Annotated in this window: 111 protein-coding genes, 5 tRNA genes and 1 other annotated feature (2 of these 117 cut by a window edge); of the genes, 89 read left to right on the top strand and 27 right to left on the bottom strand. The window is 37.9% G+C overall.

Going from position 1 to position 115,343, the window contains the following annotated elements; translation table 11 throughout:
- Window positions 1-1,832, top strand: partial view of a cation-translocating P-type ATPase gene (locus FYJ79_RS00875; RefSeq protein ID WP_154514102.1) — the 3' portion only. 796 nt of this gene lie to the left of the window's left edge; only the last 1,832 of its 2,628 coding nucleotides appear in the window; its start codon lies off the left edge, out of view; the stop codon is at window positions 1,830-1,832.
- Between the two features lie 51 nt (window positions 1,833-1,883).
- Window positions 1,884-2,543, top strand: a complete 660-nt coding sequence (locus FYJ79_RS00870; protein WP_154514101.1) for an acyltransferase — start codon at window positions 1,884-1,886, stop codon at window positions 2,541-2,543.
- A 16-nt stretch (window positions 2,544-2,559) separates the two neighbouring features.
- Here FYJ79_RS00870 and FYJ79_RS00865 read toward each other — a convergent pair whose 3' ends face one another.
- From FYJ79_RS00865 to metF, 6 genes are read right to left on the bottom strand one after another with little or no spacing between them, the layout of a single operon-like run.
- Window positions 2,560-3,117: a hypothetical protein gene (locus FYJ79_RS00865; RefSeq protein WP_154514100.1), complete on the bottom strand. Its 558-nt coding sequence runs from the start codon at window positions 3,115-3,117 to the stop codon at window positions 2,560-2,562.
- On the bottom strand, window positions 3,089-3,829 hold the full coding sequence (locus tag FYJ79_RS00860) for a DUF4430 domain-containing protein (protein ID WP_154514099.1): 741 nt from the start codon (window positions 3,827-3,829) through the stop codon (window positions 3,089-3,091). Before FYJ79_RS00860 ends, FYJ79_RS00865 begins: the two co-directional genes overlap by 29 nt.
- Window positions 3,813-5,291 (bottom strand): hypothetical protein, encoded by a 1,479-nt coding sequence (locus tag FYJ79_RS00855; protein WP_195836975.1) that lies wholly within the window; start codon window positions 5,289-5,291, stop codon window positions 3,813-3,815. Before FYJ79_RS00855 ends, FYJ79_RS00860 begins: the two co-directional genes overlap by 17 nt.
- Window positions 5,292-5,304: 13 nt before the next feature.
- Window positions 5,305-7,680 (bottom strand): homocysteine S-methyltransferase family protein, encoded by a 2,376-nt coding sequence (locus FYJ79_RS00850; protein ID WP_154514097.1) that lies wholly within the window; start codon window positions 7,678-7,680, stop codon window positions 5,305-5,307.
- 2 nt (window positions 7,681-7,682) lie between these two features.
- The gene (locus tag FYJ79_RS00845; protein WP_154514096.1) at window positions 7,683-8,333 is read right to left on the bottom strand and encodes a vitamin B12 dependent-methionine synthase activation domain-containing protein; all 651 of its coding nucleotides are present in this window, start codon (window positions 8,331-8,333) and stop codon (window positions 7,683-7,685) included.
- Window positions 8,330-9,190: a methylenetetrahydrofolate reductase [NAD(P)H] gene (metF, locus tag FYJ79_RS00840; protein WP_154514095.1), complete on the bottom strand. Its 861-nt coding sequence runs from the start codon at window positions 9,188-9,190 to the stop codon at window positions 8,330-8,332. Before metF ends, FYJ79_RS00845 begins: the two co-directional genes overlap by 4 nt.
- A 150-nt stretch (window positions 9,191-9,340) precedes the next feature.
- Between metF and FYJ79_RS00835 the strand changes: the two genes are divergently transcribed.
- The 28 genes from FYJ79_RS00835 (at window position 9,341) to FYJ79_RS00700 (ending at window position 37,823) form a co-directional block, all read left to right on the top strand.
- Window positions 9,341-10,525: a MerR family transcriptional regulator gene (locus tag FYJ79_RS00835; RefSeq protein WP_154514094.1), complete on the top strand. Its 1,185-nt coding sequence runs from the start codon at window positions 9,341-9,343 to the stop codon at window positions 10,523-10,525.
- Window positions 10,515-11,585: a GH25 family lysozyme gene (locus FYJ79_RS00830; RefSeq protein WP_154514093.1), complete on the top strand. Its 1,071-nt coding sequence runs from the start codon at window positions 10,515-10,517 to the stop codon at window positions 11,583-11,585. The genes FYJ79_RS00835 and FYJ79_RS00830 overlap by 11 nt, the downstream gene beginning before the upstream one ends.
- Window positions 11,586-11,702: 117 nt before the next feature.
- Window positions 11,703-12,011: a PTS sugar transporter subunit IIB gene (locus FYJ79_RS00825; protein WP_154514092.1), complete on the top strand. Its 309-nt coding sequence runs from the start codon at window positions 11,703-11,705 to the stop codon at window positions 12,009-12,011.
- A gap of 53 nt (window positions 12,012-12,064) precedes the next feature.
- Entirely contained in the window at window positions 12,065-12,622 is a 558-nt protein-coding gene (locus FYJ79_RS00820; protein WP_154514091.1) for a flavin reductase family protein, read from the top strand.
- Between the two features lie 75 nt (window positions 12,623-12,697).
- Window positions 12,698-13,612 carry a nucleotidyltransferase family protein gene (locus FYJ79_RS00815; protein ID WP_154514090.1) on the top strand — a complete coding sequence of 305 codons (915 nt, stop codon included), beginning with the start codon at window positions 12,698-12,700 and terminating at the stop codon, window positions 13,610-13,612.
- Between the two features lie 127 nt (window positions 13,613-13,739).
- Window positions 13,740-14,333, top strand: coding sequence for a CDP-diacylglycerol--glycerol-3-phosphate 3-phosphatidyltransferase (pgsA, locus tag FYJ79_RS00810; RefSeq protein ID WP_326802958.1), 594 nt, complete (start codon window positions 13,740-13,742; stop codon window positions 14,331-14,333).
- 92 nt (window positions 14,334-14,425) lie between these two features.
- Window positions 14,426-15,328, top strand: a complete 903-nt coding sequence (locus FYJ79_RS00805) for a diacylglycerol/lipid kinase family protein (protein WP_326802957.1) — start codon at window positions 14,426-14,428, stop codon at window positions 15,326-15,328.
- 46 nt (window positions 15,329-15,374) lie between these two features.
- The gene (locus FYJ79_RS00800; RefSeq protein ID WP_154514088.1) at window positions 15,375-15,785 is read left to right on the top strand and encodes a GNAT family N-acetyltransferase; all 411 of its coding nucleotides are present in this window, start codon (window positions 15,375-15,377) and stop codon (window positions 15,783-15,785) included.
- Entirely contained in the window at window positions 15,782-16,909 is a 1,128-nt protein-coding gene (locus FYJ79_RS00795) for an exonuclease SbcCD subunit D (protein ID WP_195836974.1), read from the top strand. Before FYJ79_RS00800 ends, FYJ79_RS00795 begins: the two co-directional genes overlap by 4 nt.
- Complete coding sequence (locus FYJ79_RS00790) at window positions 16,896-19,943, top strand: AAA family ATPase (RefSeq protein ID WP_154514086.1); 3,048 nt, start codon at window positions 16,896-16,898, stop codon at window positions 19,941-19,943. The genes FYJ79_RS00795 and FYJ79_RS00790 overlap by 14 nt, the downstream gene beginning before the upstream one ends.
- 5 nt (window positions 19,944-19,948) lie before the next feature.
- Window positions 19,949-21,127: a DUF349 domain-containing protein gene (locus FYJ79_RS00785; RefSeq protein WP_195836973.1), complete on the top strand. Its 1,179-nt coding sequence runs from the start codon at window positions 19,949-19,951 to the stop codon at window positions 21,125-21,127.
- A 90-nt stretch (window positions 21,128-21,217) separates the two neighbouring features.
- The gene (gene proS, locus FYJ79_RS00780) at window positions 21,218-22,657 is read left to right on the top strand and encodes a proline--tRNA ligase (protein ID WP_154514084.1); all 1,440 of its coding nucleotides are present in this window, start codon (window positions 21,218-21,220) and stop codon (window positions 22,655-22,657) included.
- Between the two features lie 296 nt (window positions 22,658-22,953).
- Entirely contained in the window at window positions 22,954-26,928 is a 3,975-nt protein-coding gene (locus FYJ79_RS00775; protein WP_195836972.1) for a SpaA isopeptide-forming pilin-related protein, read from the top strand.
- An 18-nt stretch (window positions 26,929-26,946) separates the two neighbouring features.
- Entirely contained in the window at window positions 26,947-27,456 is a 510-nt protein-coding gene (locus FYJ79_RS00770; RefSeq protein ID WP_154514082.1) for a signal peptidase I, read from the top strand.
- Window positions 27,449-28,180, top strand: coding sequence for a hypothetical protein (locus FYJ79_RS00765; protein ID WP_154514081.1), 732 nt, complete (start codon window positions 27,449-27,451; stop codon window positions 28,178-28,180). The genes FYJ79_RS00770 and FYJ79_RS00765 overlap by 8 nt, the downstream gene beginning before the upstream one ends.
- A gap of 124 nt (window positions 28,181-28,304) precedes the next feature.
- A complete protein-coding gene (locus FYJ79_RS00760; RefSeq protein WP_154514080.1) occupies window positions 28,305-28,994 on the top strand; it encodes a hypothetical protein in 690 nt (229 codons plus the stop codon).
- A 41-nt stretch (window positions 28,995-29,035) separates the two neighbouring features.
- On the top strand, window positions 29,036-29,812 hold the full coding sequence (locus FYJ79_RS00755; RefSeq protein WP_154514079.1) for a hypothetical protein: 777 nt from the start codon (window positions 29,036-29,038) through the stop codon (window positions 29,810-29,812).
- Between the two features lie 23 nt (window positions 29,813-29,835).
- Window positions 29,836-30,456 carry a SipW-dependent-type signal peptide-containing protein gene (locus FYJ79_RS00750; protein ID WP_154514078.1) on the top strand — a complete coding sequence of 207 codons (621 nt, stop codon included), beginning with the start codon at window positions 29,836-29,838 and terminating at the stop codon, window positions 30,454-30,456.
- Window positions 30,457-30,473: 17 nt separating this feature from the next.
- Window positions 30,474-31,160 (top strand): hypothetical protein, encoded by a 687-nt coding sequence (locus FYJ79_RS00745; RefSeq protein ID WP_154514077.1) that lies wholly within the window; start codon window positions 30,474-30,476, stop codon window positions 31,158-31,160.
- An 18-nt stretch (window positions 31,161-31,178) separates the two neighbouring features.
- The gene (locus FYJ79_RS00740) at window positions 31,179-31,880 is read left to right on the top strand and encodes an LPXTG cell wall anchor domain-containing protein (RefSeq protein WP_154514076.1); all 702 of its coding nucleotides are present in this window, start codon (window positions 31,179-31,181) and stop codon (window positions 31,878-31,880) included.
- 1 nt (window position 31,881) lies between these two features.
- Window positions 31,882-32,943 (top strand): hypothetical protein, encoded by a 1,062-nt coding sequence (locus tag FYJ79_RS00735; protein ID WP_154514075.1) that lies wholly within the window; start codon window positions 31,882-31,884, stop codon window positions 32,941-32,943.
- A 52-nt stretch (window positions 32,944-32,995) separates the two neighbouring features.
- Window positions 32,996-33,505 carry an LURP-one-related/scramblase family protein gene (locus FYJ79_RS00730; RefSeq protein ID WP_154514074.1) on the top strand — a complete coding sequence of 170 codons (510 nt, stop codon included), beginning with the start codon at window positions 32,996-32,998 and terminating at the stop codon, window positions 33,503-33,505.
- A gap of 72 nt (window positions 33,506-33,577) precedes the next feature.
- The gene (locus FYJ79_RS00725; protein WP_154514073.1) at window positions 33,578-34,240 is read left to right on the top strand and encodes a TatD family nuclease-associated radical SAM protein; all 663 of its coding nucleotides are present in this window, start codon (window positions 33,578-33,580) and stop codon (window positions 34,238-34,240) included.
- 5 nt (window positions 34,241-34,245) lie between these two features.
- On the top strand, window positions 34,246-34,980 hold the full coding sequence (locus tag FYJ79_RS00720; protein ID WP_154514072.1) for a tyrosine-protein phosphatase: 735 nt from the start codon (window positions 34,246-34,248) through the stop codon (window positions 34,978-34,980).
- 50 nt (window positions 34,981-35,030) lie between these two features.
- Window positions 35,031-35,411, top strand: a complete 381-nt coding sequence (locus tag FYJ79_RS00715; RefSeq protein ID WP_154514071.1) for an MG284/MPN403 family protein — start codon at window positions 35,031-35,033, stop codon at window positions 35,409-35,411.
- A gap of 35 nt (window positions 35,412-35,446) precedes the next feature.
- Entirely contained in the window at window positions 35,447-35,671 is a 225-nt protein-coding gene (locus tag FYJ79_RS00710) for an acyl carrier protein (RefSeq protein ID WP_033163854.1), read from the top strand.
- Window positions 35,672-35,759: 88 nt separating this feature from the next.
- Window positions 35,760-36,611, top strand: a complete 852-nt coding sequence (locus tag FYJ79_RS00705) for an HAD family hydrolase (protein ID WP_154514070.1) — start codon at window positions 35,760-35,762, stop codon at window positions 36,609-36,611.
- Between the two features lie 87 nt (window positions 36,612-36,698).
- On the top strand, window positions 36,699-37,823 hold the full coding sequence (locus FYJ79_RS00700; protein WP_154514069.1) for a 5-methyltetrahydropteroyltriglutamate--homocysteine S-methyltransferase: 1,125 nt from the start codon (window positions 36,699-36,701) through the stop codon (window positions 37,821-37,823).
- Between the two features lie 32 nt (window positions 37,824-37,855).
- Here FYJ79_RS00700 and FYJ79_RS00695 read toward each other — a convergent pair whose 3' ends face one another.
- Window positions 37,856-38,131, bottom strand: coding sequence for a hypothetical protein (locus FYJ79_RS00695; protein WP_154514068.1), 276 nt, complete (start codon window positions 38,129-38,131; stop codon window positions 37,856-37,858).
- Window positions 38,132-38,260: 129 nt separating this feature from the next.
- Between FYJ79_RS00695 and glpK the strand changes: the two genes are divergently transcribed.
- A complete protein-coding gene (glpK, locus tag FYJ79_RS00690) occupies window positions 38,261-39,757 on the top strand; it encodes a glycerol kinase GlpK (protein WP_154514067.1) in 1,497 nt (498 codons plus the stop codon).
- A gap of 32 nt (window positions 39,758-39,789) precedes the next feature.
- On the opposite strand, the gene FYJ79_RS00685 is transcribed toward glpK, so the two are convergent.
- Entirely contained in the window at window positions 39,790-40,230 is a 441-nt protein-coding gene (locus FYJ79_RS00685) for a MerR family transcriptional regulator (protein ID WP_154514066.1), read from the bottom strand.
- Window positions 40,231-40,321: 91 nt separating this feature from the next.
- Between FYJ79_RS00685 and FYJ79_RS00680 the strand changes: the two genes are divergently transcribed.
- Window positions 40,322-41,320 carry an alpha/beta hydrolase gene (locus FYJ79_RS00680; RefSeq protein WP_154514065.1) on the top strand — a complete coding sequence of 333 codons (999 nt, stop codon included), beginning with the start codon at window positions 40,322-40,324 and terminating at the stop codon, window positions 41,318-41,320.
- Window positions 41,321-41,640: 320 nt separating this feature from the next.
- Here the strand turns inward: FYJ79_RS00680 and FYJ79_RS00675 are convergent, their stop codons facing one another.
- Both FYJ79_RS00675 and FYJ79_RS00670 read right to left on the bottom strand, forming a co-directional pair.
- On the bottom strand, window positions 41,641-42,135 hold the full coding sequence (locus tag FYJ79_RS00675; protein WP_154514064.1) for a hypothetical protein: 495 nt from the start codon (window positions 42,133-42,135) through the stop codon (window positions 41,641-41,643).
- A gap of 17 nt (window positions 42,136-42,152) precedes the next feature.
- Window positions 42,153-42,944, bottom strand: a complete 792-nt coding sequence (locus tag FYJ79_RS00670) for a DUF1295 domain-containing protein (protein ID WP_154514063.1) — start codon at window positions 42,942-42,944, stop codon at window positions 42,153-42,155.
- 133 nt (window positions 42,945-43,077) lie between these two features.
- Here FYJ79_RS00670 and FYJ79_RS00665 point away from each other — a divergent pair, with 133 nt between their 5' ends.
- Complete coding sequence (locus FYJ79_RS00665) at window positions 43,078-43,596, top strand: TetR/AcrR family transcriptional regulator (protein WP_154514062.1); 519 nt, start codon at window positions 43,078-43,080, stop codon at window positions 43,594-43,596.
- Window positions 43,597-43,647: 51 nt separating this feature from the next.
- Here the strand turns inward: FYJ79_RS00665 and FYJ79_RS00660 are convergent, their stop codons facing one another.
- A complete protein-coding gene (locus FYJ79_RS00660) occupies window positions 43,648-45,249 on the bottom strand; it encodes a putative polysaccharide biosynthesis protein (protein WP_154514061.1) in 1,602 nt (533 codons plus the stop codon).
- Between the two features lie 242 nt (window positions 45,250-45,491).
- On the opposite strand from FYJ79_RS00660, the gene pyrF reads away from it, so the two are divergent.
- The 12 genes from pyrF to FYJ79_RS00600 are packed head-to-tail and all read left to right on the top strand — an operon-like array spanning window position 45,492 to window position 57,130.
- Window positions 45,492-46,202, top strand: a complete 711-nt coding sequence (gene pyrF / locus FYJ79_RS00655; RefSeq protein WP_154514060.1) for an orotidine-5'-phosphate decarboxylase — start codon at window positions 45,492-45,494, stop codon at window positions 46,200-46,202.
- Between the two features lie 2 nt (window positions 46,203-46,204).
- Complete coding sequence (gene pyrE, locus FYJ79_RS00650; RefSeq protein WP_154514059.1) at window positions 46,205-46,846, top strand: orotate phosphoribosyltransferase; 642 nt, start codon at window positions 46,205-46,207, stop codon at window positions 46,844-46,846.
- 43 nt (window positions 46,847-46,889) lie between these two features.
- Window positions 46,890-47,693, top strand: coding sequence for an ABC transporter permease (locus FYJ79_RS00645; RefSeq protein ID WP_277637249.1), 804 nt, complete (start codon window positions 46,890-46,892; stop codon window positions 47,691-47,693).
- Between the two features lie 11 nt (window positions 47,694-47,704).
- Window positions 47,705-48,526: an ABC transporter ATP-binding protein gene (locus FYJ79_RS00640; RefSeq protein WP_154514057.1), complete on the top strand. Its 822-nt coding sequence runs from the start codon at window positions 47,705-47,707 to the stop codon at window positions 48,524-48,526.
- 14 nt (window positions 48,527-48,540) lie between these two features.
- A complete protein-coding gene (locus FYJ79_RS00635) occupies window positions 48,541-50,169 on the top strand; it encodes a CDP-glycerol glycerophosphotransferase family protein (protein ID WP_154514056.1) in 1,629 nt (542 codons plus the stop codon).
- A 12-nt stretch (window positions 50,170-50,181) separates the two neighbouring features.
- Window positions 50,182-51,180, top strand: a complete 999-nt coding sequence (locus FYJ79_RS00630; RefSeq protein ID WP_154514055.1) for a glycerophosphodiester phosphodiesterase family protein — start codon at window positions 50,182-50,184, stop codon at window positions 51,178-51,180.
- Window positions 51,181-51,214: 34 nt separating this feature from the next.
- The gene (locus FYJ79_RS00625; RefSeq protein ID WP_154514054.1) at window positions 51,215-51,925 is read left to right on the top strand and encodes an IspD/TarI family cytidylyltransferase; all 711 of its coding nucleotides are present in this window, start codon (window positions 51,215-51,217) and stop codon (window positions 51,923-51,925) included.
- Complete coding sequence (locus FYJ79_RS00620) at window positions 51,925-52,941, top strand: zinc-binding dehydrogenase (RefSeq protein WP_154514053.1); 1,017 nt, start codon at window positions 51,925-51,927, stop codon at window positions 52,939-52,941. Before FYJ79_RS00625 ends, FYJ79_RS00620 begins: the two co-directional genes overlap by 1 nt.
- Before the next feature lie 39 nt (window positions 52,942-52,980).
- A complete protein-coding gene (locus FYJ79_RS00615; RefSeq protein ID WP_154514052.1) occupies window positions 52,981-54,147 on the top strand; it encodes a CDP-glycerol glycerophosphotransferase family protein in 1,167 nt (388 codons plus the stop codon).
- A 3-nt stretch (window positions 54,148-54,150) separates the two neighbouring features.
- Window positions 54,151-55,251 (top strand): CDP-glycerol glycerophosphotransferase family protein, encoded by a 1,101-nt coding sequence (locus FYJ79_RS00610; RefSeq protein ID WP_154514051.1) that lies wholly within the window; start codon window positions 54,151-54,153, stop codon window positions 55,249-55,251.
- Complete coding sequence (locus FYJ79_RS00605) at window positions 55,248-56,387, top strand: CDP-glycerol glycerophosphotransferase family protein (RefSeq protein WP_229771274.1); 1,140 nt, start codon at window positions 55,248-55,250, stop codon at window positions 56,385-56,387. The genes FYJ79_RS00610 and FYJ79_RS00605 overlap by 4 nt, the downstream gene beginning before the upstream one ends.
- Window positions 56,387-57,130 (top strand): CPBP family intramembrane glutamic endopeptidase, encoded by a 744-nt coding sequence (locus FYJ79_RS00600; protein WP_154514050.1) that lies wholly within the window; start codon window positions 56,387-56,389, stop codon window positions 57,128-57,130. The genes FYJ79_RS00605 and FYJ79_RS00600 overlap by 1 nt, the downstream gene beginning before the upstream one ends.
- 39 nt (window positions 57,131-57,169) lie before the next feature.
- On the opposite strand, the gene FYJ79_RS00595 is transcribed toward FYJ79_RS00600, so the two are convergent.
- Together FYJ79_RS00595 and FYJ79_RS00590 are read right to left on the bottom strand one after the other, a co-directional pair.
- A tRNA-Asp gene (locus FYJ79_RS00595) sits at window positions 57,170-57,247 on the bottom strand.
- Window positions 57,248-57,328: 81 nt separating this feature from the next.
- Window positions 57,329-57,406, bottom strand: a tRNA-Asp gene (locus tag FYJ79_RS00590).
- A gap of 60 nt (window positions 57,407-57,466) precedes the next feature.
- Here FYJ79_RS00590 and FYJ79_RS00585 point away from each other — a divergent pair.
- The 13 genes from FYJ79_RS00585 to FYJ79_RS00525 all read left to right on the top strand — a co-directional run bounded on the left by FYJ79_RS00585 (window position 57,467) and on the right by FYJ79_RS00525 (window position 67,362).
- Entirely contained in the window at window positions 57,467-57,847 is a 381-nt protein-coding gene (locus FYJ79_RS00585; protein WP_154514049.1) for a hypothetical protein, read from the top strand.
- A gap of 62 nt (window positions 57,848-57,909) precedes the next feature.
- Entirely contained in the window at window positions 57,910-58,086 is a 177-nt protein-coding gene (locus tag FYJ79_RS00580; RefSeq protein ID WP_154514048.1) for a hypothetical protein, read from the top strand.
- Window positions 58,014-58,583 carry an AzlC family ABC transporter permease gene (locus tag FYJ79_RS00575; RefSeq protein ID WP_154514047.1) on the top strand — a complete coding sequence of 190 codons (570 nt, stop codon included), beginning with the start codon at window positions 58,014-58,016 and terminating at the stop codon, window positions 58,581-58,583. Before FYJ79_RS00580 ends, FYJ79_RS00575 begins: the two co-directional genes overlap by 73 nt.
- Window positions 58,576-58,893: a branched-chain amino acid transporter permease gene (locus FYJ79_RS00570; RefSeq protein WP_154514046.1), complete on the top strand. Its 318-nt coding sequence runs from the start codon at window positions 58,576-58,578 to the stop codon at window positions 58,891-58,893. Before FYJ79_RS00575 ends, FYJ79_RS00570 begins: the two co-directional genes overlap by 8 nt.
- Window positions 58,894-59,220: 327 nt before the next feature.
- A complete protein-coding gene (locus FYJ79_RS00565) occupies window positions 59,221-60,516 on the top strand; it encodes an O-acetylhomoserine aminocarboxypropyltransferase/cysteine synthase family protein (RefSeq protein ID WP_154514045.1) in 1,296 nt (431 codons plus the stop codon).
- A gap of 143 nt (window positions 60,517-60,659) precedes the next feature.
- Window positions 60,660-61,865, top strand: coding sequence for an MFS transporter (locus FYJ79_RS00560; RefSeq protein WP_154514044.1), 1,206 nt, complete (start codon window positions 60,660-60,662; stop codon window positions 61,863-61,865).
- A gap of 1 nt (window position 61,866) precedes the next feature.
- Window positions 61,867-62,364 (top strand): methylated-DNA--[protein]-cysteine S-methyltransferase, encoded by a 498-nt coding sequence (locus FYJ79_RS00555; protein ID WP_154514043.1) that lies wholly within the window; start codon window positions 61,867-61,869, stop codon window positions 62,362-62,364.
- Window positions 62,365-62,419: 55 nt separating this feature from the next.
- Window positions 62,420-63,517, top strand: a complete 1,098-nt coding sequence (locus FYJ79_RS00550; RefSeq protein WP_154514042.1) for an aldo/keto reductase — start codon at window positions 62,420-62,422, stop codon at window positions 63,515-63,517.
- Window positions 63,517-64,386 carry an alpha/beta hydrolase gene (locus tag FYJ79_RS00545; RefSeq protein ID WP_154514041.1) on the top strand — a complete coding sequence of 290 codons (870 nt, stop codon included), beginning with the start codon at window positions 63,517-63,519 and terminating at the stop codon, window positions 64,384-64,386. The genes FYJ79_RS00550 and FYJ79_RS00545 overlap by 1 nt, the downstream gene beginning before the upstream one ends.
- A gap of 110 nt (window positions 64,387-64,496) precedes the next feature.
- Complete coding sequence (locus FYJ79_RS00540) at window positions 64,497-64,907, top strand: Fur family transcriptional regulator (RefSeq protein WP_229771273.1); 411 nt, start codon at window positions 64,497-64,499, stop codon at window positions 64,905-64,907.
- Complete coding sequence (locus tag FYJ79_RS00535; protein ID WP_154514039.1) at window positions 64,900-65,880, top strand: metal ABC transporter substrate-binding protein; 981 nt, start codon at window positions 64,900-64,902, stop codon at window positions 65,878-65,880. Before FYJ79_RS00540 ends, FYJ79_RS00535 begins: the two co-directional genes overlap by 8 nt.
- Window positions 65,877-66,557 carry a metal ABC transporter ATP-binding protein gene (locus FYJ79_RS00530; protein WP_154514038.1) on the top strand — a complete coding sequence of 227 codons (681 nt, stop codon included), beginning with the start codon at window positions 65,877-65,879 and terminating at the stop codon, window positions 66,555-66,557. Before FYJ79_RS00535 ends, FYJ79_RS00530 begins: the two co-directional genes overlap by 4 nt.
- Complete coding sequence (locus tag FYJ79_RS00525; protein WP_229771272.1) at window positions 66,544-67,362, top strand: metal ABC transporter permease; 819 nt, start codon at window positions 66,544-66,546, stop codon at window positions 67,360-67,362. Before FYJ79_RS00530 ends, FYJ79_RS00525 begins: the two co-directional genes overlap by 14 nt.
- On the opposite strand, the gene FYJ79_RS00520 is transcribed toward FYJ79_RS00525, so the two are convergent.
- On the bottom strand, window positions 67,359-67,883 hold the full coding sequence (locus FYJ79_RS00520; RefSeq protein WP_154514036.1) for a TetR/AcrR family transcriptional regulator: 525 nt from the start codon (window positions 67,881-67,883) through the stop codon (window positions 67,359-67,361). The genes FYJ79_RS00525 and FYJ79_RS00520 overlap by 4 nt on opposite strands.
- Window positions 67,884-68,011: 128 nt before the next feature.
- On the opposite strand from FYJ79_RS00520, the gene glgB reads away from it, so the two are divergent.
- The gene (gene glgB / locus FYJ79_RS00515) at window positions 68,012-69,781 is read left to right on the top strand and encodes a 1,4-alpha-glucan branching protein GlgB (protein WP_154514035.1); all 1,770 of its coding nucleotides are present in this window, start codon (window positions 68,012-68,014) and stop codon (window positions 69,779-69,781) included.
- 77 nt (window positions 69,782-69,858) lie between these two features.
- Here glgB and FYJ79_RS00510 read toward each other — a convergent pair.
- Window positions 69,859-69,950, bottom strand: a tRNA-Ser gene (locus FYJ79_RS00510).
- Window positions 69,951-70,250: 300 nt separating this feature from the next.
- Between FYJ79_RS00510 and eno the strand changes: the two genes are divergently transcribed.
- The 9 genes from eno to gloA2 all read left to right on the top strand — a co-directional run bounded on the left by eno (window position 70,251) and on the right by gloA2 (window position 83,335).
- Entirely contained in the window at window positions 70,251-71,558 is a 1,308-nt protein-coding gene (gene eno, locus FYJ79_RS00505; protein ID WP_407695587.1) for a phosphopyruvate hydratase, read from the top strand.
- Window positions 71,559-71,703: 145 nt separating this feature from the next.
- Window positions 71,704-72,543, top strand: a complete 840-nt coding sequence (gene dapF, locus FYJ79_RS00500) for a diaminopimelate epimerase (protein ID WP_154514033.1) — start codon at window positions 71,704-71,706, stop codon at window positions 72,541-72,543.
- The gene (dapD, locus tag FYJ79_RS00495; RefSeq protein ID WP_154514032.1) at window positions 72,533-73,234 is read left to right on the top strand and encodes a 2,3,4,5-tetrahydropyridine-2,6-dicarboxylate N-acetyltransferase; all 702 of its coding nucleotides are present in this window, start codon (window positions 72,533-72,535) and stop codon (window positions 73,232-73,234) included. Before dapF ends, dapD begins: the two co-directional genes overlap by 11 nt.
- Before the next feature lie 2 nt (window positions 73,235-73,236).
- Entirely contained in the window at window positions 73,237-74,352 is a 1,116-nt protein-coding gene (locus tag FYJ79_RS00490) for a M20 metallopeptidase family protein (RefSeq protein WP_154514031.1), read from the top strand.
- A gap of 307 nt (window positions 74,353-74,659) precedes the next feature.
- Window positions 74,660-76,759 carry a glutamine synthetase III family protein gene (locus FYJ79_RS00485; RefSeq protein ID WP_154514030.1) on the top strand — a complete coding sequence of 700 codons (2,100 nt, stop codon included), beginning with the start codon at window positions 74,660-74,662 and terminating at the stop codon, window positions 76,757-76,759.
- Window positions 76,760-76,785: 26 nt separating this feature from the next.
- Window positions 76,786-81,288 (top strand): glutamate synthase large subunit, encoded by a 4,503-nt coding sequence (gene gltB, locus FYJ79_RS00480; RefSeq protein ID WP_154514029.1) that lies wholly within the window; start codon window positions 76,786-76,788, stop codon window positions 81,286-81,288.
- Between the two features lie 5 nt (window positions 81,289-81,293).
- Entirely contained in the window at window positions 81,294-82,742 is a 1,449-nt protein-coding gene (locus tag FYJ79_RS00475) for a glutamate synthase subunit beta (protein WP_154514028.1), read from the top strand.
- A 78-nt stretch (window positions 82,743-82,820) separates the two neighbouring features.
- Window positions 82,821-82,896, top strand: a tRNA-Lys gene (locus FYJ79_RS00470).
- A 55-nt stretch (window positions 82,897-82,951) separates the two neighbouring features.
- Window positions 82,952-83,335 (top strand): SMU1112c/YaeR family gloxylase I-like metalloprotein, encoded by a 384-nt coding sequence (gloA2, locus tag FYJ79_RS00465; protein ID WP_154514027.1) that lies wholly within the window; start codon window positions 82,952-82,954, stop codon window positions 83,333-83,335.
- Between the two features lie 11 nt (window positions 83,336-83,346).
- Here gloA2 and FYJ79_RS00460 read toward each other — a convergent pair whose 3' ends face one another.
- On the bottom strand, window positions 83,347-84,813 hold the full coding sequence (locus tag FYJ79_RS00460) for a tetratricopeptide repeat protein (protein ID WP_154514026.1): 1,467 nt from the start codon (window positions 84,811-84,813) through the stop codon (window positions 83,347-83,349).
- A 126-nt stretch (window positions 84,814-84,939) separates the two neighbouring features.
- On the opposite strand from FYJ79_RS00460, the gene FYJ79_RS00455 reads away from it, so the two are divergent.
- Both FYJ79_RS00455 and FYJ79_RS00450 read left to right on the top strand, forming a co-directional pair.
- A tRNA-Lys gene (locus tag FYJ79_RS00455) sits at window positions 84,940-85,015 on the top strand.
- An 84-nt stretch (window positions 85,016-85,099) separates the two neighbouring features.
- On the top strand, window positions 85,100-86,698 hold the full coding sequence (locus FYJ79_RS00450; RefSeq protein WP_195836971.1) for an HAD family hydrolase: 1,599 nt from the start codon (window positions 85,100-85,102) through the stop codon (window positions 86,696-86,698).
- Window positions 86,699-86,722: 24 nt separating this feature from the next.
- Here the strand turns inward: FYJ79_RS00450 and FYJ79_RS00445 are convergent, their stop codons facing one another.
- A complete protein-coding gene (locus FYJ79_RS00445) occupies window positions 86,723-87,256 on the bottom strand; it encodes an NUDIX domain-containing protein (RefSeq protein ID WP_154514024.1) in 534 nt (177 codons plus the stop codon).
- A 221-nt stretch (window positions 87,257-87,477) separates the two neighbouring features.
- Between FYJ79_RS00445 and FYJ79_RS00440 the strand changes: the two genes are divergently transcribed.
- The 16 genes from FYJ79_RS00440 (at window position 87,478) to greA (ending at window position 104,105) form a co-directional block, all read left to right on the top strand.
- Window positions 87,478-88,443, top strand: a complete 966-nt coding sequence (locus FYJ79_RS00440; RefSeq protein WP_154514023.1) for an RluA family pseudouridine synthase — start codon at window positions 87,478-87,480, stop codon at window positions 88,441-88,443.
- 61 nt (window positions 88,444-88,504) lie between these two features.
- On the top strand, window positions 88,505-89,428 hold the full coding sequence (locus FYJ79_RS00435; RefSeq protein WP_154514022.1) for an ROK family protein: 924 nt from the start codon (window positions 88,505-88,507) through the stop codon (window positions 89,426-89,428).
- A gap of 107 nt (window positions 89,429-89,535) precedes the next feature.
- On the top strand, window positions 89,536-90,666 hold the full coding sequence (gene mnmA / locus FYJ79_RS00430) for a tRNA 2-thiouridine(34) synthase MnmA (protein ID WP_154514021.1): 1,131 nt from the start codon (window positions 89,536-89,538) through the stop codon (window positions 90,664-90,666).
- Window positions 90,666-92,861, top strand: a complete 2,196-nt coding sequence (gene recD2 / locus FYJ79_RS00425; RefSeq protein WP_154514020.1) for an SF1B family DNA helicase RecD2 — start codon at window positions 90,666-90,668, stop codon at window positions 92,859-92,861. The genes mnmA and recD2 overlap by 1 nt, the downstream gene beginning before the upstream one ends.
- 140 nt (window positions 92,862-93,001) lie before the next feature.
- A complete protein-coding gene (locus FYJ79_RS00420; protein WP_154514019.1) occupies window positions 93,002-94,003 on the top strand; it encodes a Na/Pi cotransporter family protein in 1,002 nt (333 codons plus the stop codon).
- Between the two features lie 83 nt (window positions 94,004-94,086).
- Window positions 94,087-94,277, top strand: a binding site (T-box leader).
- Window positions 94,278-94,308: 31 nt separating this feature from the next.
- Entirely contained in the window at window positions 94,309-96,915 is a 2,607-nt protein-coding gene (gene alaS, locus FYJ79_RS00415; protein WP_154514018.1) for an alanine--tRNA ligase, read from the top strand.
- A 66-nt stretch (window positions 96,916-96,981) separates the two neighbouring features.
- On the top strand, window positions 96,982-97,239 hold the full coding sequence (locus FYJ79_RS00410) for an IreB family regulatory phosphoprotein (RefSeq protein ID WP_033163508.1): 258 nt from the start codon (window positions 96,982-96,984) through the stop codon (window positions 97,237-97,239).
- Complete coding sequence (gene ruvX, locus FYJ79_RS00405) at window positions 97,239-97,664, top strand: Holliday junction resolvase RuvX (RefSeq protein WP_154514017.1); 426 nt, start codon at window positions 97,239-97,241, stop codon at window positions 97,662-97,664. Before FYJ79_RS00410 ends, ruvX begins: the two co-directional genes overlap by 1 nt.
- A gap of 5 nt (window positions 97,665-97,669) precedes the next feature.
- Window positions 97,670-97,975, top strand: coding sequence for a hypothetical protein (locus tag FYJ79_RS00400; protein WP_154514016.1), 306 nt, complete (start codon window positions 97,670-97,672; stop codon window positions 97,973-97,975).
- 15 nt (window positions 97,976-97,990) lie between these two features.
- On the top strand, window positions 97,991-99,076 hold the full coding sequence (locus FYJ79_RS00395; protein ID WP_154514015.1) for a lactonase family protein: 1,086 nt from the start codon (window positions 97,991-97,993) through the stop codon (window positions 99,074-99,076).
- A 98-nt stretch (window positions 99,077-99,174) separates the two neighbouring features.
- Window positions 99,175-100,218: an endolytic transglycosylase MltG gene (gene mltG / locus FYJ79_RS00390; RefSeq protein ID WP_154514014.1), complete on the top strand. Its 1,044-nt coding sequence runs from the start codon at window positions 99,175-99,177 to the stop codon at window positions 100,216-100,218.
- Window position 100,219: 1 nt separating this feature from the next.
- Window positions 100,220-100,819 (top strand): O-methyltransferase, encoded by a 600-nt coding sequence (locus tag FYJ79_RS00385; protein WP_154514013.1) that lies wholly within the window; start codon window positions 100,220-100,222, stop codon window positions 100,817-100,819.
- A complete protein-coding gene (locus tag FYJ79_RS00380; RefSeq protein ID WP_154514012.1) occupies window positions 100,816-101,733 on the top strand; it encodes a peptidase U32 family protein in 918 nt (305 codons plus the stop codon). The genes FYJ79_RS00385 and FYJ79_RS00380 overlap by 4 nt, the downstream gene beginning before the upstream one ends.
- On the top strand, window positions 101,717-102,970 hold the full coding sequence (locus tag FYJ79_RS00375; RefSeq protein WP_321043413.1) for a U32 family peptidase: 1,254 nt from the start codon (window positions 101,717-101,719) through the stop codon (window positions 102,968-102,970). The genes FYJ79_RS00380 and FYJ79_RS00375 overlap by 17 nt, the downstream gene beginning before the upstream one ends.
- Window positions 102,963-103,589: a uridine kinase gene (udk, locus tag FYJ79_RS00370; RefSeq protein WP_154514010.1), complete on the top strand. Its 627-nt coding sequence runs from the start codon at window positions 102,963-102,965 to the stop codon at window positions 103,587-103,589. The genes FYJ79_RS00375 and udk overlap by 8 nt, the downstream gene beginning before the upstream one ends.
- A gap of 39 nt (window positions 103,590-103,628) precedes the next feature.
- Window positions 103,629-104,105 (top strand): transcription elongation factor GreA, encoded by a 477-nt coding sequence (greA, locus tag FYJ79_RS00365; RefSeq protein ID WP_154514009.1) that lies wholly within the window; start codon window positions 103,629-103,631, stop codon window positions 104,103-104,105.
- Between the two features lie 54 nt (window positions 104,106-104,159).
- Here the strand turns inward: greA and FYJ79_RS00360 are convergent, their stop codons facing one another.
- The 10 genes from FYJ79_RS00360 to glmS form a co-directional block, all read right to left on the bottom strand.
- Window positions 104,160-104,954, bottom strand: coding sequence for an ABC transporter ATP-binding protein (locus tag FYJ79_RS00360; RefSeq protein ID WP_154514008.1), 795 nt, complete (start codon window positions 104,952-104,954; stop codon window positions 104,160-104,162).
- On the bottom strand, window positions 104,947-105,873 hold the full coding sequence (locus FYJ79_RS00355; RefSeq protein ID WP_154514007.1) for an ABC transporter permease: 927 nt from the start codon (window positions 105,871-105,873) through the stop codon (window positions 104,947-104,949). Before FYJ79_RS00355 ends, FYJ79_RS00360 begins: the two co-directional genes overlap by 8 nt.
- Window positions 105,874-105,898: 25 nt before the next feature.
- Window positions 105,899-106,873 (bottom strand): ABC transporter substrate-binding protein, encoded by a 975-nt coding sequence (locus FYJ79_RS00350; protein ID WP_154514006.1) that lies wholly within the window; start codon window positions 106,871-106,873, stop codon window positions 105,899-105,901.
- 393 nt (window positions 106,874-107,266) lie between these two features.
- A complete protein-coding gene (locus tag FYJ79_RS00345; RefSeq protein ID WP_277637156.1) occupies window positions 107,267-108,505 on the bottom strand; it encodes a hypothetical protein in 1,239 nt (412 codons plus the stop codon).
- A gap of 856 nt (window positions 108,506-109,361) precedes the next feature.
- Entirely contained in the window at window positions 109,362-109,847 is a 486-nt protein-coding gene (locus FYJ79_RS00340) for a polymorphic toxin type 37 domain-containing protein (RefSeq protein ID WP_154514005.1), read from the bottom strand.
- 15 nt (window positions 109,848-109,862) lie between these two features.
- Complete coding sequence (locus FYJ79_RS00335) at window positions 109,863-110,216, bottom strand: hypothetical protein (RefSeq protein WP_154514004.1); 354 nt, start codon at window positions 110,214-110,216, stop codon at window positions 109,863-109,865.
- 242 nt (window positions 110,217-110,458) lie between these two features.
- Window positions 110,459-110,578, bottom strand: coding sequence for a type II toxin-antitoxin system RelE family toxin (locus FYJ79_RS00330; RefSeq protein WP_154514166.1), 120 nt, complete (start codon window positions 110,576-110,578; stop codon window positions 110,459-110,461).
- On the bottom strand, window positions 110,575-110,796 hold the full coding sequence (locus FYJ79_RS12775; protein WP_195836970.1) for a MobA/MobL family protein: 222 nt from the start codon (window positions 110,794-110,796) through the stop codon (window positions 110,575-110,577). Before FYJ79_RS12775 ends, FYJ79_RS00330 begins: the two co-directional genes overlap by 4 nt.
- A gap of 112 nt (window positions 110,797-110,908) precedes the next feature.
- Window positions 110,909-112,258, bottom strand: a complete 1,350-nt coding sequence (locus FYJ79_RS00320) for a hypothetical protein (protein ID WP_154514002.1) — start codon at window positions 112,256-112,258, stop codon at window positions 110,909-110,911.
- Between the two features lie 35 nt (window positions 112,259-112,293).
- Complete coding sequence (gene glmS / locus FYJ79_RS00315; RefSeq protein WP_154514001.1) at window positions 112,294-114,093, bottom strand: glutamine--fructose-6-phosphate transaminase (isomerizing); 1,800 nt, start codon at window positions 114,091-114,093, stop codon at window positions 112,294-112,296.
- Window positions 114,094-114,429: 336 nt separating this feature from the next.
- Here glmS and FYJ79_RS12475 point away from each other — a divergent pair, with 336 nt between their 5' ends.
- The 3 genes in view from FYJ79_RS12475 to FYJ79_RS00305 are tightly spaced (at most 42 nt apart) and all read left to right on the top strand, a layout consistent with a single transcriptional unit that may run on beyond the window.
- Entirely contained in the window at window positions 114,430-114,666 is a 237-nt protein-coding gene (locus FYJ79_RS12475) for a hypothetical protein (RefSeq protein ID WP_229771271.1), read from the top strand.
- Window positions 114,667-114,697: 31 nt separating this feature from the next.
- Window positions 114,698-114,952: a hypothetical protein gene (locus tag FYJ79_RS12470; RefSeq protein ID WP_229771270.1), complete on the top strand. Its 255-nt coding sequence runs from the start codon at window positions 114,698-114,700 to the stop codon at window positions 114,950-114,952.
- A 42-nt stretch (window positions 114,953-114,994) separates the two neighbouring features.
- A protein-coding gene (locus FYJ79_RS00305) for an AzlC family ABC transporter permease (RefSeq protein WP_154514000.1) crosses the window boundary here: on the top strand, window positions 114,995-115,343 show its 5' portion. It continues 347 nt past the right edge of the window; 349 of the gene's 696 nt are visible here — the first part of the coding sequence; it begins with the start codon at window positions 114,995-114,997; its stop codon lies beyond the right edge, outside the window.

The following is a 115,343-nucleotide window of genomic DNA, read 5'->3' as shown; positions in this document are numbered from 1 at the left end:
TTATGGATGCTCTGCTATTTGCTGTAGCGTTAGCCGTAGCTGCCATTCCTGAGGCCTTAAGTTCGATTGTGACAATTGTTCAGGCAATGGGGACAAAGAAAATGGCTAAGGAAAATGCGATTATCAAAGACTTAGCTGCGGTTGAATCCTTAGGTTCTGTTTCAGTGATTTGTTCGGATAAGACAGGAACATTGACACAGAATAAAATGACTGTTCAAGATATTTATATTGGTGGGGAATTATTAAAAGAAGAGGAATTAAAGCTCACAAATCAGCTACATCGCTATCTTTTATTGGATGCGATATTGGCAAATGATTCGACAATTGTGGATGGCCAGGGGATAGGTGATCCAACAGAATATGCACTTATTGATATGTTCTATCATGTCAAAGGTATTTCTATTAACGATGGGGCTAGCGTTCTTACAGATAGTATGCTTCGTGATACCCTGCCACGTGTCCAGGAACTCTCTTTTGATAGTGATCGTAAACTCATGAGTACAAAGCATGTCGTTCATGGCGTCCCAACAATCTTTACCAAGGGAGCAATCGATGTACTGCTTAATCGTTGTACAAAGATTAGAGACAATACAGGAATTCATGAAATGACGGATCAAGATAAAGAAGCCATCATGAAACAAAATGATGCATTTTCGCAAAATGGTCTACGAGTTCTTGCTTTTGCCTATAAAGAAAGTGATGAAGACTTAACACTAGAAGCAGAAAACAACTATATCTTCATTGGCCTTATTTCAATGATTGATCCACCGCGTGCAGAATCTATTCAAGCTGTTCAGGATGCTAAGGAAGCAGGCACACGAACAGTGATGATTACTGGTGACCACAAAGTAACAGCAACAGCGATTGCCAAGAAGATTGGCATCTTCAATGAAGGTGATGAAGCCGTAACTGGTATGGAACTTGATGCAATGAGTGACGAAGAGCTTGCGAGAAGAGTGGAACATATTTCTGTCTATGCCCGTGTTTCACCAGAAAACAAGATTCGCATTGTTGATGCATGGCAGAAAAAAGGACGTATCGTTTCCATGACGGGTGATGGTGTCAATGACGCACCAGCTCTTAAGAAAGCAGATATTGGTGTTGCGATGGGTATTACCGGAACGGAGGTTTCTAAAGATGCTGCTAGTATGATTCTTAGTGATGATAATTTCGCAACAATCATTAAAGCAGTAGCCAATGGACGTGTTGTTTATAAGAATATCAAGAATGCAGTATTGTATCTCTTGTCCGGTAATCTTTCGGCTATTCTTGTTGTGCTCTATACATCAATTGTCGGTTTACCTATACCTTTCTTAGCAGTACAATTGCTGTTTATTAACTTAGTGACAGATTCACTTCCAGCTTTAGCAATTGGTATGGAACCTGGTGATCATGATGTCTTAAAACAAAAGCCTCGCGATCCCCATGCTGGTATTATGGACAAAGTCTTTGTAAGAAGAATGGTCTTACAGGGAATTTTAATAGGTATTGTGGTTGCTATTGCCTTCCATTTAGGCCTTCAGACATCACCAGCAATGGCTTGTTCAATGGCTTTCTTGACATTGACAATGTCACGCTTGCTTCATGGCTTCAATTGCCGTGATCAAAAGAGTATCTTCGCTTTAGGATTTAAGCGTAATATGTTTAGCTTGTATGCCTTCTTGATTGGTTTAGCTCTTGTTCTTTTGATTATCTTTACACCTTTAGGCAGAAGCATGTTTAGAGTGGCAATGATGAATCGTACACAAATATTATCCATCTTCCTTCTCGCACTCATTCCAACAACCCTTATTCAATTAAGAAAAATCATTACAAACAAAACGAGACTTTAAAAAATTCATCATTTCCTTTAAAATAGAATTGAAAGAAAGAAGGAATAAGAAATGTATACAATTCATGACTTATATGACTTAGATCATACACTCGCAAAAGATTATTTATCCCAATTCACTTATCCATGGGAAGCTTTAAAAGGCATTAAAGATTTCATTATTGCCTTAGGAGAAACATTGGATAAGAATGAATATGAAGAAGTATCAGAACATGTATGGGTTCATAAGACAGCTACCGTCTTCTCTTCAGCTTATCTAGGAGCACCTTGTATCATCGGCCCTAGAACAGAAGTGAGACAGTGTGCTTTTATTAGAGGCAGTGCTCTTGTGGGAGCTGATTGTGTTGTGGGTAACTCAACAGAACTCAAGAATGTCATTCTCTTTGACCATGTTCAGACACCACATTATAACTATGTAGGCGATAGTATTCTTGGCTATTATTCTCATACGGGCGCAGGTGCCATTACATCCAATGTCAAGAGTGATAAAAAGCTCATTGTCATCCATAATGGTGATGAACAGATCGAAACAGGGCTTAAGAAGATTGGTGCCATGCTTGGTGACTATGTAGAAGTTGGCTGTAATTCCGTTCTCAATCCAGGTACTGTCATTGGCCGACATTCCAATGTCTATCCAACATCATGTGTACGTGGTGTTGTTCCTGAAGGTTCAATCTGGAAGAATGACGGAACAGTTGTCAAAAAGAGATAAAAAGAAGGGTGAACAGTTAATGATACTGCTCACTCTTTTTTAAATCTTTTTCAAATATTTTATAAAGAATTGGTGCTAACATCAAATAGAAGAAGAAATTCCCTACAGCATGAAATGTATCAAATAATAGTCCATTCAGATAATAAGGAATAAACAACCCTAATCCACCAATCAAAAACTGATCCAACGATACCACAAAACCAAACACATAGCCCATCACAAAACTAAAACAAGCCATCAACATATAATGTGGTTTATCCTCTCGAATATGAAAGAGACGTACTAAGATCTCCGTCAGTATACAAATCACAAACCAGGCGAGAATCTGAAAGAATGTCCAGATACCCATACCTAGAAAAATATTCGACACAACCGTTGTAACAACAGTAACTTTAAAAGCAAAATCTAAACCAAATAGAATCACACAAAGAATAATAATCGATGTAACAGGCTTGACATTGGGTAAAGCTTGTAAGCCAATACGGGAAGCAATATTAAAGGCGGACAAGAGGCCAATTAAGGCAATTTCCTTAACTGGTCGATATTTAATTATAGTTGACGTAGTACCAGACAACCTGATCACCCTTTTTCAAATGATAACTTGCCGCACTGACATTAGGAGCCACACCATTCACTTTATACATCCAGCCTGATAAGGGACCATGATCTTTTTCATAAAGACCATTAATCGAACGCACATATGTTGCTGAACCAAAACCTGTTTTTGTATAAGGAAGACCTGTATCAGTCAATATACTATAGGCCGTTGCGCCTTCTTTCATAGTCATATCATGATCATAGTAATTCTGATTAATGCCTGTAATTGTCAGATGAATCTTTTCTTCAACCGGTTCTTCTTGAACAGGCTGACTTTGTGTCGTTTGTTTTGTTTGGTTCTGGTTATTATTGTTTGTTTGTGGAGTTGGGGTGGATTGGTTTTTTTCTTGTGATGGAGTTGTGCTTTTCTTTGTTTTTGTGTCTTTTTGCGAAGATGATGTTGTCGGGCTGTTTTCAGCTGTTTTGTTGGAAGGGGGATTGGATGGTGTTTCTTCCTGCTTGGTAGGTGATGAGGTTGTAGAGGAAGAAGAGGGGGTTGTCTCTTCTTCCTTTTTCTTTTCTACAACAACATCTTTCTTGCTTGTCTTTTTCTTTGGATGAGGTTGTTTGATTGCAGTGGTGATAGGTGGATGGAAACTATGGTAGATGCCAATACCAGCAATCGCAATCAAGGCAACAATGACAAGAACAATGACAAACTTTGTCTGTTTCTCAAGCTTTTTCCACATATCTATATCTTCTTAATAAGATGAGTCCAGATAATCCCACAACAAGTCCCATAATCCAAATAATGATATCTGTATCATCATCCGTGTCAACAACCTTATTTGTTTTCTTCTTGCTTACTGCTTCAGTGTTTTTCTTGACTTCTGTTCCAGGAATTTCTGCTTTCTTTTCAGTCTTTTCTTCAGTCACTTGAGCGGGTTTTGTCTGCTTGGTGAAGAGTGTGAATGTTGTTGAAGCATTGCCATCTGTTCCTTCAATCATAAGTGTATGTTTACCATCAGGTAAGTTTTTAAGGAAATGAGCTGAAAGGGTAATTGAAGTATTCACATTGTAGTCTGAAGCAGCAAGCTTTTTCCCATCAACAAGAATACTTTGAATGTTTGTTGATGGAAGGTTCGTTGTGAGTATATGGTCTTGATCATTTTGAATCTTGGCATCTTGGCCGCTTGTTATCTGATAGTTTTTAACAGGATGTAATGTCTTGTCATAGTCACGCTTTGCCTTATCAAAGACAGAACCATTCTTATAAGTGCCTAAAGCAAGAACACCATCTCGTGTCGCATAATTATTGTAACCAATACCCAATGGCTGATAGTTCACATCATAATTCTCAGCTTTAAATGAACCGTCATCCAATTGCCATGTCAGTAAATAATCATACGGATTAGCGGCATTTAAGGCATTATATTGATCATTTAATAAACCATTACGATCAGCGACTGCCAGTCCTTCAAGAACTGCTCCTTGTGTATTGGCATTACCATCATCATATTGAGTGAAAACTGATTGATTGTTTATATTCTTTGTGGCTGTTCTTAAGAAAGCAACAGCTTTATCAATTGTTGTCTTGTAAGCTGTTTTATTGACAAGGGAAAGTGTTTCAATTGCCCAGCCTGTCGTATCCGCATCGGCGCACTTAACACCTGCTGGATATTCATACCAGTATGCTCCATTGTTCAGTGCTTCCTTGGCAAGGCGCTTACCAACGACATTCTGTTTAGTTGAATTAACGACATATAGACCATTGAGTGCCCAAATATCATTGTTGGCACCAGTTGAATTGACGATAGAGCCATCATCACGGACACGCTTTTCTAATTCCTCAACAAGATTGACACCATTGATATTCTTAGGATCCTTGCCCATTAAACATGTAAGGACAATATTCTTTCCTAAAGCCCCAATATCTGTCTTACTTTGGTCATCAAGACGAACTGTTGCGATATACTCGTTGAGGGTTTCTTCAGCTTTAAGCGCCTGGTCAGCTTCGACACCAACTGATTCACTCGCAAGTATATCATCATAGCTTTCTAGCCCTTTTTTAGATTTCTGTTGGTAATAGCTGACAGCCTTGTTGTAGGCTTGATCAAGCTTTGTGGTATCGTAAGCGGCATTGACTGGTGTAAGCGTCAGTGCACATGTGAAAAGCAATACAAATAAACTTCCTAGATATTTTTTCATCATTTTTCCCCTTTTCTTATTCTTCAATGCCAAAGACCTTATTGGCATAATGAACTGTTGCCATCGCATCTTTACAATAAGCATCAGCCCCAATCTCATCAGCATAATCCTGATTCATAACAGCTCCTCCAACACAAATAAGCGTATCAGGTTTCTTTTCTCTAAGCTGTCTGATTGTCTCTTCCATATTGACAACTGTTGTCGTCATCAAGGCTGAGAGACCTACAAGTCGAATATTCTCTTTAATAGCTGTTTCAACAATAATTTCAGGATCTACATCCCTTCCTAAATCAATCACGTCAAAACCATAATTCTCCAACATGACCTTAACAATATTTTTACCTATATCATGAATATCACCCTTGACTGTGGCAAGAATAATACGACCTTTCACATCCTGTTCAACATCGGCCATGCTTTCTTTGACAACACCAAAAGCAGCTTTAGCAGCTTCAGCACTCATTAAAAGCTGTGGGAGGAAGAGGGTGCCTTTTTCAAAGCCCTGTCCCACTTCATCAAGAGCAGGAATGAGCTCCTCATTAATAAGCGTCAAACCATCCTTTGTTTCTAGACCCAGTTTTGTAGCTTTTGCAGCATTTTGACTCATACCACGCTTGATCGCTTCATAAAGGGACATGGAAGCCGTATTTTTAGGAACCGGAGCACTTTCAACATTGGCATAGGCTTCAATATAGTCTGTGAAATTAGTATCATAGTTCATTAAGGCATTGAAAGCCCGATAGCTATCCATCATTGCTTTTGTATTCGGATTGACAATGGCACAGGAGAGACCATTCTGCATCGCCATGGTGAAGAAGTTGGCATTAAGAATAGAACGCTGTGGAAGGCCAAAGGAAATATTGGAAACACCAAGAATAGAATGACCATGTAATTCATCACGTATACGTCTGATCGTTTCTAATGTGACAAGTGCACTATGAGGATCAGAAGAAACGGTCATGGCAAGACCATCAAAGACAATATCATCATGGGAAATACCATATTCATCAGCTGTCGCATAAATCTTCTTGGCAATTTCTATACGCTTGTCAGCATTATCAGGAATTCCCTCTTCATCCAACAACAATGCAACGACAACAGCACCATATTTCTTGACAATGGGGAAGATGGCTTCCATTGTTTCCCTTTTCCCGTTGACACTATTCAACATGCATTTCCCATTATAAATACGCATTGCTTTTTCAATTGCTTCTACATTACCGGTATCAATTTGTAAAGGGAGGCCTGTTACACTTTGTAATTCCTTGACAACTTCAACAAGGGTTGATACTTCATCAATTTCAGGAAGACCAACATTCACATCAAGAATATCCGCACCAGCATCTTCCTGGGCTAAGCCCTGGGAGAGAATATAGTTGATATCATGATTCTTTAAAGCTTCCTTGAATTTCTTTTTGCCTGTGGGGTTGATACGTTCACCAATAATACGTGGTTTTGTCCCAATCTCGACAGCTGTTGAAAAGGAAGTGACAAAGGTATGATGTTTTTTTGTAGGTTTTGGGAAAGGATGCTTGCGTACTTCGGCAATTTCCTTACGGATATAACTTGGTGTTGTACCACAACATCCACCTAGTGCCTGCACAGGTAATTCTGCCATCTCTCCCATTAATTGCGCAAATTCATCTTCATGCATGTCATAAACATTCTTGCCGTTGACACTTTTAGGTAAGCCAGCATTGGGATTGACAATAATTGGCAGTGATGAGAGTTCTGTCATTCTTTTAACAATCGGCATGAGTTGCTGAGGACCAAGTGAGCAATTGATCCCTAAGGCATCCACTCCTAATCCTTCCAACAAGGCCACAATAGTTTCCGGTGTCGCTCCCGTTAAAAGCTTGCCTTTCTCATCAAAAGTAACAGTGACAAGAATTGGCAATTGGGCATTTTCTTTTGCGCCTAGAACAGCTGCTTTAATTTCATAGGCATCGGTCATTGTCTCAATAAGAACAAGATCTGCTCCTGCACTTGCCCCAATGCGCACAACTTCACCATAAAGCTCTATCGCTTTTTCAAAAGGCAGGTCACCTAATGGTTCTAAGAGCTTTCCTGTTGGCCCTAAATCAAGAGCCACATAGCCATCCTCATCACGTTTTGCTTCATGACGTCCTTCTTTTGCGAGAGTAATCGCATTTCTGACAATCTCTTCAAGATGTTCTGGATATTTAAGACGATTGGCCCCAAAAGTATTCGCGTTGACAATATCACTGCCTGCTTCAAAGTAACCTTTAGCGAGCTTTCTGATTTCATCTTGGTGGTTAAGATTCCAGGTTTCAGGCAATTCTCCCGCTCCAAGTCCCCAGTCTTGTAGAATGGTGCCCGTTCCACCATCAAAAAACAACCATTCTTTTCCTAATCGATCTCGTAAAGCCATTCTTACTCCTTTCTTGATGGACAGTCCTGTTGATCACAGGCTGCACATCCACTTAGACTCTTTGTTTTTTTGTCAGTAATTCCAATAAAGGCTGTCACACTCTTACTTGGAACCATTAAACATGTATCTGTTAAAGTAATCCCAATACTACTCATCTTGAGAATACGTTCAAAGTCTCTTTGTAAAGTTAATGGTGTACCCCCATAACCAGGAGAAAAGCGTGGCTTTAAGAAGAGGCCTTCTTGGCTAACTTCCTGGCGTAATTTTTCATTCAGTTCATCACAGACACATTCCACCATCTCTGCTCCTGTTGCCTGATAGATAGCAGCCTTTGCCATCTTGGTCAATTCAGCACGTTTGATCAAGCGATCCACGCCAATCCCAATCGTCGCTCCAAAGAGAAAGACTTCCTGACAGCCTGCTAGATTCTTGGCAAGACTCTTGGAAGTTACCTGCATACCACTGACTTCAATGGTCTCATGATCTAACCAGTTAAGCTTAAGCCGCTTATAGACACTTTGGGGCGTTATCACTTTCTGCAAATCTTGAATACACTCATCAATAAGGGCATCAATCTCTTCTGTAGGTTCCACCTGCTTACGTTTAGAATAACCAAGATAGCGATAGATTTCATGTTTTCTAACATTAATCATTTTATAATCTCCGATACATTTTCCATAATAGCCTTGGCAACATCAGGCTTGTTCATTGAATAGACATGAATATGTTGTATACCAGAAGCAATCAAATCAATAATTTGTTCAGAAGCATAGATAATACCGGCTTGTTTCATTGCCTCATCATTATCACCAAACTTATCCACCATCGAGATAAAACGCTGTGGCATTGAACAGCCTGATAGCTCTCTAGCCCTTTTAACCTGAATGCCTCTTGTGATAGGCATAATACCTGCCACAATAGGCACATCAATACCTGCTTCTCTTGCCCTGAAGAGGAAGTTGTAGAAGACATTGTTGTCAAAGAACATCTGGGTTGTTAAGAAGTCTGCCCCAGCATCCACCTTTTTCTTCAAGTTCTTGATATCCATATCCTTATTGCTTGCTTCAGGATGGCCCTCTGGATAACAGGCTGCTCCAATACAGAAATCCCCACTTGCCTTAATTTCACTAATAAGCTCTGAGGCATGTTGGTAGTCGTGGAATTGAGAGCCACCTACCGGAATATCTCCACGTAAAGCCATGATATTTTCAATATGATTTTCTTTCAAACGATTAATCATTGAATGCACATGGGCTTTAGAAGAAGAAACACATGTGAGATGAGCCATCACTTCAACATTCTCTTGTTCCTTTATTTCCTTGGCAATATTTAAGGTATATTCACTCGTTCCACCACCAGCACCATAAGTCACACTCATGAAGTCCGGATGTAATTTCGCTATTTCCTTGGCTTTAAAAGCCACATCATCATAATTCTTTGTCAGTTTTGGAGGAAAAACTTCAAAAGAAAGCGTTACTTTATCCTGATTTAGTATATCTATGATTTTCATGTCTATTCTCCTTGTATTAAGCTAGTCTCTATTATAGCTTGAATGAACGCTTTTCGCTTATCTTTATATTATTGAGTATACAATAGGATTATCCTATAGTATATGCCTATTTTCCCACTTGATGATATAATGGAAGCGAGGAGGAATGCCATGAATTATTATAAAACAGGAGAATTTGCGAAAATGGCCAATGTCTCCATACGTACCATTCGTTGGTATGATCGTCAAGGCTTGCTTAAGCCAACAATGATTGCTGATAATGGCTATCGTCTTTATACAGATAAAGACTTTGTGAAACTCCAGCAGATTCTTTCATTAAAACAGCTTGGCTTTTCATTAGAGGAAATCTTTTCGATGACGCTCAATGATGATGTCCATTCCCTCATGCAGTCACTTGAATTACAGTCAACACTGATTGAAAATAAAATCAACCATCTCAAAGCCATACAAAGTGCAATAGTTGAAACCAAGAATGTCTTACATGAAGAACAAGCTATTGATTGGAATCAGCTTATTAAACTAATTAAACTGACAAGTATGAATGATTCTGTTGTCGAACAATATCGTGATGCCTCAAATCTCGAAATAAGAATACGACTACATGAACGCTATTCCTTAAATAAGGAATCATGGTTTAACTGGCTCTTTCATCAATATCATCTAAAGAATGGTATGAGGATACTAGAAGTAGGTTGTGGTAATGGGGCATTATGGAAGAAGAATGCCAAGGAGATACCTCAGGCTTTTATGACCTTATCGGATATTTCTGAAGGCATGGTTAATGATGCCAGAGAGAATCTTAAGAATATCCCTGGTATTCGTTATGCTAGTTTTGATGTTGAAGATATTCCTTATGATGATAATACTTTTGATGTCGTCATTGCGAATCATGTTCTTTTCTATATCAAAGACTTACCAACAGCACTGCAGGAAATCTACCGTGTGCTTAAGCCTGATGGTATGCTCTATGCTTCAGCCTATGGACATAAGCATATGCATGAAATTACAGATCTTGTCAAAGAATTTGACACCCGTATTACGCTCTCAAATATTAATCTCTATGATGTCTTTGGCTTAGAAAATGGGCAACAGGTTCTTTCAGAATTCTTCAAAAAAGTAGAGCTTGTACGTTACAACGATGCCTTAGAAGTCACCAACCGAGATGATCTTTCCAACTACATTCTCTCCTGTCATGGTAATCAGGGGGAATATATTTCTAAGAAATATGATGAATTTAGGAAATTCTTAGACCGTAAGCTTGCGAAATCCAAGTCCTTTCATATCACAAAGGACGCGGGTATGTTTATATGTCAGAAGGTGATTGATGATGAATAAGAAATTGAAACAATGGGGGATTGGTCTACTTATTGCGATTGTTGTACTTGCAGTAGCCATTATTGGCACACTAGGCTATCAGAACACAAAAGAAAAGCAAGCTACAAAACTCACAACCCCAGCCATCTTTCAAACCAAGGCCACTGCGACTTATCAGGCAAACGGCATTGTCGGCACAACAGCTGCCATCAATAAAATCGTGACTGATCCTATCTATAATCAAATGACAATCACATCAGTTGATTGCAAGAATACAGCAATCTGTCAGCTTGTCAGCTACTTAGTGGGCAATAAGCGCTATGTACTCTTAGTGCCTACTGGAACAGGACAAACAACTGTTCGTGTGACAGGCCAATATAATCAGAAAACCTATGGCTATGATATCAAAGTCAAAGTTACGAATCCTAACCATGTGAAAGTTGGCGTCGATTTATCAAGTTATCAAGGTAAAATAGAAGCGGATGTTTTAAAGAAAGCTGGGGCTAGCTTTGCGATTGTACGCGCCGGTCATGGCTACTCAACAGAAAAGAATTTCAGCCACTTCATTAAAGAATGTCAGGAAGATAAGATTGACTTAGGCCTTTATTGGTATCTTTCTTCAAAAGACAATAAAACACTTATTACTGATCAAGAAGTTCTTGATCAGGCGAATAGCTTTGTCAAGCTTTTAAAGAAAAACAAGCTGCAACCTGATGATTTCAAATATCCACTTTATCTCGATCTAGAAAGTGATACACTCTATGGAAATGTACCAGAAGTTATCAAGATTGCCTATGTCGAATCATTAGCGAGGGAATTCTTTGATGTGCTCGCCAAGGCAGGCTATAAGAATGTGGGAATTTATGCCAACAAATCCTATTATGAAACCTATCTCTCTAATGCCTATTTTGCCTCGATCAAACATAAATGGTATGCCCGCTATGGTTATGTCGGCACAAAGCCTACCATAACTCTCAATAATCAGAACTTCGCTCCTGATATGTGGCAAGTGGGCGATAACTTTAAAATTCAAGGTATTTCAAAGAAACGTATTGATCTCAATTACTATTATGACAAATAAAATTATCTTCTTGTCATGCATGATTTTCTTGTTGAGAAAAAGTCGCTATTTTGAAAACGATTGCAATTTTTTCAAAAAGCCTTACAATAAAAACTAGAAAAAGGAGATTATGTAGAGATGAAAATAATGTTATGTTGTGCAGCAGGCATGTCTACTAGCTTGCTTGTGACAAAGATGGAAAAAGCAGCTGCTGCTAAGGGACTAGATGTTGATATCTGGGCTAATCCAGTATCTGAAGCAAAGGATCATTTAGATGCAGATATTATCTTGCTTGGCCCACAGATCAGATATGCGGAAAAGTCAGTTAAGGAATTAGTAGATGGCAAGATGCCAGTACAGAATATCGACATGCGTTCATATGGCCGCATGGATGGTGAAAAAGTCTTAAATGATGCATTAAAAGCGATTGAAGATTTTAAAAAATAATATGGAAGAAGGATGAGCAAGGCTTGTCCTTTTTTGGTGAAAGAAGGAACGATATGGAAATACAATCAAAAAAGGCCGCCATCGCACCAGAAGGCGTCTATATCATTGGTACTTATGATGAAAATGGCCAGCCCAATGCCATGAATGCCGCATGGGGATCACAATCCGACTATGGCGAAGTGACATTCTTTTTAGGCCAACATAAAACAACCGACAATCTTAAGAAAACAGGAGCTTTCACGGTTGCCTTTGCGACAGCTCAAACTGTTGAAATCTCGGATTATTTTGGTATTGAGAGTGGTCATCATGAAAATAAAATAGAAAAAGCTGGCATCCATGTTCATAAGAGCAGTCATGTCAATGCCCCTATTATCGAAGAATACCCATTAACATTAGAATGCTTAGTTACATCCTATGATGATACAACAGGCATCTTAGTAGGGCAGATTGTCAGTGAACAAGCTGATGAAGCCATATTAACTAATGGCAAAGTTGATTATGATAAGCTGCAGCCTATTATTTTTGATATTGCCTCAATGAGCTATCGTATTATTGGACCTGTTGTTGGTAAAGCCTTTCATGATGGATTGCGACTGAAAAAGGGTGAGTGATGATTTTTATATGGTAAAATGGCTGTAATTCGTGTATGATAGAGTTAACGTGATATTGAAGGGAAGATAGATATTATGAAAACATCACTGTTAATTATGGCAGCAGGTATTGGCTCAAGATTTGGTGGAGGTATCAAACAGTTAGAACCAGTCGGCATGCATGATGAAATTATCATGGATTATTCTATTCATGATGCAATTGAAGCAGGCTTTAATAAGGTTGTCTTCATTATTAGAAAGGACATTGAAAAAGACTTTAAAGAAAGAATCGGTAATCGTATTGAAGATGTTGCCAAGGCTAATGATGTCGAAGTCGCCTATTGTTTCCAGGCACTGGATGACTTGCCAGAAGGCTTTAGTGTACCAGAAGGACGCAGCAAGCCTTGGGGCACAGGACAGGCCGTTTTAGCCGCAAAAGATTATATCAACGAACCATTCGTTGTGATCAATGCTGATGACTATTATGGCAAAGATGCCTTCGTGAAACTCCATGACTTCTTATTAGAAAAACACGGTGCAACAGAGTTTGCGATGGCTGGCTTCATTCTTAAGAACACACTTTCAGATAATGGCGTTGTTACAAGAGGGTTATGTGACGTCGATGCCAATGGCTATCTGACAGATGTTCATGAAACAAAGAATATTGCCAAGACTGCCACAGGAGCAGAAAGCGATGGCAGAGTCCTTGATCCTAATAGCTATTGTTCGATGAATATGTGGGCACTTTCTCCTGATTTCATGGGCATGCTGGAAAAGGGATTTGTGGAATTCTTAAACAATAACCAGGATCCTCTTAAAGGGGAATACCTCATTCCAATCTATATTGGTGAACTCTTAGAAAAGCATCAAGTGAGTGTTAAAGTCTTAGAAACAAAGGATAAGTGGTTTGGTGTCACTTATAAGGAAGACAAAGAGACTGTTGTTGATAGCTTTAGAGAACTGATTGAATCAGGTGTTTATAAGGAAGATTTATATCTCGATTTACAATAAGACAAGGAAGGTTTCTTCTTTGTCTTTTTCGTTACTTTGTAGTCAAAGCAATACAATAGAAATTACACTTAGCCATTTTCATTTTTCCATAAAAGTGTTAAAGTATTGTAGTTAGGAGGTGGCTTGTGTGAATACACCCAACAAGTTATCTGTAGCGCGATTGATTTCAGTACCGCTCTTTATCATTATCTATTTATTTCCATATGGACAATTTGGAATCAGTATACCATCCTATAGCATCTTATGGACCGAGATTTCTGTATTAGATATAGTTTGTTTCTTATTCTTTGTAGGGGCATCTCTAACAGATATGTTGGATGGTCATATCGCTAGAAAATATCACCTGATTACAACATTCGGTAAATTCATTGATCCAATTGCGGATAAAGCATTAGTCAACTCATCGATGATTCTCTTGACAATGTCTGGAAGAATGAATATTGTCTTGCTTTTGATTATGATTTTGCGTGATACCTTTGTCGATGGTGTGCGTATGGTGGCGGCTGGTAATAATAAGGTTGTTGCAGCAAGCTATTGGGGAAAGGCTAAAACAGTCACACAGATGGTTGGTATTTCTTTGATCTTGTTGAATAATCCATTCTTTACAGCCTTTGACTTCCCTCTTGATCAGATATTAATGTATCTGGCAACATTCTTCTCAGTCATTTCGGGCATCAAATATATTATTGCCTGCAAAGATTATATCTTTAAATCCATGTAAGGACCTGAGGGTCCTTTTTCGTTCTGAAGTGTCTCTCTTTTTGCATGTATGTGAATTATTTGTTAGAATTGAGTAAAGGAAGGTGGATATGTGTGAAGTGCTTATTTATTATTAATCCTGTATCGGGGACAAAGGTTATACAGAAGAACTTAGACCGTATTATTGGAACACTGATTCTTGATACGGATGTATCAACTGTTGATATTTTCTATACTCAAAAGAAGAATGATGCTATGAATAAAGCGGCTTCACTTAAGCTTGGTGATTATGACTTTGTGGTATCCGTAGGTGGTGATGGAACAGTCAATGAGGTCTTGATGGGCCTTATTAATTCCAAGAGTGCTATTCCAGTAGCACTGATTCCCGCTGGGACAGTCAATGACTTTGCGAATTATCTCAAACTGCCTACAACACCGGATGCCTTTGCCCAAATGATTAAGGATTTTAAGACGATTAAGGCGGATGTCGGGCAGGAAGCACATTCCGATATCTGCTTTGCGAATGTACTTTCCGGAGGCATGTTTAGCGATATTGCTTTTCAGGTTACGAAAGAACTCAAGAATACCTTTGGTCCTTTAGCTTATTATGTCACAGGAATTAAAGAACTGCCTGCTCAGCTTGCTATGAACCTGCATTTAAAAGTCACTGCTGACAACGAATATTTTGAAGAAGACGCATCACTTTTCCTTATTACCAACTCTTCATCAGTTGGTGGCTTTAGGGATATTACGCCCTATGCCGATGTAAGTGATGGCAAGCTCGATCTCTTCATTATCAAGAAATGTAATGTCGCCGACTTAATCAATCTTTTAAAAGACTATCGTTTCCAGATTCATACAAAGAATCCAATGATTCGCTATACACAGGCAAGTCATATAAAAATAGAATGTGATCAGGATATTGTCTATGACATTGATGGTGAAAAAGGAGAAGGTTTCCCAATCGAAGTCAATTGTCTTGCCGGACTCATTGATTTAATTGTACCAAAAGATTAAAAAGAACTACCACTAACCCTATTTTTTTGAGTATAATATAGATAATATGGAAATCAAAGAAATAGATTTTATCAAAGACAATTTATTACCAAATTTCACACCCTATTACATCTATGCAATTTATGAAGGAGGAAAACAAGTGGGGACACTTGTTTTTAGATTGGGAAGTGATCAAGAGCATTATTATGATGGACATATTGCTTATACGATTGAAGAAGCTTATCGTGGTCATCATTATGCCTATCAGGCCTGTCTCTTATTGAAGGAAAGTATGCTTCAATTAGGTTATCAGCATGTCCTGATAACTTGTGATCCAGCCAATCTTCCAAGCAAGAAGACCATCATGAAGCTAGGATGTACATTATTAGGCGTAGAAGAAGTGCCTAAGCGCTATAGAAAGGTGTTTGCGGAAGGGGAAAATGTGAAAGAAATTTATCGATGGGAGCTGATGCCATGAAGTTCATCCATATAGCCGACATGCATCTAGGCAAGATGCTTAAACTTTATAATCTCTTACCGCTTCAAGAAGAATGCTTGCAACAAGTGACTGAGGCACTGCAGAATGAAGATATCGATGGCTTGATTATTGCGGGAGATGTCTATGACCGTGCTATTCCTCCCCAGGAAGCTGTCAATGTCCTTAATAGATTCTTATCGACAATCATCAATGACCTGCATAAAAAGGTCTATATGATTTCAGGTAATCATGATTCCAGTGATCGTTTGAATTTTGCATCATCAATTCTTGAATCAACAGGGCTTTATATAGAAACACGATTACAAAAACAAATCGTTTATCATCAAGAAGAAGATGTACGTATCTATATGTTGCCTTTTGTAAGACCAATTGATATCAGGCGTCTCTATCCTGAGTGCCCTACAACGAACTACAATGAAGCCTTTGCCTACTATCTTAGTCAACAAGAGCCTTTAGATCATCACTACAAGAATATTCTCATCACCCATCAATTTGTCGGCTTTCATGCCATTACAAGTGAGAGTGAACAAAGCTTATCCGTGGGCAATGCAGAAGTGATTGATCCAAGTCTTTTTGATGATTTTGATTATGTAGCATTAGGTCATCTCCATGCACCACAATATGTCCATCAAAAACATATCCGCTATTCTGGTTCTCTTGCCAAATATTCATTTGATGAAGTGAAACAGAAGAAGGGCTATGTCATTGTGGATACAGAGAATATGCATATAGAAGAGAGAGAATTCAAAATGTCCCAGGATGTGGTGATTCTAAAGGATTGTTTTGAAAATCTCAACAATCCTGCCAACTATCAAGAACATCAGAATGATCTTATTGCAGTGGAACTGACGGATACAAGTATTATCCCCCATGCCATCGAACATTTACGCATGCTTTATCCCCATATCTTGCAGCTGACCTATCCTGCCTTGATGGGCAATGAAGTCAATGATCTTCATCATATGGATCAGCTCAGGCATACAAGTCTTGTTGAACTCTATGAAGACTTCTATCAACAATCTACAGGAACATCCATTGATGAAGCTTCGTTGAAAATTATTCAAGATTTACTTGAGGGAGGTGAAAATCATGAAGCCTCTTAAACTCGTGATGCAGGCCTTTTCGACCTATCTCGATAAAACTGTTGTCGACTTTGAAGGGCTTAATCGTGCTGGACTGTATTTGATTTCAGGCGATACTGGGGCGGGTAAGACAACACTCTTTGATGCCATCTGCTTTGCCCTTTATGGAGAAGCATCCGGCAGTAATCGTTCTAGCGATGTCTTTCGTTCAGAATATGCCACAAATGATATCCCAACTCTTGTTGAACTGACATTTATGGTGGGGGGAGAGGACTATTTTGTCCATCGTGAAATGGCCTATTATTCAAGTGGAAAGCCTAAGCCAAGTAATGACTATCTGATGATTGGTGAGGAGCTAGTCAAAGGAAAGAAAGAAGTCACAAATGCGATTAAGAATCTCTTAGGGGTGGATGCTACACAATTCAAACAAATCGTCATGCTTGCTCAAGGAGAATTCTCCAAACTGCTTTATGCTTCTTCCAACGATCGTGTCAAGATCTTCCGTAATATCTTCCATACCTCATCTTTGCAGGCACTTGAAGACAAACTCAAGGAAAAGGACAAAGAGCTTGGTGAACTAGCAACAAAGAAAAAGACCGAACTGGATACTTTGCTTTTGTCACTATCATTAAAGACAAAGGAGCACTATAGCAGTGCAACATTGCCTTATGTCAAGGACTATCTTGACAAGATGCAGGACGAACTGGCAATCAAGCAGGCCGAACGTGTCAAACAAGCACAGCTTTATAAAGACAAACATGATCATTACTTCTTATTGAAGCAAGATAATGAACGTCTTGAACAGTTAGAAAAGCTCGAAGCAGAAAGAAATGAGCTCTTGCGCCAACAAGATGTTATTGCGGCTTCCACAAAAACAATCGACCAAATCACAAAAGCCATAGCCATCATCCCACAAGAAATGGCCTGTCTTGATTTAGAAAAGACCATTCAACAACTACAGGATGAAGAAAAAGCACTCTTGACGATGCAAGACAATTTACATCAACAAACACTTGCCTACCAAGAAGCTTTGTCCCATCAAGAAGAACTCACAGCGCAAAGTGAACAACTCCATGATGCTCTCCAACAAGCCAATCGTGCTCTTGAATTTGTCGCATCTATCGATAAGAATCAAAAAGCTATTGATAAGAACGTACAGGCCATGAACAATAGGCAACATGAGTATGAAGCACTCCAGCAAGCGATTGTTAAGAAGGAGAAGACATTGCATCGTGATCAAAAGTCTTTAGCAGAACTGCCTGATTTCAAGGTGGCCTTAAGCAAGATGGAACAGCAGGTTGAACAGTATACGGATCGTAAAAGCAAGATTCATACACTAGCGGATCAATTTGATCAATATAATAATAAGGTTGAGAATTATTATGAAGCCCATCAGCTCTATGTCAAAACACTCAAGCATTATGAAGCGCAGGAAAGCGAACTCAATAAGCAATATGAACTTAGAATGCAGGGAAATTATGGAGTCATTGCTTCGCAATTAAAAGAAGGTGTTGCTTGTCCTGTATGTGGAAGCTTAGAACACCCACATCCTGCTAAGCGTATTGAACATGTGCTTTCTGATGATAGGCTTGCCGCTTTAGAGAAAAACATTGGATCATTAAAGCGTGATGTTGATTTACGATATGATGAGGCTAATGAGAAGAAGACAGCTATCACTGTGTCCAAGCAGGAAATAGCTTTGTTGAAGAGTGATCTGAAAATTGAAGAAGAACTAGATAAAGATGTCTTTATTCGTCTATTATCGGATATTACGCAAAAGAAGCAAGAAGCTAGCAAGAGCTACCAGGAAACCTATGACCAAATCCAATTTCTCGAAAATCTCAGTAAGTCTGTTGAACTTTCATTAAAAGAGTTTGAAAGACAGAAACAAAGACTAATTGATATGGAGAAGGAAATCCTGCGCTACAAGAGTGCTATTGATGTCGCAAAGGCATCCATTGCCACAATTAAGCGCCAGTATCCGGATATAGAAAGTTATTCGAAGGACCGTGTTGTATCACTGACTCAGCGTTATGAGGCTTGTAAGCAAAAACTATCAGCCATTACAAAGATGGGAGAAGAGCTCAAACGCAATCAAGCCATCTTTGAGACAAAGCAACAAGCAAACCGTTCCAATCTAGAAAAGACCCGTAGTAAATATGAAGCAAGTAAGCATGACTTTGAAGAAGCCATTCAACAACGCTTTGAAAATATCGATGCTTATCGCCAAGCGAAAGCACAAAAAGCGATGTTGGAGAAAATGAAAGCGGAAGTTGATGCCTATCATGTGCATAAAGGTGCTTTAGAGAAGCAGATTGAAACAAATAAGAAGCTTGTTGAAGGTAAAAAGAAAGTTGATCTTAGTGCTTTAGAAGAAGAACTTCTCCAACAAGAAAGAAGTAATAAAGAACAAGATGCACACTATTATGCCTTAGAAAATAGTTATGATCATGCAATGTCCATCTATAAGAAGATGGTCAAGATTGAAAAAGAGAATAAGCAAGTTCTTGAAGACTATCAACGCTATCATAATCTCATGTTGGCAACAACAGGAAAGAACAATGCCAACAAGATTTCATTTGAGCGCTTTGTCTTGGCAAGCTATTTTGAGAATATCATTACCTTTGCGAACACAGAACTCGCAATGTTGACGAGTGGACGTTATGTATTTAGAAGACGCAGTGAAGCAAAGGGAAATGGTGGACAGGGCTTGGATTTAGAGATTCTTGATTATGAATCAGGGACATATCGTGATGTAAAATCCTTATCGGGTGGTGAATCCTTTAAGGCGTCATTAGCTTTAGCCTTAGGCTTATCAACGATGATTCAGAATTATTCAGGAGGTATTGAATTGAATACGCTCTTTATTGATGAAGGGTTTGGTACTCTTGATGATGAGTCGTTGTCACAAGCTATTGATGTATTAATGAAATTAAGGGAAACTGACAAGGTTATTGGGATTATTTCCCATGTTGGTGAACTTAAGAATAGAATAGAAAGTGGAATAATTGTAAGAAAAGGAGAAAGGGGCAGTCACTTAACTGTTACCGCATGAAAAACATGAAGAAATTAAGAGAATTACCAGATTTTAGAGATCCAGAAGCTATTGTGGAAGAGAAGGAAGACAGCGTTACACATCTTCCATTAATTGAAATCAGATATGGCGCTAGAGATGAAGATGGCCAGCAGGTTTCACCAGAAGCAAAAGATAATTATGGTGTATGGATGGGCTTATTGGATGAAAACAACTATTATGAAATCTATCATAAGCGTGCAAGCTATGAAGGTGGCGAGATTGTTGTTGATGAAATTGAAGAAGTACATACAAATATCAATAAGCGTAATGAACTTGTCAATAAGTCAACAGAACTCTCAACAAGTACATCTTGGGGTGAAACTGCTCATGCCTACAAAGAATTAATGGATGAATGGAAGGCACTTAGAAATTTCAATCTCCCATACCAGCAAAAGATCTGGGAATTCTTCAAGGCACCTATGGATGACTTCTATGCAGCTTTAGAAGAAAACCATGAAAATGTCAAAGCAAAGAAAGAAGAACTTGTCGCAAAAGCGCAGGCTATGCTTGAAGCAGAAAATCTCGATCAGGCAACACAGGCCATCAAGGACTTACAGAAAGAATGGAAAGAAGCTGGTTCAGCTGGTCATGAAACAGATGAAGCTTTATGGAAGAGCTTTAGAGAAGCATGTGATGCTTTCTTTGATAAGAAACATGAACTGTGGGCTCAGACAGTCCTCCCAGCTCAAGAAGAAGCTAAAGCTAAGAAAGAAGCTCTTGTCGAAGAAGCCATTCAGGCCGCTAATCTTGAAAACTTCAAAGAAGGCACTGCCGCTTTTAAAAGCTTGATGGCAAGATGGAAAGAAGCAGGATATGCCGGTAAGGATGATCAGAAGCTCTGGGATGAATTCAATACTCATCAGCAATACTTTTACAACAAGAAGAAAGCATATTATGATCAAATCAACCAGGAATTAGATGCTCACTATGAAGCAAAGAAAGCTCTTGTCAATGAAGCTAAGAGTATTCTTGATAAAGCAGAATATGATCATGATTTCTCATATGAACGTACAAATCGTATGAAAGAGATTAATAAGGAATGGAAGACGATTGGGGCTGCTGGTCGTGAAAGAGAACAGGCTCTCTGGCATAAGTTAAGAGAAGTCATGGATCGTTATTTTGAAATTGCTCGTGAATATCATTTATTGAGAAATATCGGGTAGAAGAAAAAGTCGATGGAATTCCACCGACTTTCTTTTACTTTTTTTGAAAAATGCGTATAATAAACAAGTATATTAGAGAGGAAAGATAATATGGCAAAGAATTTCAAGAATGATGCTATTACATCAAGAGATGAAAACTTCGCACAATGGTATACAGATATCTGCCGTAAAGCAGAACTTATGGATTACTCTAATGTGAAAGGTTTCATCATTTATTTACCATATGGTTTTGCCATGTGGGAACAAATCAAGAATTTCATGGACAAACGTTTCAAAGAAACAGGACATTCCAATGTTTATATGCCGATGTTGATTCCTGAATCGCTCTTACAAAAAGAAAAAGATCATGTTGAAGGGTTTGCACCTGAATGTGCTGTTGTCACAAGAGGGGGTACAAATGAACTTGAAGACCCACTTATCATTAGACCAACATCAGAAACACTCTTCTCAGAACTTTACGCTAAGCAGGTTAAGAGCTATCGTGATCTTCCTAAACTCTATAATCAATGGTGTTCAGTAGTTCGCTGGGAAAAAACAACAAGACCATTCTTAAGAGGATCAGAATTCTTATGGCAGGAAGGTCATACCGTTCATGCGACAGAAGAAGAAGCACGTGAAGAAACATTAAGAATGCGTGATATTTATGTCGAAACATGCCGTGACTTACTAGCAATTCCACTTATTACTGGACGTAAGACAGAAAAAGAAAAGTTTGCCGGAGCTGAAGAGACATATACAATTGAAGCCTTAATGCATGATGGCAAAGTGCTTCAGTCAGGGACATCACACTATTTTGGCCAGGGCTTCGCGAAAGCTTTCGATATCAAGTTCCTAGACAAAGATAATAAACAGAAATATATCTATCAGACATCATGGGGTGCATCAACAAGATTACTTGGTGCCATCATCATGGTTCATGGTGATGACAACGGTCTCGTTCTACCACCAAGAGTTGCACCAACACAGGTTGTCATTGTCCCAATCCAGTCACAAAAGCCAGGTGTTTTAGATAAGGCTTATGAAGTCAAAGCACAGTTAGAAAAAGCTGGTATTCGTGTATCTGTGGATGATTCAGATAAATCTCCAGGATTCAAATTTGCGGAAGCTGAAATGAAAGGTATTCCTGTACGTATTGAACTTGGGCCACGTGATATTGAAGCAGGTCATTGTGTTGTCGCTAAGAGAAATGATGGTACAAAGACAACCGTTGACTTAAATGATGATTTAGCTAATACAGTTCTTAAGACAATGGATATCATTCATGAAGAAATGTATGCGAAAGCTGAAGAACACTTAAGAACACATATCACAGAAACAAACGATTATAGTCAGTTTGGTGAAATCCTGGATACAAAAGGCGGTTATATCAAGACAAACTGGTGTGGTGATCAGGCTTGTGAGCTTAAAGTCAAAGAAGATTACCAGGCAACATCAAGATGTTATGAACCAGATGAAGCCAGTGATGATGCTGTATGTCCATGTTGTGGTAAAAAAGCAAAACATATTATTTATTATGCAAGAGCATATTAATAGTCAAAGTGAGGTCACTCCTCACTTTTTTTGTGCCTTCATTTAACTCATTTCCTTCTCAACAACATATCTTGTGACAATTTTTTTGAGAAAAACACATCATGTGACAAAATGTGACTATCGCGTGACCTTCCATTTCTATAATGAAATTGTAAAAACACGAAAGCAGGCAAAATATATTTTTGATGGGGAGGTAAGGACATGAATAGGAGAAAGACAATATTGAAACGCTTTATATGGTTTAAAAATCTTGCATGTTTTACAGATCTAATAATATCAGAAGAGGAGGCTTTGATATGATGAACAAGATTAAAAGATTTCTTAACCAACCAATCGATACACCATTGAAGAGATTTGTTTCATTGTTTGTAGCAATGGCAATGGTCCTCTCTGTACTTACAGTGACGTCTCTCTCAACCACAACACCTGCCTCAGCAGCAGGAGGAGAAACAAGCTACAAAGTCACAAATGACTCTAAGGGCAGTATTGATCTGACAATTAAACACTTAAACAATAACAGTGAGTTTTATACCGCAGATGAGCAAACACTTAAACCCGGTGACTTTATTGATAACTATAATAAAGTCAAGAATTACAATGTCACAAGTGTAACACTTGACAATAAGACAGTTTCTAATCCTCAGGATTTAAGACTGACAACAGCTGGATCTCATACCATTGTTGTCAACTATCAAGCATCTACTTCAAACGTCATTAATCCTGTAAAGTTCTATGACTACACATTACATCCTGATAACAATACAAATTCTTTTAAAAATGGGATTAATGATTCAGCTAACTATAGTTCTACTTCTTCAGTTAATAAACGTTTTGCGATAGGTAATAACAATATTCAGAGAAAAAACAATACAATTAATTCTGGATTCTATGATACAAATGGAAATTTTGTTTATATGAATTACTGGACAGGTGGTACTGCTGGAAAAGATGATCGTCTTGGTATTATTACGAATCTTTCTGGCACTAACTATAGCCAAGTTAACTTCAACAGTGCTATATATGCACCAAAACTATTTAATAACGATAAGGATATCACAGTTAAAGGATTAACAAATATTGATAACTATAAGTTGAACTTTTCAAGAAGAGGTGATACTTATACACTAACAAAAGTCCTCAACGAAAAAGGGGAAAATGCGAATCCAAGCTATACTGGTAGCAGTAATTTCTTCCCATTGAACCATGCTAGTTCAGTCAAAAATAATGGAGAAGATAGAGAAAATAGAACAAATAATGTTTATTTCGGTATGCGTTATGACTTTACATTTACATTAGGTGATTATAATGGACCATTGAATTATACATTTAATGGTGATGATGACTTATGGGTTTTCTTAGATGGACAACTAGTACTTGATGATGGTGGTATTCATGGTGCTATTGAAAAGACTGTAAATATCAAAGAAAAGTTAGGTTCTAAACCAGATAAATCCGCAGTGCATCAAATTACTGTGCTTTATATGGAACGTGGTGGTAATGAATCTAATTGTGCTATGAACTTTACAATTCCAAACCTCACACCAATCAACTACCAGGAAGCACAGAAAATCAATGTGGAATTCACAAAACAAAATTCTAAACAAGAAGCTTTAGCTGGAGCTAAGTTCTCAGTAGTTGATGACAATAAGGTTAGCTTGGGAGAATTTACTTCAGATGCTAATGGTAAAGTGACTCTCAAAGATCTAAGAGAAGGTACTTATTATGTTACTGAAACAAAAGCCCCAGATAGTTATGTTTTAACTGGTAATGTTCAGTATAAGATTGTTGTAAGTCGTACAAATGATGGAAAACTAACTTATAAACTTTATCAACCAAGTGAAAATAATACTTGGAGTGAATTAAGCAAAAATACAATTATCAACAAATCAGAAAAAGAAGTTGAACAAGATTCCATTGTTGCAAATAAAAAAGCAGAACTAGTCACTTATACAGATGGCACTGATGCATGGAATGACAGACTCTATGACATCACGCTCAATCCAGTTTCCAATAAAAAAATCACAACGACTACAACAACAACGACACCAGGGCAAGAAGCAACTTATGCAGATATTATGCTGGTGCTAGATGTCTCTGGCTCAATGAATGATCCAATATATACTTATTCACAAATTCAACAAAGTGATATGAGTAGCAGGAAAGAGTATTACATTCAATATAATGGGGAATACCGCAAACTCACGAAATATTATAGTTATAACTATGGATATAGGGGTTGGTTTTATGATGATGGAGTTTACGAATATGAGTTAAAATCTGATGATGTTGTCTATTCAAGAACAAGTAGTGAAACCCGACTGCAAGCTTTGAAGAGATCTGCAATTGCATTTGTCGACAAAATGAAAGTAGCTTCACCTAACAGTAGAATTGGTTTAAAAGCATTCAGTAGTAAGACATATTGGGAAAAAGAAAAATCAATTCCTTTAGAAAAAGTTGAAACTAATTACTCTAACATTATCAATGTCATTAATAGCTTAGAAGCTGAAGGTGGGACTTCTCCTGAAAGAGGATTAGGTTATAAAAATGACGGAATAGATAATGATGCATTATCTCAGTTGAGTAATGGTAGTAAAAATCACAAATTCACAATTCTCTTTACAGATGGATCGCCAACAGGTGAAAAAGGAACTCCTGACAGTGAACTTGACAATATGAAATATTGGGAGAGTAAAAATAATGCAGAAACAGCTGCACAGCAAGTTAAGGCTATTCCATCGACACTCTATACAGTTGGATTTGGTATGGGCACTAATGCAACAAAATGGCTTGAGACCTATATTGCAACTGATTCAAATAAAGCATATACAGCTGAAACTGCCGAAGGTTTAAGTGCAATCTTTAATGAGTTATCTGAAGAGATTGCTAGCGAGACAAAGATTGAAGTTACTGAGAAGAAAGTGGATATTACAGGTGCAACAGTCGTTGATAAAATTGCTAAAGAATTTGCACTTACACAAGAATCACGTAATAGCTTATTAGATAGTGGTGCAACAATTAAAGATAATGACGATGGTACAACGACAGTAACATGGACAGATCAGACAATTAAAACTGATGGCTCTACAAAATATGTATTACGTGTAAAAGCAAAAGCAGATTACATCGGTGGTAATAATGTTGCGACTAACGTTGAAAAAGATTCTTATATTCTAATAGAAAAATCAAAGGCAAAGAAACTGTTTGATCTACCTCATGTTAATGTCAAAGCAGAATTAAAAGCTAATGACTATAGGACAACAAGATTTGCGGGTGAAACATTCGATGCAAATAGTGTTAAAAGTAAGGATAATAAATCACTTGGTCAAATCCTTTCTCCACAATTTGACAAATCTGAAGTAACAAAGGTTTGGAAGGATGCTAAAAACAACGAAACAAATCTTGAAGAAATGAAAGCCATTACGACAGATGCACAGTATACTCTTGAACTTTCTTACAAAGCTGGTATAGCAACTGATGAGTCTAATCTAAATACTCATTATCATGCTAATGATGTTAATGATAAAGGAATTATGACTGCAACAGGTCATTTTGCAATCAACTTCAAGAAGGGCTCATTAAAAATCACAAAGAAGATTGATGAACAGTATACAACAGGTAAAACACAACTTCTTGCATTAGATGATGATGACAGTGGTTTAGCTGAAGACTTGAAGCAAAAAGAAGGAGTTACGAATGACTATACACAGTCTAACCAGACTTTCATCTACAAGATTCAAAGAAAAGTTAAGAATGAGGTGAAAGAAACATTCTATGCGACAATCTCATTTGATTCTAGAGATACTACTACAAATGAAAAGTCAGTAACAATTCATAATCTTGAGAAAGGTGATTATTCAGTGACTGAAGAAACAGACTGGTCAAGAAAATATAGTCTTTACAATGCTTCTACAACTAATGGTACAACTAATGGTGAAACAACATACCATAGCTTTTATACTAATCCTACAACTTCTAATCCTAAAACTGCTAATCCTACAACTGATGGTAATAATTTGAAGATTGGTTATCGTGAAGATACTACAAAGGATTATTTCACTGGTTTAGATGTAGATGCTGGAGACAATGTTGGATATGTTGATACTGATACTGCTGAAGGCTTTAAAGAGGTTAAAACTTTTACAAAGGCTGTTATGACAACAAACAATAGCTATGAACCAAATCAAGATGTACATGCTATCTATACAAACAATAAAAAGACTGGCTGGTATTGGAATTCTGATGCCGCTATCGCAATCAATAAATATAAATAATCAGGGAGGTGAACGATTGTGCGAAAAGTATTTAACATTCTTTCAACAATCATTCTTGTAGTCCTTGTTGCTTTTGCAGGTATGTTATTTGTTCCTAGAATATTCGGAATAGAACCCTTAGTGGTTCTTTCCGGATCTATGGAACCTACATATCATGTAGGAAGCGTTGTGTACTGCAATAAGAATGTTGATAAAGATAATATTAAAGCAGGCGATGCGATCACCTTTAAGATTTCAGAAGAAGCTGTTGTTACACACCGTGTTGTCAAAGTAAACAGTGATGGTACTTTTGTGACAAAGGGTGATGCGAACAATACTGATGATGGTGCACCAGTCAATAAGGCAAATGTTATTGGTGTAGCTGTCTTTACAATTCCTTATTTAGGCTATATTGCGAAAAATATTACTTCTAAAACAGGTATTATTCTTCTCGTTACTTTAATACTCGTCATCTTACTACTTACTTTCTTACCAGATATCTTAAAGATGGATGAAGATGACAATAAGGAGGCAGCAGGAGATGCTTAAAAAGAAAAAGAATAAACTGGCAATTGCATTGATCTGCATCTTTGCCTTAACGCTATCTGGAACACTCGCTTTGCTTTCAACAACTACGAATAAGGCTGAAAATACATTTAGTGCTATTCATAACAAGGTTAATGTGGGTATTGTTGAAGATAAGACTTATGAAGAATTATCTGATGGATCACGTAGTATAAAACTCAACAACAATCAAGCATCGAAATCATTTCGTATTAAGAATATTGATAAACTTAATGATCAATTAAAAGATGATACGAATGGTAAAGAATATTATCCAACAGGTAAGACACTTGTGAGAGCGAGAATAGTCCCAATGCTTGTCTATAATCAGGAAGGCAATGCTCATGATGACAATACTGTTGCTGGATTGGATATGGCAAAGCTGACAATGAAAGTCACTCAGGAACAGGATTCTCACTGGTATGCCAATGAACAAAATGGTGAAACATACTATTACTATAGTAAAGCAATTAATAAAGATGAAACAACACAACCATTAAACATCACAGCTACTTATACAGGTGGTATTCCATCAGGCACACATTTAGAAATTCAGGTGTTAACTGAAGGTGTGAACTATAATACATCACCAGGTAAAGATCAAGAAGGCAAAGATCAAGATGGTTATAGTTTTGCAGAACAGGCATGGGGTATTAACTATGCTAGCGATGGTACAATTGGCACAAAAGTGGATGTCAATGGCCAGTAAATAACTCAAATATATAAAATAAAGAAATATATTACGTAACACAATATGTGACTTGCATGTGACAACTATTAAATATAATAAAGGTGTAAAAACAAAACAAATAAATAATTTGGAGGGAAAAATTATGAAGAACAATCACAAGAAACTTATTGCTAGTATCGCATTAGTAGGAACTATGGCAGCTGGAGGAACATTCGCATTACTACAGACGACAACTAATACTGCTGTAAACAACTTTACTTCAAATCAGAAAATTTCTGGTGCATTATTTGAAGATTCATTTAAAGGTAATGGAGTGACTAATACTGAAAAAGACAAATTCAAAGATGATGATGATGCTTCCGTTGAACATATCAAAGGTGGTACTTGGAATGAGTATTTACCAACTCAGGAACAAGCTAAGGATCCAAAGATTAAAATCTACAAAGGTAATGTAGAGTCAAGAGTAGCAATGAAATTAACATGCTATCTAGATAATGATGGTAATGGAACAATCGAAGATACCGAAAAGATTAGTTATGATGTGTTAAAGGATAATTTAGCTACAATTAAAACAAATGGTGCTGATGGCTTTAATACTACAAATTGGGAACAGGATGAAAAAGATCCATCAATTTTCTACTACATAGGTACATTGAAACCAACAGCTACAGAGGGTGCAACAACAGAAGCTTTATTTGATTCAGTTAGAATTAATGATAATGTAACAGCTCCTAAAGCATTCAAGATTGAAGCAAAAGGTTATGCAGTACAGGCTGTTGGTACTGATACAAATCAGAGTTACAAGACAGCATTAAAAGAATTAATGAAATAGTAAAATAATATAATAAAAATATCAATTTGGGGGATATGAACATGAAAAAACAGACTATGAAAAAGACAATCCTAGGTTTAAGCTTAGCAGCAGTTTTAGGATTAGGTGGAACATTCGCGTATTTAACTGCAACAACTGGTGAAAAAGTAAATAGCTTTACTTCAACAAACAATATCACTGGTGAAACAGTTGAAACAGAATGGAAAGAAACAAGTGGATCTAATTATACACCAGGTCAGGTTATTAAAAAGAATCCAACAGTTCAAATTAATGCTAATTCAGAATCTGCATATGTTGGCTTGAAAGTTGAATATATTGCTGATGGAAAACACTTTAATCAAAAAGATTTTGAAAACTTTGTAAAGATTGATGATTTAAACACTGAATGGAATTTAGCAAAAACTTATGACAATGGTGATGAATTCTACGTTTATAGAAATGTCTTAGAAACTAGTGAAAATGATCAATCAGCACCAGCATTATTCAATAGTGTAACAGTAAGTGCAGGTTTAGCAACAGAAACAAGTACATCTCAGGCAACATATTATACATATGAGACTGATGAAAATGGTAACAAAACTGCTCTTAAAAAAGTTGAAAAAGGCGATATTAAAGAAGGTACTACTTATTACAAAGTTGAAAATGGTAAGATTACTGGTGTACTAGGAACAGCTACTGGAAATGGTTCTACAGCTACTAAATTACCATCATTCGAAATCAAGATTACTGGTTATGCAGTTCAGTCTAAGAATTTAGGAAATGATGCAGCTACATCATTAGCAAAAGCTACAGAAGAATTATTAAAATTAGCTCAATAATTACGAAATAATGGTGATGAGACATGAAGAAAACGACAAAAAAATTATTATTAGCCTTATCACTAGCAGCAGTACTGTCAGTAGGCGGGACACTCGCCTACTTCACAGATACTGATGAAACATCTAATATGATGACTATTGGTCATGTTGATGGTTCTCTTGAAGAAAGAACAAATGAGAAGAACGTGGAACAGACTGAAGATGGTATTACTTATCTAGATAAGATTGTACCAGGAGATGTTATCAGCAAGGAACCTTATATTGTTCTAGATGGTGAAAGTCAGTCTGCTTATGCTAGGGTTACAATCACGGTAGATAGTGATGCTGATCTAGATAGTGAGCAGAAGGCGAAGTTAGAACTTGTAAAAGATAACTTGGATATTAATAATGCTGAAGGATGGTATAAAGGTGATAAAGGTTACTATTACTATAATCAGATTTTAAATCCTGGTGATACAAGTAAAAATATCTTTACTAAAGTCACTATTCCAGGAGCACAGTGGGATAATACTATGACAAATCTTGATATGAAGATCAAGATTAAAGGTGAACTGATTCAGTCAGATAACTTTACACCACAATTAGAAGATGGTCATATTGTAAGTTGGGGCAATGATATTACAATAAAAGAATATAAGAAATAGAAGGAAGGAGTGAAATCATGAGTAAAAAGAAAAAGTTAACTCTGCTGCTTGTAGCTGTATTGATTGTGGCTGTAACAGGATTTACATTTGCAGCGCAATATACTTCAGCGGATCATACAAAAAAAGTTTCTTTGAATACTCTTGGTATTTCATTAGTACAGACTGCTGATGCAAGTCTTGCTGATGCTAAAGATGAAGAAAGCACGCCTTCAGATCGCGCAAAAGTCTCTTACAAAAATATCATTCCAGGCAAAACAATCAATGAGAAGCTTGCAGTAAAGACGGATGAAGATAGTCAGCCAGCTTATATTAGAGTAACTGCAACACGTTATTGGGTCGATAAAGAAGGTAAGAAAGTTGAAAAAGCTGAGGGAGAAGAAGGTTATTTAGATCCTGAAGCAATTGAGATTGAAACAAAGGATCAGGAGAACTGGAAAGTTATTAATGATGAAGATGATCCTGAAGTTGTTTATTTCTACTATCTATTACCAGTTAACAGTGATAGTGAAACTTCTCATCTCATGGATAGTTTTAAGATCAACGAGAAATATGCCGATAATGACTATGCCGACATGAGTACTCGTATTGATTTCTTTGCAGAAGGTGTGCAACAGTCTGCAGGAAAGGATGCTATTCTTGCATCATGGGGTATAAATGTGACATTGGATGATAGTGGTAAGATTACTAACATTGAAGAACAGTAAAGAAAGGAAGGGTTAATTATGAAGAAAATCGTAATAAGTTTATTCACAGTCCTAGCTCTTCTCTTCACTGCTTCTCCAGTCATGGCAGCTCAAACAACTATTACTTTTGAGGGTGATACGAATAGCTTTACAATTCCCAAGGACTCTCAGGATTTTGAAAACATGAATCCGGGTGAAACAAGAAATGCTATTGTCATATTAAAGAATGATAAGGATGAGAAGTTGGATTTCTATCTTTCTGTTGAGATTCCTGACAATGTTGCTGCTAAGGGTGATCAGAATGCAGTTTATGATTTCAATGTTTCAAAGAATGATGAAGAACCTTTCTTTAGAACAGTGATTGGTGCTAAGGAAGATAATACTGTTGGTAAAGAATATCTAACTGATGATAATCGTATTAAACTTGCAACACTTAATAAGGGTGAAGAAACAAAGATAACTGTAAGTCTTCATCTAGATGGTGATAGTGCTAATAATGAATATCAGGCTCAAAGTGGTTCTATTAAACTCAGACTCTATGCTGAGACAGCAGCAACTGAAACACCAGGTAATGTTGTTCAGACAACATATACAACGACAAAGAAATATGTCAATCAATACTATAATGCAGTCAAAACAGGTGATCCAACAGCTTTAAGTTCATTTGTGATTTTGGGAGCTGGGGCATTAATTGGCGTCATTTTCTTGATTGTGACAAGAAGAAAGAAGGAGGAAAAGTAATATGAAGAAATTACGTTTACTCTCCTCAATACTGATTGCCTTTGTCATGATGATGGCATTAAGTGTTGATGTCAAAGCTCAAAAGACATATAAGATTCGCTTTTTCGCAGGCTCTCAGGGAACATTTGAAAATGGTGGTACAAGTGTTGTTAAGGACTTTCAGCCACAGGAAAAACCAGATTGGAATGATTATGCGGCTCAATTAAAAGTAAAGGATGGATATTATTTTAGAGGCTGGAATTATACGATTAAACCTGCAACAAAGTCAACAAGCTATGTTGCACAATATCGACGTATTGTGAATAGTGTTTCTTATCGCATTCGCTATGTGAATCAACAAGGCACGGAAATTGGAACAGCAGTTATTGGACATACAGAAAAAAACAATGTTATTGCTGCTAATGCTATTAATATTGAAAATTATGCAGTCGATCAAGCAACAAAGAGTAAGAAGATTGAGAAGAATGGTGATGAAATTGTCTTTGTCTATAGTTCGACATTACAACCAAATGTTGAGACAAGAGTTGTCAACAACATTGTAACAGTTGCCAATCCAGTCGCTATAACAAGTGGCACAACAACCAACCGTACAGCTAATCAGACAACGGGTGGAACAACAGGTGGTACAGCTACTGGCGGTACAACTACAGGTGGAACAACGACAACGACAAATCCACCAGCAGGTACAACACAAGGACAGGGAACTGAAGAAATCAATCCAAATGAAACACCTCAGGGACAGTTGAATGAAAACAAGACACCAGCTGGCCAGAGTGCTACATTACGTGGACATTTCGCATTAGTGAACTTAATTGCGACAGTGCTCACTATCGCAATTGCGCTCTTCACATTAACAGGCAAGAGTGAAAAAGAAGCAACAATGCTTAAAGCATTTAATCTGATACTTGCGATTGTCGCAACAGGATTCTTCTTCTTTACAGAAGACTTGACAAAGTCAATGACAATGGTGGATTCATATACCATCACAAATGTCATTCTAGCTCTTGCATCAGGAGCAATCATGTTTGTCAAAACAAGACAAGCTACAGCGAAAAAAAGTTAAATCATAACAATCAAGCAGGTCTCCATTGTCAAAGGAGACTTGCTTTTTTATAATGGAAGAGAAAGTTGGTGAAGAGATGAAATATTATATTCGAGAAAAACTGATTTCTTTGCATCATAAGTTTTATGTCTATGATGAAGCAGGAAAGCAGGCATATGAGATTTCAAGTAAAGTGATTTCTATTGGTGATAAAACAACATTATATGATATGCGGGGAGAGAAGTATGCTTACATTGAACAGCGTATTCTCCATCTTATGCCCCATTATGATATCTATTTGGATGATCATTTAGTATGTTCTATAGCGAAAAAATTTCAACTCATTAAAAATGACTATAAGCTCACCAATGGATATAAAGTAGATGGTAATTTCTTAGCTTTAAACTTCGAGATTGCAGATCCTCATGGTCATGTCATGGGCAGTATAAAACGCAAGTTCATTTCTATTGGGGATAAGTATGAAATTGAGATCTTTGATGAAAAACAGGAACTTCTTGCACTCGCTATCTTGATTGCGATTGCGAATGATGTGAATCGTGCACAACGTAATAATGCATCCTGATTGTATATCAGTTGACGAATAAAGTGTCTTGCTTTATTGTGGAAAGGATCGTTGTGAAAAAGGGGGAATATCATGCGTACAATACTATATACCGTACATCCTGGTGGTGTTTATATCAATTTGCACAATTTAGCCAAAGAAGAAATTGAAAGCGGCATTAAGGTTTATGTGAATGTGACAAACAGATGTCCATGTCATTGTTCATTTTGTGAAAGACAAATTAAGAAACTTAATGAAGACAATACATTATGGCTTAAAGAAGAACCAACTTTAGAAGAGATACTTGAGGAATTCAAGAAGTATAATCTTCATAACTTTAAGGAAGTTGTCTTCTGTGGTTATGGTGAACCTACGAATAGATTCGATGATCTTATGCAGGTTGCTGATTATATCAAAAAACAACAACCAGATTTACCTATTCGTATCAATACAATAGGACTAGGCAGTCTTATCAACAAACGTGATATTGTCCCAGAGATGGCAGGACGTATTGATACAGTTTCCATTTCTCTCAATACACCTTCTAAAGAAGAATTCTATAAGATTACACGTAGTGACTTTGGCCCTGATTCCCAGGATTATATCAAGGCTTTTGCACTTGAATGTAAGCAATATATACCTCATGTAGTTATGAGTGTGGTGGATACTGTCATCAGTGATGAAGAAATTGCTATGTGTCAGAAGATTTGTGATGATTTAGGCGTAACATTAAGAGTACGCCCATATGAGGGGTAAGAAATATGCAGTATATGACAAGTGAAGAACGCTTAATTAAGCTTGATAAAATGACGAATACAAGAGATCTTGGAGGCTATGAAACACAAGAAGGCCGTTATACAAAGGCTCACCATTTCATCCGTGCCTCTTCACCAGCCAATGCCACAAAAGAAGATCTCAAGAAGCTCTATGATTATGGCGTAAGAGTAACGATTGATTTAAGAAGTGAATTTGAAAAACAAGTTCAGCCTTCTCCATTTAAGCATTATGAAGGCATTGAAAATCATGAAGTCAATCTCATGGACAGCGAAGTGGTCAAGGTTGTACCTGAAGAAGTCAGGGAATATCGTGATTTAGGTGGCGTTTATATTTTTATGCTTGAAGCACATAAAGCAGCTATCAAGAAAGTCTTTGATATCTTTCTCAATCATCCCTATGAAGCTGTTCTTTTCCATTGTTCAGCAGGGAAGGATCGTACCGGAGTGATTGCTGCATTATTATTGGATCTAGCAGGCTGTCATGAACATGATATTGTTAAGGATTATTCAGAATCCTATGCCTATAATCTCGATATGATTGATAAACTTGAAGAAATCATGGATGAAGAAAACCAGAAATATCTTGCTTCCTCACCACGCTATATGTTGATCCTGTTGGATTATTTAAGAGAACACTACGGTTCAGCCTATGGCTATCTGCTCGATATTGGCTTTAGTGAAGAAGAAGCTCAGGATATTAAAGAAGCTTTCCTAATTTAGTGAGAAAAATGCCTCTTTTATGACTATACATATATAGGAGGTGTTTTTTCATGGAAGAAAAGAAGGAAATCTTAAGACTCATAAAACAATATCATCAAGCACGTAATTACCTCCACTATGAATCTCTTTGCTATATCCCCGCTACCACCCATCTTATTAAAGATGGTACACCATCATCTCAGGGATGTTATATGAATCATCGCTTAGAAAAGAAGATGAGAGCAGAAAGATGTATTCAAGTGGTAGAAGAGGCAAAGGAACATATTGGAGAAGAATATTATACAATTATTCAACAGGACTTCATGTTTCATAGTGATAAGTATTGGTATTTAGAATATTATTCTAAAGCCACTTACTACCGTAAAAGAAAGCTGGCGATGCAGGCTTTTTTAGGCTATATGAGCCTCTTTCTTGAGTTTTATGATGAATAGTTTATAATGAATATTATAAAAGGAGTAAGAGTGTTATGGATTATTTTGATAAGATTAAAGAAGGGTTAGCTGATAAACTTAAAGGTAAAGAGCTTACGATGGATTCTGAATTCAAAGCTTTGGGTATTGACTCATTGGATTTAGTAGATTTAGTCTTCCAGTTAGAAGAAGAACTCAATACTCAATTTGAAGATGAAGAACTCATGCAGATTAAAACTGTTAGAGATTTATGTCAGTTAATTGATAAGAAAGTAAAGTAGCCTATAGCTCATGCTATAGGTTTTCTTTTTTTGAAACAGGCATGCCATACCATCCTTTTCATGTTAGGATGAAAAAGAGGAGAAGACTATGAAAGAAAAGAAGATTATATTTTTAGATGTCGATGGGACATTAATTGACTATGAAGCCAAATTGCCACTTTCAGCCGAAAAGGCAGTCAATATGGCAAGAGAAAATGGTCATCTTGTCTATATCTGTACAGGATGTTCTAAAGCAGAAATATTACAAAGAGATTTTCGTACAATGAAGCTAGATGGCATGATAGGGGCGAATGGTGGCTATGTAGAAGATAATGGTGAAGTTATTCTTCATCAAAGTATCAGTGTTGAAGAAGTGAAACATATTGTAGACTGGTGTAATAATAGACATATTGGCTTTTATCTTGAAGCTAATTCAGGAATGTACATCAACGACTATTTCCTTACTGATGGACCTGAAGCAATGGCAAAATATGTGCTAGGTAAAGGAAAGAAGATTGAAGATATTGAAGCCTTCAAGACCAATAGTGTCAATCAGTATATCCATTTACCTACAAAACAGCTTTATCGTAATGATGTCAATAAAGTTTCCTTTGTCCTTCATAGTTATCAGGATCACCTTGATAGCAAGAAGGAATTCCCTGATCTTATTGCGAATACATGGGGTGGTAAGGATGAACAGGCACTCTTTGGTGATTTAGGACCAAAGGGTATCACGAAGAGATATGCGATTGAAGTATTGTTGAAACATCTTAATAGAGATGCAAAAGATACAATTGCCTTTGGTGATGCCAAGATTGACTTATCGATGTTTGCATGCTGTCATTATAATGTTGCAATGGGTAATGGAGGCAAGGAAATTAAGGAAGCAGCTGACTATATTACAACAGATGTCAATGAAGATGGTCTCTATAATGCCTTTAAATACTTAAAGCTGATATAAGTATTTCCTATAATAAGCATTAAGATTTAAGTATTTTTCTATATCCTACTAAAGTGATAGGATAAGAATCACCAGGAGGATAACATTATGGCAATTACATATGATAGAAAAACACCCCATAGATTTGATGTCGTGGGTTCATACTTAAGACCAGAATATTTAAAGGAAGCACGTAAAAATTATAAAGCAGGAAAGATCAGTGAAGAGGAATTACATAAGATTGAAGATCAGGCCATCACTGACCTTATTCAAAAACAGAAAGAAGCCGGCTTAGGAGTTCTGACAGATGGTGAATTCCGTAGAGAAACATGGCATTTAGACTTCATGTGGGCATTTGAAGGTGTAGGCCACCAGCCTACAACAACAGGTTTACCATTTGCGGGAGAAGATGCAATGATTGATGATACATATCTCACAGGTAAGCTTAGCTATAAGCATCATCCCTTTGTCGATCATTTCAAGTTCGTCCAGTCATTTGAAGACGAGAAGACTGTCGCTAAGCAGACAATCCCTGCACCAGCACAGTTCTTAGAACAGTTTGAAATGCCTTTTGCCTTAGAGAATACATTAAAATATTATGATAACTTAGAAGCATTCCATGAAGACGTGATTAAAGTCTATCGTGCCTTTATCGATGAACTCTATGCAGCAGGATGTCGTAACTTGCAGCTTGATGACTGTTCATGGGGACTTTTAGTTGACCCAAGAGGCCCACAGTTCTTCAATACAGACCAGGCAGGCTTAGATAAGATCAAGCAGGAATTCTTAGATATCAACAATGCTGTTATTGACAATCAGCCAAGTGACCTTACAATCACAACTCATGTTTGTCGTGGTAACTTCCATTCGACTTATGCGGCAAGCGGGGGATATGATGATGTGGCAAGTTTCTTGTTTGAAAAGGAAAATGTTGATGCATATTTCTTAGAATTCGATGATGCAAGAAGTGGTGGCTTTGAACCACTTAAGTATGTCTCAGGTGACAAGAAAGTTGTTCTTGGCCTAGTGACGACAAAATCACCATTGCTTGAAAAGAAAGAAGATATTATTGCCCGTATTCATGAAGCCAGCAAGTATGTGCCATTGGATCGTCTTTATCTTTCTCCACAATGTGGCTTTGCCTCATGTGAGATTGGCAACAAGCTTACTGAACATGAACAATGGAAGAAAATCCAGCTTGTTAAGCTTGTCGCTGAAGAAGTTTGGGGATAATATAAAGACTTAGACGTATTGACGCCTAAGTCTTATTTTTTTACCAAGAAATTCCACATCGAACTTACTGATGAGGAAGGTTCAAGACGAGTGATTTCACTCAAGAATTTCAAGCCACTGCCACCAAGATTGTTTTGCGTGGCAAGCTCTGACAAAGCAATCTTTGTTTCTAAGAGAACTCTGTTGTAGTCTTTATTCGCATTAAGATCGTTGTAGCCTTTTTCAATAATAGTACGTACACTAGGAATAAGTGTCTGATCTTCTAATGTCTTTTTGAAGAAGGCTTTCATGTCTTCATGTCTGCTCATTGGATTTCACTTCCTTTGTGGATATTGTAGCACTCTTATAAGAAATGTGTGAGAAAGAATTTTTAAAGTTTTTTGTAAACTTAAGTGTTATTCAGGATTGTGCTAGAATAAGGACATGGGGTGATTTTTATGGACCAATATATTATGGCATTGGATTCAGGAACAACATCCAATCGCTGTATTCTTTTTAATCATAAGGGTGAGATTGCATCAGTAGCACAAAGACCATTTACCCAGATTTATCCACAGCCAGGCTGGGTTGAACATGATGCCAATGAAATATGGGCTACCCAGTTGTCAGTAGCTGTTGAAGCTATGCAGAAAATCAACTGTACAGCTAAACAAATCAAAGCCATTGGCATTACGAACCAGCGTGAAACAACAATCGTCTGGGACAAGCATACAGGAGAACCTATCTATAATGCTATCGTCTGGCAATGCCGCCGTAGTGCCGAATATTGTGATATGTTGAAAGAAAAGGGCTTAACCAATCTCTTTCAGGAAAAGACAGGACTCTTGCTTGATGCCTACTTCTCCGCTACAAAGCTACATTGGATTTTGGAAAATGTCGAAGGGGCAAGAGAAAAGGCGGAAAGAGGGGATTTGTTGTTTGGAACAGTGGATACATGGCTAATCTGGAAACTGACAAAGGGACAAGTTCATGCCACAGATTACAGCAATGCTTCAAGAACCTTAATGTTCAATATTCATACATTAAAATGGGATGAAGATATTTTAGAAATTCTTGATATCCCACAAAACATGTTGCCAGAAGTAAAGCCTTCAAGTTATCTTTATGGAGAAGCTGATAATGAATTTCTTGGCAGCAATATTCCTATTGCAGGGGTTGCTGGTGACCAGCAATCCGCTCTTTTTGGCCAGAACTGTTTTCATAAAGGTGATGTCAAGAATACCTATGGTACAGGTGGCTTCCTGTTAATGAATACGGGCAACAAACCAGTCATGAGTAAAAATGGCCTTGTCACAACGATTGCCTGGGGGATTGGTGATGAAATCACCTATGCCCTAGAGGGTTCAGTCTTTGTTGCTGGGGCAGCCATCCAGTGGCTAAGAGATGAAATGCGTTTAATCGATAGTTCGGATGACTCAGAATATATGGCCAACAAAGTGCCTGATACCAATGGCTGTTATGTCGTACCAGCTTTTACTGGGCTTGGGGCACCCTATTGGGATCCTTATGCAAGAGGAACGATTGTCGGCATAACTCGTGGTGTCAATAAATATCATATCATCCGTGCTACACTTCAATCATTAGCTCTGCAGGCCAATGATGTCATTCGTGCGATGGAAAAGGATAGTGGTATTGAATTATCACAATTAAGAGTTGATGGCGGGGCAAGTGCCAACAATCTTCTTTGTCAGATGCAATCAGACTTCTCCCTAGCACCTGTTATTCGCCCAAAATGCGTAGAAACAACAGCCATGGGAGCAGCCTATCTCGCTGGACTGGCAAGTGGCTACTGGCAGAGTTTAGAAGAGATTTCAAAGAACTATCAGGTTGATATGACTTTTAATAGCCAAATGAATCTCGATGAACGTAGAATGGAGATTCATAACTGGCATAAAGCAGTCAAAAGAAGTCTGCGTTTTGCGATTGATGATTAAAAGAGAGCAGGATTTCAAATCCTACTCTCCTTTTAATTATCATGGGATGCATTATAGTATTGTTGGATTGGGGCTGGTAAGTTATGAGGAATTAAAGTATTAATACGCTCTTCATTACCATCAATCATCGCTTGTTCATAATACCAGCATTTAAATGACAACATATCAAGCGTTTTTTGGAGCTGCTGCATCTCTTTTTCGACAGCCTTTCTTCTCTCTTCAAATAAAGCTTTACGCTTTTCATAAGTTGAAGGACCTTCAGAACACCATTCCATGAACTGTTTAATTTCTTTGATTTCTAGTCCAGACTTCTTCAAACATTCTATCACTCTGACCGCTTCAATTTCATTGTCGCTAAATTTACGAATACCTGAGACACGCTGTATATCTGGAAATAAGCCTTCTTTATCATAATAACGCAATGTAGATACAGGTAAATCAAACATCTTTGACACTTCACCAATCGAATACATAAAAACCTCCTATTTTACTTGACATAAAGTTGACTTTAGGTTTTACAATGCCATTGTACAAGAAAAAAATAGAAATGCAAAGGAGGAACTTATGTTTAAGAAAGAAGAATTAAAACTTACTCAGGAATGGGACAAGACATTTGAAAAAAGTGATCTTGTAGATCATCAAAAAGTCACTTTTGTGAATCATTTTGGAATCACTTTAGCAGCTGATCTTTATACACCTAAGAATAAAGAAGAGAAGATGAAAGCTCTTGTTGTATGTGGTCCTTTTGGGGCTGTGAAAGAACAGGCTTCAGGTCTTTATGCCCAGACGATGGCTGAAAGAGGCTTTGTCACAATGGCCTTTGATCCATCATTTACTGGTGAATCAGGAGGTAATGCCCGTGATGTTTATTCTCTTGATATCAATACTGAAGACTTTCAGGCTGCCATTGATTTTATTAGTCAGCTAGATTATATAGATAAAGAGAAGATTGGTATTATTGGTATTTGTGGCTGGGGTTGTATTGCCTTAAATGCAGCTGCCAATGATCCACGTATTAAAGCAACAGCAGCCATCACAATGTATGATATGCCACGTGTTGGTGCCTGGGGCTATTTTGATGAAGGCAGTGCTGATGCCCGTTATGAAACAAAAAAGACCATTGCACAATTACGTACAAAGGAATATTTAAGTGATACATTTGAAAAAGCAGGCGGATGCTTAGAATATCCTGCTCCTGATGATGTTCCAGACTTCGTCAAACAATATAGTGCCTACTATAAGACAAAACGTGGCTATCATCCTCGCTCAGTGAATTCCAATGCCGGCTGGGTCCTACAGTCAACAACAGGCTGGATGAACAATGCCATTCTCACTCATCCTGAAGACTTGAGAAATGCCGTACTTATTGTTCATGGAGAAAAAGCCCATAGCCGCTATATGGGAGAAGACACATTCAAGAAGCTACAAGGTGACAACAAGTCATTATTGATTGTGAAAAATGCTACACATACAGATTTATATGATGGTGGTGACCATCACTATATCCCATTTGATAAGATTCAGGCATTCTTTGATCAGTACTTAGTTGATGAAAAGAAATAAAATATCAATATGAAAAGACCAAACTATTAGGTTTGGTTTTTTTTGTTTTTACAACAACATTCATAGAGAGAGGAGTTTATTCGAGTGGAGATGTGGAGAAGAATATGTACTAGAGAGGCTATAGGGATGATGATACAATACATCATGGCAGTTATCTTAATGCTTCTCTAACAACAATCCTCAATAGTATCTTGGCAAGTATGGCAGGATTGGGATGCTATGGCGGGAGTGGTGAAGGAATAAAGTGTTTTGTGAGATGCTAGAAAAGCACACTTTGATGTTTTTACTGATAAATAAGAAAAGGCACTTCTGGCCTTTTCTTATAATAATATACTTAACATGATACAAAACTGTGACAAAGTATTAATGCATTGTTCTTTCCAGTTCGCCTTGGCATTATGACTATCATGATGCTTACCAAGATAACCAAGATAAAGCAGACCGGCAATACCGATAAGAAAGAATAAAGATGAAGGGAACTTTGTGATATGGGCAATGATGGCTGTCACTGACCATTTTGTATGATCAATAAACAAAGCTAATAAAGCCAGCAAGAAGCCTAAGGGCATAAGATAGCGTAATTGAATATTGAAGAAACGTATATCACGATGGGCTAGGGCAATAATGAGTTTCCAGCTGACTTTTAATAAAGCAGCTAGAATAACGAAGAATATCCCAGTAAGAAATAGTGAACTAGGAAAATGTCTAGCAATAAAGATGGTGCTGATTGTAAAGAATAGAACAGGCAGACAATCCATCAAAGCCATGGACAGTGTAAACCCATTCGGGACACTGTCTTTTCTTTCCATATTCATAAAATCAACCTTCTTTATTAGGCCACAAGCCATTTATGTTTTTTCACTGAATAGAGTGGTATAAAAGGAATCATAATAGGGGTACTGTTCTTATAAGCGATATATTCAGGATCATTGCCATAATTCTTATCCTGGCGAATCTCTAAACGACGAGCACCACCAAACATCACATAAATAATACCTAAATACCCAATAAGAGCACAAATCCATTCAAGGGGATTATGATAGATATTAAGACCGGAGATGAAGACACCAGTCCAAAAGATCATCTCTCCTAAATAGTTAGGACAACGCACTAATTGAAATAATCCTTTATCGACAAAACGTCTTGGATTGACTTTCTTGGCTTTATTTTTTTGTAAATCAGCTGTTGTTTCTAAAATTAAACCACTAAGTGAGATGATGAAACCAATCATACAGAAAAGATCCGTACCCTTATGATTGACTAAGCGGAAGAAGACGGGTGATGTTTCTAAAACATATAACAATGCGGCAGAAACCCAGATTCCGACCTTGGCAATGAAATTCACACTATCATTGCCCTTCACTTCACCTTTCATTCTTCGATTATAAGCTGTCTTGACTTCACGATAGGACAAATAGCCAGCCAAACGACAGCCATAGAGAATAAAGAGTATAGAAGCGAAAAGTGTGCCAATAGTAAGCTGATTTCTAAAAATTACAAGTAAGCCAGCTCCAATGAGAGCTACGGCTGCACCATAACCAATCGAGATAAACCAGACATATTTGTAGAAGCCAATCGCACTTGCGAAAAGCGACAAAACTAAAATAATGAAAAAGCTATTCATATTTTTTTACCTCACTTTTTATTGTTTATTAACTTAATCGCTATATAATAATTATAGCGACAAGTGTCGTTATAATCAACAATGGATGATTTCATGTATACTAATCGCAACACAATAAGGGGGATGTCGCATTATGAGAAGAAAGAATCTAGATCACAAATTAATACAAGACTATATCGAAGAAGCATTATTTAAATTGATGGAAAAGAAGGATTTTGAGAAAATCTCAGTCGGGGAGATTGCTGAAGTCGCAGGAGTGCATCGGGCAACATTTTATCGACACTTTACGTCAAAAGAAGATGTTGTTGTACAATATCTCTCAAACTTGCTTACTTCATCACAAGATCAAGCCATTCTTAAGATAAATTTTAAAGACTATATCCTTCCTGTCTTTCAAGCCCTTTATGATCATAAAAGAGAAATGCTTTGTATTCACCATGCTCATTTGTCATCTCTTTTAAGTCATGTATTAGAAGATTATTTTGATTTCCATGAGCTCTCTTTGCCGACAGAAAAACAATCTTCTCTTAATAAAGAAGATTATGCGATGGCTTATCGTATTGGTGGTATATATTTCTGTTTAGTGTTGTGGCTTTGTCATGATATGGGCGAAACACCAGAAGAGATGGCACAAATGGCTGCATCACTCTAAAAGAAAACAGGTATGAGCGTTCATACCTGTTTTTTAATAATTTTTATTGTCTTAATGTTTTAATTTTCTCAGAATTCTATTTAAATAAGGAATCTGATTAAGCTGTTCCTCTCTTCCATGATAGAAGAAGATAATCACAACAAAGTAGATAACGATACCAAGGAGAACACTTAGCATAAGTGGCAAGAAGACACGTCTTGTCAACATGAAGAGTAATTGATAAATGCCATAGACACCTACGCCCATAATAACTGATGCAACAATAGGAATCATGAAGAGACGCTTTGGATGATATTTGTAGTGGGTGAGTTTCTTCATTGCCCGTTGGTTAGTAATACACATCTGGAAGGCATAGACCATTGTACCAATTGGAAGTGTATAGACGGCATAGGCATTAGGCACTACAATAATTAACAAGATAAGCACAATTGCATGAACAATTAAGGCATTAACGGCATTCTTAAGAGGAACATTGACAGCCCCAATGGCCTGTAAGATACCATTGGACAATGTCGATAAGCCATAGAATATTGTAGCAGGTGCACCAATCGTTAAACAGAGCGAAGCCATCTTGATGGTTTCTTTCTGAGGGAAGAGGACACCCATAATTGGATAGCTGAGCACAGCTAAACCAACAGCACAAGGAATAATGACAAGCATTGTGACTGAGATAGCTGAATCAATGGAAGAACGGACATCTTTCATATTCTTCAAGGCAAAGCTACCTGAGATAGCAGGGATGGAAGCTGTGGACATTGCACTTGCCAAAGCGACAGGGACATTCATAAGAACGACATATTTACCAGCATATACACCATAGCTCTTAATAATATCCGTATGGTTCATGCCTTTTAAGCCCATCCCAATCTGATAGATATACATATCAATTGTGGCAACAAGGTTATAGACACATGTGGCAATGATGATAGGTGTGACAATAGTAAGAATGGCATGAAGAATCTGCTTGCCATCTTCGACATAAGGATCAGCGTTGCTTTCATCGCTCATATGCTTGCCTCTTGTCAAGAACATAAAGAACAAGAAGGCCAGGGCAATTGCGACACCCGCACCTGTACCTAACGCACTACCACCAGCACCCATGCTTGCCTTTAAATGAGGCTGATTAAGATAGGGCTTGACAAATAAGTAAGCGGCAAGAACAGAAACAACGGCATTGAAGATCTGTTCAAGAATCTGTGAGATGGATGTATAGACAGTTGTTGAATAAGCTTGGAAATAACCTCTAAGAACACCTACTAAGCCAGATAGGAAAATTGTTGGACAAAGAATACGCAAAGCAAAGACAGCGCCTTTAGGAACAATCCAAGGTGCAAGCACAAAGGCAAGTAGGGCGGCAATCCCTGAAACAACGGTGACATAGAGAATCGCATACTTGAAAATTTTTCTGGCATGATTGTATTGATTTAAGACAATCTTCTCACTAATCAGTTTACTGATAGCAGTAGGAATAGAATAAGATGATATCAACAAGACTAATGAATATATATTATATGCAGTAGAATAGTAACCATTACCTTCATCACCAATCATGGCTGTTAAAGGACTGCGGTACAGTACGCCAATAATACGCACAAGTATGCCAGCGAGAGCCAGAATACCAGCTTGTTTGACGATTCGCTGTGATTTATTCAAAGCAATTTCCTCCTCTTAATGGGTTGATTATACCATTATCATATAGAAAAAGCTATGAATTCTCTTTTTTGTCACAAAAGTGTCTTTTTTTCTACGCTCTATGTGACCCTTTAGCCTATATTTATCCTATATGGGCAACTTAGAGGGGGACTTTTTGATGTGAGAATATGGGATTTTCTTAAGTGTTTGTTTGCTTTAGCGGGAATTATGCTATAATGTCGATAGCATGGAGGATTGTACTAATGAAAAGTAATGTATGTATTGCTTTAGACTTTCAAACAAAACAAGAAGTGCTTGACTTCTTAGATCAGTTCCCTAATGAGTCCCTATATGTCAAAGTCGGCATGGAACTCTTTTATGGCGAGGGGGCAAGCATTGTAGAAGAAATCAAGAATAGAGGACATCGTATCTTCTTAGATTTAAAACTTCACGATATTCCTAATACAGTTAAACAAGCAATGAAACAGCTTGCGAAACTTGATGTAGACTTAGTCAATGTGCATGCATCAGGCGGTATTGCCATGATGAAGGCAGCACTAGAAGGCCTTGAAGAAGGCAAGGTCGGCGTACATCGTCCTAAGATTATTGCTGTGACATGTTTGACTTCACTTGATCAGGATGTTCTTGATCATCAATTACTGATTCATGAACCACTTAATGATGTCGTTCTCAAGTGGGCAAGTAATGCGAAAGAAGCCGGACTTGATGGCGTTGTCTGCTCACCACTTGAATCTAAACTCATTCATGATCATTTAGGCTTAGATTTCATGACAGTGACTCCTGGCATTAGACTTGCAGGAAGCTCTGTCAATGACCAGAAACGTGTGACAACACCTGCTTTAGCCAAAGAACTCACTTCAACAGAGATTGTTGTAGGACGTTCAATCACTAAGGCTGATGATCCTGTTGCATCCTATCATCAATGCTTAAAAGAATTCCAAGGAGAAGAATAAAAATGGAAAATAGAGAAAGAAAAATCGCCAAAGACTTATTATCAATCAAAGCTGTATTCTTAAAGCCAAGTGATCCTTTTACTTGGGCAAGTGGCATTAAGTCACCAATCTATTGTGATAACCGCTTAACACTCTCTTATCCAGCAGTAAGAAATGATATTGAACAAGGTTTAGCTGATTTAGTTAAAGAATGCTTCCCTCAGGCTGAAGCTTTATTTGGTACTTCAACAGCGGGTATTGCCCATGCTGCCTTAGCTGCTGATATTCTTGATATGCCAATGGGTTATGTACGTGGCAGTAATAAATCCCATGGTCGTCAAAATAAGATTGAAGGTGTCTATAAGCCAGGCATGAAGGTTGTTGTTGTGGAAGATCTTATTTCAACAGGTGGTTCTTCATTAGAAGTTGTTGATGCTTTAAGAGAAGCAGGTGTGATTGTTTTAGGCTTAGTTGCGATCTTCACTTATGGCTTACCTGATGCAGCCAAGAACTTTGCCCAAAAGAATTGTCCATATATGACATTATCAAACTACGATACACTTATTGAAGTAGCTGTAGAAGAAAATTATATTCATGAAAATGAACTTAATAAGCTTAAAGCTTGGAAAATGAATCCTCATGATGAAAGCTGGATTAATCAATAAGTGTTAAAGATTTATTTAAGGGGGTCAACACATGTTTGACAATATCAAAAAGAGCGTTAAATATGTCATCAGCGAAAACCTTAATAATACCTTCCGTATCTATTCCATCTCAAAATATGAAGTTCTAGCGACAGCGCGAGATAGTAAGCTTGGTCTCTTCTGGAACTTTGCCAATCCAGTTATTCAGTGTCTGACATACTGGTTTGTCTTTGGCTTGGTTTTTGATAAGAAGGCTGTGGATGGTATTACTTATATCTGGTGGATGCTTGGTGGAATGGTCTGCTGGTTCTTTATTTCACCATGTATTACCGATGGCTGTAATGCGGTTTTCTCCAAGATCAATATTATCACGAAGATGAAATTCCCAGTTTCTGTTTTACCAGCAACAGTCGTCTTTACAAAGCTCTTTGACCATTTCTGTCTGATGATTATTTTGACAGTTTTGTTGGCATTTGGTGGCTATTATCCATCTTTGCATTGGCTAGGTTTAGTTTATTATTGTTTCTGTGCCATTGTCTTTGGGATTTCGTTGTCACTTACAACAAGTGTTCTTAATATGCTTGCTCGTGATATGCGTAAGTTAGTGCTGGCATTGATGCGTCTCTTGCTTTATATGACACCCATTCTTTGGAATATCAAGACCTTACCTGGTTATCTTCAAAGAATTATGCTGACAAATCCAATTTATTATATTGTCCAGGGCTATCGTGATTGCTTCTTCTATCATAAAGGCTTTATGTTTTATAAGTATTCGATGGTGAGCTTCTGGGCTATTACAATCTTCTTGTTTATCTTTGGTAGTACCATGATGTATAAATTTAAAGCGAAGTTTGTAGACTTTATTTAGGAGGTAGTGTTTTGGAAACTGAGTATGCGATTGTGGCAAAACATGCCTCAAAAATCTATGAACTAAGAGGAAAGAATAAAAATGAACAAGGCCAGAAATTCTATGCCTTGAAAGACTTAAATTTTGCGATTGAAAAAGGCGAAGTTGTCGGTGTGCTAGGGACAAATGGAAGTGGGAAATCCACCATTTCCATTATCCTCGCTGGCATTTGTGATCCTGATGAAGGAGAAATCACCGTCAATGGTAGCCAGGCGCTTATTGCCATCAATACGGGTTTAAACCAACAATTGACAGGCATGGAAAATATTGAGCTGAAAGGTGCCTTACTTGGCTTAAGTAAGCGTCGTATTAATGAAATTAAAGCAGGGGTTATTGAATTTGCGGAAATTGGTGATTTCCTCTATCAGCCCGTTAAGACTTATTCTTCAGGTATGAAATCAAGACTTGGCTTCTCCATTAATCTTTGTTTAAATCCCGATATTATGATTGTTGATGAAGCCTTATCCGTTGGTGATAAAGGCTTTGCGGCAAAGTGCTTAAATAAAATGAAGGAATTACGAGATGAAGGCAAGACGATTGTCTTTATTTCTCATAACCTTTCCCAGGTTCGTGAATTCTGTGATAGTGCCATGTGGATTGAAGGCGGTATGCTGAGAGAATATGGCGATATCGATGAAGTATGTAATGACTATGCTGAATATGTTGATTATTACAATGGTTTAAAGAAAAAAGAAAAGGATGCGGAAAGAGATCGTAAATTTGCCAAGAGAATCATCAAGAACTCTAAACGTACTTTTGGTGACAAATTCTTCTCAGCAATCCGTACCCGTTAGTTAGGAGTTATCTCATGCGAGAAAAAAGAAATCTCATTATCACAAATGTATCAATAAAACGTATTATGGTGCATATCGAAGGAGAAAATACCAATCCTGATCTGGATATTAAACAGTTATTGTTGAGGGATTATATGACGAATGATCGTTTAGTCCCTACCAATATCAAATGGCAAGATCATCATTTTTCTCTTTCTTTTAACTTGATGTCACTTAATAATGAAGAACCTATGCATACTGGCGATTGGTATCTCATTGGTATCGATCAGAAGGAGAGAATGCATGAAGTCTACCCATTACCAGACTTATGTCAGGCAATGAAGGTAAGAACCTTCAACATCAGTAATGAATACAACGCTTATTTCATTAAATCCAACAATAATAAGTTTGTGGCAGAAAGTAAAATCGATGAAGATAATGCTTCCTACTATCTAAAAATACAATACAATATCCCCAATCCTCCACTCTCATCATTCCAGAAGTGGAAACGTAATATGCATAAGCGTAAGACGGCTATTCGTCAAGGTGCTTATGTCAAAGTTTTTAATTTCTGGAAACACTTCAACAAGGAGGATGGCAACCGTATTCTCTTTACGTCTTCTTCAAGAAGCGAAATTGGTGGTAATGAGAAGTTTGTTTATGACCGTATGGTCGAAAGAGGCGTGGACAAACAATTCCATATTGATTTCTCTTATAAGGAATCCATTAAGAGTTACCGTAGTCCGCTTTCTAAATTCTCTTTCGCTAGAAAACTAGCAATGGCGAATATTATTATTTGTGATGACTACCAGCCAGAACTCTATCTTGTCGACTATTTACCCCATGTCGATATTATTCAGTTATGGCATGCATGTGGCGCCTTTAAGACAGTTGGCCTAGAAAGACTGGGTAAGCCTGGGGCACCTGCTTTTAACACCCGTATACATAAATGCTATACAGCGATGACGGTTTCTTCACAGCTTGCCGCCGATCACTATGCGGAAGCCTTTGGTATTCATGAAAGCAAGATTCTGCCTCTTGGTGTGCCAAGAACGGATATCTTCTTTTCTGAAGAATATCGTAAGGCGATTATTCCACAGGTGGAAGCAGCTTTTCCAATGGTGAAAGAGGCCAAGGAAGTTATTATGTATGCACCAACATTTAGAGGAGTCAATGCGAAAAATGCCAGCTTCCCAATGGATATGGTGGACTTTGATGCCTGGGGAGAATATTTACATGAATCACACTCTGTCATGTTGATCAAAATGCATCCTTTCGTCAAAGAACCACTCAACATCCCCGAACAATATCGTGATGTCATTGTTGATGCATCAGCTTATCGTGAAATCAATAATATGTTGTTTGTGACAGACTTATTGATAACAGATTATTCATCCGTTATCTATGAATTCTCACTTTTCCATAAGCCTATGCTTTTCTATGCTTTTGACCGCATGAAGTATGAAGCAGACCGTGGCTTCTATGAACCTTATAGTGAGATGGTTCCAGGTAAGATCGTCCGTACAAGTGAAGAATTGCTTCATGCGATTAAGAAACGTGATTTTGAGTTTGAAAAGGTTGATCCATTTGTGAAAAAGAACTTCAAATTCACAGATGGCAAGGCAACCGACCGTATTATTGATACATTAATTCTCAAGAAATAAGAAGGTGGCATAATGGCTACAGGAAAACATATCTATCCTCATCCTAAATTTCCTACTAAAGAAACAGTAGGACTTAATCTTCATGAAAAAAAGAATCTCAAAGCAACCATCTATCGTGGTGAAGGAGAGATTATAGAAGATACGATAATCTATAAAAGTGATAATCCTGAGATTGTCTCAATTGATGATCAAGGTATCGTAACTGCCCATAAAGAAGGCTATACCGAAATTACAGCCTATGGGCGCGGCAAGACGGCAAGGCTTGGTCTTGAAGTCTTTTCTGTCCCAAGGGGCATTAAAGGCTTTACTGCCCATCGTGGTGTCAGAAAGTTAGCTCCAGAAAATACGATGGCCGCTTTCAAGCTTGCGGGTGATTATGGCTTTGATTATATTGAAACTGATATTCAGGTGACAAAAGATAAAAAGCTTGTTCTTTTCCATGATAATACATTGAAGAGAATGTATGGCTTAGTAGAACGACATATCTGTGATTATACATTGGATGAATTGAAACAATTAAAGCTTACAGGTGGCAATGGGCTGAAAGAATATCCTGATGAAAAGATTGTCACTTTTGAAGAATATCTTGCTTATATGTCAACGATATCTTCAAAGCCAATGATTGAACTTAAAGATCCAACACTATCTACTGAAAACAAGGATCAGCTTATTGTCATCAAGAATCTGATTGATCAATATGGCCTTGCTTCACAAGCGCGTGTTACAAGTGCTATTCTTGATAATATTGAAGCTTATGAAGCTATCAATGAAGAAAGTACTTTGGCTTATATTGTTGAAGATCCTGCCTTTGATGACCTTGAATTGCTTCAAAAGCACCATTTCCTTTTTTCCATTAAGTATGAAGCAGCCAACAAGGACTTCTTACAGAAAGTGATGGATAGTGGACTAGAAGTAGATATCTGGATTATCAATGACAAGAAAACAGCCAAAGCATTACTCGAATGGCCGATTACATCAATGACAAGCGATTTAGTTGTATTTGATCACTAATTAGATTATGATACAGTCATAACGGAGGTAATTTATGATTTATGCAGAAATTCTAGCCGGCGGTAAGGGTACACGTATGGGTAATACTGAACTCCCAAAACAGTTCCTTATGCTTGGTGATAAACCTATTTTTATTCATACTGTTGAACAGTTTATGTTGAATAGACGCATTGATAAGATTTTAATCTGCTGTCCAGAAGCCTGGATCAGCTATACAAAAGATACATTAAAGAAATATATTGCTGATCGTACAAAGATCGTTGTCGTTAAAGGTGGGGCAAGTCGTAATGATACTATCATGAATGGCTTAAGCTTCATTGAAAATGAATATGGTCTTAATGATGATGATATTGTGCTAACACATGATGCAGTTAGACCATTCTTAACACAGCGTATTATTGATGACAATATTGATGGAGCTATTAAGTATGGTGCTGTTGATACTGTTGTCGAAGCCTTCGATACAATTGTCCATTCTACAAATGGTGAAACAATTGCGGATATTCCTGTACGTTCAGAAATGTTCCAGGGCCAGACACCTCAGTCTTTCAATCTTCCTTTGTTGAAGAATTTCTTAGCGTCACTAAGTGAAGATGAAAAGAATATCTTAACAGATGCATGTAAAGCACTTGTCATCAAGGGCACACCTGTCCATCTTGTTCGAGGTGAAGTCTACAATATGAAGATTACAACACAACATGACTTAAAAGTTGCGAATGGTCTGGTAGAAGGGCAAAAAATCTAATGATTAATACAGTTTATCGTCTTATCGCACCACGTCAGATTCGCAGTGATTTCGTTGATTTAACAATTGATGATGAGAGAGTGATTATCAGACCAACTTACCTCTCTATCTGTGCTGCTGATCAGCGTTATTATACGGGTTCAAGAGGACGTGTTGTCATGAAACAGAAACTGCCAATGGCTCTTATTCATGAGGGTGTTGGTGAAGTTGTTTATGATCCTAAAGGTGAATATGAAGTTGGCACAAAGGTTGTCATGATTCCTAATACACCAATGGAAAAAGATGATGTCATTAAGGCTAATTATTTACGTTCATCACGATTTAGAGCGAGCGGTTTTGATGGCTTCATGCAGAATGTTGTCAGCATGCGCCGTGATCTCATTATTCCTTTTACACTCGATCCTGAAATCGCTGTTTTACTGGAATTGACATCAGTTGGCATGAATGCGGTTGAAACATTCAAAAAACATGCTCATGAAAGAAAGCATGCAATCGGTGTCTGGGGTAATGGGAATGTTGGTTTTGTGACATCTCTTATTTTAAGAAAAGCCTTTCCTGATGCTAAGCTTTATGTCTTTGGTGTTCAGGAGAGAAAGAATCGTTATTTCTCATTTGCGGATGAAACATTCTTAATCAATGATATACCTGAAGATTTAAAGCTAGACCATGCCTTTGAATGTGTTGGGGGAAGAGGCTCAGAAGCTGCTATTAATCAGATTATTGATCTCATTAACCCTCAGGGTACAATCAATCTAATGGGTGTATCAGAGAATCCTGTTGCCATCAATACGAGAATGGTCCTTGAAAAAGGCTTGACATTACTTGGTAATAGTCGTTCGAACTATGATGATTTCAAGAAGTCTGTGGATTTTATGGAAGAATATGATGATGTGCGTGATTATCTTTCAACAATTATTTCAGAAATCGTTGATATCAAGACGACAAAGGATATGATTAAGGCATTTGAAAATGATTCTAATAATGACTTTAAGACAGTTATGAAATGGGATATCTAGGCAAACATTGTTTGCCTATTTTTTCTAAGGGAAGAGATTATGAAAAGACTTATTGTACGTATTAGACGCAAACTACGCTTTTATATCTTTAAGATTGTATGCCTCGCTATTGAATGCACACATGCACTTGATGAACAAAAAATATGCTTTCTTTCCGATAACCGTGAGGTTATGGGAGGCAATCTTAAAAGCATTTATGATGCTCTTGAAGGTAGTTCCTACCAACGTGTAATTGAATTCAAGCGCGATCGCAGAGTTCGTCGTACGCTTAAAGAAAAGCTCAGCTTAGCCTACAATCTTTCCACTTCACGCTATATTCTTCTTGAAGACCTCAGTACAGCCATCACTTATTTTCCTGTACGCAAGCATCAGGATATTGTTCAGCTGTGGCATGGACCGGGGGCTTATAAGCGCTTTGGCTATTCAAGAAAGAAAACAGGAGAAAAGATTGGCACTATTCATCGAGGCTATAAGAAATATACAAAAGTCATTACAAGTGGTGAAAAGATCAGATGGTGCTATGCAGAAGCTTTTGGTCTTCCTTTAGATAAAGTCAAGGCAACTGGTTTCCCTAGAACCGATGACTTCTATCATCAAGACTACCTAGATCATGTTAGAGAAACATTCTATCAAAACTATCCCGAACTCAAAGACAAAAAGATTATTCTCTTTGCCCCAACTTATCGTGGAGTAGTCCCTCGTGATGCCAGCTATGATTTTTCTAAGCTTGACTTAGATGCTTTATATGAAAAATTCCATCAAGACTATGTCATTATTTTCAAGTGGCATCCAGCCCTCTACAACAATATTGTGATGAAAAAAGTCAAAGCCCCTCACTTTGAGAAATATCATGGATTCTATCGTGATTTCTCTTTCTATCGTGATATTCAGGAACTGCTGGTTGTTTGTGATACGCTTGTTACTGATTATTCCTCATTAATCTTTGATTATGTTCTTCTCAATAAGCCTATTGTCTATTATACTTATGATTTAGAAGACTATACGGGTTATAATGGTCGTGGTCTTTACTTTCCTTTTGAGACATATGTCTATGGGGAAGTGGCACACAATATGTCTGAACTCATCGCCGCTTTAAGCAAGGGCAATCTTGAAATCGAGAAACGTAAAGTCTTCTTTGAGACCTTCATGAATGCCTGTGATGGGAAGGCTACTAAGCGTGCAGTCCAATATATATTAAGAGGTTAAGATATGGAAAACATCCTCAAAATAGCCGCCCAGAAGCTTAGATATCTAAGCCTAACAACTTACTATAACCACTATAAAAAACAACCCATCAATCCCCAACAAGTGCTCTTTCTTTCACAAAGTAGAAAAGAACTCTCGGGTAATTTCTATTATATTCGTCAGGCTATGAAAGATCGCTTTGTCGTGAAGTCTGTGCTATTAGATGACAAAATTCCTTATAAAGAGCTGGCACGATTGATGGCTGAGTCACATTATATTCTTCTTGATGACTTCTATCCCGCTATTTATCCAGTACATCTAAGAGCCCAAACAAAGCTCATCCAGGTCTGGCATGCGATTGGGGCCTTCAAGACTGTTGGCTATGCAAGAAAGAATAGTGCGCTCACACTCACGCATCATGGCTATACGGATGCGATTGTCTCTTCGCCAGATATCATCAATGACTATGCCAGAGCTTTTCATATGGATCCACGCCGTATTCATCCTATAGGCATTCCAAGAAGTGATATCTTCTTTGATGCATCCTATGCCAATAAGATCAAAAAAGAACTCTATGACCATTATCCACAGCTCAAAGATAAAAAAATTATTCTCTTTGCGCCAACATTTAGAGGTAATAATATTTATCATGCCTATTATGATGATGATCAAATTGACTTTAGGCATTTACAAGAAGCATTGGGTCATGACTATTTCTGTATCATAAAAATGCATCCTTTTATCAAACATCGAAGTTTAGATCTTGATCCCCATTTCTTCTTAGATCTCTCTAGTCAAAGAGAAATCAATGACTTGCTTTTTATTACGGATATCCTAATTACTGATTATTCGTCCGTTATCTTTGAAGCAAGCTTGTTGAATATTCCAACAATCTTCTTTGCCTATGATCTCGATCAGTATATTAGCGAACGTGATTTCTTCTATCCATATTCAGAATATACCTATGGACCAGTAGTTAAGAATGAAGAAGAACTTATTGAAGCCATCAAGCATCCAATTATTGATCGAGAGAAACTAGAACGTTTTAAAAAGAAGTTTGTGGCATCATGTGATGGGCATGCCAGTGAGCGCTTTGTCAATCTCTTATTAGGAGGGGACAAATGATGACAATCATTGCAAAAATAGGGATCTTTTTCATGAATATCATCTTTGCGATTATGAAGCTTCTACCAATCCAGAAGAAGATTACCTATATCTCAAGACAGATGGATACAACACCTGTAGATTTCTCCCTCACCATCCAACAAATGCGTAAAGATCATCCTGAATATCGTCATGTCGTGCTTGCCAAAATGATCCATCCAGGCTTAAAGGCGAAAATAGGCTATGTTGGTCATATGTTTGTCCAAATGTACCATATTGCGACAAGTGAAGCAGTGATTCTTGATACCTATTGTATCTGCATCTCTATCTTGCATCAGCGTAAAAGCCTTGTCGTGATACAAATGTGGCATGCTTTAGGAGCTTTTAAGAAATTTGCTTATTCTATTCTTGATTGTCAGGAAGGCAGTTCCTCTAAGGTTGCCAAGCTTATGCATATGCATGAAAACTATACCTATGTCCTTTCAAGTTCACCCTATGCGGCAAAGTTCTTTGCCGAGGCCTTCCATGTCAGAGAAGATCAGATGCGCATTTATCCTTTACCTAAAACGGATCTCTTGGTCGATGAAGAACGCAAAGCAACCATCATCAAACAAATCGATAAAGCCTATCCAGAACTCAATGATGGCAAGAAAATCATTGTCTATGCACCAACATTCCGTAAGACCCATAATCATCTTAAAGAAGGCATTGAAGCCTTGATCAAGGAAGTAGATTTTGAAAAATATCATTTTGTCTTAAAGCTTCATCCCTTATCATCTATGACCATAGATGATGATCGTATCATCATTGATCATCAATTTTCTTCGTTGGAATTCTTTCATAAAGCTGATATCATAATAACTGATTATTCAGCAGTACTCTTTGAAGCATCATTATTACATAAGCCTATTTATTTCTATGATTTCGATTATGATTTCTATAAAATAGGGCGTTCATTTTATATTGACTATGAGCATGATATGCCTGGTTATATGTCACGTGATCCTAAGGATTTAATGCACGCTATTGACGCCCATTCTTATGATTATAAGAAGCTTCAAGATTTTAGTAGGCTAATGATCAGCCCATGTCATATAAGCTATACAAAGGATTTCACAGATTTTCTCTATCACACACTTAACAAGGAGGCGTTGTAATGGAAAATACAAGAAATATAAAAAGAACACATTTCCAAAGACAGCTCACCGGCACCCAATCAGCCATTGGCTTGATTGTCCTATTGCCACTCTATGCCATCTTTGGTTCACGCATTGTTACAGCTTTAATGAAGCTTTCAATGGTGCTTTTTGACTACCGTCTGACAAGAACAGCTCTTAGCAGTTATTTGAATCTTGTCTTTGGTGCTATGATGCTGATCTTGCTTGTCCTTTTATTAAGAGGATTCTTAAAGGACAACTGGAAAGACTTCATGCAGAATAAGAAAGCTATTATTATCAAGGGCGTGATGACTTTTGTCTTAGTCTATCTTGCCAACTATATCGGCACAATTATTGTCATGTTGATGGGTGGGGCAAGCAATTCTGCCAACCAGGCAGGGATTGAGCAGATTCTCAGTCGTGTTCCTGTGCCAATGATTCTCTATGCCGTACTGATTGGGCCAGTTGTAGAAGAATTGATGTTTAGAGGGGTTATCTTTACGACACTACGCCGCAAGCATCGCACACTTGCCTATGTCGTGACAGCCTTAGCCTTTGGCTTAGCTCATGTCTATGCTTCCATTCTTTCAGGAAATGTCAGTGAGATTGTTCAGATCTTCCCTTATTTCTTTGCCGGGCTTGTCTTCTGTTATGGCTATGAGTCCAGCAATAATATCTTTGCCTCAATCATCGGACATATGGGTAACAACCTAGTGGCAGTCCTTCTCGCCATGTTTATATAAAAAAAGACCTTCAGGATTAACCTGAAGGTTATTTGTAACTGGCGGTCTGGACGGGGCTCGAACCCGCGACCTCCGCCGTGACAGGGCGGCATTCTAAACCAGCTGAACTACCAGACCAGCTACGAATAGTAATATATCAGTTATGGCATGTGAAGTCAATAAAAAAACCTTCGGCTTTCACCGAAGGATGTTTGTATCTGGCGGTCTGGACGGGGCTCGAACCCGCGACCTCCGCCGTGACAGGGCGGCATTCTAAACCAGCTGAACTACCAGACCAGGTACGAATAAGAATATATCAAAGTATTGTACATGAGTCAATAAGAAAGTGAGAAAAATATGCGATTAGTTGAAAAAATATGGCTGCAAGTCAAACCACGTAAAAGGTTTGAAAAGAATGCCTTTGCGAACATGCTTTTGTCCATCATAGAAGAAAGCAAGAACTATGTTCAGGTCGGTTTTACTACGGAATATGCTGAGCTGATTTACTGGGTCAAAGATCCTTACAAATATACCAAGACTTCTATCTTCTATTATGATGACTACAAGATGGAACCTCTTGTCATTGATGATGTTGAAGGACTTTGTGAATACATCTACCAACATATGACTTATAGAGAGAAACATATCCGCTATCACAACAATGCCTTTCATGGTGGTGAATATGATCATAAGCTCTATAAGCAGGGGGTGCCTTATATCGCTCCAAGACCAAAATAATGCCATCTTCCATAATACCTATTAAAGTGCTATGATAATAGATATTATAGGTAGGTGATCATATGGATATCAAGAAACGTGCTTTCAAGCTTGCCATGCCTGTCATGTTGAGCTATCTCTTTATGTCTTTGGCTTATGGCCTCATGATGCAGCAGGCGCATCTTGGCTGTGGTATTATAGTATTCTTGCCAGTGTTCTTATTTATACAGGTGCTTTCCAATATGTCCTTGTCGGTTTGATCAGTGCTTCAACACCCATCATGACAATATTGATCACTGCTCTTTTTATGAATGCTAGGCTGTTCTTCTATGGTCCTACATTTGCGAAGCTTTTTCAAACGAGTAAGCATTATCCTTATTTGATTCATTCACTGACGGATGAAACCTATGCTCTTGATTTAAAAATCGCAGAATCAAAACAGGAGAAGCAGGTTGATCTGATGTACTATGTTGCACTCTTTTCTCAATGCAGCTGGTTAGTAGGCACATTGCTTGGCGCAACGATTGGGGCTATTTTGCCTATAAAACTTGAAGGCATCGAATTTTGTATGACAGCTATGTTTATCACTATTGTCATCGACCAGTGGGAGAGTCATCACCATTTTCCAACAATTATGTCGGCAATTGTCGCTCTCGTTTTGCTTGGTCTTCTTAAAAGCCAGCATTTCATGTTGCCAAGCTTGCTTCTTGCAACACTGATAATGGTGCTTTATACAAGGTGGATCATCGATGAATAAGATTATTGTCATTATTGTTCTCAGTGCTCTTCTCACTTTTGCTCTTAGAGCAACACCTTATTTACTTATCAACAAGTTGGATCATATGCCGGCATTTCTTGAGAAGCTCATTGCGGATTTACCACTTGTCGTTATGAGCGTTCTAGTTGTTTATTGTTTCAAAGATGCACTCTATGTGTCACCAATGAAAAGTCTTCCAGCATTTGTGGCTGGTCTAGTCACGGTGATTAGCTACAAGCTTCGCCATAATACAATGCTTTCCATCGTTCTTGGCACGCTTCTTTATATGGGCATTCTGCATATCATGTAGAGTGCTTTTTTGTCTATTTATATATAGGATTAGCCTATAGAACTCAAAATATATAATTTATAATTACGATAAATACAAAAATATAACTCAAATTTATGATATAAGTAAACAAAAATCTCTAAAACCTATTGACTTTATGGGTTTACAAAGTTATAGTATAGTCACTTCAAGAGAAGTAGTCGGGAGGAAAAACAATGACAATTTCATACCATGTAATCCTCTCCTTAGCACGAATGTGTCGGGAGAGAACCGACATAGTCGTCATGCGACATATGTTGTAACCTCAATAAAAAGAAGATACAATAGAAATAAGGAGAAACAATAATTATGTCAAATAGAAAATATCATTTCGAAACTTTAGCTTTACACGTAGGTCAGGAAGAAGCAGACCCAGTTACTGATTCAAGAGCAGTCCCAATTTATCAGACTTCATCATTCGTATTTAAGAATTCAGATCATGCTGCTGCTAGATTTAGCTTACAGGATGCCGGTAATATTTATGGCCGTCTGACAAACCCAACTACTGATGTCTTTGAAAAGAGAATTGCGGCTTTGGAAGGTGGGGTTGCAGCCTTAGCTGTTGCATCAGGTGCTGCTGCTGTAACTTATGCCATCAAGAACTTAGCCTTTGCTGGTGATCATGTTGTTGCCGCAAAGAATATCTATGGTGGTACATACAATTTATTCGCTCATACATTAAGAGAAGATGGTGTTGAAACAACATTTGTAGATGCTCTTAACCCACAGAATTTTGAAGATGCCATCCAGGATAATACAAAGGTTGTCTTTATTGAAACTTTAGGTAATCCAAATTCAGATACAGTTGATATTGAAGCTATTGCGAATATCGCTCATAAGCATGGCTTACCACTTGTTATTGATAATACATTTGGTACACCATACTTAATTAGACCAATTGAATATGGTGCAGATGTTGTTGTGCATTCGGCTACAAAATTCATTGGTGGCCATGGTACAACAATTGGTGGTGTCATTGTCGATGCTGGTAAGTTTGACTGGGCTGCACATGCTGATAAATTCCCTCAGCTTGTTGAACCAAATCCATCATATCATGGTGTAAGCTTCGCAAAGGATGTCGGTGCGGCTGCTTATGTTACAAGAATTCGTGCTATTCTTTTAAGAGATGAAGGTGCGACTTTATCACCAATCCATTCATTTATCTTCTTACAGGGACTTGAAACATTGTCATTGCGTGTAGAAAGACAGGTTGAAAATACATTAAAGGTTGTTGAATTCCTTAATAATCATCCACAGGTAGAGAAGGTTCATCATCCATCAGTTTCAAATGATCCAGAACAACAACGTCTTTACAAGAAGTACTTCCCTCATGGTGGTGGATCTATCTTCACATTTGAAATCAAAGGTGATGAAAGAAAAGCCAAAGACTTTATCGATCATCTTGAACTCTTCTCATTACTTGCTAATGTCGCTGATGTAAAATCACTTGTTATCCATCCAGCTACAACAACACATGCAGAAATGAATGATGAAGAATTAAATTCTGTTGGTATTTATAGAAATTCTATTAGACTTTCTATTGGTACTGAACATATTGATGATATTATTGATGACTTATCACAGGCATTTGATGCAGTTAAATAATAGACTTGAGAACTGGGCAACCGGTTCTCTTTTTTCCTAATTTTGAAAACACGAGAATTATGCCTTTTGTCTATAGTAATCTTGCCTCATAAGTATTGGTAACGATTTCAAAAATTGTTTACAATAGAGAAAAGGAGAGAGCTATGAAGAAAAATATTAAACCATGGCTTATTGTAGCTGTATGTTGTGGATTAGCTGCTAGCTCAATAGGCATATCGATTAATTCCTCAGGGGTATTCTATAGTGTTGTGGCTGATGATTTAGGCATTATGCGTGGTTCTTTTGCCTTTCATATGACGATTTTTACATTTTTTACTGGCTTAGCTGCCTTTGTGATTCCACCTCTTATGAAGAAGATATCCTATAAAATTCTTCTCACAATTTCAGTTGGACTTACTGTCGTGGCAACAATAGCCATGGGCTATGTTAGAAGCTTACCTATCTTTTATCTTCTTGGAGCTATTCGTGGCATCACGACAGCCATGTTTTCCTTAGTGCCTCTTTCGATGATTATCAATAACTGGTTTGAGAAATCTCATGGTATAGCGACATCCATTGTCTTTGCCTCAAGCGGTTTAGCAGGTGCCATCGGATCAACAGTATTAAGTCGTGTCATTCGTGCTACAAGCTGGCAAACAGGCTATCTCGTGGCGGGAATCATGATTCTTGTGTTATGTCTGCCTGGCATTATTATGCCTTTTAAGCTTGATCCCTATGACGAAGGTAAGATGCCCTATGGTGGTAGCACAATGAAGAAGGCAGCTAAAGTTGTCGCACATGAAAAACAGCATTTTGATTTTACTAATTCTACCTTTATTGCCTTATTTGTTTCAGTCTTGTTGATGGCCTTCACAACAAGCTTAGCCCAGCATTTTCCTGGCTATGCCCAAACAATAAATCTTGGCACCATTGGCAGTTTAATGCTTTCAGCAGGTATGATTGGGAATATTGTCTTTAAGATTATTATCGGTTTATTAACGGACCATATTGGCGCCTTGAAGAGTACTCTTTGTATGATGTTGATTACATTGACAGGTTTATGCATTCTGCTTTTTGTTAGAGTGCCTTTCTTGATGATTGTCGGGGCATTGATGTTTGGGGCATGTTATAGTGTGGGGGCAGTGGGTGGACCACTTCTCACCCATCACTTCTTCAAGGATGAACTCTATGATACCATCTATCCACCTGTCAACTTTATTTCCAATGTCGGTGCAGCAATCGCATTGTCTGCCATTGGTTATGTCTATGACTTCTTCAAAAGCTACCAGGCCGCTTTTGTGATGATCATTATCTTTGTATGTATTGCTATGACGGCATTGTTCCTGAATCGTCATAAGTCTTATCGTTAATATGTGTGATTATAACTATTATCAAACGCCTGCTTCTTTTGATGACCTGGTGATGGTAAGTGATGGAGTATTTTTAACGGGTCTTTATTTCACCTGTGATCCTCACTTAGACAAGCAAGCCATCACATTAAGCAAGCGAGACCTGGAAATCTTTAAGATGACAAGAGCATGGCTGGATGCATACTTCCTTCATCATGAATGTGGTCAATGTCCACCAATCAAGATTGAACATGCGACAGCCTTTCAACAGGAAGTCTATGAAATATTAAAAGCCATTCCTTATGGTGAGACTGTTACCTACAAAGATATTGCCAAGAGAATTGCCATCAAGAGAGGCATGACTTCAATGAGTGCCCAGGCTGTCGGGCAGGCTGTTGGCTCCAATCCCATTGCGATTATGATTGGCTGTCATCGTGTCATTGGGTCAAATGGCAAGCTGAATGGCTATCGGGGTGGCTTGAAGAATAAAAAAGCTTTATTGAATCATGAAAAGTCATGATTCTTTTTTCTATATCTACTATAATAAGTATACAAAACTGTGAGGAGGAAAAGGTATGAAGAAATTAGGATTTGGTTTAATGCGTTTGCCTCAATGTGCTGATGGCGACATTGATTTAGCACAAGTTAAGCACATGGTTGATGATTTCATGGCTGCTGGCTTTACTTACTTCGATACGGCCTATGTCTATGGTGATGGGGCAAGTGAAAAAGCAGCAAAGGCTTGCTTGGTCGATCGTTATCCACGAGAAAGCTATCAGATAGCCACAAAGCTCAATGGCTGGATGGGCTGTCATGATGAAGAAAGTGCAAAGAAGGAATTTGAAGTTTCATTGGAACGACTAGGCTGTGGTTATATTGATTATTATTTGTTACATGCCATTAAGAAGGAAAATCTGCATTTCTATAATGACTGGCATTTATGGGATTTCATTAAACAAAAGAAAACAGAAGGACTTATTAAACATATTGGCTTTTCCTACCATGATCAGCCTGAGCTCCTCGATCAGCTTTTAAATGAACATCCTGAAGTGGATTTTGTGCAGTTACAACTCAATTATGCCGATTGGGATAATCCAGCAGTGAGCTCAAGACGTAATTATGAAGTCTGCCTTAAACATCATAAAAAGGTTATTGTCATGGAACCAATCAAAGGCGGGACTTTAGCTACACCTGCTCCAGCTGTAGCAGATGTCTTGAAAAAAGCTGAACCTGAGATGTCTATTGCATCCTGGGCTATTCGCTATGTTGCTTCTTTACAGAATGTGATTGTTGTATTATCAGGAATGAGTAATCGAGCACAGATGGATGATAATATTTCTTATATGCGTGACTTCAAGCCTTTGTCTGCACAAGAACAAAAAGTCATCAATCAAGTGCAGGGTATCATGGCTTCTCTTGACCAGATTCCATGTACGGCTTGTCATTACTGTACACCAGGATGTCCAGTCAATATGCCAATACCAGAAATCTTTGAGGCAATGAATCGCAATATTCTTTTCGGAAATAAAGAAAGTGCTATTGAACGCTATCAACGTGTCACTAAAGAAACAGGACCAGAAGACTGTATTGCCTGTGGTCAGTGTGAAGCTGCCTGTCCACAACATATTTCTATTATTGAGCAGTTAGCGCGTACGCAGAAAGCATTTAGCTAATGATGAAAAAATTCTTTCTCTTACTTCTTGTTGCTCTTGTGATTCTTGCCGGCTTTTATGGCTATGATTATTATCATCAGCCCAAGAAAGAACAATTGCCAGTGATTGTCAAACATCCAGCACAGCGAACACAGGATGAAATAAAAGACATCTATGTTAATATCAAGAATGAACATATTTATGGTCAGGCTTATATTCCTGCCAGCCCGCAAGGCAGTTTGCCACTATTAATATTATGTCATGGCTTTGGTGGACATTATACGGACCTTATTCCCATTGCTAAAAAATGCATGGCCAATGGCATTGCTGCTTTCTGTTTTGATTTTCGTGGTGGTGCTCCTACAAACAAGAGTGATGGACGGATGGTTGATATGAGCATAAAGACGGAAGAAGAAGACTTGGAAGCTGTTATTGACAATATGCGTCATCAGGATTTTGTGAATAATGATCGCATCTATCTAGGCGGTCATTCACAGGGTGGACTGGTTGCCAGCTTAGTCGGGGCTAAAAGAGATGATATTCAAGGACTCTTTCTTGCTGCGCCAGCTTTCAATATTCCACGTCTCTTTCGTTTTGTCCCATTGCCAGAAAAGGGCAAGACTTATCGTTTCCTAGGCACTGATGTTGGGCGAAAATATGTTGAAGATGCACGTGATATCAAGATTTATGGTGATGTAAAGTCTTTCGATAAGACAGTCTTGATCTTTCATGGTGGCTCGGATACATTGGTCCCCATTCAGTACTCAGCTCAAGCTGTTGAAGAATATCAACATGCCAAACTGATAAGCTATGAGGATGCGGATCACTTATTCAATGAATATTATTTGAATGATATGGCAGATCAAATTATTGCCACAATCAAGAAATGATAATCTTCGGATTATCATTTTTATTTGCGAATGATTTGCAAATCTCTTGACAGTTTATCTTAATCTCTATACACTTACAAATGCAAATGATTCGCAAAAAGAGGACTATTATGAAAGAATATCATACAAAATATAAAGATCTCATCAAGACCTATGTTGATGAACATAAAGATTCACGTATTTCTGCAGCTGGTATTTATGAAAGCTTGACAGCCCAGGGTATTCCAATCAATCTAGCGACTGTCTACCGTCATCTTGATAAATTGACGGATGAAGGAACACTCAAGAAGTACAAGACAAATAATGCCAAGCAATCCTATTACCAGCATGCCTCACCTAAATGTGCGCATCATCTTCATTTACAATGTTCTCGTTGTGGCAAGATTATTCATCTTGATTGTGAATGTATGGATATTATTAATGCTCATATCTTAGGTGAACATGGCTTTAAGCTTGATTGTGCTAATTCTGTACTGACGGGCTTATGTAAGGAGTGTCAGGAGGAAATGCAACATGGTTAAAAAACTATTCGCAGCTATTCTTTGTCTCTTGTTGGTTGGTTGTGGCCCACAAACAACTTCAACAAGTCACAAGATCAAGGTCGTTACAACAACATTCCCAAGTTATGATGCCTTAAGGGCGATTATTGGCAATGATTCTGATTATGATCTCCATATGCTTCTAAAACCAGGTGCTGATGCCCATTCTTATGAACCTTCACCCGAAGATATCATTAAGGTTGAAAATGCCGATATGTTTGTCTATACAGGTGGTGACTCGGATACATGGGTCAATGAAATCTTAACTGACAAGAAGCATGGCAAGGTTATTAAGCTGATGGATTTGGTGGAAAAGCGTGAAGAGGAAGAAGCGGAAGGGATGGAGGAAGAAAAGGATGAACATCATCACCATGATGATGAAGAAGAGCACGATCATGATCATGAAGGTGATGAGGAAGAGGAAGAGGAATATGATGAACATGTCTGGACTTCGCTCGCCAATGAACAGATCATCCTTAAAAAACTTTCCAACGCCCTTATAGAAATCAATCCAAAACACCAAGCAACATTAAAAGCCAATACAGATGCCTATATCAAACAAGTTGCCCAGCTTGAACAGGAAATCAAAACAATCGTTGATAAGTCAAAGACAAAACAGCTAGTCTTTGGTGATCGCTTTCCTCTTCTTTATTTTGTGAAGGAATATGGACTTGATTACCGTGCTGCATTTGCAGGCTGTTCAGAACAGAGTGAACCAAGTGCGAAGACGTTAAGCTATTTGATAGATTATGTCAGAAAGCATGATGTCAAGATTGTCTTTGCGATTGAACTTTCTAATCAGAATGTGGCTAAGACGATTGCTTCTGAAACGGGGGCAAAAGTCAGAACATTCTATACAATGCATAATGTTTCAGCAAAAGATTATAATAATCATGAAACTTATGTCTCACTCATGAAAAGAAATATCAAAGTATTAAAGGAAGCATTATTATGAATCTCATTAACGTAAATCATTTAACACTTGGCTATGAGCACCAGGAAGTGATCAAAGATCTCTCTTTTACTGTTGAGAAGGGGGACTTCATTACCATTATTGGTGCCAATGGCTCAGGCAAGAGTACGCTTGTCAAAGGCTTGCTTGGCTTAATTAAGCCAATGCAGGGTGACATCCAATATCATATTGACACAAAACAAATCGGGTATATGCCCCAGGAAACAAAGATTGATGCAACATTCCCAGCAAGTGTTGAAGAGATTGTTCTTTCGGGAACACTTAATCGTCTTGGTCATCGTCCATTCTATGGCAAGAAGGAAAGAAAGCTGGCTGATGATTCATTAGCTCTCTTGGATATTTTGGATTTAAAGAAAAAAAGCTTTACCAACCTGTCAGGTGGACAACGCCAGAAAGTCCTTCTTTCAAGAGCACTTAGCGCAACACGTGAGCTTTTAATTCTTGATGAACCTTCCAATAATCTGGATTTTTCAAGCCGTGAAGAATTTTATAAAATCATTCATCGCTTGAATAAAGAAGAAGGAATCACAATCTTGATGATTACACATGATCTTGATATGCATGCGATTGCCGGTAATAAGATTATTGCCTTTGAAGATCAAGAAATCTTTGTCGGAAAGATTGAAGATTATAGGAGGAAGATGCATGAATCTCTTTAGTATGTTTCAATATACATTTTTATTAAGGGCATTTATTGTAGGACTATTGATTACTTTGGCTGTTTCACTTCTTGGTGTCTCGCTTGTCTTAAGACGTAATGCGATGATCAGTGATGGCTTGTCCCATGTCTCTTTTGGTGCATTTGCCATTGCTACAGTAGCTAATATTGCCCCTATACAATTTGCGATACCAGTTGCTATTGTTGCTTCAGTGCTGATTTTAAAGCTCAATGAAAACAACAAGCTGCATGGTGATGGAGCAATTGCCTTGCTGTCAAGTTCAGCTCTTGCTATTGGTATCATGGTGATTTCCGTCACTAAGGGCATTAATACGGATGTTAATAACTATCTCTTTGGCTCTATTTTGTCCTTATCTACCAATGATGTCATTGTATCGGTGGTTCTATCACTTGTGGTCGTCTTATTGTTTATTTTTTCTTACAACAAGATCTTTGCTTTGACTTTCGATCAGAGCTTTGCGAAGAGCACGGGTACAAATGTAGAGCTTTATAATATCATTCTTGCAATTTTATGCTCAATTACAATCGTACTTGGCATGCGCATGATGGGGGCTTTGTTGATATCTGCCTTGACCATCTTTCCAACCCTCACAACAATGCAGGTATATAAGAGCTTTAAACAGGTTGTTATTGCGAGCAGTATTGTTGGCATGATCTGCTTTGTGATTGGCTTATCGATTTCCTATCTCTATGCCACACCTTCAGGAGCATCGATTGTCATCGTTAATCTTGTTGCTTTTATACTCTTTAAACTGATTTCACTATTTAAGCAGGCCAAGTATTAAATGTCGGCTTTCCATTTAATTAATGAAGCAATGACCGAAACAACGTAGTTGTGGTCATTGTTTTTATTTTCGTTGTAAGCATAGTAGGCACCATAAATATAGTAAGTGAGAATGATATTGATTTCCTGGTTATTACGATATTCAGGATGGAGAGAGAAGACAAGCTCTTGTAAAGTCTTTAAAATCTTATGAGGAAGCTGGGAAGAACGCGAATCGGCAAAGAGAATCGCAATCTTTTCATTTTCCTTACTAAAGGCATTAAAAAGCTGTTTGGTGAAGGACTGAGGATCTTTGATAATACTTTCAGGATCAGCAAGAGAGTTTTTGATATTTTCGACCATCTCATCTTCTAGCTGTTCACTTAAATCATAGATATCATGATAATAGACATAGAAAGTAGACTTATTGATATCGGCTTTCTTGCATAATTCAACAACACTCATTTTCTCGAGGGGTTTATGTTTACGTAGTTCGAGAAAGGTTTCAATAATGTATTTTTGGCTCTTAGGCATTTTCTTCATAGTGACCTCCAACAATATTAGAAAAGTGTCTAAAAATAGATGGTAATCTATTTTTGGTGGATGTAAAACGGTTACACTTTCGTTATTATAATAGTAGATTAGACACATGTCTATAAAGAGGTGAGAAAATGAATTTAAGTGATTTCTATAATGGTAATGAATTTGAAATGTATACGTATTTAGGTGCCCACCGCACCCATGACCACCATGTCACGTTTAGAACGTATGCCCCTAACGCTAAGCATGTATCTTTAATTGGCTCGTTCTCTGACTGGACGGAGATTCCAATGCATCCTATCGCAAATGGTCAGTTCTATGAAGCGAGCGTTCCTGCTGCTGAGGGTGATCTTTATAAGTATCGTATCTATACAAATGACTATGACTTTATTGATCATTGTGATCCCTATGCCGCATGGGCAGAAGTACGTCCGGCAACAGCTAGTCGTATCTTTACATCAAGCTATACATTCCATGATGACGAATGGTTCAACCTTATTGACGATAGTGAACATGAACCAATGAATATCTATGAAGTCAATCTTGGCAGCTGGCATTTAAAAGAAGATGACGAATGGTATAGCTATGAAGAGCTAGCTGGGATGTTGGTGAAATACTGCAAGGAGAATCATTATAACTATCTCGAACTAATGCCGATAACAGAATTCCCAAATGATGCATCCTGGGGCTATCAGCCAACTGGCTATTTCGCACCAACATCACGTTATGGCACACCTGATCAGCTGCGCTATCTTATTGATGCTTGTCATCAGGCGTCAATTGGTGTCATTCTTGACTTTGTGCCAGTGCATTTTGCGATTGATGGCTTCGCTCTCAATAACTATGATGGAACACCACTCTATAACTATCCTAATGATGCTGTTGGCAAGAGTGAATGGGGAACATGTAACTTCCAGCATAGCCGTGGGGATGTTTGCAGTTTCTTGAATTCTTCAGGCTATTACTGGCTTAAGGAATTCCATTTTGATGGCTTGCGACTAGATGCTGTCAGCAATCTTATCTTCTGGCAAGGTGATAGTAATCGTGGTGTGAATAATAATACCGTAAATTTCATCAAGAACTTTAATGGTGGTTTAAAGAGACGTTTACCTCATGCACTTCTCTTTGCGGAAGATTCATCAAGCTATCCTGGTGTGACGAAGAAGCTTGAAGAAGGTGGTCTTGGCTTTGATTATAAGTGGGATCTTGGCTGGATGAATGATACGCTTGATTATTTCAAGAAGACAAGTGATGAAAGAAAAGAGAATTATCATAAACTGACATTCTCTATGTATTATTTCTATAATGAACATTATTTATTACCACTCTCACATGATGAAGTTGTTCATGGCAAGAAGACAATTATTGATAAGATGTATGGTGAGTATGAGGATAAATTTAAGAATGCCAGAGCATTCTATATGTATATGTTTGCCCATCCAGGTAAGAAACTCAACTTCATGGGCAATGAAATTGCCCAGTTTAGAGAATGGGATGAAAAACGTGAACAGGATTGGGACTTATTAAAATATCCAATCCATGATGCTTTCAATCATTACTTTAAGGATTTATCAAAACTCTATCTAGAACATCCATCATTAAGTGCACATGATTATGACTTATCTGGCTTTGAATGGATTGATTGTCATCAAGAAGATAAAGCTGTTTATGTCTTTGAAAGACGCTGTGAAGACGAACGTACCATCTTCTTCTTCAATTTCTCAAGTGAAGAACAAACTTATACTTATACTAATTCCCAAGGCGAACATTTTATTCCATTACTTGATAGTAATGCGAAAATCTATGGTGGAGAAAATGAAGCTGAGAATGAATTTGATGTCAATCACACAAAGACATTCACGTTGGATCCATTAAGTGCTAAAGCTTATCTTATAAAATAAAACGGGAGCAGTTGAACTGCTCCTTTTAGGTTAAGTATAAAAAAACATCGGACAAATGCCCGATGTCAACTTCGCAATGGCGGAGGCAGAGAGATTTGAACTCTCGCGCCAGTTATCCCGACCTACTCCCTTAGCAGGGGAGCCTCTTCAGCCACTTGAGTATACCTCCAATGGATTGCCTAATCAATATATCATGAGAGAGTGTGAAATGCAAGATTTTTTGAAAAAACATTTTTCTAAAAATGTTGTTATGACAACATGAGAAATGAAGGAATTACGTTACACTAACTTTGTACTTTTTCAAGAGTATTTGAGTTGATTTATAAGTTTGTTTATGCTAACTTATAGATGGAAAGTGAAGTAAGAATTCGCTAACCAACTTTGTTTGAATAAGTCATTCTTTCGTCCAATATAGAGAATGACTTCAATAAGTCCATAAGCAGTCAGTCTGCTTTTATATAAGGAGGATATGAAAATGGAAAAAGATTTAATTAGTCGTGTTTATGCACGTGAAGTGCTTGATTCACGTGGTAATCCAACAGTAGAGGTAGAAGTTGAAACAACATTTGGTGGCTTTGGCCGTGCTATTGTTCCTTCAGGAGCATCAACAGGTGTCCATGAAGCTGTTGAATTACGTGATGGTGATAAAAATAGATATTTAGGTAAGGGTGTTACTAAGGCTGTTAAGAATGTTAATGAAGAAATCGCTCCAGCAGTTATTGGTTTACCAGTTACTGATCAGCGTTTAATTGATAAGACAATGATTGATTTGGATGGTACTGAAAATAAAGGTCGCTTAGGGGCGAATGCCATCTTAGGCGTTTCTCTTGCTGTTGCTAAGGCAGCTGCTGATGCATTAGGCTTACCACTTTATAAATATATTGGTGGCAATAATGCCTATGTAATTCCTACACCAATGATGAATATCATCAATGGTGGTGAACATGCTGACAACAATGTAGATTTCCAGGAATTCATGATTATGCCAGTAGGTGCACCTACATTCAAAGAAGCTATTAGAATGGGTGCCGAAGTCTTCCATAACTTAAAGTCAGTTTTAAATGCCAAGGGCATGAATACAGCTGTTGGTGATGAAGGTGGATTCGCACCTAACTTACAGAGCAATGAAGAAGCTATTCAGGTTATCTTAGAAGCTATTGAAAAAGCTGGTTATAAGCCAGGTGAAGACGTTATGATTGCCATGGACGTTGCTTCAAGTGAATTCTATGATACAGAAAAGGGCATCTATACACTTGCTGGTGAAGGTGGCAAGCAGTTCAATAATAAGGAATTTGTTGATTTCTTAGAAACATTAGTGGATAAGTATCCTATTATCTCTATCGAAGATGGCTTAGCTGAAGATGATTGGGATGGCTGGGATTACTTAACTGCTAAGTTAGGTAAGAAGATCCAGTTAGTTGGTGATGACTTCTTTGTTACAAATACTAAGCGTTTAGCTAAGGGTATTGAAAGAGGTGCTGCTAACTCTATCTTAATCAAGGTAAACCAGATTGGTACATTAACAGAAACATTAGAAGCTATTGAAATGGCTAAAGAAGCTGGCTATACAGCTGTTGTCTCACATCGTTCAGGTGAAACAGAAGATACAACAATTGCTGATATCGCAGTTGCTACAAATGCGGGTGAAATCAAGACAGGTTCTGCTTCAAGAACAGACCGTATTGCAAAATACAATCAGTTATTAAGAATTGAAGATGAACTTGGTGATCAGGCAAAATATAAAGGTATTCATTCATTCTATCAGTTAAAGAAATAAATCTTCCTTGAAGAGGTCCCTTTTAGGGATCTTTTCTTTTACATTGTGATTTGTTTTCAATTGGATGGTTAGTTGGTATAATGTTGGTGTATTGATTGCATTGTCAGTCAAGAATGGTTAGAATATGACAAAAAGGAGAAGTCAAATGAAATTTACAAAGATGGAAGGTATTGGTAATGATTATATCTATATAGATAATCGTGATCATTTCTTTGATTATGATCCAGCTTTTATTACCAAAATCAGTGATCGTCATATGGGTATTGGTGCTGATGGCCTCATTGCCCTGGAAAACAGTGACAAATATGATTTTAAAATGCGCATGTTCAACGCTGATGGTTCAGAAGGACAAATGTGTGGCAATGGTATTCGCTGTTTAGCGAAGTTTGCTTATGACAACAAATTAACAGACAAAACCCATCTTGAATTTGAAACAATGGCTGGTAAGCGCATTGTGGACTTGATCTTAGAAGATGGTCAGGTCACTGGCGCAACAGTAGATATGGGTGTCCCTTCAAGCAAGGTCAAAGATTTACCTATGGTCTATGATGCAGAGGAATGCATTAATGGTGAATTTGTCGTTGGTGGTAAGCATTATCGTGGAACAGCCATCTCAGTTGGTAACCCACATATTGTTCTCTTCACAAAACATTTACCTGAAGATATCGAGACAGATGGCTTCAAGATTGAACATTCTGGCGTATTCCCAGAAAAGGTGAATGTGGAATTTGTCGAAGTCATTGACCGCAATCACTTAAAAATGCGTGTCTGGGAACGTGGTAGTGGGGAAACTTTAGCCTGTGGTACAGGCGCATGTGCGACGGTCTATGCTGCTATTCTAGAAAACAAGATTGATACAACATGTGATGTTGAATTACTAGGTGGTCATTTATCCATCACTTATCGTGATGGCCATCTCTTTATGACAGGCCAGGCAAGAACAACATTTACCGGAGAAGTAATGGAGGAAAATTATGTTAGATAGTGCTCAGGAAATTATTGATTATATTGCGAATGCGAAGAAGAAAACACCTGTTAAGGTTTATGTAAAAGGTCATGACTTGCCAGATACAGACACAGTTCATTGCTTTGGCAGCAAGAAGAGCCGTGTTCTGATTGGTGAATTGGAAGATGTTAAGGCTTATTTAGAAGAAAATAAAGAAGCTATCAAGGATTGTTATATGGAACAGGATCGTCGTAATTCAGCTATTCCAATGCTGGATATGACAAATATCAATGCCCGTATTGAACCAGGCTGCTTTATTCGTAATGGTGTTACTATTGGTGATAATGCTGTTATCATGATGGGGGCTGTGATCAATATTGGTGCTGTTATTGGCGAAGGCTCAATGATTGATATGGGTGCTGTTCTTGGCGGTCGTGCTACAGTTGGTAAGCATTGTCATGTTGGTGCTGGTGCCGTTTTAGCAGGCGTTATTGAACCAGCAAGTGCCACACCGGTTATTCTTGAAGATAATGTTTTAATTGGGGCTAATGCCGTTGTCATTGAAGGTGTACGTATTGGCCATGATGCCGTTGTTGGAGCTGGTGCCATCGTTACGGAAGATGTTCCTGCCAATGCCGTCGTTGTAGGTAATCCTGCCAAGGTCATCAAGATGAAAGATGACAAGACAAAATCAAAGACAGGCTTAGAAGACGATTTAAGAAAGATCTAGTCATGTTAGAACAATTACAGAAATGGCGTCGTGATCTTCACCAGATTCCTGAACTTGGGCTTGAAGAAAATCAGACAACAGCGTATCTCAAAAACGAACTGATCAAGATGGGCTATGACCCAAAGCCACTTCCACAGCTTAAGACTGGCTGCTATGTCTATCTTGACTATGGCTTTGAAAAATGTGTTGCCTTTCGTACAGATATTGACGCCTTGCCTATTTGTGAAGCCAATGATATTGCTTTTAAAAGTGGACATGAAGGTATCATGCATGCATGTGGTCATGATGGCCATATGGCAGCTATGCTTGGCTTTGCCTATCGCTTGAGGGATGAAAATGTTCATCCACAGGTCAATATTTTGCTGATCTTTGAACCAGCTGAAGAAGGACCGGGCGGGGCGAAAATCATCGTCGAAAGCGGACTGCTTAAAGAATTTAATGTTGAAGCTATCTTTGGCATTCATCTTATGCCTACTATCGAAGAAGGCGTACTAGCTACCAAGAAGGATGGCTTAATGGCGGAATGTGGCGAAATCGATATCCATATTACCGGACGTGATGCCCATGCCGGCCTGCCACAAAATGGCATCGATTCCTTGCTTGTTGCTGCCCATTTGCTAGAAGACTATCAACAGATCTTAACACGTATGAAGTCTCCCTTTGATCCTGCCATTATCAATATCGGCCAGATTCATGGCGGAACAGCGAGAAATAGTGTTGCCAAAGAATGTGAAATGCATGGGACAATGCGTACCTACAGTGAAGATGTCTTTAATTTCTTAGTGAAAAAGATGGAAGATTTTAATAAGGGCGCTGAGATAAGTTATGGCTGTAAGATTGAATTTAGTTGTCCGCCGCTCTATCCACCTGTTCTCAATGATGAAAAGCTTGTGAAATTCTTAAGTGAGATTGATGATATTGTCTTGCTTGATGAACCGCTCATGCTTGCTGAAGATTTCTCATTCTATCAAAAAGCAGTACCTGGTGTCTTTGTCTTTGTCGGAACGAAATCTGAAAATTATCAGTCAGGTCTGCATACAGATCATTTCAACTTTGATGAAAAAGTCTTAAAGAGAGCTGTTGAAATGTATATCAAGATTGCTTGTCAATATCAGTAAGAGTCTTAGTACAAATGTACTAAGGCTTTTTTTCTTTTTGAAAATGAAAAGGCTCACATCGTAGGAATTGTTGAATAAGTATTGATTTTTAAATGGAAAACAATTATTTTAGTGGTGAATTAAGGAAAAAGGTTAAATGAAAAATACTAATTTTGGAAATATACAAATATTGATAAATCTCTTTATGGATACAAGAAATTGTTATTAAAGTGATAAAAAGATATTGACGAATGGATAGAGTTTTGTATAATAAGAGAAAATTAGACAAGGTGATAATAAATTATCACGCTTGAGAGGAGGAATACGTATGGATAAATCAATCCCTGAAATGTATGGAAGTCTTGTATTTAATGATTCTGTGATGAAAGAGAAATTACCTAAAGATGTTTATCGTAAATTGCATAAGACATCAAAGTATGGTGCATCTCTTGATTTAGATGTAGCGAATACTGTTGCTGCAGCAATGAAAAACTGGGCTGTTGAGCATGGCGCAACACACTTTACACACTGGTTCCAGCCAATGACTGGTGTAACTGCTGAAAAACATGATTCCTTTATCTCACCACGTTCAAATGGTGAAGTGATTATGGAATTCTCTGGTAAAGAATTAGTGAAAGGTGAACCTGATGCTTCAAGCTTCCCAAGTGGTGGCTTACGTGCAACATTCGAAGCAAGAGGCTATACAGCATGGGATCCATCTTCACCTGCCTTTATTAAAGATGGTACGCTTTATATTCCAACTGCTTTCTGTTCTTATAGTGGTGAAGCTTTGGATAAGAAGACACCTTTATTGAGATCAATGGAAGCTTTAAATGAACAGGCTGTTAAAGTCTTACATTTACTTGGCTATGATGATGTGACACATATCGATACAACAATCGGTAGTGAACAGGAATATTTCTTGATTGATAAGGATCTTTATAAGAAGAGAAAGGACTTGCTTTTGACAGGTCGTACTTTAATTGGTGCGCCTGCTCCTAAGGGTCAGGAAATGGAAGATCATTACTTCGGTGTCCTTAAACCAAAAGTATCAGAATATATGCATGATTTGGATGAAGAATTATGGAAGCTTGGCGTTCCTGCTAAGACAAAACATAACGAAGTTGCTCCAGCTCAGCATGAATTGGCTCCAGTTTTCGAAACAGCGAATGTTGCTGTTGACCACAACCAATTAACAATGGAAATGATGAAGAAAGTTGCTGATAAACATCATTATGCATGTCTTCTTCATGAAAAACCATTTGCTGGTGTCAATGGTTCAGGTAAGCATGATAACTGGTCACTCGTTACAAATACAAAGATGAACCTCTTGGATCCAGGAAGTGATCCATATCACAATAAGACTTTCCTTATTTTCTTACTGGCAACAATTTCTGCCGTTGATAATTATCAGGATCTCTTACGTATCTCAGTCGCAAGTGCTGGTAATGATCACAGACTTGGCGCTAACGAAGCTCCTCCAGCTGTTGTTTCTATCTTCGTTGGTGACGAACTTGCGAAAGTGCTTGACGCCATTGACCATGAAGCAAGCATGGAAAAAACTGAAAAGACAGAAATGTCAATTGGTGCAGCTGTTCTTCCTAACTTTGTTAAGGATCCAACAGATCGTAACAGAACATCACCATTTGCCTTCACAGGTAATAAGTTTGAATTCAGAATGCCTGGTTCTTCATTGAGTGTTGCTGATCCAAATATCATCTTGAATACAGCAGTCGCAAGCTCACTTGAAGATATTTATGAAGCTTTAAAAGATGTCCCAGAAGAAGAATTCGATCACGAAGTTTATAAACTTCTTAAAAAGATGCTTGACGAACATAAGCGTATTTTATTCAATGGTAATGGATATACTGATGCATGGCTTGAAGAAGCTAAGAAACGTGGCTTATATAACCTAAAGTCATTACCAGATGCTTTACCACAGTTCAAAGCTGAAAAGAATGTTGATCTCTTTACGAAATATCATATCTTTACTGAAAGTGAAATTGATTCACGTTATGAAATTAAGCTTGAGAACTACTCAAAGACAATCCATATTGAAGCATTGACAATGATTGATATGGTTAAGCGTGATTTCACCCCAGCACTCTTTAAATATATGAAGGCTGTAGAAGGTGAATTGTTAGATAAGAAAGCATTATTGGGCAGTGTTGATGGTTATGATCTCAGAGTCCTGAAAGAACTAGATGCATGCTCTAAAGCAATTGATGAAGGTTTAGCTAAGCTTGAAGCAGATGTGAAGAAGGCAGAAGGAGAAGTCGATTCACTTGCTCAAGCAGAGTTCTACCATAGTGTGATCTTGAAAGATATGGATGATTTACGTGTCCCAGTTGACACTGCTGAAGCAAAATTACCTTCAGAAGCCTTACCATATCCAACATATGATCAGTTATTATTCTCATTAAGATAAAATTAGATAGGAGAGGAATACGAGAAATGGAAAAATACATCCCTTTAGAAAAAGATGCCTGTGGTATCGGGGCAATAGTCAATATCGATGGTCATAAAGACAATCGTACATTGGATGATGCCTTACATATTGTAGAAAAACTAGAACACCGAGCTGGTAAAGATGCCAGTGGAAAGGTTGGCGATGGTGTTGGTATTTTGCTCCAGATCTCGCATTCTTTCTTTAAAAAAGCATTAAAAGATAGTGCGATAAAGATTGGTGAGGAACGTGATTATGGTATTGGTATGTTCTTCTTCCCTGATGACAGCCTAAAGAGTACTTTCGCAAAACGTATGTTTGAAGTCATTGTCGAAAAGAATGGCTTGAAATTTCTTGGTTGGCGTAAGGTCCCTGTTCATGATGAAATCCTAGGACAGGTGGCTAAAGACTGCATGCCTAATATTCTCCAGGGCTTTATTGAAAGACCAGAAAATGTTGCCCAGGGCTTAGATTTTGATAGAAAGCTCTATGTTGTTCGTAGAGAATTTGAACAGAGTAGTGAGGATACTTATATTTGTTCTCTCTCTTCACGTACAATTGTCTACAAAGGAATGTTTTTAGTAACCCAGCTGAGAAACTTCTATGATGATTTACGTGATCCTGACTACAAGAGTGCCATTGCCATTGTGCATTCTCGTTTCTCAACCAATACAATTCCTTCTTGGGAAAGAGCACACCCTTATCGTATGATTGCCCATAATGGTGAAATTAATACAATTCGTGGCAATAGCGATAGAATGCTCGCCCGTGAAGAAACAATGAGTTCAAGCGTATTAGAAGATGATATGGAAAAGATTCTTCCAGTGATTCGTCCATCTGGTTCTGATTCGGCTATGTTGGATAATACGCTCGAATTCCTCTATATGAATAATATGCCATTGCCTCTAGCAATGATGGTGCTGATTCCTGAACCATGGAAACATAACCGTTTTATGAGCGCAAGAAAGAAAGACTTCTATCACTACTATGCAACAATGATGGAAGCCTGGGATGGTCCAGCTGCTATTCTCTATACTGATGGTGATATTTTAGGGGCAACACTTGATCGAAATGGTTTAAGACCATCACGTTATTATCTCACTGATGATAATCGTCTTATTCTTTCAAGTGAAGTCGGTGTTCTTGATATTGATCCTGCTCATGTCATTACAAAATCAAGACTAGAACCTGGTAAGATGCTTCTTGTTGATACAAAGCAGAAACGTATTATTTCTGATGATGAATTAAAGAGCTATTACTCAAATATGCAACCTTATGGAGAATGGCTGGATTGCAATTTACTCCATCTCTCTGACTTAAAGATTCCAAACAAACAAGTGCCAACACACTCTCAGTTAGCACGTGATCGCTTATATAAAGTCTTTGGCTGGAATTATGAAGATGTCAAAGCTATGTTGATCCCAATGGCCACAAATGGTGTAGAACCAACAGCATCCATGGGACATGATATCCCATTAGCTATTCTATCTGATCACCATCAGCCACTCTTCTACTACTTCAAACAGCTCTTTGCCCAAGTCACTAATCCGCCTATCGATTCATTAAGAGAAAAGATTGTCACTGATACAACGGTCTATATTGGTAGTGATGGCAATCTTCTTGAAGAAAAAGGCAAAAACTGTCGTGTCTTAGAAATTGAAAATCCAATTCTCAATGGTGTTGACTTGATGAAAATCAAGAGTCTTAATCAGCCAGGCTTTAAAGCTAAGACAATCTCATTGCTTTACTATAAGCATACGTCTTTGAAGAAAGCGATAGAATCTCTCTATATCGCCATTGATAAAGCCTACAATCAGGGTTACAACATCATTATTCTAAGTGACCGTGGAGTGGATGAAAACCATGTGGCTATTCCTTCATTATTAGCTGTTTCTGCTGTTGAACAACATCTTGTATTAACGAAGAAGAAAACAGCGGTTTCTCTCATTCTTGAATCCGGTGAACCAAGAGATGTTCATCAGTTTGCAACATTATTAGGATTTGGTGCAACGGCCATTCAGCCATACCTTGCTCATGAGTGTATTGCTGAGCTTATTCACATTGGCATGTTGGACAAAGACTATTCAACAGCTGTTGAAGACTATAATAAAGCGATTCTTGGTGGAATCGTTAAAGTTATGGCTAAGATGGGTATTAGTACTTTACAGTCTTATGAATCAGCACACATTTTTGAAGCAATTGGCTTATCTCAAGAGCTTGTTGATGAATACTTTACTGGTATTGTCAGCAAGGTTGGCGGTATAGGTATTAAGGAAATAGAAGAAGGTGTGAATTTCCGTCATGATCATGCCTTTGATCCAATGGGATTAGGTGTCGATACAACATTGGATTCAATTGGTTTCCATAAATTACGTTCTGGTGAAGATAAAGAAGATCATCTCTATACACCAGAAGCTATCACTACACTTCAGTCATCATTAGTTCATGGTGACTATCAAGAATTCAAACGTTATACAGCGATGATTGATGATGAAAAGCGTCCTCATACATTGCGTAGTCGTATTGAGATTACGCCTAATCGTAAACCTGTTCCACTTGATGAAGTTGAACCAGCTTCTGAAATCGTTAAACGTTTCAAGACAGGGGCTATGAGTTATGGCTCTATCTCTAAGGAAGCTCATGAAACAATGGCTATTGCGATGAATCGACTTCATGGTAAGAGTAATACAGGTGAAGGTGGCGAAAATGAAGATCGCTTTAATAGCGAAAGAAACTCAGCTATTAAACAGGTTGCATCAGGTCGTTTCGGGGTCACTTCAGCTTATTTAAATAGTGCCATTGAAATTCAGATTAAAATGGCACAGGGCGCTAAGCCAGGTGAAGGTGGACACTTACCAGGAAAGAAGGTCTATCCTTGGATTGCCAAGACAAGATATTCTACACCAGGTGTATCCCTTATTTCACCACCACCTCATCATGATATCTATTCTATCGAAGACTTAGCACAGCTTATCTATGACTTAAAGAATGCGAATAAAGATGCAAGAATCTCTGTTAAGCTTGTTTCTGAAGCTGGGGTAGGAACTATTGCCTCAGGTGTAGCTAAAGCCGGTGCTCAGGTCATCTTAATCTCTGGCTACGATGGTGGTACTGGGGCTGCTCCAATTAGTTCCATCCATCATGCTGGCTTGCCATGGGAACTTGGTTTATCAGAAGCTCATAAAGCACTTGTTGCTAATGGGTTAAGAGACCGTGTTCTGATTGAAACAGATGGTAAGCTTATGAGTGGTCGTGATGTTGTCATTGCCGCATTACTTGGCGCTGAGGAATTTGGCTTTGCGACAACAGCATTAGTTGCCATGGGCTGTCGTATGATGCGTGTTTGTAATAAGGATACTTGTCCATTTGGTGTAGCAACACAGAACAAAGAATTACGTAAACGTTTCAAGGGTAAACCTGAATATGTCATGAATTTCATGATGTTCATTGCTGAAGAAGCAAGAGAAATCATGGCTGAACTTGGCTTTAGAACTATTGATGAAATGGTTGGTCATACTGATTGCCTCAAACAGCGTAAAGGTGATTTCCCAGTTGCAGATAAGATGGATTATGCCTCTATTCTTGATACGACATATGCTTCATCACCAATTAACCACTTCAATCCAGCTCATGTTTATGATTTCAAACTTGAAAAGACATTGGATGAACGTGTTTTGATTCCTACGCTTAAGAATTTCAAAGCTGGCGATCATAAAGAAATTGATGTCAAGATTACATCTACAGACCGTACTTTTGCGACAAGACTTGGCTCTGAAGTCACAAAGAAGTTTGGCAACAAGCTTGAGGAAGACAGTATTGTCATTAAGGCAAAAGGTGGTGCCGGTCAGTCCGTTGGGGCTTTCCTTCCTAAAGGTGTAACTGTGAGAGTTTCTGGTGATGCCAACGATGGGGCGGGAAAAGGCTTATCAGGTGGTAAGATTGTCATCAAGCCTGATGAGAGAGCACCATTTGATCCATCAAAGAATATCATTGTCGGTAATGTAGCCCTCTATGGAGCAACAAGCGGTAAGGCTTACTTTGAAGGTGTAGCCGGAGAAAGATTCTGTGTCAGAAACTCTGGTGCTATTGCGATTAGTGAAGGATGCGGTGATCATGGTCTTGAATATATGACAGGTGGTAAGGCTGTTATCCTTGGTCATACAGGCAAGAACTTTGCTGCTGGTATGAGTGGGGGCATTGCCTATGTACTTGATGAAGATCATACACTTTACTTAAAGATGAATAAAGATATGGTGACAATGCATGAAGTCACTGAAAAATATGATAAACAGGAATTACGTGATCTGATTGAAGATTATTATAAGGAAACAGGAAGCAAGAAGGCTAAGACAATCTTGGATGACTTTAAAAACTATATTCCTTGCTTCAAGAAGATTGTGCCTGATGATTATGCAAAAGTGATCAGATTAATCAGTCACTTTGAAGAACAGGGTATCTCCCATGAAAATGCACTCATGGAAGCATACCAGAAGGTCAGCAGAGAGGGGTAAGAAGAATGGGTAAACCAACAGGATTTATGGAATATACGCGTCATACAAATCCAGAACGCGCAATAGATGAAAGAATTAAGGATTACTTTGAATTCCACTCTTCTTTAGATGAACAAGAAAGAAAGACACAGGCTGCAAGATGCATGGATTGTGGTGTGCCATATTGTCAGAGTGCGATGGAAATCAAGCATCGTGTAGTGGGCTGCCCACTACACAATCTGATTCCTGAATGGAATGATGAAATCTATCATGGCCATCTCAATCATGCGTTAAGCAGATTGTTGAAAACAAATAACTTTCCAGAATTTACATCACGTGTATGCCCAGCCCTCTGCGAAAAGGCGTGCTTATGCGGCGTGAACGATTCTCCTGTCACAATTCATGATAATGAAAACTTTATCATTGAATCTGCTTTCAAAAATGCTCTGATGACTCCTCGTATTCCCGTTGTTAGAAGCAAAAAGAAGGTCGCAGTAATCGGCAGCGGGCCATCAGGACTGGCTGTTGCGGATTCGCTTAATCACAGGGGGCACCATGTTGATGTTTATGAACGTGATGATCGTATTGGTGGCTTGTTGATGTATGGTATTCCTAATATGAAGCTCGATAAGTCTGTTATTGAACGACGTCTTAAGCTCATGGAAGCAGAAGGTGTTGTCTTCAAGACAGGTGTCAATGTAGGCAAAGATATCACTAAGGAAGAACTGTTGAAAGAATATGATGCGGTTGTTCTTTGTGTTGGCTCAAAGCAAGCCCGTACATTACCAAATGTCAAGGTTGATAAGAATGTGATGTTTGCGGTTGATTATCTTGCTCATTCAACAAAGAATGTGCTTGCCAACAAAGCAGATAACCAGGCTAAAGGAAAGCATGTTGTTATTGTTGGTGGTGGGGATACAGGTAATGACTGTGTGGCCACAGCTATTCGTCAGCAGGCAAAGAGCGTTGTTCAGCTTGAAATGATGGGCGAACCACCTCTTGAAAGAACAGCTGATAACCCTTGGCCAGAATGGCCAAATGTCAAGAAGACAGACTATGGCCAGCAGGAAGCTATTCATGTCTTTGGTCATGACCCACGTATTTACAACACAACTGTCAAAGAAGTGATTGAAGAAAAAGGTGTCATGAAGAAAATCAAGACAGTTCAGGTGAAGTTTGAAAATGGCAAACTAACTGAAGTAGCTGGAAGTGAAAAGGTCATTGATTGTGATTTACTCATTATTGCAGCAGGATTCACTGGTGCTGAAAGCTATGTCACAAAAGCCTTCAAATTAAAAACAACACCAAGAAATACGATTTTAACGAATGAAGCGTATCAATGTGGCGATACTCCGCTCTTTGCAGCAGGGGATGGCCGACGTGGACAGTCACTTGTCGTTTGGGCAATTGCTGAAGGACGTAACTGTGCTGCGCATGTTGATCGTTATCTTATGGGCTATACAACAATGGAGTAAAGGTGTCCTGCCTTTATTCCATTTTTTTCTTTTTTCTCTTGCATTATCATATTTTTGTGTTATACTCATATGCGTCGCCTCTCCTTAGCTCAGTTGGTAGAGCATCTGACTCTTAATCAGAGGGTCCACGGTTCGAGCCCGTGAGGGGAGACCATTTAACGATTAGGAATCTGCGTAGGCAGGTTCTTTTTTTATTTGGAGGGATGAATATGGATTTTCATACTATACACCATATAGCCATTATCGTTAGTGATAGAAATCAGGCTAAAGAATTCTATATGAATAAACTTGGCTTTTCTTTAATACGTGAAAATGAACGTAAAGATCGACATGACTGGAAGATTGATTTAAAAATCAATGAAACAACAGAACTAGAAATCTTTGTCAAAGAGGATGCAGCCAAAAGACCAAGCTATCCTGAAGCCTATGGTTTAAGACATCTTGCCTTTCATGTTGATTGTGTAGATGATATGGTCAAAGAATTAGAAGCAAAAGATATTCCATGTGAACCAATACGCTTTGATGAATATACACATAAGAAAATGACTTTCTTCCATGATCCAGATGGCTTACCTATTGAGATTCATGAATAAAAAAAGGAGAATCAATGATTCTCCAAACGTGCGATTTGTTTTTTGAGTAATTCAACTTTCTTTTTGTTTTTGACAACGCCAATACCTTTTTCATAACAATCTACTAAAATCATTAAGCTACGCATATTGTTATGTTTGGCACAATCTTCAAGTAATGGAATAGCTTTCTTTGTATCTTTAGCGACATGCTCACCAGTGAGATAGAACTCTCCAAGTATACTGCCTGCTTCATAACTGCCCCTTCCATAAGCAATCTGAAGCCATTCTAGAGCTTTCTCTGTATTTTTCTCAACGATAATGCCACTGAAATAGAATGAGGCGAGATTCATCGCATCAATCTCATCACCCTGACTTGCGGCACTGATCAGGCTGTTTTCAGGATCGTTCTTGTTGATGCTTAAGGACTGTAATAGACGTAAGGACTGTTCATGTCCTAAGTTAGCTGCTTCTTTAAGATATTGGAGGGCTAAATCTGTTCTCTTGGCAATGAAATAATCAAAGGCAAGTCGGTTAAGATCTTCAGGCCTTTTGGTCTTGGCAGCAATCTGGCTTAAGGCAATAAAGTCATTGAGTGAGAGCACATCCCTATCTTTGAGATATTGTTCATTGTGCAGGAAATCTAAGAATTCAAAGGCATCTTCATATTTTGCTTGAAGGGCTTGTTTAAGATAGTATTTGAGAGCTTCTCTATCTTGGGGAACATGGGGATTGTCACCTAGATAGAAGACAGCGAGCTGATAGGCTGCTTGATCACTTTGATATTGGGCTGCTTTTTTCAAATAGGCCATACCTTGATCATAGTCTTGATAGGTATTGATATAGATTGAACCTGTCATGAAAAGTGATTCTTTATTGTTGTCTTTATTGCCATATTGGTAATATTGGAGTGCTTTGGCATCACTCTTTAATGTTTCATCAAAGAAATAGGCATCCGCAATAACCATCGCTGCTTCTTTATAACCTTGATCAAGTGCCTCATGTAATAATGCAAGTCCTTTGTCTTTATCACAACTCACACCAATACCATAAAGATAACATTCACCAAGATGACTCGTTTCTTCAACGTCACCAGCTTGATAACCTTTTAAAGCTTCTTGATATTCCTTTTTATTTGATTCATCTTGCCCCTGTACGAAATTAATTTGGGTTAGTAAGCTATAAGCTTCTTTGTTGCCAAGACTTTCCGCACGCTTTGCCCACTGCTTTGCTTTCTCATAGTCCCGTTCTACGCCTCTAGCCATCATATAGGACGTAGCGAGTTCAACCATTGCGGGAACATAGTAGAGATTTGCACTCTTTTCAAGATATTGAAAAGCACGTTCAGGATTATAGGAAAGATGTTCGCCATTAAAATATTCCATCCCTAGCTGAAAACAAGCATCAGGTTGATTTTCTTGGGCAAGTTCTCTTAGTTTTGTGATATATGTATTTTTCTTTTGAGGGGTATTCTTCTTTTTCTTTGTTCTTTTTGTTGCCATAATGCATTCCTCCTGTATCTTTATTATAGTGTATTTGAAAAGGGCGTGTTAGTGTAGAATTTTCTTGATTATTTTGTATTTGTTATTGACTTTGATGAATGAATTGAGTATAGTATAACACGTAATCTCTCCTTAGCTCAGTTGGTAGAGCATCTGACTCTTAATCAGAGGGTCCACGGTTCGAGCCCGTGAGGGGAGACCATTTTTTTATGACATGAGGACCTTTACAAGGTTCTCTTTTTTTCTATTATTTGATATAATACTGTTAATATGCGAGGGGAATAGTATGAATAGACAGAATGTAACAGATATCCAATTAGCTATTCTAGAATTAGATGGCTGTGTTTTCAATTTAAACCATTATCGTTACAATTTCTATAAGAATCTTGCGAGTCAACGTGATCTAACAGTAACACCTGAAGAATTTCATGAACATCTTGGAAATATGTACACGATGTATGATGAATTACCGCTCGCTAAAGCAGTGGGACCACAATTGTTGAACAAACGTGTGGAAAAAGATTTGTTGAATTATTTGCGCTTAAAGAAGGCAACAGTGCAAGAAGGTATTAATGAACTTATCGAATATTTTCGTCAAAAGCATATCAAGATTGCTGTCTTTTCCACTCATAAGACATCAACAGCTATGGATTACTTAGAACTTGCTGGTTTAAGTAAGAAGGTTGACTATGTGATTGGATCGGATACAAAATTAGCACCATTACCATCAACAGAAATGCTTTCTTTCTTAGCAGGACGCTATAAGGTTAAGGCAGATCAAATACTGGTTATTACAAGTATCTTTGCGTTAGAAAAAGCTGCTTCAAGCCTGGGTATGAATGTCATTTTTAAAGAAGATTTGACACCTGCTACGACAGAGGAAAAGCGTATTGCCTTCACTTGTGTGAAGAATATGTATGATGTGCTTAATACGGTGATGTTTGATCATCTTGAAAACTATAAGATTTTCGAACCTGCTTTAGGGATGACACCTGACTTGGATCGTAAACAGCTTAAAGAAGTCTATGAACGCTTAAAAGAAAATTACAAGGATGATCCTGAACTGTTGAAGGTAGTCGAGGATACTTATCGTAATCGCTTAGCTGACCTAGAAAGAGAGCATCCCCGCTTTATATTCAGTGATGAAGAAGATCCTATTACTTTACCAGTAGAATTAAGAGATTCTGAATTTGTTCATCGTATTAAATATACAACGGATGATACTCCTGAATCACCATCTTTTGTAGAACAGACGGAAGTCAAAGACGAGGATATGGATGAAGTTGGACAGTCATCATTTGAAGATGAATATCCAGCTAAAGAACAAGAAGACAAGCAAGAACCAGAAACCATTAAGGTTGCTGTAGATAATTCTGGGGCACTATCTCTTGATGATGAAGAAGCACAGGATTTAAGTGAAGTGCTTTCGAAGGTTCTTAATGAAGAACCGGAACCGATTCACTATCAAGCAGGAGAAGTCAGTGAAGATGTTATCAAAAAACGTCCTCATCCCATTCTCAATGGTTTATTGAATGTTGTCTTTACCTTGATGTTCTCTTTGTTAATCATGGTTGTTGGATTATTTGTTTATGTTATCTTTATCAATAACTTTGAAAGTGGTAATCTTCAAGGTGTTGCAGCCGTTTATCAACAATATTCTGATTTCTCAAATATGTACTTCAAGGCATTACTTGATGGTCTTCATTCCGTTATAAACTTTATTCCAAGCTATGCAAGCTTTACTTCAGGTAAGTATTTAAGCTATTCAGCAAGCCAGCTGGTGGCTGTTTATGTAACTAATACACTGATTATTATCGTTGTTGAAATTATTATTGCACTCATAAAACGTTTAAGAACACATAAGCAAGAAGAAGAGGAAGAATAAAAGAGCTCATGATAGAATAATCTATCATAAGCTCTTTTTCTTTGTATAGGCATAGAGAATTGCAATCTGTGTTTTCGCATCAACAATCTCCCCTTTTAAGACCATTTGATAAGCTTGTTCTAGAGGGACTTTGATGACCTTTAAGAATTCATCATCATCAGCCGGCTTACTGTCATCGACATGTTTAAAGTCAATAGCTTCATATAAATAATCCACTTCAGAACTATAACCAGGCGTTGGTAATAATTGAAGAATGAAATGCATTGTCTTTGCACGACGATCAGTTTCTTCCTCAAATTCCCTAAAGCAGGCTTCATTACGATCTTCGCCTTTTTCAAGCTTTCCTGCTGGAATTTCTAACGTATCGCAACCATGGGGATAACGATATTGTTTGACAAGAAGAATACAGCCATCTTCTATTGCGAGAATGCAAACACCACCACGATGATGAACAACTTCTCTTTTGGCTTTGCGTCCATCTTCGAGTTCTATATCATCATAAGTGACATGAATCACATTGCCATCAAATACTGTTTCACTTTTTAATTTCTTTTCCATTATTCCACCTCGTTCCCATTATATCATTAATCAAAGAAAAAAGAATGCGGGGGCGCATTCTTCGTTCTTTTATTCTCTTCTGATAATAGGGGGAGTAAGTTTTTGACTTACTATGAATACATTACCACATTTATATGAAAATGTAAAGGCTTACTTTTTGAAATGCATAGTAGTAATTGATGGGAAGTTGTTGTAAGGTATATGTGAAATAGGAGAATGTTATGAAAATATTAAAAATAGACCACCTGCATGAGAATCAGCGCATCGATAAATATTTAAATAAGCTTTTACCCAATGCCCCAAAAGGCTTTGTATATAAAATGCTCAGAAAGAAAGATGTTAAAGTTAATGGTGTAAAGGTGAAAGAAAATTATATTGTTCAGTATGGTGATGAAGTCAGTCTCTTTCTCTATGATGATCGTTTTGCGGAATATAGTAAAGCAACAACCATCTATGATTTACCTATTCAGTTCAAAGTGATTTATGAGGATGAACACATCCTCATTGTCGATAAGCCTGTTGGCTTGCTTGTCCAGCCTGATGAAAAGGAAGAAATCAATGTCCTTTCTAACCAGGTTCTCACTTATTTGTCTAAGAAGGGAGAATATGATCCCCAAAAAGATCTAGGTTTTACTCCTGGACCTGTTCACCGTCTAGATCGTAATACGAGTGGCTTAGTGATTTATGGTAAGGATATGCGTGCTCTTCAGGATCTTAATGAGATGATGAAGAAAAGGCATTGTATTGATAAGAAGTATTTGACAGTTGTCAAAGGACATATGGATGAGGCGGATTTAAAAGGTTATGTAGTGAAAGATCAGGATGCTGGCAAGATGCGTGTTGTCAGTGCTGACTATCCTAATGCTTTAACGATGCATACTCTTGTACATCCTCTTCGTTATGGCAATGATGTCTCTTTAGTAGAAGTGAGCTTGGTGACCGGAAGAACACATCAAATCAGGGTCCATCTTGCATCAGAGGGACATCCTGTTATGGGCGATCGTAAATATGGTGATTTTCATTGGAATAAGGAAATCGCTAAGTCATATAAATTCAATAATCAGCTTCTTCATGCTTATTCGCTTACCTTTACAAAACCATTTGGTTCAATGAAATATTTAAAGGATAAGACCTTTACTTCTCCATTAAGTGGAAAATTTAAGGAAATCGTTGATGACCTCTTTTAAAGTGCTTTCATCTTTGATATATCTATATTATAATGTAAACGTTAAGGGAGGAAAATCTTGTATGAAATTTTATATTGGTGTTGACTTAGGAGGTACGAATGTCCGTACACTACTTGTTGATGAGAAGGGACAGACTTATTCAGAAGTCAAGGAATCGACAGAAAGTGAAAATGGTCCTGAATATGTTGTCAGCAAGATTAAACGTATGATTCGTACATTGGATTATGATGCATGCAATGGCTTTGAAAACATACATGGTATTGGTGTTGGTGTTCCAGGACCTGTTGATACTGTCCATGGTACAATGATCATGGCAAGTAATTTACCAGGTTTTGCAGGATATCCAATTGCCAGTGAGCTTTCTGAAGAATTCGATAAACCTGTCTTTATGGATAATGATGCGAACTGTGCTGGTTTAGCTGAAGCTTTGCTTGGTGCTGGTAAAGGCTATCCAACAGTCTACTTCATCACTGTTTCAACAGGTGTTGGCGGTGCATTCATTGTGGATGGTAAGCTTATTTCTGGTGGACGTGGTCATGCAGGTGAAATCGGCAACATGATCATTAAGCCTAATGGACGTAAGCAGGGGGCATTAAACCCAGGTGCTGTTGAAGCGGAATGTTCAGGTACAGCTATTACGGCAAAAGCTCAGGCCATCTTGGGCAAGGATGTCATTAAGCATGCGGGGAATGTCTTTGAATTGGCATCAGAAGGTAATGCTGAAGCTAAGAAGATTGCTGATGAAGCTATTGATGAATTAAGCTCAATGCTGGCTAATATTGCTCATACTGTTGATCCACATTGCTTTGTACTTGGTGGTGGTGTCATGAAGAGCAGAGATTATTTCTGGGATACTTTAAATGAACAGTTCAATAGTAAGATTCATGTTGGTATGCGTAATCATATTCCACTTTTATTAAAGAAGCTTGATGACTGTGGTGCGATTGGTGCAGCAATGTTACCAATGAGTCAGCTAGGTGAATAAGAAAAGCAGGGAAACCTGCTTTTTTTGTTGGTAGATAAGTAGATATCTTGATTATTTTGGAAATTTGTTTTTTAATGGAGGGTGACGAAAATGAGAGGAGTAGGATTATGGAAAGAGTTGTATTAGGTTTAAGTGGAGGCGTAGATAGTGCTGTTGCAGCTTATTTGTTGAAGGAAGCAGGTTATGAAGTTGTACCTGTCTTTATGCGTAACTGGGATTCACAGCTCAATAATGACTATTTAGGCAATCCAACTATAAATGATGATGTCTGTTCACAGGAAGTGGACTATGCCGATGCTAAAGCTGTTGCAGAACATCTTGGCTTAGAATTAAGACGTGTTGATTTTATTAAGGAATATTGGGATCGTGTCTTTACTTATTTCTTAGAAGAATATGCGAAAGGGCGCACACCTAATCCTGATATCCTCTGCAATAAAGAAATCAAATTCAAAGCCTTCCTTGATTATGCTTTCTCCATTGATGCAGACTGGATTGCGACGGGACATTATGCGCGTATTGAACATCACCAGGATGGAGAAAGTGTCATGTTAAGAGGTGTAGATAATAATAAGGATCAGACTTATTTCTTATGTCAGCTTAATCAGCATCAGTTAGAACGTGTCCTTTTCCCACTTGGTGATATCACAAAGCCAGAAGTCAGAAAGATTGCCTTAGAACAGAATCTTCCTGTTGCCAAGAAGAAAGACAGCACGGGTATTTGTTTTATTGGTGAACGCGACTTCAAAGCCTTCTTAAAGAACTATATTCCTGCTAAACCAGGGAAGATGGTGGATATTGAAACAAAGAAGGTCATTGGTGAACATCAAGGTATTATGTATTATACAATCGGACAAAGAAAGGGTCTGAATATTGGTGGTAAGGGTGGTCCTTGGTTTGTATGTGGAAAGGATTATGACCAGAATATCCTCTACATTGCCCAAGGTGATCAGAATAAATGGCTGATGAGTGATGGCTGCACTGTGACGGATGTCAACTGGATCTCTGGTAAACCACTAGTAGGTGAATATGACTGTACTGCAAAATTCAGATATCGCCAGAAAGATAATGATGTTTCCATTCATTTCAATGAGGATGGTACACTTTATTGTACATTTAAGAACCAGGTCAAGAGTGTGACACCAGGACAGGAAGCTGTCTTCTATCAAGGAGAAGTATGTCTTGGCGGAGGAACAATCGATAAGGTCTATAAGAATAATGAGGAGATAACATACTTATAATGCTCACATATACAGGAATGATTACCCGCATACGGTATTATAATGAAGAATCAAAGTTCATTGTGGCAACATTTGAAGCAAATGAAGAAATGACACCTTTTACGATTACTGGCAATATGAGTTATGTCGAAAGTGATGAACGTTATCGTATAGAAGGAGAATTTATTCATCATCCCCGCTATGGCAAGCAGTTCCAGTTAAAGAGCTATGAAGTTCTATTGGCGGATGATCGTGAACGTATTATTCGCTATCTCTCTTCATCGCTTTTTAAGGGCATTGGCGAAAAGCAGGCAACAGCCATTGTTGATGCATTGGGAGAGGATGCTTTAAAGATGATTAAGGAAGATGCGAGCTGTCTGGTTGGCATTAAGGGCATGAATAAACAAAAAATCGATACCATCAAACAAGTTATTGATAATCAATCCTATGACCAACAAGTCCTTTCTTTCTTTATGGGCCATGGTATTTCAACACGTAATCTTGGCCTGATTCAAGGCTTTTATAAAGAGAAGACATTGGATGTCTTGCAGAATAATCCTTATCAGCTTATTGATGATATTGATGGGGTGGGCTTTAAGAGTGCAGATACGCTCGCTAAAAAGCTTAATTTTGCGGATGATCATCCTTACCGTTTAAAAGCAGCTGTTGCCTATGCGTTAACGGAGCGTTGCTTTCAGACAGGGTCATCTTATGCTTATCTTGATGAAATCAAGAAAGCAGCTCATCGCTTTGTACCCCAGTTAACGTCTGAACACTTTGATGAATATTTAAAAGATCTTCTTGATGACCATAAGATCATCAAAGAAGATGAACGTTATTATCCCTATGATCTCTATGATTCAGAAATCACAATCTCATCCCTCTTTAGAAAATTCTCCGAACTTCCTTTAGCTACGCTAGATGAAGCACGTTTAGAGGAACAAATACATGAAGTTGAAAAGCAGCTTGACATTACCTATGACAGTACACAAAAAGAAGCTATTACAACCTTTATGCGCAGTCCTGCAACAATTCTCACAGGAGGACCAGGAACGGGGAAGACAACTATTGTCAAAGCTATTTTGCGTATTTTCAAAAGCTTCTATCCCGATGACCAGATTGATCTTGTCGCACCAACAGGCAGAGCCGCAAAAAGATTAAGCGAGCTAACCGGCCTTGAAACCGCAACTATTCATCGCTTGTTGAAATGGGATATGCATACGAACACATTTGGCATGAATAGCGCCAATCCTCTTTCCACTCGCTTGCTTGTGATTGATGAATTTTCAATGGTGGATAGTGTGCTCTTTGCGAAACTTCTAGAAGCAAGTGGGCATGTCAATAAGATTCTCTTAATTGGTGATGACCAACAATTGCCTTCTGTCTCACCAGGGAATGTTCTTGCTGATATGATTAAGAGTCATCTTGTCCCTGTCATTGAACTCAACAAGATCTATCGTCAGGAAGAGGGCAGTGGAATTGTCACTTTAGCCCATGCTTTGCGTAATGATGTCTATGATGAAACCATCTTCAGACAATATCATGATATTCATTTTATCAGTATTCCTAATTATGAAGTTGTTGGTGAAGTACTTGATATAGTGAAATCGTATATCGATGATGGCTATGAAGACAAAGATATTCAGGTCCTATCGCCGATGTATCAAGGCGTTGCCGGTGTTGATGCATTGAATGAAGCATTGCAGTCTTTACTCAATCCCCCTTCACCACTCAAGGATGAGCTGAAAGTTGGTGCTCGTATCTTTAGAGTGGGTGATAAGATTCTCCAGCTTAAGAATCGCCCAGATGATGAGGTCTTTAATGGTGATATTGGGACGTTGGTGGAAATTATCAAGAAGACACCTGCTCATCCAAGCAATACGATTGTTTGTGATTTTGATGGTGTGCAAGTAGAATATATTGATGGTGATTTCGGTGTTATTACCCATGCCTATTGTATGACAGTACATAAATCCCAGGGCAATGAATTCCCTGTTGTCATCATGCCCGTTCTTTCTGACTTTGGTATCATGAATAGAAAGAATCTTCTTTATACAGGCCTATCTAGAGCGAAGAGCGCGCTTTACTTGCTTGGTGCAACCCAGGTCTTTAAGGCAGCCATTAATCGCAAAGAGAATTTAGCGGCACGCAGAACGACTCTGACACAACGTATGAGCGATGAAATGATGGGTTTCTCGTTTGATGATTTTGAATAAGAACTGTGAACAACTTCAACTATCTTAGAAATACATTAAAATTATCTTTATAATTTACATAATCTTAACATTTCCTTAAGTATAGCTTGATATTTATCATTTTCTTTTGAACTATAATGAAGGCAAAGGAGAAGATAAGTATGGAGATTTCGAATTGGTTATCTTTGGCAGGTGGGCTTGCTTTGTTCCTCTTTGGGATGACTGTTTTGTCTGATTCGCTTGAAGAAGCTGCTGGATCTAAACTTAAGGATATATTAGAAAAACTGACAAATAGTAAACTCAAAGCGGTACTTGTAGGTATCGGTGTCACAGCTGCCTTGCAGTCATCAAGTGCGATGACTGTCATGCTCATTGGTTTTATGAATGCCGGCTTAATGAACCTACAAAGATGTATCTGGGTTGTGATGGGTTCCAATATTGGTACGACAATAACAGCACAGATGATTGCCATTAACGTAGGTGCCATTGCGCCAGTCTTTGCGGTTGTTGGTGTCTTTATGCATATGTTTGCCTCTAAGAAAAAGACAAAAACAATTGGTACGCTCTTAACAGGTTTTGGTGTTCTCTTTATGGGCTTGAGTATGATGAGTGATGCGATGGAGCCATTACAGAAGTCAAAAGCTTTTCTTCATCTCATGACAACATTATCCAATCCAATACTCGCTATTGGATTTGCAGCTGCCTTTACAGCCTTGATCCAATCATCAGGTGCTGCCATTGGTATCTTGCAGACTTTGGCAATGAAGGGCCTGATTCCTTTCTCTACAGCGGCTTTCATGGTTTGTGGCTTAAATATTGGGACATGTATTACAGCTGTGCTCGCAAGCATGAGTGGTGATCGTCGTCCTAAACGTATTGCAGCTTTCCATGTTCTCTTTAACTGCATTGGGACATTAATCTTTGTAGGCATTATTGCCTTTACACCAATCTTAAGTATTGTACAGTCTTTCAGTGTGAATGCGGCAAGTCAGATTGCTAACTTCCATACCGTCTTTAATATCGGTACAACATTCTTGTTGTTGCCTTTTGATAAGATGTTGTTGAAAGTCATCTATAAGATTATTCCTGAAAGAAGTGAAGAAGAAGCTGCTAGCTATGTATCAGAAAAGCTTCCTCGTACAAGTGCATCCTTTATTGAATAATCGTTTGCGAAGTGTTCCTTAGTGGGGACACTTTTTCTAGCTATGACAGTTGATTTTTAGAGCTTGATTTTATATAATAACGGGGTAAATCGTTGAGAAAGATTAAATTCTTAGAGGCTTAAAGAGAGAAGATGGCTGGTGAAAATCTTCAGTCGATAAGAGTGGGCTACTTTCGAGAGTGATGCAAACATCAACGTCTAACTCGCGTTAAGAGTCTTAGAGGCAGTAGAAATACTGTGAACAAGGATGGTACCACGATGAAGTCGTTCCTTTTTAGGAGCGGCTTTTTTATTTGAGGAGGACTTATGAAAAAACTAACTGGTAATCAGACAAGACAAATGTTCCTTGATTATTTTAAGAGTCAAGGTCATATGATTGAACCTGGGGCAAGTTTAATTCCCCATAATGATCCTACATTACTTTGGATCAATGCCGGTGTTGCGGCATTAAAAAAATACTTTGATGGCACAGAAAAGCCTGCCAGCAATCGTATTGCGAATGCACAGAAATCTATTCGTACAAATGATATTGAGAATGTCGGTAAGACAGCTCGACATCATACTTTCTTTGAAATGCTGGGTAACTTCTCGATTGGGGATTATTTTAAAAGAGAAGCAATTCATTTTGCCTGGGAATTCTTAACTGGTGAAGACTGGATCAATATGGATAAGGATAAGCTTTATGTAACTGTTTATACAGATGATGAAGATGCTTATCGTATCTGGACAGAGGAATGTGGTGTTGATCCCTCACATATGTGGAAGACAGATGATAACTTCTGGGAAATCGGTGAAGGTCCTGGTGGTCCTGATTCAGAAATCTTCTATGACCGTGGGGAAGCTTTCGACCCAGATCATATTGGTATTCGCTTATTGCATGAAGATTTAGAAAATGATCGATATGTTGAAGTATGGAATATCGTTTTCTCACAGTTTGACTGTAATCCAGCTATTCCTAGAAGCGAATATAAAGAATTACCACATAAGAATATTGATACAGGTATGGGTCTTGAAAGACTTGTTTCAATTATTCAGGGTGGTGAAACTAACTTTGATACCGACTTATTCTTACCAATCATTCATGCAACAGAAAAAATGTGTAATGTCAAGTATGAAGATAACAAAATGGCATATCGTGTGATTGCCGATCATATTCGTACGGTAACATTTGCCTTAAGTGATGGGGCAATGTTTGATAAAGCAGGACGTGGTTATGTTCTTCGTCGTATCTTAAGAAGAGCGGTACGTTATGGAAGAAGCTTAGGTATTGATCATGCTTTCTTATATGAACTTGTGGATGTTGTTGTAGATATTATGAAGGAATTCTATGACTATTTACCAGAAAAGGCAGAGTTCGTTAAAGCTGCTGTGAAGAAGGAAGAAGAAGCTTTTGCGAAGACATTAACACAGGGTGAAAAGCGTATTCAGAACTTTATGGATCAGGCTGATGAAAAGCTTATTGATGGTAAGACAGCCTTCATGCTTTATGATACATATGGCTTCCCAGTAGAATTAACAACAGAAATTGCCGAAGAAAAAGGCTTCGCAGTTGATTTAGAAGGCTTCCAGGAAGAAATGCGTCTCCAGCAGGAAAGAGCAAGAAATGCCCGTGGTGACTTAGAGTCATTCGCTTCACAGAAAGCAGATTTGATGGACTTCACAGAACCATCATCATTTACATATGATGATGCCCCATTAACTGCCAAAGTTATTGGTGTCTTTGAAAATGGTGTTAAGTGTGATGAAATCACATCAAAAGGTGAAGTCATCTTTGATACAACAAGCTTCTATGGCGAAATGGGTGGCCAGGTCGGTGATACTGGTGTTATTGAAAATGAAGACACATATGCCTCAGTCACAGATACAAAGAATGCCCCAAATGGACAGCACCTTCATTTTGTCGCTATTGAAAAAGGCGCTATTCGTGTGGGCGATACATTCACTTTGAAAGTTGATCAGAAGAAACGTGCTTTAATTGAAAACAATCACTCAGCAACACACTTATTAGATGCTGCCTTAAAGAAGGTTTTGGGTGAACATGTTGCTCAGGCAGGTAGTTATGTCGATAGTGAACGTTTGCGTTTCGACTTTACACATCCAGCTAAAATGACAGAAGCTGAACTGAAGGAAGTTGAAGCCTTAATCAATAAAGAAATCTTTGCCGGTATTCCTGTTGATACAGAAATTATGCCTAAAGATGAAGCTTTGAAGAAAGGTGCAACAGCTTTATTTGATGAAAAATATGGGGATGAAGTTCGTGTTGTTTCAATGGGAGATTTCTCTATTGAATTATGTGGTGGCTGCCATGTTGCGAATACAAGCCATATTGGTCTCTTCAAGATTCTGATGGAGACATCAGTTGGTTCAGGGGTAAGAAGAATTGAAGCAGTAACTTCAACAGCTGCTTATGAAGCACTTAAGCAGGAAGAAGAAACAGTCACTAAGATAGCTGAAGTACTGAAATTGAAAAACAGAGCTTCAACATTTGAGAAAGTCGAAGAATTAGTTCAGCATTACAACGCTGCTCAAAAAGAAATCGAAAAGCTTACAGCTAAGCTCAATAGCTTAGAAGCTAAAGCCAAAGCGCAAGATGTTGAAGAAGTGAATGGTAAGAAATTCCTCTACGTTCATGTTGAAAAGAATCCTAAGGATGCTAAACAGTCATGCTTTGATTATCGTGATAGCTTAGGTCATGGTGTTGTCTTAATGACATCAACATTTGAAGGCAAAAATAGCTATTATGTAGGTGTGACAAAAGATCTTACTAAAGAGCTTAAAGCGGGCGATTTAGTCAAAGCAATCAACCCAATTTTAAATGGCCGTGGTGGTGGTAAGCCAGATATGGCACAGGGTGGCTGTGAGAATTTAGATAAAATCAATGAAGCTGTGGAATTGATTAAATCTAAAATGTAAAATCCTAGTATTTTCTTTAGAATTAGTATAAAATGTGGTATAGGTAAAACAAGAGGAGTTGATTATATGGGAAAAGATTTTACACAGACAAGAGTCTTTAATTCAGAAGAATTGAAACGTGAAGTCATTCATTCCAATCTGAATACAGTCGCCCAGGCACTAGAAGAAAGAGGATATAATCCAGTTCATCAGATAGCTGGCTATCTTATCTCTAACGATCCAGCCTATATCTCTTCTCACAAGAATGCACGTTCCATCATCCAACAAATCGATCGTGATGAAATTATTGAAGAACTTGTAAAGTTCTACTTGGAGTCAGAATAATGGAAAAGATTCTTGGCTTGGACTTAGGCTCACGTACTTGTGGCATTGCGATGAGTGATGCCTTAGGTATGCTTGCACATGGAGTAGAGACATATCGCTTCCCACAGCCTGACGCCTATAAGAATTGTGCGAAACATATCAAAGAAATCGTAGAAGCAAATGATATTCATACGATTGTTCTTGGCTTACCAAAGCACATGAATGGGGATCTGGGAGAACGTGCCCAGATTTCCATTGATTTTAAGAAACGCCTCGAAGATATGATGGATGTAGAAGTTATTCTAGAAGACGAACGTTTAACAACAGTTATTGCCACGAATAATCTTTTATTTGGGGATGTCTCACGTAAAAAACGTAAACAAGTTGTTGATAAGATGGCTGCTGTTGAGATTCTTCAAGGTTATTTAGATCGTAATAGGAAGTGAGAGAAATGCACTTTAACTTCTATGATGCCTCTCACCAATTACATCATTGTTCTATTTTATTGAAACATGATATTGGGGATAAGCACTATATTCTATTTATGGATGAGAATAATGGGGATGAAGTCATTTCTGCAAGAATAGATGACGAAGGTCATCTTTTTCCTTTAACGAATGGAGAAATGGAAGAAATGCAGGATATCTTTGCGCGCTATTTACACCAGGATGAAAGAACAACAGATCATTGTCATAATTGTGTCTGTGATGAAGAGAAGTGTCCTAGCTGTGAAGATTGCCCCCATGCATCATTCTAGAAAGAGGAGAATACAATGGGACTTTTTAATCGTACAAAAACTGTTGATATCTTTTTTATTGGTTGTGATGGGACAGAAGTGGATCGTGGAATCTATTCATTTTATTTGAATGTCAATAATGGTGAACTCATCAAGAAGTCTTTTGTCAAGAGTTTGGCCAATCCAATTGCCCTCTCTAGAGCAGGACGCTGGATGTATATTACTTATCGTAATGGTACTGGTGCAGTAACGGATGGTGGTGTCTGGCAATATGCCTGTATGGAACTTCAGTTAGGTCTAGCTGCCCGTGTCCATAATGAAGGCAAAACTTATACACAGGTCATTGTTTCCCCTGATAAAACGCATGCTTATGCGATTGACTATTATAATGGGGAAATCATTACTATGCCTATTTTAAAAAGTAAGCTTGTACGTGTCAGTGAGACAAAGAAGCTTGAAGGCAAGGGAATTGATCCTATTAAGCAGACAGAAAGTCATCCTTCACAGATCCTTTTTACGCCCGATGACAAATATGTTGTTGTACTGGATATGGGTGGAGATACAATTCATGTCTATACACTTAATGAAAAAGGTTATCTTCAAGAAGATCTTGAACGTACATTGAAGACCAATCCAGGGACGGGACCTCGCAAGATGATCTTCTCTAAAGACAAGAAATATGCCTACTGTATCAATGAGATTGCCTCAACAATTACTACATATGCCTATCATGATGGACATTTCACATTATTAGAAGAAAAGCTTACCTATATCAAAGAAGATTTTGAAGGTGTCAATGTCCCAACTGATATTGTTATGACAGAAGATAATCAATATATCGCTGTGACAAATAAAGGTGATGATACTATTGTTCTCTTTGAAAGAGGGGATGATGGTTTATTAAAGCGTAAGGATCTTATTGAGACGGATGCTGGACCAGTCGCCTTGGAAATCTTTAGAGATCGTTGGCTTGTTGTTGTTAGTAAACAGGGTGGCAGTGTTGAAAGCTTTGAAATCAGAAAAAATGAGAAGCGTGGTATTCTTTTTGAAACACATTCAGCTTATGCCCTTCATGCTCCTACATGTATTGCTAAGGGAGCAGAAAATTTACGTGTTGTCTAAGACGGAGAAATCCGTCTTTTCTTGAGGAAAAATGAGGATAATGGGAAAGAATATGCTATAATCGGATAACGAAAGATGATTATTGAGGAGAATATGATATGAAGAAAATCACAAAAATTATCATTGCCATCCTACTTATCATTGTCATAGCAGTGATTGGTGGTGTGCTTTTTTATAAGACAGGGATTCAGGCTGTTTCAAACAAGAGTAAGAATGTTGTTGTTGAAGTCAAGAAAGGGACGAATGCATCCACGGTATTAAATGAACTTGATGCTAAAGGTCTCTTGAAGAATAAAATGGCGACTAAGCTCTATGTGCGTTTAGAAAAGCCTGAGCTTAAAAGTAATGCTTATCGTCTTAATACAAATATGGATGTCAAAAAGATCTTTAAGATTCTTTCTACTGGTGATAAGAAGTATATTGCCAATGGTGTCTTGACGATCACGGAAGGTGAAACGATTCCCCAGATTGCGACAAAGGTTGCTAAGTTACTTAAAACTGATCAGACAACTGTTCTTAATCAATGGAAGGATATCAATTATCTTAAGACCTTATCCAATAAGTATTGGTTTATCAATGAAGCAGATATAACAAATCCTTCTTTGCTTTATCCATTAGAAGGCTATCTCTATCCTGAAACATATTATATTAATGCTTCAAAGCCTACCCTTGATGAAATCACAACAAAGATGCTTGATACTATGGATCAGCACTTAACAGTCTATAAAGACCAGATTTCTAAGAGTGGATTTACGATGCATCAATTCTTAACACTTTCTTCAATTGTTGAAAAAGAAACTCTCTATGACAAAGACATTAGCCCTATTGCTGGCGTCTTTATCAACCGTCTCAATAAGAATATGCCTTTAGGTTCAGATATTACTATTAACTATGCCTTAGGCAGAACAGGAGTCAAGGTGACAAGTGATATGTTGAAAACACCTTCGCCATATAATACATATCTCAATAAAGGTCTGCCTGTAGGCCCAGTCGCAAGCGTACAGGACAAAACAATCAAAGGTGTTCTTAACTATACCAAGAGTGACTATCTCTACTTCTTTGCGAAAAAGGATGGCACTGTTGTTTACAGCAAGACCTATCAGGAACACCAGGAAGCAATTAAGAAATATAAGTGGTATTAAGATGAAATATTTAGAAGATTTAGAACAATCAGCATTAGATCGTGATATTCCCATCATGCAAAGAGCAGGTCTTGAAGAACTTATTAGTGAGCTATTAAAACATCAGTCTTCAACTGTTCTTGAGATTGGTTCCGCAATTGGCTATTCGGCATTAATGATGGTCAATAATGTAGATAATCTCAAAGTGGAAACGATTGAACGTGATGATGAACGATATTTAGAAGCCCATCAAAATATTCATGATTATCATCAGGATGACCATATTATTCTTCATCATGATGACGCATTATTAATGTCGACAGAAGAATTACAAGCAGCACCCTATGATTGTCTATTCATTGATGCAGCTAAAGCCCAATATCAGAAATTCTTTGAGAAATATATTCCCTATGTCAAGAAGGATGGTTTTGTCTTTGTCGATAATTTAGATTTTCATGGTATGATTTATGATATTGATCATATTAGAAATAGAAATACAAGAGCACTAGTGCGTAAGATTAAACGTTTTAGAGATTGGATTAAAAATAATGATCTTTATGATGTTGAATATCGTGAGATTGGTGATGGTATTTGTATTATTACAAGAAAGGATTTTGAATGAAACTAGCATTACATATAACCAATTGTGATTATTTAAGTGATTATCTTGATATGGGTGTCGAGATGTTTATTGTTGCTGGAGAATATGGGACATATACAACAGAACATTTCTCTCTTGAAGAGATTGAAGCCCTTCAAAAGCGGGTAAAGCATCTCTATGTGATGGTCAATGGCCTCTATGACGAACATGAATTAGACGGCTTGTTTGCCCATATAGATGCCCTGTCAGGATTATCAATAGATGGCCTGATATTTCAGGACTTTGGTGTATTGGAGTATGTGCGTGAAAAGGGCTATCATTTCGATATGATGTATAACCCTGAAACACTCAATACGAATCCTAATACACTTAATACTTTATCAACAGCAGGTGTGACAAGTGCCTTTGTGGCTAATGTCATCCCTTTAGCAGAACAGCTTGATATAAAACATCATACCAATATCCCTTTGATGCTACAAATTGCCGGGGTACAGTATATGATGAGCTCTAAACGGGCGCTCATTTCTAACTATGAAGAGGCAAGTGGAAAAGTGCTTAACCATCAACCTGGTGTCCTCACAATAAAACCCCAGGGCCTTGATTTTACATGTTATGCCTATGAGGATGAACGTGGCACAACAATCTATTCCCAGACAAGATTAATGATGCTTGATTTATTAAAGCAGGTCAGAGACTTTGATTATCTTTATATCGAAACACTCTTCATGTCACCAAGTGAAGCAATTGAAACTGTTCATGCCTATAGTGATACATTGGCTCATCTTGATGACTTATTGTATGGCAAATATGTCAAAGAATACGAACAGCTCTTACATCAGCTTAATATTCCTATGGATCGTGGTTTTATTGATGAAGCAACAATCTATCATCTCGAAGATGTGAAACGGAGGGATGCAAGTGAAAGAAATCAGTAAAATGATTGATGGCAAACGTGTCATCGTAAAGAAACCTGAATTGCTGGCGCCAGCAGGTAATTTAGAAAAATTAAAGATTGCTGTGCTCTATGGTGCGGATGCCGTCTTTCTTGGTGGCAAGGAATTCTCCTTGCGTTCAGCTGCAAGTAACTTCTCATTAGAAGATATTCGAGAAGGCGTCAATTTTGCCCATCAGCACAATAGTGATGTTCATGTAACATGTAATATCATTCTTCATAATGATAATCTAGAGGGCATTAAGGATTATCTACAGGCACTTGATGATATTGGTGTTGATGCAATTATTGTTGCTGATCCCTATATCATGATGCTTGCCAAAAGCATGCATCTTTCTCTTGAAGTGCATGTCTCAACCCAGATGTCAACGCTCAATAGCTCCGCTATTCGTTTCTATCAGCATTTAGGTATGGACCGTGTTGTCTTTGGGAGGGAAACGACTTTTGAAGACGTGAAGGTCATTCGTCAAAAATGTCCTGATATTGATTTGGAATATTTTATTCACGGAGCTATGTGTATTGCTTATAGTGGTCGTTGTATGCTTTCAAATTATTTCTCAAGACGTGATGCAAATAGGGGCGGATGTAATCAGAGTTGTCGCTGGAATTATGATCTATATGAAGATGATAAACAGGTTAATGGTGAAGGGGATGTCCCTTATACTATGGGCAGCAAGGATATGGCTTTAGTGAATCATATTCCTGAATTGATTGAATGTGGGATTGATTCCTTCAAGATTGAAGGTCGAATGAAGTCATTGCATTATATCGCTACTGTTGTTTCTACGTATCGTAAGCTTATTGATGCCTATTGTGCTGATCCAGACAACTTCGTAATAAGTGACTGGTATGAAAAAGAACTGGAGAAATCAGCTAATCGTGCGTTCTGTACAGGCTTTTTCTATGACCACCCTAAAGCAAATGAACAGCTCTATAATAACCGCGATGAACATCCAACACAGGAATTTGTAATGCGCGTTATTGATTATGATGAAGACAAACATATGATGAAGATTGAACAACGTAATTATTTCAAAAAAGGTGATCAGATAGAAATATTCTCTCCCCACCACTCCAATCTTTATTTCACTGTTGAGAAGATTTATAATGAGGATAATAGAGAGGTGGATGTTGCTAATCATCCAATGGAAATTCTCTATATTCCAATCAGTCAGAAAGTTTATGTAAATGATATGGGAAGGAAGGTTAGACATGAGTAATAAAGCCATTATCATTGGAATTGCCGGAGGGAGTGCTTCGGGCAAGACAACGATTGCAAGAAAGGTCTGTGAAGCTTTTAAGGGAAAGCACAAAGTCATCATTGTGAAGCAGGATGACTATTATAAGGATCAAAGTGATAAACCGATGAGTGAACGTCTGAAGACGAACTACGACCATCCTTTTGCCTTTGATACCGGCTTGCTTGTCGAACAGCTCAAGCGTCTTAAAAATAAGGAACATGTTGAAAAGCCTATCTATGACTATAGTGCCCATACAAGAAGTGATAAGACAGAAATTATTGAAGGAAGAGATGTGATTATCTTGGAAGGTATTTTTGTCTTAGCAGAAGAGGAAGTCCGTAATCAGTGCGATATTCTTGTTTATGTGGATACGGATAGTGATATTCGTTTTATTCGCCGTTTAAGACGTGATATTGAAGAAAGAGGTCGTACTCTTGATAATGTATGTCATCAGTATCTTTCAACGGTTCGTCCAATGCATGAAGCTTTTATTGAACCAAGTAAGAAGTATGCCCATGTCATTATTCCTAATGGTGGCGAGAATGTTGTTGCCATCGACTTGTTGGTGACAAAGATTAGGTCAATTGTTGATAAATAAAAAGAAGTATGCTATATTTACAAAAGCGAGGTGAAACACATGGATAATGTAGTACAGTTAACTATCGAAGGTAAGAAAAAGCTTGAAGATGAGCGTAAAAATCTGATTGAAGTAGAAAGACCTAAAGTCATTGAAGAAATCGCATTCGCAAGAAGCCAGGGTGACTTATCAGAAAACGCTGATTACGATGCAGCTAGAGATAAACAGGCACATATTGAAGCACGTATTAAAGAAATTGAAGTCATGCTTGAAAATGCCAAGATTATCGAAAGTGCTGATATTGATAAATCAACAGTACAGATGGGTGCAATCGTAACAATTGAAAGCTTAGATGAAAATAAAGAAGCCGCATATAAAATCGTAGGTTCATTTGAAACTGATCCATTTAATGGCAAAATCTCAAATGAATGTCCACTCGCCAAAGCAATCATTGGTCATGGTATTAATGAAATTGTATCTGTCGGTGTTGCTAAGCCTTACGAAGTACGTATCAAAGCAATTTCCTATGAAGCATAATGAGGAGCAATCCTCATTTTTTTTGCATTTAAAAAGATGGCCGAAGCCATCTTTCTAACCTAATAACATACGGTCGTTCACAAATTCTGATCCTGAAGCTTCCTCAAACTTCTTTAAGAGATCATTCACTGTGAGCTTTTTCTTTTCCTCACCTTTCACATCATAGATAATCTGACCATCATACATCATGATCAGACGATTACCTACATCAATGGCATCCTGCATATTATGCGTTACCATCATGGTCGTGAGATGCATTTCATCAACAATCTTATTTGTCAGCATAAGGACTTTTGAACTTGTTGCGGGATCAAGAGCAGCTGTATGTTCATCAAGAAGCAGAACCTTAGGCTTTGTCAATGTCGCCATCAACAAAGTAATAGCCTGGCGCTGACCACCGGATAGAAGGCCAACCTTGCTTGTCATACGTGTTTCTAGCCCTAAGCCTAGTTTCTTCAACTCTTTCTTATAATCATCAAGTTCGCTTTTCTTAACACCCCAGCTAAGCCCTCGGCGTTGACCACGTCTTGCTGCCATGGCAAGATTTTCCTGAATGCTCATGTCGGCAGCAGTACCCATCATTGGATCCTGGAAGACATGGCCAATACGACTTGCACGCTTATATTCTGGATCTAAGGAAATATCGTCATCATCAAGATAGATATGACCACAGTCAATAGGATAAACACCTGCAACCATATTCATCAGGGTTGATTTACCAGCTCCATTACCACCGATAATTGTTACAAAGTCACCATCTTCAAGTGTGAGATTGATATTCTTGAGAGCTTTCTTTTCGTTGATTGTACCAAGATTGAATGTCTTGGAAACATTCTTGATTTTAAGCATTTTTCTTATCCACCTCACTTGTTAGTCTCTTATATGTCGCTAGTTGTCTATTTCTTGCAAGGAAGTATGGTACAGCAAGAGCAATAGCAACAACGATCGCTGTTAAAAGCTTTAAGTCATCTGTTGATAAGCCCATTTGTAATACAATGGCAATAACGAAACGATAGATGACACTGCCTACAACAATGGAGAACAATCGAACAATGAAATTACGTGAGAATTTCGCAAAGATGGTTTCTCCAATAACGATTGAAGCTAAGCCAATGACGATTGCACCAATTCCCATCTTGACATCGGCATAACCTTGTTGCTGAGCCACAAGACCACCTGATAAAGCAATCAGCCCATTAGAAAGAATAGTCCCAATCATCTTTGTCATATCGGTATTGACACCAACAGCTCTGACCATATTTTCATTATTACCTGTAGCACGAATAGCATTACCAATTTCAGTGCCAAAGAACCAGTAAAGCAAAGCCACAACAAGCACAGTTACAAAGATTCCTACGACAATTGAAGCCTGTGTTGTACTGATGCCTACATCATAATGCCAGTCATAAAGACTTTTCGTACCAAGAAGGGGAATATTAGATTTCCCCATGATACGTAAATTGACGGAATAGAGACCAATCTGAGAAAGGATACCAGCAAGGATGGCTGGAATATGGCATTTTGTAAGTAAGAAACCTGTTACGAGTCCAGCTACGCATCCAGCAAGTAAGGCTGCCAGTATAGCGACAACAGGATGACCGCCATGAACAAGAATCACCGCTGCAACAGCCCCTCCTGTTGCGAACGAACCATCAACTGTTAAATCAGCAATATCCAATAAACGGAATGTAATATAGACGCCTAGCGCCATAATGCACCATAGAACGCCCTGGTTCAATGCCCCCTGTAAAGCGAGAATAAAAGTCATAAAATCATTACCTCTTTTTCAAAACTTATTTCTTTGTTGTAACGAATTCAGCTTTAGCTTTTAAGCTATCAGGAACTGTTACTTTTAATTTTTCTACCTTTTCACTATTAATTGTCAGCTTAGAATCTTTAGCACTCTGATATTCAATTGGCATTGTTGCAGGTTTGCCTTTGCCTGAAAGAATCTTGACAGCCATCTTGCCTGCCATCTTACCAAGGTTTGTATAGTCGATACCATAAGTTGCAAGACCGCCAGCTTCAACCATGCCTTTTTCACCACAGATAAGAGGAATACCAGCTTCATCAAGAATTTGAGTGACAGCAGGAATATTGGCAGCAAGTAAGTTATCAGTTGGTACATAAACAGCATCTGCTTTAATAGACTGAGCAACAGACTGAATATCATTAGAATCAGAAACTGTCTTGCGGATAGGTGTTAAGCCATTCTTCTTAGCTTCCTTAACAGCCATATCAGCCTGGAATTCTGAGTTAGCTTCACTACCTGTATACATAATGGCAACATTCTTAGCATTAGGTAATAACTGCTTTAAGAGTTTCATCTGATCAGCAACTGGTGTTAAATCAGAAGCACCGGTAACATTTGTGCCAGGTTTTTTATTAGATTTGACAAGTTTAGCACTTGCTGGATCAGTGACCGCTGAAACAACAACAGGAATATCCTGTGTCTTTTTAGCAACAGCCTGAGCAGCAGGTGTCGCAATGGCATAAATCAAATCAGGATTGCTGTTGACGAGCTGTTCAGCAATTGTTTCACAGTTACTTGCATCACCTGAAGCATTCTTGACAACAATCTTATCTTTGTTGTAGCCATTTTTCGCAAGTTCCTCTTTGAAGCCTTTGAGTGTGGCATCTAATGCATCATGCTGCATATACTGGATGACTGAAATCTTGACATCTGACTTTTTCTTTGTTGTGGAACCCCCACCACAACCAGTCAGCATAAGTCCTGCCACAAGTAAACCACTTAATACTTTTTTCATATATTTCCCTCTTCTTTCTAAAAAACAAAAAAGATCCGTCCAAGAGGGCGAATCCACGCGTTACCACCTCTAGTTCATCACCTGCTCACACAAGTAATCTCACTAGGTTATTACAACCTTTATGGGTTAACGGCCATAAACCGGACTACCTTTTTGAGGTACCAACTCCGTGGTGAATTCGGGATCTCTTGCGTATTACTTGCACCAACCGTAATATCTCTTATGCCACAAAATCCGTACTCTGTCACTTCTCTGTCTTTTTAAATATAACAACATTATGTCTAAAGTATGCTTCTTTGTCAATGAAATTATAAAAAAGGTGAATATATTCCTAATATTTCTAAAAAAGCGACAAAGAGCAAAAGAAAAAAACAATGGTGTGAACACCATTGTTTAATAGATTGTTCTGATAAGAACAGCTTTAGAGCTTGGAGTTTGCTTTTTCTTATCAAATGTCTTAATAACTGAATATTCCACAGTATCACCACGATCAACTTCTTGATCATCGTAAATATAATCTCCCTGAAGGAAGAACAGGTTATCTTCTTCTGTAGGTAAGCCAATCGAACCGAATCTCTTAGCAGCATTGTAGTAAACAACGCGACCTTCATGTCTTTCAATATATCGATTTAAATGTCTCATGATTTCATTATAGAACAGATCATAGAGATAGCTTGCACTATAAGCGTCATATTCACTTACATCAACATCAACCTCATAAGACTTTTCTTTTTCTTCTTCTAACTTCTTAATCATGGCACTACCAAGCTTATAGGCTTTTTCTTCACCTTTTTCTTTAGCAAGTTCAGTGATTTTCTTGTAACAATCAATAAAGACATAATTAAATCCGTCACGGAAGAATTCATAGAAAAGCTGTGTATAAGCGATATTTTCACGACCTGTATGCAAGTAAAGATCATAAAGAATTTCTTGGAAGTTAACAGCTCTGAATTTATCCTTTAAGGCAATAAAGATATTTTCAGCTTCCTCATAACGACCAAGTTTAACAAGCGCACTTGCTTTATAATACTGTACCCAGTTGAGATTGTTATAATGCCACTTTAAAGGTAAACCAGTAGCAATTTGAGCCTGCTTCAAGCATTCTGAATAATTGCCAATTTCATAAAGGGCACGAACCTTCATGCGATACCATTTTTCCTTTTTACTTTCAAATTCCTTTCCTTCTTTGTTGACAAATGGTGTGTCTTCTAAAGTAGGGGCATCAAGATTATCAAGTAAATCAGATAATTTCTTATAATCTACAGGATTTTTCTTGCTTTCATACTTAATAGCTTTATTGATGGCTGCTTCTAAAGGTGAATATCTTTCCTGGCGACAATGGCTTGCGATTTCCGCAAGGATGTCATAGAAAAGTTTTTCATTTTCAGCAATCTTTTCGTCATCAATATTGATATAACGATTATAGAGGGCATAACCATAGTAATTGATATATCCACTTAATTCAGGACACTGTTCGAGAAAAGTACGACCGACTTCAATCGCTTGATCTTCCTTTCCTTGATTCTTTAGTTCCTTTACATAATCTGATGCCTGAAAATCGTTGAAGCTTGTTGGATCTTCATTAAAACGTTCATTGTAGGCAGTCAAATCTTTTACTTTCTTTTCATCCACTCAAATCACCTCTAGTTAATATTATAACAAAATCTTTTCATATTTAAAGAAAATAATCGTATGAAAAAAGGGGCTGTCCCACCCGACACATGGCAGTGAAGGGAGGTGAAGCCATATGAGCGAATTACTAGTGACCTTTCTTCTATCCGTCTTGGCAGGCATTGTAGCCTACTACATCTGCAAATGGTTGGACAGATAGCAAGGACAGCCAGCCTTAGGCTTAAGCCACCTAGCCACAAACGGAATAGAAAACCCCAGGTCTCGCACGCCTGGGGTTTTTGTTTTGTGCCACATGAGCACTAGCAACCTTTTTCAGCTAAGATGATAGCATATTAAAAAATATTTTTCAATTCTCTACCACCATTTGTACACTGTCTTTTTATCCAGTCCGGTATCTCGAATGCAGGTGGCTTTTTCGCCATTCTCAAATGTAGTGATTACTTACGATAATTTCTTTTATTTCTCTCAATTCGTATATCTGCTCGATAGGACATTTTATTTATTGGATACGTAAACCATCCGCTATCATATCCTTCAAGTGCTGATAATACATCCGCTTCAGTAAACGGATCTGACAGACAGACTTCATGAGATATTTGGATTCAGAACAAACCATGAAATCACATCGGAAAAAAACATGAAAAAAATTATAAAACAAACAAAAAATATTACGAGAAATTAAAACATAAAAAGAATGGAAAAAATAGCGATTATACTGCCAAATTTACCATTCTTTTTTGATTTCAGCTATCAAATTCAGGATTGTATAACAAATAGTTAAGTGAAAATGTTTTGAGAAGCTCCTTAAAACCTATATTTGTCTGTTATGTGAAAAGTGGTCTTTTATTAATAAAAATTATCCAAAGGCTATTTTGGCAGCAGTTAATGCAAAAACTTCATCACCTGGTAAAGGAGAAATAATAGTGATGCCTACTAAAATACCAGCAGCAATCATTGCCGCATAATTTCTTTGTGCAAGATTCTTTTTTCCTTTTGCTTTGTGAACTCGTACTTTTCCATTAGTATACACATGATCATGACTTCCATCTTTGTATACTCTTGTCCATCCTTTTCCTCCGTGCATCTTGCCATCTGGAACCCAAACTCTACCTTTATCATCTGCCCATCCATAATCGTTAGATTTAGGAGCTCTTTTCTTCTTTTTTCCTTTTGTTTTCTTGTCTGGGTTATAGCCATTTTTCTTAGAAGGTTTTTCGCTAAAACCATTTTTTCCTTGAACCGTCGTAAAAAGAGAAAATCTATTATTAGGTACACTTATTGAAAATACAAGCAATATAGCAATAACTAAAATACTAAAAAAGCCTTTTTTCATTAATTTCATAATTTTTCTTCTCTTCTACTTTCCTACCAATTCATCGTTTGTAAACCTTTCTCTAAAATCCTTGTTCTCATAATTATATATTTTATCTTCTTCTATGTACCTTTTATTTAAATTGTTATAGAGATTTTCTCCATCTTCAAAATCATTAATAAAATACTCTTTAATAGACTTAAAAGGCAAATGAAATCCATATTTTTCGCACAACTTAATACAGTAATTCATCCCCTCAAATAAAACAACAACAGATTTTTCATTATCTTCATCCCCAAGAACTTCATAAACATAATCTTCAAAGTATTCATCATATAACCGACTTATGAAATATTTGAAATCCTTTTTATCAATTGTCACTAATGATTTATAATCCATACTAATCCCCTTTCTTTAAAATATATAAATAAATTATAGTATATCTATCTATAGATTTTAACAAAAAATGTAGTTTTCAAAAAATAGATATAGAAACACATTGTTTTGATAGGTAAACTACTCCGACTTCTAGGAGTCGGAGTAGTTTACGAAGTATTAAGTCTTTATTCAGGAAAATCTACTTATTATCACCTAAAGAGGCTCATATGCGAAATTTGAGCGTTTTAAGAGCATCTAAGTTCCTATCTTCTGTAGACCTCTCTTCTGTGCCCTATCGTCAGTGCCAGTATGACAAGCCTTTCGTCCTCTATCTCGCACAGCAGTCGATAGTCTCCTATCCTGTGTTGTATCAGTCTCTTCAGGCACTTCTGCTTCGCTGTAATAGTTCTCCGATTCTGTCAAAGGTATGCGCTCCTTTCTCTTTCAGTCTTGCGCCCAACTCCTTAAGCTGTTCTGAAAGTTGTTTTATGAGATTGTTCTTCTCTCGTATCTCTCGACTTGCATATCCATCGTGAATGGTCGGTATCTGGTCAATGCCCTGTTCCGCATATGAGCGGTGGTCTATCTGCTGTTCTGGCACCAAATACTCGTACGCTTCTTACTTTCGCAAACTGTTGGAGCGCTCAGATAAAAAACCTCAGTAGCTGACTGAGATTTTGCTTTTGTTTGCGCTTTTTATAAAAAATATTCTTCTATCCCCACCATTTATCTATAGTTACTCTGCTCAATCCAGTATCTCTATGACACTCAATTTTCTTACCATCAGGATTGTTTTTTTTCCATTCTTCGACAATATCTTTCTTTGGCTTTCGACCATTACCAATTTTATTCCAAGTTGTATTTTGATTAATTTCATCTCTAACGAAGTTCATCATCTTCACATGGTCTTTTTGCTTACGATAGTTCCGCTTATTTCGTTCGATTCGTATATCGGTTAATTTTTCAATATCATCAATTTTGAAATTGTAATATTCTCTTGAATACATCTCTAAGGCTGACTTCATGTCATCTTCCGTTAGCGGATTTGAATGCTTTGACTTAGAAACAATCAAAAAATCTTCTGCCATATCTTTTTTTAGTTTTTTTAATGGCACATCACACTTACTGGCATAAATACTCATGCACATTAAATAAAAATATCTATGACCACCTTTGATTTGAGATACATGAGTTCGCCACCACTCATAAAGTGCGTATCCTTGTTTGCCCTTAATATCCCATTTTTTAAGCCTTTTATCTCCCTCTACAACAACACGCTGATACCATTCCGGATATTGCTCTTTTGCTTGTTCTTTGGTTATTTTTGACGGTCTAAATGGCTTATTTATATCAACTTGATTCTCTTTTTTATCGCAATAAGCATTTAGATCAGCAAGAGTTACACGCTCGCCAGTTCTAAATGCAACTACTTCTGTATCATGTTTTCCATTTATGCTGCCAACCATTCTAAAGCCTTGATTGATTGACTGATACTGTATCTGCTTTTCTTTGGAAGTGACTGTTGGATTCCAAAACCTAAAAGTAAGGTCGTACTTTAGCGACTTCAACTGTACTTTGACATTCGGATATAAGTCTATCGGTTCTTTGAATACATAGTATAAGTGCAGTCCTGTCCCACTTGCTACGATGTAAGTTGGCATTGGTATTGAACGGATTTGACTAGGTGGCATAGTTGTTAAATACATGATGTTATCCAATTCTTTCTCCCCTACACCGTCTAAATCAAAGATTAAAGCGTGCATTCTTTGAGCGTTTTCTAATTTATTGGTTCTACCTCTATAGCTCAACCCACCACATAAGGTCATTGAATTACACTCAATATAATTCATATAATCCTCTTCCCATGTATCATTAAGCATCACTCGTCTTTTCATTTTCTTATTTTCATCTTGATACAAGTAAATCGCATTAGGTTTACTAAAATCTGTATTTAATTCTCCCTCATTCTCATTATTTGGGAAAATATCTCTATAAAAATCACACCCATTTACCTGCTCGTACTGACTAGAAAGAAACTGACAAACTATCTCATAATCACTCATAAAATCACCTCGCTTTTGGAACACACCCTTAAGAATTATTCAACAGTAACAGATTTAGCCAGGTTACGAGGCTTATCGACATCAGCACCTTTAATTTTTGCTGTATGATAAGCGATGAGCTGAAGTGGGATGGCCACTAAGACAGATGTAAGAAGTGGATCAACATGAGGTAAGTTATATTTGTTTTTAATGCCTTCAGCATCCTGATCATCGGTTGTAAAGAGAATGACATCCGCACCTCTCGCAATTGTTTCCTGGATATTGGAAATTGTCTTTGCTGCAACATTAGGCTGTGTAGCAACAGCAATGACAACTGTACCAGGTTCAATAAGGGCGATAGGGCCATGTTTTAATTCCCCAGCAATATAAGCATCGGCATGAACATAAGAAACTTCCTTAAGCTTAAGAGCACCTTCAAGCACGGATGCATAATCTAGACTACGACCAATAAAATAACAATCATGTTGATTTCTTAATAATTCAGCATAGGAAGCAAAGATATCTTCGTCCTTAATAATATTTTCAACATACATTGGTAAGTCCTTTAACTGATCAAGGGCTTTTGTATCAATTGGCTTGTTGAGACGTTCAGCAATATAGAAAGCAAGCAGTGTTAATAAAACAAGCTGGGTTGTATAAGCTTTTGTTGATGCAACAGCAATTTCAGGACCAGCAGCTGTATAGAGTGTATACTTTGCATCTCTTGAAATTGTTGAACCTAAAACATTGGCAATAGCGATTGTTGTACAGCCTTTCTTGTTGGCCAAACGTAAAGCAGCAAGGGTATCAGCTGTTTCTCCTGATTGTGAGACAAAGATACATAATGTATGTTCATCAATGATTGGGTCATTATATCTGAATTCTGATGCAACCTGTGTCATAACAGGTAGCTTTGTGGCTTTTTCAAGAATATTGGCCCCACATAGACAAGCATGGTAGGCTGTTCCACAGGCTACAAAATAGACTTTATTGAAAGTGGAGAAGTCAATGCCATCAAGTTTAGGTAAAGTCACTGTATGGCCATCAAGACGACCTCTTAATGTTTCATTAATGACATGAGGCTGTTCATTAATTTCTTTCAACATATAAGTATCATAGCCATTTTTCTGAGCAGCTTCTAAATCATAGGGGATTGTTGTCATCTCTTTCGTAATGCTTTCACCTGTACGACTAAAGAAATCACAGCTATCAGCAGTCAACAAGGCAAGTTCATTATCGCCTAAGAAATACACATCTTTAGTATAAGCTAGAAGAGCAGGTGTATCGCTTGCCGCAACATACCCTTCCTTTGTCTTACCAATAACTAAAGGGCTATCCTTCTTTGCTACAACAATACGATCTGGTTCATTTGTTGAAATAGCACATAATGCATAAGAACCATCAATACAGTTCAAGACTTTCATCATCGCTTCCATTAAGTCCCCATCATAGAAGTAGTCAAGTGCCTGTACAACAACTTCAGAATCTGTTTCTGACTGGAAAGTATAACCTTTAGAAAGCAAGATTTCCTTAAGTTCTTTGTAGTTTTCAATAATACCATTATGAACAATTGATAAAGTATTTTTCGCATTTGTATGAGGGTGAGAGTTAAGGTTAGATGGGACACCATGGGTTGCCCAACGTGTATGACCAATACCAACATGACCAGTCATATCATAGTTTTTTAATTCTTCTTCAAGATTCGCAAGTCTTCCTTTTCTCTTCACGGTTGTGAGCTTCTTGTTTAAGATTGTGACGCCCGCAGAGTCGTAGCCACGATATTCAAGATGGGCTAAGCCCTGCATTAAAAATGGGAGAGCTTCACCATGGCCTACATAAGCAGTAATTCCACACATATTCATTTCCTCCTTGTGTTAAGCATGATGAGTACCTGATAAGATCTGTTGGAGAATCACTTCTCGTTTTTGCTTATCGCTTAGGCAGTACTATGCCTCTAGATCACCCGCCGAATTTTCGATCAATCTAGTCCTCGTCAACTCTTAAGAGTTCTGGCGCTATGCTTTATTAACATCATGCCTTGTCTATTATAGGAATACATATTGAATTGACAAGGCTTTTCAGGTGTTTTTCATAATATGTAAATATGTATCTTGAATTTGACGAAAAAAATGAAAATTTAGGTGAGAAATTTGTGTATTTCTAGCGAATATATATATGAGGGGGTTAGTTTTATGAGTACAAGTGAACATATAAAATTATTGCATCATTCATTAAGACAATTGGAGAAGAAGGGAGGTTATGATGCTGATAAATATGCTCAATCACTATTACAAATGACAAAAGAACTTGAATTCTTTTATTGCACTAAAGCCAAAGGTAAGAATCCAGACCATATCTACTATTATTTAAATAGACGTCCAGTCGTCCATAGTCTTGCTTATTTTAATCTTTCAAGAGGTTATCCCTAAGGAATTGAGGGATGGACATTGGTGTTATGTGGTGAAAGATTTTGGTGTCAAGATGTTGATTGTGCCATGTACATCATTAAAAGAGGATTCCAAGGGTGTCGATGAACGTTTTCAGAAGGATATTGAGATTGTTTGTGAGGGTAAAGTGATGCATGTCAGATTACAGATTAGTGATATGCGTTGTGTAGATGTTATGCGACTTGATGAACGTAAGCCTTTTTATGAGGTTATTAGTCCCCAAGAGGATATTCATCAGTATATTGCTTCAAGAATATTTGATAATTAAGGGATAGTGGATTAGAATGCTTTCCATAGGGGGAAAGATTCTATGTTTACAAATGGACTAAGAAGGGGTATGCCCATTGCTTTAGGGTATTTTCCAGTTGCTTTTAGTTTTGGTGTTCTTTGCGTCAATAGTCATATGCCTTTGGGGATGGCTACACTGATCAGTGTGACAAATTTCACATCAAGTGGGCAGTTTGCTGGATTAAATCTAATGATTGCTCAAGCAAGTTATTTTGAAGTAGCCCTGACATTATTGATGATTAATGCGCGTTATTTTTTGATGTCTTTATCGCTTTCACAGAAGATTGATGAACATATGAATACTTTAGAAAGAATGATTGTCAGTTTCTGTATCAGTGATGAAACTTTTGCTTTAGCATCACTTGAAGTAC

This window comes from Sharpea porci (genome assembly GCF_009695655.1).
Classification (GTDB): domain Bacteria; phylum Bacillota_I; class Bacilli_A; order Erysipelotrichales; family Coprobacillaceae; genus Sharpea; species Sharpea porci.
The sequence above is the reverse complement of the archived record's forward strand: the minus strand, read 5'-3'. Positions and strand labels throughout refer to the sequence as shown.

What these genes read in the sequence shown, in the direction of transcription:
- FYJ79_RS00725 (WP_154514073.1), top strand. Translation starts at nt 33,578, where the DNA reads ATGCGTACAATACTATATACCGTACATCCTGGTGGTGTTTATATCAAT.
- FYJ79_RS00850 (WP_154514097.1), bottom strand. Translation starts at nt 7,680, where the DNA reads ATGGCTTTACGAGATCGATTAGGAAAAGAATGGTTGTTTTTTGATGGT.
- FYJ79_RS00790 (WP_154514086.1), top strand. Translation starts at nt 16,896, where the DNA reads ATGAAGCCTCTTAAACTCGTGATGCAGGCCTTTTCGACCTATCTCGAT.
- FYJ79_RS00520 (WP_154514036.1), bottom strand. Translation starts at nt 67,883, where the DNA reads ATGAAGAAAATGCCTAAGAGCCAAAAATACATTATTGAAACCTTTCTC.
- FYJ79_RS00670 (WP_154514063.1), bottom strand. Translation starts at nt 42,944, where the DNA reads ATGAATAGCTTTTTCATTATTTTAGTTTTGTCGCTTTTCGCAAGTGCG.
- FYJ79_RS00860 (WP_154514099.1), bottom strand. Translation starts at nt 3,829, where the DNA reads ATGTGGAAAAAGCTTGAGAAACAGACAAAGTTTGTCATTGTTCTTGTC.
- FYJ79_RS00605 (WP_229771274.1), top strand. Translation starts at nt 55,248, where the DNA reads ATGATGACAATCATTGCAAAAATAGGGATCTTTTTCATGAATATCATC.
- FYJ79_RS00420 (WP_154514019.1), top strand. Translation starts at nt 93,002, where the DNA reads ATGGAGATTTCGAATTGGTTATCTTTGGCAGGTGGGCTTGCTTTGTTC.
- FYJ79_RS00560 (WP_154514044.1), top strand. Translation starts at nt 60,660, where the DNA reads ATGAAGAAAAATATTAAACCATGGCTTATTGTAGCTGTATGTTGTGGA.
- FYJ79_RS00625 (WP_154514054.1), top strand. Translation starts at nt 51,215, where the DNA reads ATGATTTATGCAGAAATTCTAGCCGGCGGTAAGGGTACACGTATGGGT.
- FYJ79_RS00820 (WP_154514091.1), top strand. Translation starts at nt 12,065, where the DNA reads ATGGAAATACAATCAAAAAAGGCCGCCATCGCACCAGAAGGCGTCTAT.
- FYJ79_RS00685 (WP_154514066.1), bottom strand. Translation starts at nt 40,230, where the DNA reads ATGTATTCGATTGGTGAAGTGTCAAAGATGTTTGATTTACCTGTATCT.
- gloA2 (WP_154514027.1), top strand. Translation starts at nt 82,952, where the DNA reads ATGGATTTTCATACTATACACCATATAGCCATTATCGTTAGTGATAGA.
- proS (WP_154514084.1), top strand. Translation starts at nt 21,218, where the DNA reads ATGGCAAAGAATTTCAAGAATGATGCTATTACATCAAGAGATGAAAAC.
- FYJ79_RS00630 (WP_154514055.1), top strand. Translation starts at nt 50,182, where the DNA reads ATGGCTACAGGAAAACATATCTATCCTCATCCTAAATTTCCTACTAAA.
- FYJ79_RS00565 (WP_154514045.1), top strand. Translation starts at nt 59,221, where the DNA reads ATGTCAAATAGAAAATATCATTTCGAAACTTTAGCTTTACACGTAGGT.
- FYJ79_RS00870 (WP_154514101.1), top strand. Translation starts at nt 1,884, where the DNA reads ATGTATACAATTCATGACTTATATGACTTAGATCATACACTCGCAAAA.
- FYJ79_RS00485 (WP_154514030.1), top strand. Translation starts at nt 74,660, where the DNA reads ATGGATAAATCAATCCCTGAAATGTATGGAAGTCTTGTATTTAATGAT.
- FYJ79_RS00395 (WP_154514015.1), top strand. Translation starts at nt 97,991, where the DNA reads ATGGGACTTTTTAATCGTACAAAAACTGTTGATATCTTTTTTATTGGT.
- FYJ79_RS00720 (WP_154514072.1), top strand. Translation starts at nt 34,246, where the DNA reads ATGCAGTATATGACAAGTGAAGAACGCTTAATTAAGCTTGATAAAATG.
- FYJ79_RS00545 (WP_154514041.1), top strand. Translation starts at nt 63,517, where the DNA reads ATGATGAAAAAATTCTTTCTCTTACTTCTTGTTGCTCTTGTGATTCTT.
- FYJ79_RS00825 (WP_154514092.1), top strand. Translation starts at nt 11,703, where the DNA reads ATGAAAATAATGTTATGTTGTGCAGCAGGCATGTCTACTAGCTTGCTT.
- FYJ79_RS00740 (WP_154514076.1), top strand. Translation starts at nt 31,179, where the DNA reads ATGAAGAAAATCGTAATAAGTTTATTCACAGTCCTAGCTCTTCTCTTC.
- FYJ79_RS00355 (WP_154514007.1), bottom strand. Translation starts at nt 105,873, where the DNA reads ATGACTTTTATTCTCGCTTTACAGGGGGCATTGAACCAGGGCGTTCTA.
- FYJ79_RS00580 (WP_154514048.1), top strand. Translation starts at nt 57,910, where the DNA reads ATGGATATCAAGAAACGTGCTTTCAAGCTTGCCATGCCTGTCATGTTG.
- FYJ79_RS00665 (WP_154514062.1), top strand. Translation starts at nt 43,078, where the DNA reads ATGAGAAGAAAGAATCTAGATCACAAATTAATACAAGACTATATCGAA.
- FYJ79_RS00775 (WP_195836972.1), top strand. Translation starts at nt 22,954, where the DNA reads ATGATGAACAAGATTAAAAGATTTCTTAACCAACCAATCGATACACCA.
- FYJ79_RS00600 (WP_154514050.1), top strand. Translation starts at nt 56,387, where the DNA reads ATGGAAAATACAAGAAATATAAAAAGAACACATTTCCAAAGACAGCTC.
- FYJ79_RS00400 (WP_154514016.1), top strand. Translation starts at nt 97,670, where the DNA reads ATGCACTTTAACTTCTATGATGCCTCTCACCAATTACATCATTGTTCT.
- FYJ79_RS00435 (WP_154514022.1), top strand. Translation starts at nt 88,505, where the DNA reads ATGAAATTTTATATTGGTGTTGACTTAGGAGGTACGAATGTCCGTACA.
- FYJ79_RS00755 (WP_154514079.1), top strand. Translation starts at nt 29,036, where the DNA reads ATGAAAAAACAGACTATGAAAAAGACAATCCTAGGTTTAAGCTTAGCA.
- FYJ79_RS00835 (WP_154514094.1), top strand. Translation starts at nt 9,341, where the DNA reads ATGAATTATTATAAAACAGGAGAATTTGCGAAAATGGCCAATGTCTCC.
- FYJ79_RS00800 (WP_154514088.1), top strand. Translation starts at nt 15,375, where the DNA reads ATGGAAATCAAAGAAATAGATTTTATCAAAGACAATTTATTACCAAAT.
- FYJ79_RS00735 (WP_154514075.1), top strand. Translation starts at nt 31,882, where the DNA reads ATGAAGAAATTACGTTTACTCTCCTCAATACTGATTGCCTTTGTCATG.
- glmS (WP_154514001.1), bottom strand. Translation starts at nt 114,093, where the DNA reads ATGTGTGGAATTACTGCTTATGTAGGCCATGGTGAAGCTCTCCCATTT.
- FYJ79_RS00335 (WP_154514004.1), bottom strand. Translation starts at nt 110,216, where the DNA reads ATGGATTATAAATCATTAGTGACAATTGATAAAAAGGATTTCAAATAT.
- FYJ79_RS00450 (WP_195836971.1), top strand. Translation starts at nt 85,100, where the DNA reads ATGAATAGACAGAATGTAACAGATATCCAATTAGCTATTCTAGAATTA.
- mltG (WP_154514014.1), top strand. Translation starts at nt 99,175, where the DNA reads ATGAAGAAAATCACAAAAATTATCATTGCCATCCTACTTATCATTGTC.
- FYJ79_RS00570 (WP_154514046.1), top strand. Translation starts at nt 58,576, where the DNA reads ATGAATAAGATTATTGTCATTATTGTTCTCAGTGCTCTTCTCACTTTT.
- FYJ79_RS00680 (WP_154514065.1), top strand. Translation starts at nt 40,322, where the DNA reads ATGTTTAAGAAAGAAGAATTAAAACTTACTCAGGAATGGGACAAGACA.
- FYJ79_RS00615 (WP_154514052.1), top strand. Translation starts at nt 52,981, where the DNA reads ATGAAAAGACTTATTGTACGTATTAGACGCAAACTACGCTTTTATATC.
- FYJ79_RS00635 (WP_154514056.1), top strand. Translation starts at nt 48,541, where the DNA reads ATGCGAGAAAAAAGAAATCTCATTATCACAAATGTATCAATAAAACGT.
- FYJ79_RS00585 (WP_154514049.1), top strand. Translation starts at nt 57,467, where the DNA reads ATGCGATTAGTTGAAAAAATATGGCTGCAAGTCAAACCACGTAAAAGG.
- FYJ79_RS00785 (WP_195836973.1), top strand. Translation starts at nt 19,949, where the DNA reads ATGAAGAAATTAAGAGAATTACCAGATTTTAGAGATCCAGAAGCTATT.
- FYJ79_RS00815 (WP_154514090.1), top strand. Translation starts at nt 12,698, where the DNA reads ATGAAAACATCACTGTTAATTATGGCAGCAGGTATTGGCTCAAGATTT.
- FYJ79_RS00705 (WP_154514070.1), top strand. Translation starts at nt 35,760, where the DNA reads ATGAAAGAAAAGAAGATTATATTTTTAGATGTCGATGGGACATTAATT.
- FYJ79_RS00715 (WP_154514071.1), top strand. Translation starts at nt 35,031, where the DNA reads ATGGAAGAAAAGAAGGAAATCTTAAGACTCATAAAACAATATCATCAA.
- FYJ79_RS00440 (WP_154514023.1), top strand. Translation starts at nt 87,478, where the DNA reads ATGAAAATATTAAAAATAGACCACCTGCATGAGAATCAGCGCATCGAT.
- FYJ79_RS00490 (WP_154514031.1), top strand. Translation starts at nt 73,237, where the DNA reads ATGTTAGAACAATTACAGAAATGGCGTCGTGATCTTCACCAGATTCCT.
- ruvX (WP_154514017.1), top strand. Translation starts at nt 97,239, where the DNA reads ATGGAAAAGATTCTTGGCTTGGACTTAGGCTCACGTACTTGTGGCATT.
- FYJ79_RS00555 (WP_154514043.1), top strand. Translation starts at nt 61,867, where the DNA reads ATGTGTGATTATAACTATTATCAAACGCCTGCTTCTTTTGATGACCTG.
- FYJ79_RS00475 (WP_154514028.1), top strand. Translation starts at nt 81,294, where the DNA reads ATGGGTAAACCAACAGGATTTATGGAATATACGCGTCATACAAATCCA.
- FYJ79_RS00760 (WP_154514080.1), top strand. Translation starts at nt 28,305, where the DNA reads ATGAAGAACAATCACAAGAAACTTATTGCTAGTATCGCATTAGTAGGA.
- FYJ79_RS00765 (WP_154514081.1), top strand. Translation starts at nt 27,449, where the DNA reads ATGCTTAAAAAGAAAAAGAATAAACTGGCAATTGCATTGATCTGCATC.
- FYJ79_RS00730 (WP_154514074.1), top strand. Translation starts at nt 32,996, where the DNA reads ATGGAAGAGAAAGTTGGTGAAGAGATGAAATATTATATTCGAGAAAAA.
- FYJ79_RS00695 (WP_154514068.1), bottom strand. Translation starts at nt 38,131, where the DNA reads ATGAGCAGACATGAAGACATGAAAGCCTTCTTCAAAAAGACATTAGAA.
- FYJ79_RS00795 (WP_195836974.1), top strand. Translation starts at nt 15,782, where the DNA reads ATGAAGTTCATCCATATAGCCGACATGCATCTAGGCAAGATGCTTAAA.
- dapF (WP_154514033.1), top strand. Translation starts at nt 71,704, where the DNA reads ATGAAATTTACAAAGATGGAAGGTATTGGTAATGATTATATCTATATA.
- FYJ79_RS00550 (WP_154514042.1), top strand. Translation starts at nt 62,420, where the DNA reads ATGAAGAAATTAGGATTTGGTTTAATGCGTTTGCCTCAATGTGCTGAT.
- dapD (WP_154514032.1), top strand. Translation starts at nt 72,533, where the DNA reads ATGTTAGATAGTGCTCAGGAAATTATTGATTATATTGCGAATGCGAAG.
- glgB (WP_154514035.1), top strand. Translation starts at nt 68,012, where the DNA reads ATGAATTTAAGTGATTTCTATAATGGTAATGAATTTGAAATGTATACG.
- FYJ79_RS00610 (WP_154514051.1), top strand. Translation starts at nt 54,151, where the DNA reads ATGGAAAACATCCTCAAAATAGCCGCCCAGAAGCTTAGATATCTAAGC.
- FYJ79_RS00540 (WP_229771273.1), top strand. Translation starts at nt 64,497, where the DNA reads ATGAAAGAATATCATACAAAATATAAAGATCTCATCAAGACCTATGTT.
- FYJ79_RS00745 (WP_154514077.1), top strand. Translation starts at nt 30,474, where the DNA reads ATGAGTAAAAAGAAAAAGTTAACTCTGCTGCTTGTAGCTGTATTGATT.
- FYJ79_RS00410 (WP_033163508.1), top strand. Translation starts at nt 96,982, where the DNA reads ATGGGAAAAGATTTTACACAGACAAGAGTCTTTAATTCAGAAGAATTG.
- recD2 (WP_154514020.1), top strand. Translation starts at nt 90,666, where the DNA reads ATGCTCACATATACAGGAATGATTACCCGCATACGGTATTATAATGAA.
- alaS (WP_154514018.1), top strand. Translation starts at nt 94,309, where the DNA reads ATGAAAAAACTAACTGGTAATCAGACAAGACAAATGTTCCTTGATTAT.
- FYJ79_RS00320 (WP_154514002.1), bottom strand. Translation starts at nt 112,258, where the DNA reads ATGAGTGATTATGAGATAGTTTGTCAGTTTCTTTCTAGTCAGTACGAG.
- FYJ79_RS00855 (WP_195836975.1), bottom strand. Translation starts at nt 5,291, where the DNA reads ATGATGAAAAAATATCTAGGAAGTTTATTTGTATTGCTTTTCACATGT.
- FYJ79_RS00620 (WP_154514053.1), top strand. Translation starts at nt 51,925, where the DNA reads ATGATTAATACAGTTTATCGTCTTATCGCACCACGTCAGATTCGCAGT.
- FYJ79_RS00380 (WP_154514012.1), top strand. Translation starts at nt 100,816, where the DNA reads ATGAAACTAGCATTACATATAACCAATTGTGATTATTTAAGTGATTAT.
- FYJ79_RS00700 (WP_154514069.1), top strand. Translation starts at nt 36,699, where the DNA reads ATGGCAATTACATATGATAGAAAAACACCCCATAGATTTGATGTCGTG.
- glpK (WP_154514067.1), top strand. Translation starts at nt 38,261, where the DNA reads ATGGACCAATATATTATGGCATTGGATTCAGGAACAACATCCAATCGC.
- greA (WP_154514009.1), top strand. Translation starts at nt 103,629, where the DNA reads ATGGATAATGTAGTACAGTTAACTATCGAAGGTAAGAAAAAGCTTGAA.
- FYJ79_RS00525 (WP_229771272.1), top strand. Translation starts at nt 66,544, where the DNA reads ATGAATCTCTTTAGTATGTTTCAATATACATTTTTATTAAGGGCATTT.
- gltB (WP_154514029.1), top strand. Translation starts at nt 76,786, where the DNA reads ATGGAAAAATACATCCCTTTAGAAAAAGATGCCTGTGGTATCGGGGCA.
- mnmA (WP_154514021.1), top strand. Translation starts at nt 89,536, where the DNA reads ATGGAAAGAGTTGTATTAGGTTTAAGTGGAGGCGTAGATAGTGCTGTT.
- FYJ79_RS00710 (WP_033163854.1), top strand. Translation starts at nt 35,447, where the DNA reads ATGGATTATTTTGATAAGATTAAAGAAGGGTTAGCTGATAAACTTAAA.
- FYJ79_RS00445 (WP_154514024.1), bottom strand. Translation starts at nt 87,256, where the DNA reads ATGGAAAAGAAATTAAAAAGTGAAACAGTATTTGATGGCAATGTGATT.
- udk (WP_154514010.1), top strand. Translation starts at nt 102,963, where the DNA reads ATGAGTAATAAAGCCATTATCATTGGAATTGCCGGAGGGAGTGCTTCG.
- FYJ79_RS00460 (WP_154514026.1), bottom strand. Translation starts at nt 84,813, where the DNA reads ATGGCAACAAAAAGAACAAAGAAAAAGAAGAATACCCCTCAAAAGAAA.
- FYJ79_RS00360 (WP_154514008.1), bottom strand. Translation starts at nt 104,954, where the DNA reads ATGCTTAAAATCAAGAATGTTTCCAAGACATTCAATCTTGGTACAATC.
- FYJ79_RS00830 (WP_154514093.1), top strand. Translation starts at nt 10,515, where the DNA reads ATGATGAATAAGAAATTGAAACAATGGGGGATTGGTCTACTTATTGCG.
- eno (WP_407695587.1), top strand. Translation starts at nt 70,251, where the DNA reads ATGAAAATGGAAAAAGATTTAATTAGTCGTGTTTATGCACGTGAAGTG.
- FYJ79_RS00385 (WP_154514013.1), top strand. Translation starts at nt 100,220, where the DNA reads ATGAAATATTTAGAAGATTTAGAACAATCAGCATTAGATCGTGATATT.
- pyrE (WP_154514059.1), top strand. Translation starts at nt 46,205, where the DNA reads ATGGAAAATAGAGAAAGAAAAATCGCCAAAGACTTATTATCAATCAAA.
- FYJ79_RS00845 (WP_154514096.1), bottom strand. Translation starts at nt 8,333, where the DNA reads ATGATTAATGTTAGAAAACATGAAATCTATCGCTATCTTGGTTATTCT.
- FYJ79_RS00675 (WP_154514064.1), bottom strand. Translation starts at nt 42,135, where the DNA reads ATGAATATGGAAAGAAAAGACAGTGTCCCGAATGGGTTTACACTGTCC.
- pyrF (WP_154514060.1), top strand. Translation starts at nt 45,492, where the DNA reads ATGAAAAGTAATGTATGTATTGCTTTAGACTTTCAAACAAAACAAGAA.
- FYJ79_RS00535 (WP_154514039.1), top strand. Translation starts at nt 64,900, where the DNA reads ATGGTTAAAAAACTATTCGCAGCTATTCTTTGTCTCTTGTTGGTTGGT.
- FYJ79_RS00530 (WP_154514038.1), top strand. Translation starts at nt 65,877, where the DNA reads ATGAATCTCATTAACGTAAATCATTTAACACTTGGCTATGAGCACCAG.
- FYJ79_RS12475 (WP_229771271.1), top strand. Translation starts at nt 114,430, where the DNA reads ATGAGTACAAGTGAACATATAAAATTATTGCATCATTCATTAAGACAA.
- metF (WP_154514095.1), bottom strand. Translation starts at nt 9,190, where the DNA reads ATGAAAATCATAGATATACTAAATCAGGATAAAGTAACGCTTTCTTTT.
- FYJ79_RS00340 (WP_154514005.1), bottom strand. Translation starts at nt 109,847, where the DNA reads ATGAAATTAATGAAAAAAGGCTTTTTTAGTATTTTAGTTATTGCTATA.
- FYJ79_RS00350 (WP_154514006.1), bottom strand. Translation starts at nt 106,873, where the DNA reads ATGAAAAAAGTATTAAGTGGTTTACTTGTGGCAGGACTTATGCTGACT.
- FYJ79_RS00750 (WP_154514078.1), top strand. Translation starts at nt 29,836, where the DNA reads ATGAAGAAAACGACAAAAAAATTATTATTAGCCTTATCACTAGCAGCA.